This window comes from Candidatus Binataceae bacterium (genome assembly GCA_035650475.1).
Classification (GTDB): domain Bacteria; phylum Desulfobacterota; class Binatia; order Binatales; family Binataceae; genus JAKAVN01.
Window position 1 is genome coordinate 56,963 of record DASRHP010000001.1, and the last position, 115,343, is coordinate 172,305.

The window sequence follows — 115,343 nt, forward strand, 5'->3', positions numbered from 1 at the left end:
AGCTTTTGATCGGCGAATTCCCACGCGTCGAAGACATCCCCTGGCTCAAGCAGGAGTTCGCCGTAACCGCCGTGCACAACCTCCAGGACGACCTCGACCTGGAGCTCCACGACTTGAGCGAAAGCGAACTCGCGCGCGCCTATCGCGAGTGCGGGATCAAGATGGTGCGCACGCCGATCCAGGACGGCAGCGCGGACGCGATGGCGGCCGAGCTCGCCATCGCGCTCGACGCGTTGGTCGGACTGCTGGGCGCCGGCGAGCGCGTTTATCTGCACTGCAACGCGGGGCTCAACCGCGCGCCGACCCTTGCGATCGCGTACCTGCACGCGCACTGCGGGATGTCGCTCGACGAGGCCTGCGCCTACGTCAAGGCGCGACGCGCCTGCGGACCGTTCATGACCATCCTGGAGGACTATTTCGGACCGCGCGATCACAAACCCCAACGGTGAGCCCGCCGCGCGGACCCGCCGCCCCGCCCGGGCCGCCGGGCGCGAGCGCCTGCTTCGGCTGTGCGCATGGGGGGTGCATCTGTACACCGCGCTGGGCGCGGTCGCGGGACTGGTATCGATCGAGTATGCTGCGCGCAACGACTTCCGCGCCTCGTTCATCGCGATGGCGGTCGCGATCACAATCGACTCCAGCGACGGGCCGCTGGCACGGATGCTCGAGGTACGCCGGCGCATTCCGCACTTCGACGGTGCGATGCTCGACAACGTCGTCGATTATCTCAACTACGTCTTGGCGCCGGTCTTCCTGATGCTCCGCGCGGGCATCCTGCGCGAGGGCTACGGCGGCCTCGCGCTGGCCGGGTTCGCCCTGATCGCCAGCGGCTACGGCTTCTGCCACGTGGACGCCAAAACCCACGACAACTACTTCCGCGGCTTCCCGTCGTACTGGAACCTGGTCGCCTTCTACCTCTTTTGCCTCGACCTGCGCCCGCTCTACAACGCGCTCATCGTGGCGCTGCTCGCGGTCATGGTGTTTGTGCCGATCAAGTACATCTATCCCAACCGCACCTCGCCGCTGCGTCCGCTCACCCTGAGCTTCGCCGTCCTGTGGGCGGCGGTGACGCTGGCGATGCTGCCCGCGCTGCCGCATCCCAGGCCGCTGATGCTCTACGCGTCGCTCGCGTTCATCGCCTACTACTTCGTGACGTCGTTCGTTCTGCACGCGCGCGCCACGATGGCGCTGGCGCGCTACCGGCGGGCCTCATGATCAGCAAGGCGGCGCACGAAACCGGCGCCGCCGGCGCGGCCGTTGGACGAGCGCCGCACGCGGCAGCGCGCTGGCTGGAGACGTGCGAGGGCGACGCGCCGCTGCTGCTTATCGCGCCCCACGGCGGGCGCGCCGGCGCCGCCGCGCGCGCGGCGCTCCATCCCAAGGTCAATGATCTCCATACCGCCGAAATCACGCGTGAACTCAGCGCTCGGCTCGGCGCAGGCGCGATCATCAACCGTGCGATGGATCGCAACCGGCTCGACCTTAACCGGCTCAGCCAGGTGATGGAGGCGGCGCCGTGGATGCTCGAGCTCATTGCCGAGCGGCTGGAACGGCTCGCCGCGCGCCATCGACACGCTACCGTTCTGCTGGTCCACGGATGGAACGTGATCGAGCCGCGGGTCGACCTCGGCGTGGGGCTCAAGTCGTCGGGCGACACCCTGCGCCCGGCGCGCGGAGCGCATCTTTCGGCCAGCGACGGCTTCATCAACGGCGCATTGCTCGACTTGAGCGAGCGCCTGCGCCGCGACGGCATCCTGGCGAGCTTCGGCCTGCGCTACCCGGGCGGCGGCGCCAACAACCTGCTGCAAGCCTTCACCCAGCGCCACGCGGCGAGCCCGCTCGGCGCGCTGCGCCGGCTCGCCGCGCTGAGCGCGCGCGGCGCGTTGGAGGCGGTCCAGCTCGAACTGTCGGTGGCACTGCGGATGCCGGGGCGACTGCGCGCTCGCACGCTGGACGCGATCGCGCAGACGTTCGGGCGCGACCAGTCCCCGCTCACGCCACGCCGAAGACGGATCGTCGTTGTGCACGCGGGCGAGACGCGCGCGCCGCTCGCACAATCCTCAGCGACGGCGCTTCGCCTTGCGCAACCCGTGGCGGCCGCGTCGCCGCTCCGCGTCGGGCTGGAGTTCTATGATCCGATGGCGCAGGTCGGCGCGATGGCGAGTTTCGACCTCGGACCGGGCGCGGCTGGCGCGCGCGTGATGGCCCTCGTGGGGCGCGAGCGAATCGCGCTCTTCACCGCCGAGGGGCGCGTCGAGCGCACGCCGCATCGCCTTGCGCTGGGCCCGCTGGTCCTCGCCGCCGACGGCGGGCGGCTGATCTTCGAGTTCCGCGGCCCCGCGGTCGTAGTTGACGACGGCCACGCGTATTTGAGCGTCGAGCAGGCGCTGGCGCGGGCCACATTGCACGACGCGATGGAGCTGCGCGCCGAGTTTGTACCGTGGTCGCAACCGGAGCGCGCCGCGGCGTCGGATGGCGCGGCGCTGCTCGAAATGCTCGCGCATCCCGAACGCAGCGCCGACGCCGCCTTCGGTAGAGTGACCGGTCGATTCGGGCTCGCCGGCACAGCGCACCCTATCGACGCGGTGGCGCGCGCCGGCCGCTCGTTCACCGGCGTCGGCGGCGGCGAATTTCACGCGCGCAGGATGGTATGGGCGGCGTTCCCCGGAGCCGGCGCGCCGCGCGCGCTGGAGACGCGCGCGGTGCTCGACGGCGGCGGCAAGCATCGACTCGACGCACGGCTCCTTGACTGCGACGGCTGGGCGCCGCGCGAGGCGCAAAGCATCGTGCTGACGCCGGCGGCCTCTCGCCGTCCGCCGCAGCGTATTGCTGCAAGGCTGCGGACGAGCGCGAGCGGGCGCGCCGAGCCGCTGCTTGCAGGCGAAGTGCACAGCTTCGTGATGCTGTCGCGGCCAGGCCCCGCGCAAAGCCGAATCCTGACCACGCTCGGCTTCGCCACTTTCCGGCTCGGTGGATACCTAGGGGCCGGGATGTTCGAACGCTCGCGCCGCATCCGGACCCGCGCCTCAGGCGCGAACGCGGAAATCGGCGAGGACGACTAGCAGCGCTTAGACGGTCGTTACCGGCGAGAGGCGGGGAACCGGATGGCGGGCGAGCTCGTGCTCGAGCGTCGAGGCTATCGTGACGAACTGCTTCGCCAGCGGGGTGTCGGCATACTCGCGCAGGAATAGCGCGCCGCGCTCGCAACAGTCGGCAAGCCGCGGGTCGAACGGCAGCCGGCCGAGAATCGCGAGGTCGCCGGCCTGCGCAAGGCTCGCGACGTCGCTCTGCGGAAAGAGCGGACGCACCGCGTGGCAGCTGTCGCAGCTGAAACCGACCATGTTTTCGATCAGGCCCAGCACGGGCAGGCCCGCGTGCCGGATCGCGTCGAGCGCGTTGCGGGTGGCGCGCACCGCGGCCTCGCTCGGCTGCGTGACCATTATGACGCCCGCCAGTTCAACCAGTCTGGCCAGATAGTGCAGCTGCGCCAGTCCGGAAGCGAGATCGACCAGGATTATGTCGAGCGGGCCGAAGCGCGCCGCCAGCATCCGGCGCACTGCCGCGCGATGGTCAAGCTCGAGCGGCCGCGCGCCGTTGGCCGACGCCGCGGGCGCGCCTTCGTCGCCTTCGAGGAAGCTGAAGGCGGGCTGCTCGCCGTCGGCAAACAGGGCCGACGACACCGTCCTTATCCCGAGCGGTCCGGCGGCGGGTTCGATCTCCTCATCGGGCTGGAAGCGCCGAAGCGGCTTCATCCCCAGCATCACGAACACGCCGGGCGAATTAAGATCCGCGTCGACGATCGCGACCTTGCGCCCGGCCATCGCCAGCGCGGCGGCGAGGTTGACGCAGATCGCGGTCTTACCGACGCCGCCCTTGCCGCTGGCGATCGCGACGACCGCGCGCGCCTCGTGCAGCCTGAGCGGCGCGATTTCGCGCTCGGCCTCGCCTCCCGCCGTGCCTTCAGGCTGCAACTCGCAGAAGATTCTTGTTGCCAATGGCCTTCCCGGAACCTGTTATGCCGAAAGCGAGCATTCGGCCGCCCGCGCAAAGCGCCATCGCGGGCGCAGCCCGCGGTCGCACGCGCGCGACGCGTCAGAAAACTACAATGCCCGCTAACCCCGAACCGGTAAAGAGACTAGCCGCGTTGCGCACGTGACGCCACACGGCCCCGCGTCCGCCGCCCGCGGCGCAGCCGCCGGCGCCGCCCGGCCCTAGGGGTTTTCCTCGTCGACGTCGGTCGAACCGAGCTTGCGGTAGGTGTTGCGCTCGTCGTCGTAACGATGCTGCGCCTTGGCCTCGCGCTCCTGGTCCTGCTGGCAGTCGCGGCACAGCCGGGTGAACGGCATCGCCTGCAGACGCTCTTCGGCGATTTCCAGCCCGCACGAATCGCACACGCCGTAGCTGCCGTCGTCCAGCCGCGCGAGCGCGTCGTCGATCTGCTTGATCTTCACGCGTTCGCGGTCGGAGAGGATGAAACTGATCTCGCGGTCGCGTTCCTCGGAGGCGAGGTCGTAGGTGTCCATGCCCTCGCTCTTGTTGCCTTCGCGCTCGGCGCGCAACTCAGAGTCGATTTCGCTAAGCAGCCTGGCCTTCATCCCGGTCAGTTGCTCGCGCACCTTTGAAAGAAATCTCTTCCTGTTCGCGGCTCCGGATTTTTTGGTCATCGCTCGCCACCCCTTTTGAATCCTTACGCCAACGCGGCGGTGATCCGCCCGTGGAGGTCGTAGGCCGCCGCGCGCTCGACGCGCGCGCGGACGAAATCGCCCGGCGCGGCCTCGCCGCCGAGCAGCACCACGCCATCGATCTCGGGAGCCTGCCCTGCGGTGCGCCCGCGCATGCGCGTGGCGCGCCCGGGCGCGCTTCCTTCGACCATGACCTCCAGCTCGCGGCCAACTAGGCCGCGGTTTCTGTTCAACGAAATTTCCGCCTGCGCCTGCATCAGCTCGGCGCGCCGGCGGCGTTTGACCCGTTCCGGCACCTGGTCGGGCAATGCCCAAGCTGCCGTATTCTCCTCGCGCGAGTAAGTAAAAACTCCCACCCGGTCGAATTGCTGCTCGCGCACGAACCCCATCAGATTGGCGAACGCGGCCTCGCTCTCGCCGGGAAAGCCGACGATGAACGACGTGCGCAGGACAACGTCGGGAATCGCCTTGCGCACCCGGTCGAGCAGCCTGCGCAGGCCGTCGCCCGAGCGCTCGCGTCGCATCGCGCGCAGCACCCCGTCGTCAGCGTGTTGCAAGGGCATATCGATATACTTAACCACCCGCTCCTCGCCGGCGATAGTGGCAAGCAGCTCGTCGGTGACGAAGTTAGGATAGCAATAGAGCAGCCGGATCCAGCGGATCTGCTCAATCCGCGCAAGCCGCTTCAGCAGCGCGGCCAGCGAGGTACGCGGGCTCAGGTCGCGCCCGTAGGCGGTCAGGTCCTGCGCGATCAAATTGAGCTCGCGCACGCCGCCTGCGGCGAGTTGCGACGCCTCTTCGACCAGGTCTTCGGGCGGGCGGCTTTGGTGCCGGCCGCGGATCTTCGGGATGATGCAGAAGGCGCATCGATGGTCGCAGCCCTCGGAAACCTTCAGATAGGCGCTGAACCACTGGCCCAGCCTGACCCGCGGAGCGTCCGCCGCTGGCAGCAGATGCGCCGCGCCGGGATAGGGAATCGCGCGCAGTTCGGGCTGCTCGCTGCGGCGCAGCAGCTCGGGCAGATCGAGGAAGTTGCCGGTGCCGACCATGATGTCGATTTCGGGAAACTGCTGGGCGAGCTCCGTGCCGTAGCGCTGCGCGAGGCATCCGGCAACCACCAGACGCTTGCCATGCCCGCCGCGCTTGACCTCGGCGGCCTCGAGGATTGCCTCGATCGATTCCTTTTTGGCCGGCTCGATGAAGGCGCAGGTGTTGACCAGCAGCACCTGCGCCTGCGCGGGATCGAGCGTCACGTCGAAGCCCGCACGGACGAGCGCGCCCAGCATCAGTTCGCTGTCAGCGGTGTTTTTCGGGCACCCGAGGCTTACGAGGTGGACGCTCTCCATAGTGGCCAAAATCGGGGTCTATATGCATACACTCCCACGGGCAGCCGCGCAATCATGCGCTTGCCCGCGCTCATTGCTGCCCTGGCTGGACGATGTCTGCGTCAGGCGGGACGGCGAACCGGAACAGCGAATCCTCAAGGGCCAGATTTGTCTGGATGTCGCGAAAGCGCAGTTCGGTAACATTGCCGACCTGGTCGGTTAATTTGAACTTCACAATGTTGTAATTCTGCGGGTCGAGCCCTAGTTCCATCTGGTCACCACCGCCCTTGGGGCTCAGAGCCAGATGGACAAGGCCGTCGGCAGGTGGGTCGGCTGGCAGCGCCGCTTTGAAGTCTCGCTTGAGATTGCCCAGGCCGAGCAGGAAGGCGGTCGCGCTGGTTTTGAGCGCCTTGCTCACCGGAACTTCGACCACCTGGTTCAGATCCGGCTCGTAGTCGTAAACCGTCTGGCCGTCGCTGACGATCGTCTCGACTCGCGGCTCTCCGAACTCCCATCGCATCCGCCCGCCCTTCCTGAACGAGACGGTGCCCGTGCGCGTGCGCTTCATCCCGCCCGGGCTGCTGAGCTCCTCGCTGAAGCTTGCGCGCAGCGAACGCGTCGCGTCGTAGCGCCGTTGCAAGCGGGTAACGACCTGTTCGAGGCTCAGCGATCCGGTCTGCGGCGGGGGCTGCGCTGCTGTTGCCGCCGGCTCAACCGTGTTGCTCGCAACCGCGAGGCCGCGCGCAAACGCCGCCGACGCAATCGCCGTCACCGCAATGGCCGACGCAGCCAATGCACGCATCGAAGGCAAACTGCACCGGGCGCGATTGTCGCCCGATCGGTTATCGCGGAGAGTACGGAAGTTAAACAGCATCAATTGAATAGACGACGGCAAGGCGCGGCGGGTTCAGCGCGCGATTCGGGCGGCGGCGGTTTAGTTGCGTGCGCGCACCTCGCGCGGCCGCATCCCGTCACCCGGCGTCACCAGCCCTTCGCGCTCCATCTGCTCGACCATCCGCGCCGCCCGATTGTAGCCGATTCGCAGCCGGCGCTGGATCATCGAGATAGACGCCTGGTTGCTCTCGAGCACGATCCGCACCGCCTCGTCGTACAGTTCGTCGTGCTCGCCGTCGGCGCCCTCGGCGCCATCCTCCGACGGCGCCTTGGTCTCCAGGATTTCCATTCGGTACTCGGGCGCGCCCTGCGCGCGCAGGAAATCCGCCACCCGCCGGATCTCGGCCTCGGAGACGAAGGGGCCGTGCAGGCGGCGCAGCTTGGCCGTTCCCGGCGGCATGAACAACATGTCGCCCGCGCCGAGCAGCCGCTCGGCGCCGATCGAATCGAGGATGGTGCGCGAATCCACGCGCGAGGTGACCTGAAACGATATGCGCGCGGGCAGGTTGGCCTTGATCAGCCCCGTGATCACGTCCACGGAGGGGCGCTGGGTCGCGAGGATCAGATGGATTCCGGCGGCGCGCGCCTTTTGCGCAAGCCGCGTGATGTCGCGCTCGACGGTCTTGCCCTCGGAGAGCAGGAGGTCGGCAAGCTCGTCGATCACGATGACGATCTTGGGCAGTTTGCGATGCTGGATCGGTTCGGGGTCGTCGCCGGCCACGGGCGGGCGCACCCCTTCCTCAACCAGGTTGGCCGCTTTGAGCTCGACCACCTTGCCCCCGGCGGCGAGCGCGCGATTGTAGCCGTCGATATTGCGTACGCCCAGCTCGCGCATCATCCGGTAGCGCGTCTCCATCTCCTGGGTCGCCCACAACAGCGCCGCCGCCGCCTTCTCCGGATCGACCACCACCGGCACCAGCAGATGCGGAATGTTCTCGTACACCGAAAGCTCGAGCATCTTGGGATCGATCAGGATGAAACGCACGTCGTCGGCGGTGGCGTTGAACAGGATCGAGCCGAGCATCGTATGGATTGACACCGACTTGCCGGTGCCGGTCGCGCCCGCGATCAGCAGATGCGGCATCGTCGCGAGGTCGGCCGCCACCGGACGCCCGGAGATGTCCTTGCCGAGCGCGATCGTGAGCTGGCTGCGCGCTGAAACGAACTCCTCGGCCTCCAGGATCTCGCGCAGATAGACCATCTCGCGCTTGCGGTTGGGCACTTCGATCCCGACCACTGCCTCGCCCGGCACCGGCGCCTGGATACGCACGGTGGCCGCGCGCAGTGCCATCGAGAGGTCGTCGGCAAGATTAACGATCTGGCTGACCTTGATCCCGGAGCCCGGCTCGAACTTGTACATCGTGACTACCGGCCCGGGCTGGACCTCGACCACGCGCCCCTCGACGCCGAAGTCGGCGAGCTTCTGCTCCAGCACGCGCGCGCTGCGCTCGAGCGCCGACTCGTCGATCTGCGCATGCTCGGCCGGGGGGACGTCGAGCAGCCCCAGCGGCGGTAGCTCATAGCCGCCCTTGGCGCGCCCTGAGCGCATCGGCTTGTTGCCGCGCGCCGGCGCCTCGCGCGGCTCGATTCGGCGCACCTTGAGCGCACGCGCGCCCCCGCCGCCGGGTGCGGATGGGGGAGCGGGCCGCGCGCCGTTTGCCTCTGCGCCGCCTGCCGGCTCCTCCACCACCCATGCCTCATCATCGCCGCTCGCGTCGCGTGCCGACGCCATGCGCCGCGCGCGCACGCCGGCCGCCAGTCCGGCCACCATCTCGGTCGGCGCCCGGCGCAGCATCACGACCAGCGCGCCGATCACCGTCAGCAGCACCGCGAGGTACCCGCCGGCGAGGTTGAGGTATTGGTCAAGGATCGAAGAAAGGGACACCCCGAGCGCGCCGCCCACCCATTGCGCGCCGTCGCTGAAAAGCCCAGCGCCGGCGCATAGCGCGGCGAGCAGTATTGCGCCGCCGACCGCCTCGCCTCCGAGCGTGCGCCCAGACGCGCCGCTCCAGACGCGAGCCGCAAGCGCGGCCATCATCAGCACCAGCGCGTAAGCCTGCACGCCGAACACTCCGTCCAGCGCCGCCGCGGCCGCCTCGCCGACTACGCCACACAGGTTGGGATGCTCAGCGGCCGCAGCTGAAATCAGGCTGAGCAGGGAGAAAGCGGCGAGCGCGACTAACGCGAGCGCGGCCAGCTCGCGCATCACGCGGCTGGGCGCGGCGGCGGGCGCCGCTTCGGGCGCGGCGGCCTCGAGCTCGATCGGCGCTTTGGGCTGGCGCGCGATAGCCGTTCAGACCTCCATGATGTGCGGCACGATAAGCGGGCGCTTGCCGAGCGCGTGGCTGAAGTAGCTGCGCAGGGCGTGCACGATTTCCTCACGCAGCATCGCGCCGTCGGCACTGAACGGCTGCTCGATTCGGTTCAGCCGTTCGACCAGTTGCGCGCGCGCCCGGCGCATATGCACCGAAGTGCCGTCGCCAACGACGATTCCGCGCGACACCAGTTCGGGCCCCGCGACCAGCGCGCCGCTCTTCGATGACACCGCCAGCACCGCGAACACGGTGCCATCGCGCCCCAGCGCGCGGCGCTCGTCGAGCAGCGCAGGGTCGCCGAATTCGCCGTCCTCGATCAGCACCCGCCCGGCCTCGACCGCGCGCGCGCGATGGGCGCCGGCGCCGTTGAGCACCAGCGGCTCGCCGTTCTCGAGCAGAAAGCAGTTGGCTTCGGGAATACCGGCCTCGACCGCGAGTGCGAGATGGCGGCGCAGATGGCGATACTCGCCGTGGGTGGGCACGAAGTGCCTCGGCCGCACCAGCGCGATCAACTCGGCCAACTCATCGCGGCTGGCGTGCCCCGAGACGTGGACCGGCGCGACCGCCTCGTAAAAAACCTCGGCGCCGCGCTTGTAAAGCCGGTTGACCAGCGTGTTGATGGTGCGCTCGTTGCCCGGGATGAAGCGTGAGGAAAGGACCACCGTGTCGCCGGGATCCACGCGGGCGCGTGGATGCGCGCCGGCGGCGATCCGCGCCAGCGCCGAGAGCGACTCGCCCTGGCTGCCGCTGGCGAGATAAGTCAGCCGGCGCGCTTCGAGAAACTGCGCCTCGCCCGGCTCGATAAAGGTGCCGGGCGGAAATGGTAGCTGGCCCAGCTCCGTTCCCAGCCGCACGCTTTCGGCCATCCGCCGTCCCAACGGGACCACTCGCCGCCCTGCCTCGCGCGAGACCTCGGTAAGCTGGCGGATACGATGGAGATGGGAGGAAAAGACCGAGAGGAAAAACCTGCCGCGGCTGCGCGCGACGATCTCGCGCAGCACCGGCTTGATCGAGCTCTCGCTGGCGGTGCGCCCGGTGCGCTCGACGTTGGTCGAATCCGATATCAGCAGCGCCGCGCCCTCGGCACCCAGCTCGGCGAAGCGCTCGCGGTCGAAGAGCTGGCCATCGATAGGCGCCGGATCGATCTTGAAGTCGCCGCTATGGACGATGAGCCCGGCGGGAGTCCGGATCGCAAGCCCGACCGAATCCGGTGTCGAATGGGTGACGCGCAACGGCTCGAGCTCAAACGGGCCGAGCTCAAAGCTCCGGCGCGGCTCCAGCGCATTCATGCGCGCGCCGATCAGGCCTTCTTCCTCTAACCGGCGGCGCGCGAACGCGAGTGTCAGTTTGGTCCCGTAAACCGGCGCGTTGAAGCGGCGCAGCAAATGGGGCAGCGCGCCGATATGGTCTTCGTGCGCGTGGGTTAGAACAATGCCAAGAACCTGCGGGCGCGACTGTTCAAGGTAGGTGAGATCGGGCGCGAGCACGCCCAGTCCCAGCCCGCGTTCCTCGGGAAACATCACGCCCGCATCGATGATCAGCGCCTGGCCGGCGCACTCCACCACCGTCAGGTTCAGCCCGATTTCGCCGAACCCGCCGAGCGGGACTATTCTGACCGGCACGGATGTCGAAGCGTGCGACGCCATCGCCTGACCGACCGCCCATCCACCAGATGCGAATTATATAAAGCCGTCTCGCCCTGCGAAAGCGTGCTGGATGCGCGGCCTACGCCTTCCGTGGGACACTGGCGCGCGACGCGCAACTATCAACAGGTAAGCCGACCAGCGCCGGATTCAGCCCCTGGTGGGCGGTTGCACGCGATGCGCGCGGGGGATAGGTTCCATGCGTAGCAAACCTCTATCAGGCGCGGGCGGCAGCGATGTCGGTAAACAAGGTCATCCTGGTCGGCAACTTGGGGCGCGACCCCGAAGTGCGTTACCTGCCCTCGGGCCAGCCGGTCGCCAATTTTTCGGTCGCGACGAGCGAGCGCTTCAAGGGGCGCGACGGCTCCAACAAGGAATCGACCGAATGGCATAACGTCGTCGTTTACGGCAAGCAGGCCGAACTGTGCAGTCAGTACCTGCGCAAGGGCCGCCAAGTCTACGTCGAAGGGCGCTTGACCACGCGCCAGTGGGAAGCCAAGGACGGCAGCGGCAAACGTTCGCGCACCGAGGTCGTAGCGCAGCGTGTGCAGTTCCTCGGCGGAGGTGGCGGCAGTGGCGCAGGAGCGCGCGGCGGTGCGATGGACGAGCCGGAGGACTTCAGCGCCGATATGCCCCCCGCCGGCCCCGACGACGACGACATCCCTTTCTAGCCTTCGTCAATTAATCGGCCGAACGCAACGCCGCGACTGCACAGGGGTTCGCGGCGCTCACGTTCAGCAAAAGCTCCGGCGTCCCACGAGCAGCCGCGATCAAGCATCGCCAGCGGGCCCGATCCGCGGTATAGACTAATTGTGGCTGCATAAGCAGACATAAATCAAATAATAGTAACATGATATTGCGACATTGGATTTTTTTCAGAATCATTTAACATTTCATTGACATCCTCGTCGCATCAGACGATGCTTAAGCTCTGACACATGATCGCGCGCGAGGCGGCAGTGTCGTGTCCCCTCCTGGGTTTCGGAAGGGCGTCGACGATGCGCAAGGAACAGGTACTCCGGCTGGTCCCGTCGGGCAAAAAGCTCGATGATATCCGCCGCGACGTTGATTTGCTCGCTGCCTTGTCGGCGTCGCTGCTCTTGGTCGTCCTCGCCGAGCACGCCGAAGCCGCCGACGCCATTCTGGGGAGCCTCCAGAGCATACAGCGGCTGCCGCATCTTACGCGCAGGCAGCGTGCGGCGTGTCTCGAAGCCTCGGAAATCATCAAGCGCGTCGTCAGCGAACTGCCTGCCTGAGTCAATCTGAACGCCCGCGGCGCGGCACCGACTGAGAGCGCGTCATCGCTTTACATGCCGAATCCGCGGCGCTGGCGCATCGAAGCCCGCCGCAATAAATGTGTCCGCCGCCGCGCGCAACTCCGCAAGCGCGATGCCGTGATACTCCGCCGGCAGGGTGTCGAGCTTCGCGCGCGCCTTGGCCCAAGTCGAGCGCGCGCCGCCGAGCTGGCCGCGTTTCACGTGGAGCAATGCGGCCGCCGCCTGGATCATCCCTTGGTAGAAGAGCTTCTCCGGCCCACTTGAGCGCTTCCACAGTCGCTCCCAAACTTCGTGGCACTCGAAGAAGCACTGCTGGTTGAATAGCCGCACTCCTTCGCGCCACAGCTCGGCGTCGCCGCCGCGTTCGTCCATGGATCGATGATAGCGAGGCCGCGCGCGAACTAGATCAGGAAGGTCAGGTTGTCGATCGGCTCGTCGTTGTTGACCAGCAGGACCTTCTTCGAAACGATTCTGAACGAATCGCCGTCGCGCCTGAGCCGATGGATCGCGCGGCCGGCAAAGATGTCCTGCTTGCCGTGGCGCAGTTCGGCCAGCACGAAGTTGGAATGCGTGACGATCTCGCCGTTCGCCGCCTCCTCGATCTCGATGTTCGAAATCACCCGGCGCATCCGCGACTTCGGCTCCTGCGCGTAGATCGGCCCGTCGCGCAGGCGCGTGATGCGGTCCTCGAGCCGGCGGCGGTCGTCGTAGATGGCCGAGACTTGGCGCTCGGGATCCGAGTCGTCGCTGTTGCAGGGCACCCAGTAGTAGAGCGCGTCGGGCGCCCACAACGCGAGCCATTCGTCGTAGGCGTTATCGTCCATGAGCCGGGCCTCGCGGTAAAGAAAATTCTCGACCCGGCGATAATCGAGCGCCATCCGCAGCCCCGTTTCGACGCTCAGGCCTGCGCCGAGCGCCGCGCGCCGCGGCGCGTCGCCGCGCCGCTCCCCTGCGGCGACATCAGCTTGCGGTAGTGCGCCCAGATCCCGCGCAACGTCACCTCGTCAGTCATCTGGCCAACGATCGTGCCGTCGCTGTCGAGGCGCTCGCGATGGAGCCCGCGCGCGATGTACAGCCACGGATCGAAATCCGCGTTGAGCCCGCGTTGGATGCGCGCGAACATCTCGAGGTCGTCGGGCTGGCCGAACCCGCCCGGCCCGAAGAACGCCTCGTGCCCGCGCAGGCGCGTGCGGTTGACTTCCTGCGGCACGCCCTTGAGCGTGGTCGGATAGAGCGAGACCTCGGTTTCGTCGACGCGCACGGGCGTGATCACTCGCATGTGGATGCCGATGATAATCAGGTTGGGAAAAATCAGCACGTGGGTGCCGCCCAAGGTGAGCAGCTCGGCCGCGCGCTCCTTGCCGTAGCGCCGCTCCATCGCCTCGTGATATTCGCGCTCGTGCGAGAGCGTGGCCAGCACGCGCAGGTTGCGCCGCCGATTGTACTCGCGATAGTCGAGCATCACATGCCCGCCGCCCAGGTCGCGCGTCTGCGAGGCGGCGTCGCCGTCGAACAGCCCCAGGCGCTGGCCGTCATTGTCGCGCTCGAGCATGTCGAGGAAGGTCTGGTGGGTGAAATTGGGATGGTAGCCGTCCATCCCGTTCTCGACCTGGAGCTTCCAGTTGGCCGGGAAGCGATACTTGGTGATCCCGGCGCGCACGTCGATTTCGCCCTCGGGCGAGAGCTCGACGAAGTTGTCGATCTGCGCGCGCGCGCGTCCCAGATGGTCCTCGAGCGTGATCCCCGCCGGGCTCAGGCTACCGAAGACGAATCCGCGGTACGAATCGACCCGCGGCACTTTGGTCAGTCCCAGCTCGGCGCGCGGCAGATTGCCGCCGTAGGCGTCCTGGTAGGGCACCGCGGCGAGCTCGCCGCTGCACTTGTAGGTCCATCCATGGTACGCACAGCGGAAGCGCTGGGTGTTGCCGCGCGTGAGCTGGCAGACGGTAGCCGCGCGATGGCGGCAGCGGTTGAGCAGCACCTGCACCGTGCCCTGCTCGTCGCGCACCATGATCACCGGAACGCGCCCGATTTGGGCGAGGCGAAAGTCGCCCGGATTGGGGATTTCGTTGGCGTGCCCGACGTACACCCATCCGCGATGAAAGATGCGCTCGAGCTCGTCCTCGAAGACGTCGGGGTCGCTGTAGAGCCGGCCGTGGACGCGGTCGCGCTGGATCAGCGCGTCGTAGTCGATCTGCTGCCGTGTCGCCATCGCCACGCCCTCCCTGGGAAGCGGTTGACGCCGGAGTTGCTGTCCCCTTTTAAACCCGCTCCCGGAATTTGACAAGCTGGCCTCAAGGCGCGGCGTCGCGGCGCAAACTTCAATTGCGCCACCGCACGGCGCGGCGGAGCATAGTCGCAGTGTCCGTCGTGTTCTCACTGCTGTTGGGAATTTCAATCTGGAGTTTGTGGCCGCTGTCGGGCCTGTGGGTGATCGGCCTGTTCATCGGAATCGACTTCATCATCGACCGATGGACCGAGGTCGTGCTGGCACTGATGGCGCGGCCTACCGCCGCCTGAGCGAACGCGGCAGGCCTGTTACGCTTGCACCGCCTGTCAGTGGGCGGGCTGCGCCCCACCAAGACCGCTAGCCGGCGTTGGCGACGCGCGGCAGCACCTTGGTCGCGAACAGCTCGATCGTCTTCATCAGCCGGTCGTGCGCGAGCAGCCCGTTGTACATCCAGGCAAAGATCCACGTGATTGGCAGCCGCTTGAGCAGCCGCTCGAGCTGGCGCGTGACGCTGTCCACGGTGCCGATGAGCGCGAGGCTGTTATCGAAGAGGTCGGGCACCTCGCCGGTCTTTGGATCTTCCATCCCCTTGTAGAAGCCGAACGGATGGAACCATTCGCGGCCGCAGAAGAACCCGCTCTCGCGCCACAACGCGCGCGCCTCCTCGTCACTGTCCGCGATGATGACGTCGCGCAGCACGCCCATGCCCTGCCCCGCCGGGCGCCCAGAGACCTCGGCATAGACGTCGCACAGCTGGCGCTCGAAGGCCGGAAACAGCGGCGGCAGCACCGCAGTAACACCCTCCTGCGCGCACCACCGGATACTGCGTTCGGACGAGGCGAAAGGCTGGAAGAGCGGCGGATGCGGCTTCTGGAGCGGCTTGGGCACCACGCTGACCGCCTTGACCACTCCGTTCGTGACGCCCCTGCCCCATTTCGCCGTCGCCTCGATCGGCCACGGCGTCTCGCCCGGCGGCACCCGCCAGTACTTGCCGTCGTAGGCGAGCATGTCTTCAGTCCAGGCGGCCTTGATGATACGGAAGCACTCCTCGAAGGCGGCGCGGTTGGCGGCGTCGATCTCGTCGTGCTGATGGGGCTGGGCGCCGTGGATGCCGTGAGTCTGCTGGGCCATGATATCGACCCAGCGGCGCTGGTAGCCACGCGCGAAGCCGGCGTTGGCGCGCCCGCCGCTCATATGATCGAGCATCGCGATATCCTCGGCCACGCGGATCGGATTGTTGGCCGGCAGCACGATGCCGAGCTGGCCGACCCGGATCCGCCTGGTCTGCATCGCGATATACAAGTCGAGCAGCACGGGATTGTTGGAAAGCTCGAAGCCCTCGGCGTGAAAGTGATGCTCGGTGAAGCTGATCGAGTCGTAGCCGAGGCCGTCGGCGAGCTTGGCCTGCTCGGAGACCTCGCGCAGCATCTGGTCGTAGAGCTCGCCGCGCAACCCGACCATCCCCTTTTCGATCTCGGCCTTGTTGCCGACCGAGGGCAGATAAAAGAGCGATACCTTCATTCGTGCCTCGACTTGTGCGTCCCGCGCGGCACCGTTCCGCAGCGGTTGCGTGCGTACGCGCCGCTACTGTAAAACGCGCGCGCCGCGGCGGGCAAGCCGCGATCGTGTCCTCGACGCATCACAGGCGGCCGGGCAAATTCCCGCAATGGCGGGATCTGTTGCGCGTCTGATAGTCTCTTGGCGGCCATCCCGACGTTCGCCGGCTCAGCCGCATGCGAAGATACAAGCAGCTAGCTTTGCTCTCTTGCATAGTGAGCCTGCTTGCGGGCGCGACGCGCTTAGAACCGCCGTCCGCCAACGCTGCCGAGACGGCTTCCATACCCGCTTCGCAGGCCGATTTGAATTCGCCCCCGCTTCCCTACAACGCCGTCGTGGCGCATGCGCCCCACGCGGCGCAACCGCCCACGTATGAGCCCGAACCGCCGGGGGTCGAGGAATACCTGGAGGCAGCCGAGGAAATTTCGCTGCTGGGGATGAACCTGAGGATCGAGGCGCGCCAGGGAATCCAGGGATTGCTGATCGTCGATATCGCGCCGCAAGGTCCGGCGGCGAGCGCCGGCCTGCATCCGTTCCAGCAGCGCGCGAAGGACCTGATTAATGGTGCCAGTATGCTGGCCGCGATGGCCTTTCCGCCCGCAGTGATAATCGGCCCAATCGTCGGCGCCATTCCCACGGGAGAAACTTACGACCTGGTGATCGGGGTTGACGGTTATCGGGTAAGTAACTTCATCGACCTCTATGCGCGCATGCGCGGCGTCCGCCCCGGAGAGATCGTCTATCTCAACGTCCTGCGCAACGGGCGTCGCGCGCAGGTGCCGGTGCGCGTGACCGCGCCCTTGCCGCCGATGCAATCGTGGGTGCGATAACCCTGCGGCGCCGCGCGCCGCGATAAAGGTGTGCCTTACGCGGTCTCGCGGGCGCGGCCTGCGCGCTCGACGCGTTCGCCTGACCGTCCCGCGTCATCGCGCAGATCTCCGTCGCGAGCAGCTCACCGACGACGCGGTGTCCCTCCACGTTCCAGTGGCCCCACCCCGGCATGTAGCCGCTGACCCCGTGCAGAAAGGCATGATGCGCGTCGGCGTAACGCTGGAGCGGCTCGGCCAGGCTGAGCACCGCAAAGCCGTCGCGCTTGCCGAGCGTTTCGAGGCGCCGATTGAGATAAACCGGTTCAGGGAGCACCTTGCGGCGCAATTCGGGGTCGGGATACGCCTGCGCGGAGGCGTCCGCGATCATCAGCAGAAAACGCGCACCGTGGGCGTGCGACTCGCGCGCGATCTCCTCGATCAGCCTCTCAGTTACCTGCCAAGACTCTCTCCACTCCTTCTGCCGCGGCGGGCCGAGCAACGAGCCTTCCCATCGAAACCTCTGCTCGAGCTCTGACGCCGGCCGAGCGGACGCGGGCGCATGGTTCGGTCGTGCGTCCGGGAGCGTCCCGGGCTCGGCAGGCGGAGCGGCCGCTTTTCCGGGCGCGGGAGGCGGCTCCTGCTTGGGAGAGAAAAACACCCGGTGCTCGATCCATCGGTCGAGATGGAAAAACGGTACTACCACCGGCGCGTAGCTGAAATGGTAAATCAGTTCGCGGACGCGCGAGTTGATAATCAGCCCGTAGAGCGGCGCCAATCCCGGCCTGAGCTTGCGCCTGCCGTTCCATTCGGCGGCGGCGACGTTGTCCTTAATCGACGGGGCTGAACGGAAACTGTCGTCCTCGGTCAGGCGGCCGTTTTGCAGCACGAAGTACGGGCGCGGACCCCACGACCATGAGTCGTCGGTCGCGCGCGTGTTATCCCCCAGGTCGTTGGCGTAGAACTCCAGCACCACCAGGTCCGGCGACCATCGCAACACCCGCCGCCGCAGCATGATCAGCTCCTGCGCAGTGCCGAAGCCGTAAACGCCGAAATTCAGCACCTCGATTTTCCTGCCGCGCAGGCCGTCGCATCGCGCAAGCTCGCGCTCCACCACCGAGCAGAAATCTTCCGCCTGCGGCACCTGCAACGCCTCGGCGAAGGAGTCGCCGATCACCGCGATCCGGAACGTGCCCGGCGGCTTGGCGATCGTGTACTCGCGGTTGTCGCGCATCCCGTAGCGGTTGAAGCTGACGAAGCCGTGCAACCCGTCCACCGGGTTGGGAAAGGTGATCCCCGGCTTGTGCGACCATCCGGTGTAGTAATCGGCGCGCAGAAAGGTCGTCGTTGTAGGGTACGACAGCCCCGCAACACGCATCGCGAGCTCGGCGATGACGAGGGCGGCGAGCACGCCGCCCAGCGCGAGCGCGGCGTTGGCGGCGACGCGCTTGACGACTCCCACGGGCCTTCGCGCTCAGGCGGCTGCCTTGAGCTCCGAGGTGCAATGCGGGCAGCGCACGGCCGCTATCGGAATCGCCGTCGCGCAGTACGGGCAGTCCCGGGTCGTCGGCGGTGGCGGCGCCTGCTTGTACAGGCGGTTGATTTGGCGCACCAAAATAAACACCGCGAAGGCGACAATTATGAAGTTGATAACGGAATTGATGAAGACGCCGTAGGCGATCGTCGCGGCGCCGGCCTTCTTGGCCGCGTCCAGACTCGGGTACTGGTTGCGCGAGAGGTTGATGAAGAGGTCGGAGAAATCGACCCGCCCGAGCAGCACACCGATCGGCGGCATGATCACGTTGTCAACCAGCGACTTGACCACGCCGTTGAAGGCGGCGCCGACGATGATACCAACGGCCATGTCGATCACGCTGCCGCGCAGCGCGAACTCCTTGAATTCCTTGAGCATGCTTGAGGCTCCTCCGCCGTGGATGTTGCGCCAGCATAGCGCAGTGCCGCCGCCAAGGCGCGAATTGTACCCGGCAGGTTGAGTCCGCGAGAGGCGGTCGGTGGTGACTGCCGAAGATAAAGATCTCGTGGCGCGCGCTCGCGGAAGTGCGATAAAGACCCGGCGCGCCAGCGAGCTGAACAAGATGCTCGACGACCTCGCCTCCGGCAGCCCGTAGGCCTTCGCCCTACCCGGCGGCGCGGGTGTCGATCGGGCGCATGGGATGGGCGACCAGCCAGGCCGCGGCCTCGCTCTCGACCCGCGTGCCGTTGAAGAACCCCGGATTCATCCCGCCCCAGAACTCGACCGGATTGGCAAAGACAAATTCGCGAAAGTCGTCCGCCGTGATCAGGCCGTCGTCCACCAGTTCATGCGCCTCGGGCAAGACCTCGCGCATGTCGGGGACGTCGAAATGGCCGATGTCGGAGCCGAAGAGCGCCCTCAGCCGCGCGCCGTACGGATTGACCCGCGCGTTGAAGCCCCACGCGTTGAGCGGATCGTCGGCCTCGCATCCGAAATAAAAGTTGCGACAGAACAGTTCGCGGAAGTCCTCCGGCCGCTCGATGCCGCAGGCCGCAAAGTCATCACACAGCTCGCTGCCCGGCATCCCGGGCACCGCGCCCTCGCCCTCGGGCGTCCAGCTCCTGAGCTTGTCGGCCCACGACGCGCCGCCGTAGCGATTGAACAGTTCGGCGAGCCGCGCGCGGTCGAGATTAGCCGGATCGACCTCGGCCAGCGCATCTGCGTTGCGTTTTTTCCAGTGCCCGATAAGGTCCGCATACAGGTTGCACGCCCATCCGACGCCGCCCTCCAGAAAGGCGAATTTCAGCGTTGGAAACCGACGGGTCACGCCGCCGAGGAACAGCGCCTTGCAGATCGCCTCGCCGGCGACCGCGAAATGCCCGATATGGTTGTAAGTAAAGTTCGACACCGACACGCGCATCCCGTAGCCCCGCCCGCTGGAATGAAAGGTCGGCGCAAGGCCGAGCTCGACGCATTTCGCCCATACCGGGTCGTAGTCGTAAGCGCTGTCGAGACCCAGCATGTCGAGCCAAGTGGCATAACGTGCCAGCTCCGGCGAGCGCCGCGCGAGCGCCGGAATCGGCCTCTTGATCACGCTCGCCATCACCACCACTTTCAGCCTCAGCGTCTTGCTGACGTACTCGAGCTCCTCGATCGCCTCCTGCGGCGTGGTCATCGGGATGACCGCGGCGGGTGTCATCCGGTCGGCGTACTCGCGGAACTGCTCGGCGACATACGTGTTGAAAGCGCGCGAGGTTGCCCGGCGCAGCTCGTCGTTGCCGATAAACGGCACCGCAAGCCCGGTCGTCGGATAAAGCACGCAGAAATCCAAGCCGAGTTCGTCGAGCCGCTCGTGGAGCAGCCGCGGCACCATCGCGGTCGCCCGATCGAGGGTGTTCCTGGTCGGGAAGGCCCACCACGCCTGCTGCGGGCGGCGCATCTCACGCCGCTCTTCCAGCGGCAGACGCAGATCACGCACGACCTTCTCGTCGCGCGAGCGAAACGCTTCCGCCAGGCTCCGCCCGCCGACGCGTTCGAGGTACTCGCAGATAACCGGCCCGAATTCGAGCCAGTGGCCGTCGGAGTCGATTACGGGATGGCTAAGGCGCGCGCGGATCGCCGCAGGGTCAGCCGCGTGAATGGACGACATCGTAAGTCCTCCGTCACCGGCCCACCGGACGCTGAGCGTGTCGACGGACCGGAGTGCTGGAAGTTACGAGTCTGGTTTCGTCGTTTCGCCCGCCCCCTGTCAAGCCTAGGCAGTACGCAGTGTCAGGAGGTCAAACGGCTCGGCAAAGAGCTCGAGGAAAGGGTCGGCTCGTGTCAGGACCGCTCCTCGTCGGCGGGCCCTTTGCCGATGAAGTAGCGGCGGGGTTCGGCCATAGGAGCCTGAAACAACGGCACTGCCTGGATCGGAGCGGCTGCGGAGGCCGTCGCCGCTGTGGGCGGCTCTTCGACCGGCTCGTGGGATGACTTTTCAATCCTGCCGTGCAGCCACGAAAAGGGACCATCCGAGGTGGCGTGGCGCTTGCGGGAATGGCGAACGTATTTATCGAGCACCATGACGACTCCGATGCCGACTCCCAGGACAAGAAGCCACCAGAACAGGAAATCACCCGCCATTTGGATCAGCATCTTTAACCCTTTCTCGTCATTTCATACAACCATAAATAGCGTTTAGCAAAGACAGAACGGTAAATAACATGTCATATCGTCTAATGCAACACCTGACCGAGCCTCTCATGGTCAGCCCGCTCAACCTGTGCTTCACCTCCGGACAGCCCGTTTCGCGGCGGATCCATCCCTGCAGCAACGCGATCGTCTATGAGCGCCTTAGAACTGCGGAATGAACTTCCCTCGCTTGCCGTGGGTCCCTTCCGACGGCCCGGGGATTGCTCCACGCTGTTACTGACCCGGCTACTGGAGAGCGCGATGCACGAGAGGATCCTGATCGTAGACGCTTGCCGCGAGACGCTAGATCTCGCCAGGCGTGTCCTCGCCAACGAACGCTATGACGTGGAGGTCGCGAGTAGCGCCGAACAGGCGCTGGAAATCGCGCAAAGGCTGCGGCCGCAACTTATCCTGACCGACCTGCGGCTGCCCGGCCCTATGGGCGCGCTCGGGATGGTCGCCTGGCTAAGGGCACAGCCGGCGCTTCGCCGCGCTGCCATAATGGTCGTGACGACGGACGCCTCAGAGGCCGAGCACGAGGAGGCGCTCGCATCTGGCTGCGACGAGTTCATCTCGCAACCGCTGACGACGGCGATGTTGCGCGAGCGCGTATCGAGATGGGTCTCGAGGGACCCTGCGGCGAGCCGACTCTCCCCTAGCGGCGGGAGCTGGTTGCGGCGGCTTTTCGGACCTGCCCGCCGCAGGCTTGAGGTCAAGGAAATTCCCGCCTACAGGGCAGGAAGCCGGCTGCCCGTGGCCGACCATTTTGCACCGCCGTCGCGGTCGCGCTAGCTCTCGACCCTGAGCCTGAAGCTAAGCCCCAGCCTCGACCTGCACGCTACATATGCGTCAAAGCTGTACAGTTTGCTTAAAAACGCGTAGGATTGACTATTAGATCGCTACGGGGGCCGATTGGTAATGCTGGGCAGGAAAAAGGTTGCGTTTCACGAGAACCATTTCGCTGAAAACGCCGGCATGTTCATCTTCACGCTCGGCGCTCTGCTCGGACTGTGGTACCTCGTGACCACCGTAATTAACTGGTAGCGAAACAGGTCGAGCGACCGTTCTTCGCCGCCCGGGAGCAAGCTGCCCGGCGCGTCGGTGCCGGTGATCTCCCGAAGAGAGAGGGGGCTTTAGGCGCTGCTGAGCGTGCTGTCCTCCCCGCTCACGAGTTTGCTCACCGTATTACCCATGACCTGGTAGGCCGCGAAAACCACAAGTGCGATAGCGGCCAGGATTAGCGCGTACTCGGTCATGGATTGCGCTCGCAGGCGGCCGATCACAATCTCGCGAAAGCGAACGAAGAGCCCTGAAATAGTCTCCATCAGGGAGCAACTCCTGAGCGCGACCATAATTTTCCCGCTTTGATGTGTCAACAGAACTTTTGACGCCCCAAGAGCTTGGAAATGTCAATTATGGCGCCCCTCCTCTCAACAAGAGAGCCATGGTTGGACCCTGGACAGGGCCGCCCTCTCGGTCTCCCTAGGTGCCGCGCCGTGGCGCCGGTCCGTCTTGTGCGCTAGCTGTGTCGTATGTCCGAGCCCGTGCGATGCATCGTCCTGGGCGCTGCCGGCCGCGACTTTCACGACTTCCAGGTCTTCCTCCGTGACCGCCCGGAGTTTCGGGTGGTTGCCTTCACCGCTGCGCAGATCCCCTTCATCGAGCGGCGCAGCTTTCCGCGCGAGCTTGCCGGCCCGCTCTACGATTCTGACATCCCGATATTTCCCGAAACCGAACTGCGGGTGCTGATCGGGCGCCTGCGTGCCGATCTCGTCTTTCTCTCCTACAGCGACCTGCCGTACGACGAGGTAATGCACAAGGCGAGCCTGGTGCAGGCGTGCGGGGCAGGTTTTGCGATGCTGGGCCCGCGCCTTACCCAGCTTGAAAGCCGTCTGCCGGTTGTTGCGGTCACTGCCGTGCGTACCGGCGCGGGCAAGAGTCCGCTCTCGCAGGCGCTGGCGCGCGCAGTCACGGCCGCCGGGCGGCGAGTCGCAGTGGTTCGTCATCCGATGCCCTACGGCGACCTGCTTAGGCAGCGCGCGATGCGCTACGCGAGCGAGGTCGACTTCGAGCATCACGGTTGTACGCTGGAGGAACGCGAGGAGTACGAACCATATATCGAAGCCGGGCTCGCGGTCTTCGCCGGCGTTGACTATCGCGCGATCCTTGCCCAGGCGGAGCGCGAGGCGGACGTTATTCTGTGGGACGGCGGCAACAACGACTATCCGTTCCTTCGTCCCGACCTGTCGATCGTCGTGCTCGACGCGCTGCGCCCCGGCCATGAGACCAGCTATTACCCGGGCGAGACGAATCTGCGCGCCGCCGACGTACTGGTGCTGAACAAGGTATCCGGCGCCACGCCCGAGGCGCTCGCGCTGATTCGGCGCCACGCCTCGGAGCTCAACCCAGGCGCCCCAATGATCGAGTCCGATCTCGTCGTCAACGTCGAACCCGGCGCCGCGCTTGCCGGCAAGCGCGTCGTGGTGGTCGAGGACGGCCCGACGCTGACGCACGGCGGGATGGCGTCGGGGGCGGGCGCGGTCGCGGCGCGCGCGGCCGGCGCCGTGATTATTGATCCGCGCGGCTTCGCCGTGGGCAGCATCGCCGAGGCCTATCGCAGCTATCCGCATATCGGCGCAGTGCTGCCGGCGCTCGGCTACTCGGCGGCGCAGATCGCGGAACTGGGCGAAACGCTGCGCCGCAGCGGCGCCGACGCAATCGTGGACGCCAGCCCCGCGCGTCTGGAGCGTGTGCTGCAACTGGGGACCCCGCTGATCCGGGTACGTTACCGTTTCGAGCAGCGCTCCGGCCCGCCGCTGTTCGCGCTGGTGCATGAGCGGCTGGCGCGGATGCGGAAGTAGCCCTGCGCAGGCGTCTTCGATTTTCCGGATGCGCTTGCTTAAATTGCGGGGATGAAGTTGTGCAGCGCCGCGGCGCTCGCGCTAGCCGCGTGGTATCTGGTCGCGCCGCCCTTCACCAGCGACGGCGTCAATTCCAGTCTGCCGCTCGCGCAGTGGCAGCAGATGGCGGCGTTTGGGACGACCGCTGAATGCGAGGCCTACGCCGCCAGTCTCAAGAAATACTCAGCCGAGCGGGCGAGCCAGAACAAGGATCCGCGCTACCAGGACATGCTTAAGTACGCGGCGCAGTCGATCGCCGGCGCACGCTGCGTCGCCGGCAACGACCCGCAGTTGAAGAAATAAGGCGCCCCGCGGGTCACGCCACGCCGTGGCGGCCGAGTGATTTTCCGCAGTCGTCGAAGCTGCTGGGCCTAACCCGATCGAGGGGATAGACATGAAGTGAACCCCTTCGGCCGGACGCCTGTCAGGCGGACGATTGATTCCACGATAGACTGTGATGCCGCGCCAGTCCGCGCGTCTCCGCGCGGACCTCCAGAAAGTCGAGCACCACCTGTCGCTTAAACTCCACGCTAAAGCTCCGGCGCCTTGCCACGGCTTATCCTCCGATAAGCCCGGCCGCTCGGTCCAATCCGTTCTCTCTCAACTGTCTGGTTTTCGGCGGTCACTCCAGCTCTCGCGCCAACGTGAGTCAGAATTAAACCGGCGTTGACACAACAGCCGCCCGAAGACCCTGACTCCACAAGAGCCAGGATCATGTCCCCAATGTGCCGCCGAAAGCGACAATCGAACTGCGATGAAGAGGATTTCGATTTGTTGGTACGCCGCACAGCAGCGGCATGCCTGTTGCAGCCTCGGAAAAGAAGCATCAACCCGTCGAAGCGCATGCACCGGGCGCAGGCGGAACAAGCAAACAGGAGGTCACGACAATGGGATTGCTTGAAAGATGGAGACCATCGAGGGAACTGGAACGCTTTCGTAACGAGTTCGACGACCTATTGGAACGCTTCGGCTTCGACCACGACTGGTTCCGCTTTCCGCTTGGCCGCGAGTTTTTCGCGGAATGGGAGCCTCTACCGAGGCATCCGGCGATCGAAACACGCGTGGAAGACGGCAAGTTTATCGTTTGCGCCGACCTCCCTGGCGTCGATCCGAAGGACGTCGATATCAAGGTTGTAGGCGACGTGTTGACCATCAAGGGCTCGCGGGAAGAGAAGCGCGAGAAGAAAAAGGCTGACTATCTCCGCCGCGAAATCCGCTACGGAGCCTTCGAACGCTCCATCCCGCTGCCTGAGGGTATCAAAGCGGAAGATCTGAAGGCGTCCTACCATGATGGGGTGCTGGAGCTAACAGCACCGATGCCCAAGGAGGCCTTACCGAAGGAGGTAAAGATCCAGATCGAAGCCCCAAAGGACAATTCGGCGAAGAAGAACGCGGCCTGACGGCGCCGGGTGCGCCGGGCACTTCAGCAGAACGCGAGCACGGCGACCAAGGAGTGTGTGAAATGAACGTCGAGCAATTAATGATGCGCGAGGTCGCACCTTGCCCCGCGTCGGACACACTCATCCGCGCCGCCTTACTGATGTGGGAATTCGACTGTGGTTGTATTCCGTCGTCAGCACCGATGGTGATGACAAGGTCGTTGGAGTAGTCACCGACCGCGATATTGCGATTGCTGCGCACACCCCGGGCAAGCCAGTGTTTGCCATCCGGATGACCCGGGCCATGTCGTACAAGGTAATTACCTGTCACGCCAACGATGGCTAGCCAGGTGGAGGCGCTGATGCGCGAGTAAGGCGGCTGCTCGTCCTGGACCAAAACGAACGCCTGGTCGAGATTATCTCGCTCAATGACCTCGCGCGGGAGAGCCCAGCGTGAGAAGACCTCGGCCGGCAAACAGGTGGAAGCCCCTCAAGACGCGGTAGCGGAGACGCTGGCGGCTCTCTGTTGGCCTCGCGTCTCGCACGAGTTAAACGCGCAGCCAGAGGACAAACGAAGGCGTAGACTTGACAAGGACGGGTGTTATCCAGTGGAGAATCACCCGTCCTTCAAGCCAAAGACGCTTTCCGCGAAGTCGACGGAGATATTATGCGATTGGCTGGTAAAACCTCGGAACGGCTTTTCCGCGGCTCGGGTTCGACAATGTTGAAGCAGACCCGTGACCGCCTTCGCATCGCGCAGGTGGCTCCGCTGTACGAAAGCGTGCCCCCCAAGCTATACGGTGGCACCGAGCGTGTCGTAGCCTACGTGACCGAGGAGTTGATCCGGCGGGGCCACGACGTAACTCTTTTCGCATCGGGCGATTCGACCGCCGCCGCACCGCTCAAGGCTGTTCATCACACGGCGCTCAGACCAGGCGGGCTGGCTGTTTGGGGCCAAAGCCTGCACCTGCCAATGCTCAGCGAGGTGTTCGATAATGCTGATCGCTTCGACGTGATCCATTGTCACTTGGACTATTGGAGTTTCCCGTTCGCCCGGATGGTGAGCACGCCAACGCTTACGACGCTGCACGGCCGCCTCGACATTCCGCAGCTGCATAGCGTCTATCGGTATTACTCTGAGGCTCCGGTCGTGTCGATCAGCGACGCGCAGCGCGAACCTTTGACGGAACTCAATTGGAGAGGCACCGTCTACCACGGCTTGCCGGCCGATCAGCTCACATTTAACCCCGGCCCCGGCAGCTATCTCGCTTTTCTGGGACGCATCGCGCCCGAAAAACGTCCTGACCTGGCCATCGAGGTCGCGCGGCGAACGCGAATTCCACTCAAAATCGCCGCCAAGGTCGACGCTGTGGATCGGGAGTATTTCGAGAGCCGGATCCGGCCGCTTCTTGAGGGCGAAGACATCGATTTCATCGGCGAAATAAGCGAGTGCGAGAAGAGCGACTTTCTCGGCAACGCGATGGCGCTTTTATTTCCGGTCGACTGGCCCGAGCCGTTTGGTCTGGTCATGATCGAAGCGCTGGCCTGCGGCACCCCGGTCATCGCCCGCCCCTGCGGATCGGTTCCCGAGGTGGTGCGCAATGGAGTGACCGGGCTGATCGCATCCAGCACTGGCGACCTGGCAGAGGCAGTACATCGAATTCCCTCCATCTCGCGGCACAGATGCCGCGCAGAATTCGAGGCTCGCTTCACCGCCGGTGTGATGGCGGATCATTACGAGCGGATTTATCACCGCCTGGTCGATGAACATCTCGCCCAGGCCCGGGGTGAGAGCCGCTCACCGGCGGGAGATGGTAGAGGGGGATGATTACGCGTGAACAACCGCAACATTGGCCACCGGACCTTGAGAAGAATTGACTTCGAACAGCAGCCGGAGCCGGTGAGCGGGGGCCGGTGCCGAATTCCACATCCACGCATCCTCGCCGACCTCGCGCAGCGCTGCTTACGTCGAGATGAACGGCTTGGCGGGTACGAAGCCGGCCGAGATTTTCCCGAAGGCGCCCTGGGCTTGTTTCACGACGAAGGACGATAGTGCTAGTTGAGCCGCTTCGAGCTGGAGCTCGCGGGCTAACAACCTGCTATTCCACTTCCTGCGCGCGTCGAAAACATGCGCAGGCGCGGATTAACCTGAGCAGTCCTAGTCCCGGCGCCAGCGATACAAAGGTGAGGTTCAAGAACCGCCTAATGGGGTTCCCCTAGGACGCGAGCGCGCCGGAGCGAAGTCCAAGTGCGTTAGAAACGCAGCCTCTTCCGTGCGTCAGGAGCAAGGTGCGATGTTGGCGACAACACAATATGCAATCCTGGGCGTGACACAGACAGAAAGCCAAGACGGCTTGCGCCGGGTTTTTCGGCAGCTCGTCAAACGCTATCACCCCGACCGTGCCGGCCCGGCCGCGACCTCGGCCTTTCAGCAGATCATCAACGCCTACCGGGTTTTAGAAAGGGCTGAATGGCGCCGCCACTATGACGAGGGAGTCAACGACGCACTCCAGCGCCAAATTGCAGCGTCAGCGTTGATACCCGCCGGGGAGGAGCCTAGTGCAGCCCTCCCCACGATCATTCCTACCATTGAACTGAGGGTGCTGTCGCTGGTCGCGTTGGAGGCTCTCGCTCATCGAGTGAATCAGCGGCTCCATGGCACTGAGACCGCTGGCGACGACGAGTGGGGTCCGCTCGATCTCATCGCCACGCTTAGAGCAAACGACGCAGAGCGCGGCGGTGCGACGATTCTTGTCCTTCCCGCGTGGTACCCGTGCGCAGAGTGCGGCGGGACGGGACGCGTGGGAAACCTGCCGTGCCCTGCCTGCGACGGAGAGACGGTTGAACTGAAGGAAGAGCGAATCCATGTGAGAATACCTCCGCTCCGTTCGGCATACATGCGCCTGGAGCTGCCCGTACCGTGCATGGGGGTTGTGGGTAAGTACCTCCGACTGCATATACGGGTCGTCGAGGCGTAGATGTAGGGTTCCACCGGCGCTCGACTCTGTCGGACGGAGCCGGTTCATCCATGAAGATTCATCAACTTAGCGTCAGGGACGTTCTCGCAAGCCTCAACAGCACCACGGAAGGCCTTTCATCCAGCGAGGCCATGCGCAGGCTTCGCGAATACGGACCGAACCGCGTCGAGGAAGTAGTCACCGAATCGGCGCCCCTGCGCTTCTTGAAGGAGTTCACCCACTTTTTCGCGTTGATTCTGTGGCTCGCAGCGGCGCTGGCTTTCCTAGCGGAATGGCTGTCGCCCGGCCAGGACATGGCGAGGATCGGCTACGCCCTGGTAGCAGTGATCATCGTTAGCGGGTTGTTCTCCTTTTGGCAGGAATTCCGCATCGAGCGCGCCCTCGCCGCGCTCCGCGAGCTTCTTCCCAATCAGGTGGAAGTATTGCGCGACGGCAAGGTGCAGCGGCTGGCCGCCGACCAGCTCGTTCCCGGTGATGTGATCGTCTTGGAGCAGGGCAGCAAAATTCCCGCGGATTGCCGTCTGATCGAGGCTTTCGGCGTGCGGGTCAACGACGCGACGATTACCGGTGAATCACTGTCGAAGTCTCGTAGCTGCCAACCATCGCACAAGCCTGACGTTATCCGTGCTGAAAACATCTTGCTGGCCGGCACCTCGATGGTGTCGGGGGAGGCAAAAGCGGTCGTTTTCGCAACCGGCACGCATACGGAGTTCGGCAAGATCGCCCATCTCACCCAGACCGGGCGAGCGGCGGTCTCTCCCCTGCGGCGGCAGATCGCTCACTTAAGCCGTCTAATTGCGGTGCTATCGCTGCTGATCGGACTGGCTTTCTTTGCTCTCAGCCGTGTGATCGGCGTTCCCTTCTGGAAGGGCTTTATTTTTGCAATCGGCATCATCGTCGCCATGGTGCCCGAAGGGCTATTGCCGACGCTTACCCTGGCGCTGGTTCTGGCCACGCAACGCATGGCGAGACGTCACGTCCTGATTCGCTATCTACCGTCGGTGGAGACGCTGGGCTCCAGCACGGTAATCTGCACCGATAAAACGGGCACTCTGACTCAGAATCGGATGTGTGTTAAGGGGCTTTGGCTCGGGGCGGAGATCGATTGCGGAAATCCGGACCTAGCACAGACCTCGCCGGACTACCGTTTGTTATTCCTCGCCGCGGCGCTGTGCCACGACCTTCGCGAAGGCGAGCAAGGTGGACGGCCGGTGCTGCTCGGCGATCCCATGGAGATTGCTCTGGTCGAGACCGCCCGGCGCTTTCTGCCGGCCGTTCCCGACTGTAAGAAACTGGATGAGATCCCGTTCGACGCCAGCCGTATGCGCCTGACGACCGTGCACGCCACTCCTGACGGTCCAATGCTGTTTTGCAAGGGAGCACCCGAGATGGTCCTCCCGCTTTGCGACCGGATCGTCGACCATGGACAGGTTTGCCCGCTGAGCTCCCAGCTTCGCACCAAAATCCGTGAAGCGCAGAAAGCCATGGCAACCCGGGGCTTACGGGTCATCGCGATCTCCTATCGGCCGCTGGAAGGAACCTGGCGGCGTGCCCAGCTGGAAGAACACCTCATATTTGCGGGACTAGCTGGCTTGGAAGACCCGCCTCGCCCTGAGGTGCCGGAGGCGCTGCGAAAATGCCGCGAGGCGGGGATCAGGGTGATTATGGTGACGGGCGACCATCCCTATACCGCAAGGGCAATCGGGCGTGAGATCGGCCTGATACGGTCGGATACTCCACTGGAAATCAGCGGCGAAATTCTTGGCGCGCTCTCCGACAGCCAGCTCCGACTCGCGCTGGACGCACCCGAGGTCATCTTCGCGCGGGTCGGGGCGGACCAGAAAAGACGCATCGTCGAAGCGTTGAAGCACAAGGGTCATGTCGTGGCGGTAACTGGTGATGGTGTCAATGATGCGCCCGCGCTTAAGAGCGCGCACATCGGGATCGCGATGGGGATCGCGGGCACCGACGTGGCCAAGGAAGCGGCCGACATGGTACTGCTCGACGACAACTTCGCAAGTATCGTCAACGCAATCGAAGAGGGGCGGGCAGTTTTCAGCAATATCCGCAAGTTCCTCACTTATATTCTGGCGCACAACGTTCCCGAAGTGGTTCCCTACCTGGCCTTTTTGCTGTTCAACATTCCTCTCGCGCTTACTCCGATCCAGATTCTGGCCATAGACATGGGAACCGATTCTCTCACCGCGCTCGGACTGGGCGCCGAAAAGCCCGATGCGCAGATTATGAAACGCCCTCCCCGCCCCCAACATAAACGGCTTCTGGACTGGCCGCTGGCGCTGCGTGCCTATCTGTTTCTGGGCGCGATTGAGGCAGCGGTCACGATGGCGACCTTCTTCTTCGTACTCCATCGCTCCGGATGGAAATACGGGCAGCCGCTCGCCAGCAACGACCCTTTGTATCTTCAATCGACGACCGCGTGCTTCAGCACGATCGTCGTCTTGCAGATCGTCAATGTGTTCCTCTGCCGGAGCGCAACGCGTTCCATACTTTCCACCGGGCTTTTGGGCAACCCGCTCATTTGGGGCGGTGTACTACTGGAAATCGCGCTGGTGGCACTGATTGACTACACGTCTCTTGGCAATCTTCTTTTTGGCACCGCGCCCATCGGAATGGCCCCCTGGTTGTTTGCGATACCGCTCGCAGGCGGAATGCTGATTGCTGAAGAACTACGCAAGTGGCTCGTTCGCCGGCGCCTGAGTGATCGAGCGTCGCGCCTGGCATGCCCGCGAGCGGCGGCCAAGCGTCTTTATGCATTTGACGGTGGTCTCGGAAACATGGACAGCCGGCACAGCCGCCGGTGAACGCATCCGGCGCGATCAGGAAGAGGCACTTATGGAGCACTGGCGGCAGTATTCGGAGACGCTCGTCGCGCTGTTCGTAATTGCAGACCCGGTCGGTGCTGTACCCATATTCCTGACTCTTACGCAGCATCAGTCGCCGGCTGATAGAAAACACCTCGCCGACGTGACCGCGCTTGCGGTAGCCATCATTCTGGCTGCCTCCGTGTTCGTCGCCGAACCATTCTTGCGATTTTTTGGCGTTGACGTCGCGGCCTTTCGTGTGGCAGGCGGCATTCTAATCATGCTGATGGCATTGGGGATGCTGGAGGCCGCACCCCGGCGCACCCAGCGCACTCCGGAAGAAATGGCCGAGGCCGAACGCAAGACCGAAATCGCCGTAGTCCCGTTGGCTATTCCTTTGATTGCCGGCCCGGGAGCAATCAGCACCGTAATTATATATGCACACCAGTCGGCTACGTGGTTTGACACTATATATTTGGTCGGAGCGTGTGTGTTGGTCGCAATTTCCGTATGGCTGGCCTTGCGGGCGGCGGATCCGATCCGGGATGTCTTAGGCGCGACCGGGATCAATGTGGTTACACGATTACTGGGTGTGATTCTGACGGCGGTGGCCGTGGAATTTATTACCTCAGGGCTCAGTCGACGTTTGTCTGGCCTGGCGGTTGTGGACCGATAAGAGAGCGAAGACCGCGATGGCTGTGGCGCGACGTCACAGAGCGTCCGCAGGGCCAATCGCGTGGGGTCATTGACTGATCGCAGAGTACTCATCTCAGGGTATGGCTCGTAGCGCTGGTGCGCGGACGTGGGCGCGCAGTGGAAAATTTCCCTGGCGCCAAGGCGAATTGCCACACACACAACGTTGGACGCTCCCGCCCCGCTGGCGGTGAATGACGTCCGGACGTGAATCAAGGTGGCAACACAGCCAGACTTGCCTCCACGACTTTTCGTCAAAAACTGGCATGCGGCTAGCTTGAGCCCTGAACGTCGTCCGCTGATTCCCCTAAAAGGAGAGCAGGGCACATGAAAGGTTTGAGTTTAATCGTGGCAGCTACGCTGCTCGCGACGGTAGCGCTGTCGTTATCATTCCCGGCGACAGCCGCGGAACCAGGTCCCTCGTCCGCAATAGCCAATTACGCGGAGAACGCGAAGACGCCCGAAGATCATGAGGCGATCGCGCATCACTTCGACACGCAGGCCGCAAAGGCGCGTGCGGCAGCCGCAAGCTTCGACCTCCATGATTGCGAGCACGCGAAGTCAACGGAGTTGCAGCGAAGCGGTGCAAGATTCCCGGGCGTGGCGGCGAAACGTTCCTGCCGCGCGCAGCTACGGTACTACCGAGCGCAGGAGCGGGAGAATGACGCGCGCGCCAACCATCATCGGCGAATCGCCGAAGCCTGGCGCGCAGTCGGCACGCGATGAATTCCCGCCCAAAAGCTGAGAAACAACCCGCGCTCGCCCCCCTCGGGACGGTCCGTCGGCCGCCCCGCACTTGAGATACGGGCAGCGCACAATGTGACTCAGCAACTCGCTGATCGTTCCATGAGGCTCCCGCTTAAGTCACATGAGGTTATCCGATTGTTGGCTTTTTGGAATGAGCAATGACTCTACGTACCGGACCCCGCTGCGTTGGCGATGAGCGATCTCCGAGGATCGAAAGGGCCCGCGACGCATTCGATGGGAACGGGCTCGAACTGACACCCCTCCTTTAAGCGATGGCGCTTGGCCAGCCATGGTGAAGGACGCGGGTGACGGAGCGAAGGGCCGGCAGCCTCACTCGCCGACCCAGAAATCGGCTATCTTCAGGCCGGGGAAAATTTTCGCTGCGCATGCGAGTTGCAGTGAAAGGGGATCAAATGCCGCGGGCCGGCGCCGGCGGCGTCCGAACCTGCTGAGGCAAAAGTGGACCGGCGATTTTAAACCCCGTCTCGAATTCGACCGGCCGGCCGCGCGAAGGGCGCCGCCGGCGTCAGATTATACTCCGAGACGGGTACAAAGGTGATCCACAGATGATCCACGGAAAATCGGGTTATCTGACGATCCGGCCCAAACCCTTGATTTTATTGGCGCGCCGTGAGGGATTTGAACCCCCGACCCGCAGATCCGTAGTCTGCTGCTCTAATCCGCTGAGCTAACGGCGCGCGCCGGAACCTGAAAATTTCGCACATCGCACGCGCCCTCGCAAGCCGCTGAGCGCGCCGGCGATGCGACTTCGCTTCCTCCCGGGGCCGCATAAACAAGACAGGCGGCAGCGCCACCCGCGCCGCCGCCTGTCGCCTTACTCACCTATCCTTCAGACTCGCAGACTCGCCGCGTCACGCGCCGACGCCGTGGCGCAGCAGCTTGCCCGGCGTCGCACCGGTGCACTCGTCGTTCTCGAACGTGACCTGGCCGTTGACCAGGATGTGGCGGTAACCCTCGGCGCGCTGCACCCGGCGCCACTCGTTGCCCGGCAGGTCGTGCACGACTTCGACCGGCCCCACCGCGAGCTTTTCGAAATCGTAGATCACGATGTCGGCCGGCGCGCCCTCGCGCAGGAAGCCGCGATCCTTGAAGCCGGCGCAGAACGCGGGCAACGCGCTCAGCCGCCAGTGGATGTCCTCCAGCGTGAGCCATCCGCGCTCGCGCACGAAGCTGATGATGCCCTCGGTCGGGTAGCGGCCGGCGGTGAGGAACTTGGTGTGCGCGCCGCCGTCGGAGACGCCGAAGGTGATCCACGGATAGTCGATGATCTCCTTCATCAGCGCGGGGTCGCGGTTGACCGCGGGGGCGAAGAACTCGGTCTTGAGATTATCGGCCACCGCGAGGTCGCACATCACGTCCACCGGATGCTTGCCGTCGCGCTCGCCGGCCTTGCGCAGGGTCAGCCCCTCGAACGCGCGCAGCTTGTCGTCGGCCACGCTAACGATCACGATCTGATCGAAGAAGCTGGTGATCAGCCCTTCGCGCGGAAGCTTGGTCTTCAGCCCCTCGCGGCGCGCGAGGTCGGCGAGCTTGGCCTTGCGCTCCGCGATCGTGCCGGTAGTCACCTCGCGCCAGGTGTCGGAGTCGTCGAAGAGGTTCCAGTCCTCGAAGGTGAAGGTCAGACCGGCCTCGGTGGTGATGCCCTGGCCGTAAACCGGGATGCCGCGCATGCGGCAGCGCTCCAGCCATCGGATCATGTTGCGGTGGCGATGGGGGAAGCGGTCCTGCGACTGCACGGCCTCGAACATGATCGGCCGTCCGCTGATCGTCGCAAGCTCCTCGAAGTGGCGCGCGTCTTCCTTGGGGTTCCAGCTCGCCAGCGTCAGTTCCTGGAAGCCCTCGCCGCGCTCGCCGAGCACCTTGGCGAAGACCTTGCAGGTCTCGTCGTGCATGATGTCGGTGTTCATCGGCGAGCCGTCCCAATCGCGCTGCACCGACGACGGCCCGTCGGGCTTCAGGCGCTGCGCCGACCATCCGTAGGCGCCGGCGTCCATCGCCTCGTTGAGCAGATGCGCCATCATCCGATGCTCGTCGTCGGTCGGCATCCGCCCGCTCTTGGACTCCTCGATGCCCATCACGTAGCCGAGCAGCGGATTGATCGGCACGTAGGGCAGAACGTTGACCCCCTTGGGCAGGTGATCGATGCGGTCGAGAAACTCGGGATAGGTATGCCAATCCCACGGCATCGCGGCCTTCATCGCGGCCAGCGGAATCGCCTCGGTGCGCGTCATCGTCAGCATCGCGCGCTCCTCGTCACCGGGCTTGACCGGGGCGAAACCGAAACCGCAGTTGCCGATGACCACCGAGGTCACCCCGTGCCATCCCGAGATGGTGAGCCACGGGTCCCAGAAGAGCTGGGCGTCGTAATGGGTGTGGAGATCGATGAAGCCGGGGGCGACGATGAGCCCGCGCGCGTCGATCACCTTGGCGCCTTCGCCGGTCGGGACACGCCCGAGCCTGGCGATGCGACCGTTCTTGATCCCGAGGTCGCCGCGGATACGCGGGGCGCGGGTCCCGTCAATGATCATTCCGTCTTTAATGACAATGTCGAATTCTGGCATAAGCCCATCTCCGCATCGCTTAGAGTTACGTACCCGTGAAGAGTTACGTACCCCATTTGCTTCGCATTAATCGCGGCGTGGATCAAGAAAAGGCGCGCTTATCCAGCAAACGCTTGGCAGGCGTGTCGTCCGTCCGTGCGGCGCCGCTGGGTCGAACCTCAGCGGGTGTCAGTTTTTCTTCGCGTCGGGCTCGAGCTCGACCCCCAGCGGCACGATGATCCGCACCACCGCGTTGTAGGTCGCGACGTTCATCGCGAGCTCCATCAGCCGGCGGTGGTCGAGGAAGGCGCGCAGGGCGTCGAAGGTGGCGTCGGAGACTTTGATGTTGGACGTGACTTCGGCCGCGTAGCGCATCACCGCCCGCTCCTGCTCATCGAAGACGGGCGAGCGCTCGAAGTCGACGAGTTGTTCGAGCTGCTCGCGGCGCACGCCGACACGCAGCGCGATGTTCCAATGATGGACGAACTCGTACTCGGCGCCGGCGATGCGTCCGACGGTCATCAGCGCCAGCTCGCGCAGCCGGGGGTCGAGCCGGGTATGGTTGCGCAGCTCGACCGCGAGCGTCGAGAAGCGGCGCATCAGATTGGGCGCGTTCGCCATCAGGCGATGGATGTTGGCGGGCGGGGTACCGCGCTCGCGCTCGAACTCGTCGAAGACGAAACGCTCATCGGGATCGAGATCCTCGCGGTTGAGATACGGCAGTCGCGCCATCGTGGTGGGGTTCCTTTCCGAGGCAATGGCCCGATGCGTTCCGGGCACGAACGCACCCGGCGATCTCCGCCGGCGCTGGTGTCGCTGGCGCCGCCCTCTCCTCGGACCAGCGGAAGGCAGCAGCTCAGGCGAACAGCATCTCCGACATCGCGCCGCCCGGCGGAATCATCGGCATCACCGCCTCCTCCTTGGGGATCACGATGTCGACGAGCACCGGGCCGGGGGTGGCAAAGGCTTCCTTCATCGTCGCCGCCAGATCGCTCTGCCTCTCGATGCGAAAGCCGCGCGCGCCATAGGCCTCAGCGAGCTTGACGAAATTGGGCACCGACATCGCCGAGTACGAGTAGCGCTCCTGGTAGAACTTCTCCTGCCACTGACGCACCATCCCGAGGAAATAGTTGTTCAGGATGATGACCTTGACATCGACGTTGTACTGGACCGCGGTGCCGAGCTCCTGGATGTTCATCTGGATCGAGCCATCACCCGAGATCACCACCACCTTGCGATCGGGGGCGGCGAACTTGGCGCCGATGCCGGCCGGCAGCCCATAGCCCATCGTGCCCAGCCCGCCCGAGGTCAAAAGCGAGCGCGGGCGCTCGAAGGGGAAAAGCTGGGCGACCCACATCTGATGCTGGCCGACGTCGGTGGCGATGATGCAGTCGCCCTTGGTCAGCCGATGGAGCTCTTCGAGCACCTGGGTCGGCGAGACCGAGTCGCCCGGGCGCTTGCCGTTGCCGTTGATATACAGCGGCTTCTCGCGCCGCCACTGGAGGATTTGCTGATGCCAGCGGAGCCACGCCGGGCGCCGCTTAGCGATCCCCTCGCGCCCCTTGACCACGCGCAGCATGTCGCTCAGCACCGACTTGATGTCGCCTACGATCGGGATATCGACCTTGACGTTCTTGGAAATCGACGAGGGGTCGATGTCGATGTGGATGATCGTCTTCGCATTGGGCGCGAAATCGGCGATGCGCCCGGTGACACGGTCGTCAAAGCGTGCGCCCACCGCGATCAGGCAATCGGTGTTGCACACCGCGGTATTGGTCCCGTACGAGCCGTGCATCCCAAGCATCCCCAGGCACAGCGGGTCCGAGGCCGGAAACGAGCCCAGCCCCATCAGCGTCTCGGTGACCGGGATGCCGAGGCCGCGCACGAGCTGGGTCAGCTCGGGCGCCGCGCCTGACCATTGCACGCCGCCGCCGACGTAGAACAGCGGCTTTTCGCTCTTCTCGATCGCCTCGACCGCGCGCTCGATCTGACGCGGATTGCCCTTGAGGGTGGGCTTGAAGCCGCGCAGCTCGACCTTGTCGGGATACTTGAAGGCATACTCGTGCTGCTGGACGTCCTTGGGCACGTCCACCACCACCGGGCCGGGGCGCCCGGTGCCCGCGATAAAGAAGGCCTCCTTGATGATCCGCGCGACCTCGCGCACATCCTTGACCAGGTAGTTGTGCTTGGTGCAGGGGCGGGTGATGCCGACGATGTCGGCCTCCTGAAAGGCGTCGTTGCCGATCATGGTGGTCGCCACCTGGCCCGAGATGACGACCAGCGGGGTCGAATCCATGTAGGCGTCGGCGATGCCGGTGACGGTATTGGTCGCGCCCGGCCCCGAAGTCACCATCACCACGCCCGGCCGTCCGCTGACCCGCGCGTATCCCTCGGCCATGTGCGCCGCGCCCTGCTCGTGGCGGACCAGGATGTGCCTGATTCGTGAATCCAGCAAGGCGTCATAGGTGGGCAGGATCGCGCCGCCCGGGTAGCCGAAGATTACGTCGACGCCTTCGGCGATCAGGCTTTCGATTATGATTTGCGCTCCGCTAAGTTTCTTCATCGGCGGCCAGGTATCCGACGGTCCTCCTCGGGCCAGAGCAGCAAAGTTACACCATGGGACGGCACCGGCTCAACGTACGGGGCGCGCAGTCCTCCGCCGCGCCCAGGCGCTCGATCGGTCGGGCCGTCAGAGGAGCGACTTCGCGCGGCCGAAGAACCGTAACCGGCTTGACGAGCGCGACGCTGTCCGAGCGCCTCAATAGCGCAGGACGAAGCGCACGTCGCCCAGGCGCACCTGGCTACCGCTGCTCACCCGCACCGAGCCGCGCACCTGCTGCTCATTGACGAAGCTGCCGTTGGTCGAGTTGAGATCGGTCAGCTCGTACACTCCGTTGCGCCGCATCAGGCGCGCGTGCGCGCGCGAGACGCTCGGATGCGGGATCACAACGTCGTTGTCCTCGCCGCGACCCATCGAAACTTCGTCCTTGAGCAGGCTGTACTCGGCGGGCACCGGATCCATCGGCTCGACCAGGCTGAGCCGCGCCTCGTGCGCAATTAGCGGGGCTGAAGAAGGCGGCGGCGCGGGCGCCGCAGTGCGCGCAGTCTGCGCCGGCTGCGCGGTGACCGGCGCGCGTGGGGCCCGCGGCGGCGCCGCGCGGCTCTGCGCCTCCACGATCGCCTTGAGCTCCTCTGCCGGCACCCCGAAGCGCATGCGCGACAACCCGAAGAGCCCTGCGATAGCGATCAGCGGCACCGCCAGGTTCCACCAGTTGAAGGATAGCTGCGCGAGGCCCGTGCCGCCCATGTTACTCGCGGCCTCGCCCTCGCCGCCCTCGGGCACGTTGATCCGCGCGCCGCCGACGCCATGGACCTGGTAGGAGGTGTTGGCTGAGCCGGTCTGGCCCTCGTAGTTGATTTTCAGCTCAACCTCGCGGCTGGTGCCGTCCTCGATAGGCCGCGGCGTGCGATAGGTCAGCGAGTATTCGGTCGCGATCGAATGGCCGATCTCGCGGACCAGTTCGGGGAAGCGGTTCTGCTCGGTGACGATGTTATAGGAACGGCCGTGGGTCGCCTTTACGACCTCGGCGTAAGCTGGCTCGATGAACGGCGGCGGCACCACCGCGTACAGCGTCAGCCCCTGACGCTGGAGGATCGCGGCTACCTTGTCGCCGGTCAGCTCGGTCACGTCGGCGTTGGGATTCTTGTGCAAGCGATAAGCCTGGTCGCCGCCGCGGTCGGGGCCGTCGCCGGCCTTATGGCAGGGCGCGTCGGTGATCAGGATTAGGATCGCCTGCGCCTGCGGGCGAAACGGCAGCGTGGCGGCGTAGGCGAGCGCATCGAGCGGGTCCTCTGGGATATCGCCGCCGCCGCTCGCGTGCAGGGTGCCGACCCATTTGATGAATTCGCTCACGTCGGGGGTGAGCTGGTTGCGATAGGCGCAGTTGCAGTCGGGATACTTCGAGACCACGTAGTCCTCGAAGGTGACCAAGCCCAGGCGATAGTCGCGGTTGTTGGAGGCAAGGTCGTGAGCGAAGTTGATCATGTTCTGCTTGATGGCGTCGATGTAAGGCTGCATCGACTCGGTCACGTCCATCACGAACACAATATCCACCGGGCGGCCCTGGCCCACTCCGCGGAAGTCGATGATTTTGGCCGGCTTGCCGTCCTCAAAGACCTGGACGTTGTCCGGACGCAGGTTGCCCACCGGCGCGCCGGCGGAGTCGGTCAGCCCGAAGTCGAGCTCGACGCCGCCGTCGGAGTCGAAGTGCTGGAGCCCGGGATTACCGACCGAGATCTGCAAGGTGGCGAGCGCGCGCGGCGCCGCGCTCATCTGGAGTGCGAACAGCGCGGCAAGCGTCAGTGCGCCGCCGATCACGGCCCGGGGTATGCGCTTCATCGTGAGCGAAATTTTCCGAGTCTCACCGGCATACAGTCAAGCCCCTCGGCGCGCCGGCTGAGGGCACGAGGCGCGCTCGCCGCAAGCGCGGGCCTGCATTCGTTGCCTGATTTTGACGCACGCATGCAGCAATCAACATCGTAGCTTGCCTTCGCATTCCGGTTAGGTTATCCCAACGCTAACCGAAATTTGGCCTGTAGGTTCAGCGCGTGAAACATCTATCATCCTGGCGGGCGGCGGTCCTGCTGTTCGCGCCCCTGTTGCTGCTTGCCGCTCTGGTTCTCGGCCCGGCCAGGATTAGTCTCGGTCAAGCCACGGGATCGGTCGGCGTCGTGGTGGTCGGTTTCACGGGTACCCTTCCGCCCGGCTTCCAGAACATTTCGTTCAACGTCGTCTCGGTGCGGCTCAACCCGAGCACGAATCCCAACGTGAGCGACCTCGACCCCAACTGGGTGACGATTCCTGTGCCGCAGGGGGTGGGCCTCAACACTACCGGCGTAACCAACCCGTTCACCACGCTGGCGACCCTGTTCAACCTCAACACGACCGGCCAGTCGCCAACCGCGGGCGGCACCGGCCCCAGCGAGCTGCAGATCGATATGGCGCAGATCGCCACGCTGCCGCAGATGTTCAACAGCTGGACGGTGCCGGCGAGCAACTACCATCAGATCGAGCTCGCGCTCGACAACCTCAGCGCGGGCAACGTGATCCCCGACTGCTTCAGCACCAAGCGGCCGCTGGAGGGGTGCATCAGCTCGCAGATCGCGATGTTCAATCCGTCGCCGCTCCTGCGCACATCGGGCCAAGTCACGGTGCCGCTGGGCGGGGTCGCCACGCTGATCATTCACATCAATCCCACCGCGAATAACAAATCGACGCCGCCATCCTTCAGCGGCGCCAACTACACGCTGAATCCGAGGATCACCCAGGCCTCCAGCGCAACGGGGCTAATCAGAGGTAGCGCCTCCGGCGCCACCCAAGTGCTGGCCGAGCTGAGCGGGACCGACCAGGTGGTTGAAACCACCACCCTCGGCGGCGGGCGTTACACGCTGGTGCTGCCGGCGGCAACGGATGGAACGCTTTACGACCTGGTCGCCTCGAGCCCAAACTTCGCCTACAAGGTCGCAAGCGGCGTGTTGGTCACGCGCGGACAATCGCAGAAGATAAATCTCGATTCGGCGGGTTTCGTCGGCGGCAGCTCGCTTTCGGGCCAGATCACAGACCAGTGTTTGGGACTACCAATCGAGGGCGCGACGGTCGAGCTGAAGGACCCCACCACCGGCGTGGTGCTCGCCAGCGCCAACACCGACGACACCGGCACCTACCCGATGCGGCCGAGCAATTTCGTGCCACAGGCCTTCAAGAGCATCCCCAACGGCACCTATCGGCTGGTGGTGAGCGCGGCCGGCTACAACACGCAGCAATCGTCGATCACGCTCGCGGGCAACAGCGTGGTCAACGTCGCGCTCGGACGCGCCCAGCTTAGCGGGTTCGTCACCGTTAACCCCCCGCTGCCTGCCGGTTCGTCGGCACTCAACGTGCTGGTCACCGCCGAGGACCAGGGCACTCATCACATCGAGAACGTCACGCTGGCGACGATCCCACCGGGTTCAGGACAGGCAAGCTTCTCGATGTTCGTGCCGGACAGCAGCAAGGTCGCCGCCTTCGACCTGTATGCGGCGGCAAGCGACCTGTTCAGCGGGCTTCCCGAAAAGTACACCGGGCACACGATCGCCGTACGGAGCGGCGTCGCGAACAGCGGCACCTGCTCGGCCAATCCGCTTCATCCGACGCTCGCGATGCAGTGCGTGGGCCATGCCAGCGTAACCGGCACGACCGCAACCTTCGATTCCGGCACCTCGATCGTGCTCTCCAAGAATGGCGTGCAGTTGATCACCAGCGGAGTCGTGCCGGAAGGCACGCCCAACCCAAGTGCGAGCCCCACGCCGATTGCGGGGCGCTTCGAGTTCTGCGCGCCGGCGGATCCCCAACCCTATACTTTGCAGCGCTTCGAAACCTCGCCGCCGGGCGCCCAGCCCTCGCCGGCCGCCTCGCCTACCAGCGTGACCATGCTGCCGCCGACGACGGTCAACCCGCCGTGCTCGACCATCTGCTCCGATGGCAGCGGCAAGTGCCTGGTGTGCCAGAATCAACCGAACGTCGAGGTGCCGTAAGTCCCGCGATGACTCGCAGATCAAATGGCTATCCCACCCTGCGCCGGTGCGCGGCGCTGATTTTTGCCGGCCTGCTCGGGCTGGGATGCGGCAGCGGAGGCGCCTTCGGCATCGCCAATCCCACCGCGCCCGGCAACACCTCCGGCGTGCCCAACGAAACCATCATGTGGCTGCTGGGCACGCCCGGCACCCCGTTCCAAGTCGTGGTGAGCGACGCCAGCGCGTCGTGGACGATCAAGGGGGTCGTGCCGCAATCGATCATAATCATCAACCCGTCGCCGCCGGTGCAGATGGTGGCGACCAAGCTGTCGAATCGCTCGACCCTGCTGAGTGCCGAGATCATCCGCGGCGTAACGCTGGTCGCCGAGTCGTCAACCTATGACGCGTTCGGCACAGTCACCCTGGCGACCACCGGCGGAACCGCGCGCATTGCTCCGCAAGCCGATCCCGATGTACGCTTTTTCGTGAAGGCGCCGCTGGCAGGCCTCTTAACTGGATTGATCGAGGACCTGAGCGAGGGCTTCGTAGTTCAAGCGCGCTCGCCCGTGCTGTTTCTGTTCGAAAACCCGGACGGGCGGGTCGATGGGCAGTTCAGTTCGCTCGACCTCGCGGGCACCTTCGCAGTCGACATCATCTTCAACGGCGCGGTCGTCAGGCAGGCGACTGGAGGCCCGAACCTCGTCATAAAGTACCCCTAGTCCTCCCAGCGCGCGACGAGGTGAGCGGCGGGCGCCGGTGGACGAAATCGGCCGGACAGGCTAGATTTGCCGAGCCGACTTTTGGCTTGTGTTCTCTTGACTGCTATGAGGATGATACTGGCTAGAGCATCGAATCGCACGGCTAGCTTTGGGACAGGCTCCACGCGGGCTGCGGCAGGCCGATGAAGTCGAATCTGCTGCGCCGGGCTTTGCTGGTGATCGTCGCCATCGCGGTGATCGCCGCCATCTTCCCCGCTATCCGCTACTACCGTTATTTCAGCACCCACGTGTCCACCGACGACGCCTACGTCGACGGCACGGTCGGGCTGGTCTCCTCGCGGATCCAGGGCACCGTGATCAAGGTCTTCGTCGAGGATAACTGGCACGTCAAGCCGGGCGACCCGCTGGTCCAGCTCGATCCCACTGACTACGAGGTGCGGATCACCGAGGCCGAGGCACAGCTTGCGCGCGCGCGACAGACTGTCGACCAGCTCTACGCCCAAGTGCAGGCCGCCGAGTCGGGGCTCAAGCTGGCCGAATCGCAGCTCATCCAAGCCCGCATCGATTACAACCGGGCCAAGCAGCTGCGCGCGCAGGGCGTGGTGTCGAGCGAGTACTACGACCAGGCGACCACGGGACTACGCGTCGCGCTCGCCACCGAAGCGCTCGCCAAGCATCAGTTGCTCCAGGCGGAAGCCGCACTCGGCCCCAATCGCGTGGATCACGAGCGCTACGACCGCGCGATCGTCCGCCAGGCGCAGGCCGCCCTTCAGTTGGCCAAGCTCAACCTGAGCTACACCACGATCAAGGCGCCGTTCGAGGGAATCGTGACGCGCAAGAGCGTTCACGTCGGCCATCGGATCGAGGTCGGACAGCCGCTGATGGCGCTGGTGCCGGTGCGCGGCCTGTACATAACCGCCAACTACAAGGAGACCCAACTCACCGACGTGCGCGTCGGACAGCGCGCCGAGGTCGAGGCGGACATCTATCCCGGCTACGTCTATCACGGACACGTCGATTCGATCAGTATCGGCACCGGCGCCGCCTTCGCCCTGCTCCCGCCGGAGAACGCCACCGGCAACTGGGTCAAGGTCGTCCAGCGCGTCCCGGTCAAGATCGTACTCGATAATCCGGAGCCTGCGGATAAGCCGCTGCGGATGGGTCTGTCGGTCGAAGTGAGCATCGACATCAGCGACACCCGCGGGCCATTACTCTCTTCAACGCTCCAGCACGAATACCATCAGCGCGGGATCATCCCCGAGACGTTGCATTGGCTGCGCCCGCTCGATAACGGCCTGCGCGACCTCCAGAACTACCGGCTCTTCCGCGGCCACGCGCCCGCTGTAGGCGTACAACAGCAGCCTCCCGCAGCGCCTTCGCGGCCCGCGGCCACGCCGGCGCCCGCGCAATCCGGCGGGCCGCGCGCTGCAGCCGACTAGCGCGCGGCAAACGCGCGGCGCCCGCAGAGGCGCGGCGTCGGGCGACTACGCTTTCGACGAAGGTACACCAGCGCCGCTTCGCCGTGATGGAACCTGCGCACAACAACCCGCAGCCTGAGACGTTGGCCGCCGCCCTCGGCGCCTTTCTGGGCAGTACGGTGGAGCGGCTGCGCGTGCTCGCCAGCGGATGGGAAACCACACTGTACGAATTTGCACTGCGCTCGCGAAGCGAAATGATGCCCGCCGTCGCCGCGGGCGCGCCGCTCGTCCTCCGTTTCTACCCGAGTGCGAAGGCCGCGGCGAAAGGCGCGCGCGAGTTCGCCATTCTGAACTATCTTGCCGAAGCGGGGTTTCCGGCGCCGCGCGCCTGCCTGTTCGAGCCGGACCCCACGCCTATCGGCGCACCGTTTCTGGTGATGGAGCGGGTGCGCGGCGGGCCGCTCTTCGCAGTGCGCTCGTTCCCGCAGGCGTTCAGGACATTTTCGATGGGGTTCCTGGGCTTCGTGCGCGCCCAGGTCCAGCTTCATCGGATGACGCCGCCGCCGGATTTGAACCAGCTGCCAGCCCCGTCAACCTCCGACTGTGCCGCGGCGCATCTGCTCGATCATACGCTCGCGACGATCGCGCAGCGCATCGAGGAAGGTCCGCTGCCGGGACTTGCCGAGGCGCTGGGCCGCTTACGCGCGCGGGCGGGCGAATTTCGCGCCGCGCCGGCCTCCTTTCTCCACCTCGACTACCATCCGCAGAACGTCCTGGTCGAGGGATTGCACGTGACAGGAGTGATCGACTGGGCCAACGCGGCTGCGGGCGATCGCCATTTCGACGCCGCGACCACCGCGGTCATCCTGTCCACCAGCGCGATGGAGCATCCGCGCTGGATGCGCCAGAACATCGTCGGCAATACGCTGCGGCGCAATTTCTACCTGCTCTACGTCGCGCTCTACCATACGCTGGCACCGCTCGACTTGCGCCGCCTGCGTTACTACCAAGGGCTGGCCGCCACGCTGCGATTGTCGATGCTGGGAATGATGCGTACGCGCACGCCGGAGAGTGTCGGCTTTCGCGCGGACGCGATAAGCGAGGTCACACCTTCGGTGCTGGGGCTGCTGAGCCGTTACACCGCGCGTAAGACCGGCGCGCGCGTCACCGTCCCGTAGCAGTTCTTGCGACGAAGCGGCTGCGCCTCGTCGAGCCCCCACGTCGCGATTACTTGTTCAGCTCCGGGAAAAGCTGCGCCAGCCTGTCCGCCAGCGACTCCAGCTTGAGGAAGGGTTTCTCGAAATAGGCAAGCGCCCCCCGGCGCAGATATTCGGCGCGCTCGCCGGTGCTTTTGGGTTGTGCGCTGATAACGATCACCGCGACCTCGGGCGCTTGCTCGCGGATCATGCTGAACAGTCTCTTCGCATGGACCCCTTCGACCTCGGGCATCATAAGATCGAGCGTGATCAGTTGCGGGCTCAGGCTGCGAAACAACCTTAACCCCTCTGCCGCATTGCCGGCTTCGCCCACTACCTCGCATCCCATCTGCTCCAGGCGGCGGCGGATGATGTTGCGCGCAGGGATGGAATCCTCGACGATCAAAGTGCGGACCGCCATTTATCTCGACCTCCCCGGCCCGAAATCCATCTTATGCCGCCTCGTGCGGCCCCCCTCCAATGACGTTTTAGCATAGGCAATAGGTCCTTGCGTTGCATTTTCGCCACCGCTTTCAACCGGGTCTGCAGTATTTGCAATCTTGGGATGAAATTAGACCAGATAAACCTCGGTCCAGTTGTTGCTTGAGCCAAAGCTAGCCTTCCGCCTCTTTGGCGCCTTGCCCTTCAGTTCCTCAGTTCGTGCGGCAGGTCCGTGTACCGGCGGGCAGCGGGCTAGAGGAACACAGCACACGCGAGCAATGACACAGACGGCCGCAGATGATGAGGCGCTTGCGCCCGCGGAGGCTCCCGCGCCCCCGTCCACCGATGAGCCTGGCTCGGCGTTAGACCACGCTGTTGGCTGCGCCGACGATCACGGCGGAGCACGTGGACGCAACCGGAACGCCATCGCGTGGGCGACGGGTGCGGCCCTGCTTCTGGCCGCGGTCGTACTTGCCTCGACAGCCGCGCGGCCGGGTACGCAATACGCCGCACTTCTGCTGCTGGGTGCGGCGTTGATTGTGTCTTGCCGCTCGCTGTGGCGCGCCCGCGAACGCGAGGAGCGTCTCAAACGGTGGCAGCTTGAGCTCGAAAGCATCGCGCGCCGCGCGCATGCCGAGGCCGAGACGCTGCGAAAGATCATCGAGGCGTCACCCGATCCCGTTTCGGTCAACCGCTACGCCGACGGAACCTATGTGCGGTTGCTCAATCCGACATTCGACGGCACGGGCTACACCTCCGACAAGGTCATTGGCAGGACTTCCTACCGCGTTGGAATGTGGGCCGACAAGGAGCAGTACAAACAATATCTCGCCAAGCTCGCCGCGCGCGGGCGGGTGCGCAACATGGAGGTGATGTTCCGGCGCGCCGACGGCACGCCGGTGCCTACCCTGCTCTCATCCACGGTCGTGGAGCTCAACGGCGAACGATGCGTGGTTTCGTTCACGCGCGAGGTCACCCGCCTCAAGGAGGCCGAGCGTAAAATCCGCCAGAGCGAGACCACCCTGCGAAAGATCATCGAGGTCAGCCCGGACATCATCACGATCAATCGGCTTTCCGACGGACGCTTCATCGCGGTGAACAATGCCTTCGTCAACTTCATCGGCTTCACTCGCGATGAGGTGCTTCAAAAGTCGGCGGCGGAGCTGAACCTCTGGAACGACAGGCGACAGCTTGTCGAATTTCTGCGGCTTTTGCGGCAAGACGGGGTCGCCCGCAGCGTCGAGGTCGACCTCAGGGACCGGGATGGCCGCGTCCATCCCTATCTTTTTTCGGCAGTGGTCGCCGAGCTTGGCGATGAGCGTTCGATCATCGGGATCGGCCGCGACATCACCCAGCTCAAGGAAACCGAAAGCCGTCTCAAGGCCGCACGCGAGGCGACCGAAGCGGCGGCGCGCGCCAAGTCCGAATTCCTTTCCAACATGTCGCACGAGATCCGGACTCCGATGACCGCGGTTCTCGGCGCAACCGAGCTTCTGGCGCAAACCGCGCTCAGCGACGAGCAGCGCCGCTACCTCGATATCGTGCGCACCAGCGGCGACGCGCTTGTCGATCTGATCAACGACATCCTCGATCTTGCCCGGCTCGAGAGCGGGCGACTGACGATCCAATCATCGGACTTCGACCTCGAAGAGGTCCTCGACAAGTTGGGCGAGACGATGGCGGTGTGCGCGCACGAGAAGGGCCTCGAACTGGTGGCCCGCGTCGCCCCTGGGGTGCCGCGCAGGTTGCACGGCGACCCGCGCCGCCTGCGCCAGGTCCTGCTCAACCTGGTGGGCAACGCGGTCAAGTTCACTCGGCGCGGCGAAGTCACAATCGAGGTCGAACGGGCCGACCCGCCGGCGGCGAGCAGCCCCGACAGCGGCTGCGCCACCCTACGCTTCACCGTCGCCGACACCGGGATCGGAATCGGCCCCGAAAAGCTGGGAGTGATCTTTTCCAGCTTCGCACAGGCCGACTCCTCTGCCGCACGTATCTACAACGGCGCCGGCCTGGGCCTGGCAATCGTCAAACGCCTGGTCGAGCTTCAGGGCGGCGAGGTTGCCGTGCACAGCGAGCCCGGCAAGGGTAGCCGTTTCAGCTTCACCCTTGAATTCGGCGCCGCCGCGGGGGCTTCGTCGGAACCTGACGACGGCGCCGCCGGGGGCAATATCGATCTCGGCGGCGTGCGCGTTCTGATCGCGGCTGAAAGTGCGGCCAACCGGGCGCTCCTGCGGGAACGTCTCGGTGAAGCCGGCGCCGAGGTGAGCGAAGCCGATGGCGGCTACGCCGCGCTGTCTCTGCTCGAACACGCGCTGCGCGCGGGTGGCGGCTACGACGTGATTTTGGCGGACTGGCGGATGTCTGGCATCGGTGGCGCCGAGCTCATCACACAGGCGAGGCAGCTTTGCGAGGAGCGCGGCATGAACCTGCGCACCGTTCCGATGCTCACTACGCACGATCTCGCCGGGCAGCTTGCCTCGCTGCGCGAACTGGGCGTCGCGGTCTGGGTCGTCAAGCCGGTGGGCCGCGCGCAGCTGCTCGGCGCTCTCGCCCGGGCCCTGGGCGCCGCGCCAGACGGGCCGACTCTGTCGTCGACCAGTGCTCCCGCGCTCGACGAGCCCTGCCTGCCGCCGATGCGCGTGCTGATGGTCGACGATTCGCCGATCAACCGGATGCTCGTGCGCGGCCTGTTCAGCAACACCGCGGTCGTGCTCGACGAGGCCGTCGACGGCCGCTCGGCGCTGGCCAGGTTCTGTGCGGGCGACTACGACCTAGTGCTGATGGACATCCGGATGCCGGTGATGGACGGGTACGCGGCCACCCGCGCGATCCGCGCCTGGGAGCAAGCCCATCAGCGGAAACCGACTCCGATAATTGCGCTCACCGCCTCGGCGCTCGACGAGGATATTCGGCGCTGCCTGGAGGCGGGATGCGAGGCGCACGTGGCGAAGCCGGTCAAGCGCGCAACCTTGATCGCGACGCTCGCGCGCTTTGCGCCGCGCCGCGAAAAGGGAGCGCCGCAGCCAATCGCCGTGACGGTTGACGAAACCCTGCGCGATCTGGTGCCGCTATTCCTCGAATTCAAACGGGCCGATGTCAACAAGGCCATCGACGCTCTCAGACAGAAGGACTGTGCGCGTGCGCGCGAAGTCGGTCATCAGGTCAAAGGCGAAGGCGGCGCCTACGGCTTCGACAGCCTGACCGCGATGGGCGCGGAGCTCGAGGAAGCCGCGCGGCGCAATGATTGCGAGGCGGCGCTGGACACCGCGATGCGGCTCGCCGATTACCTCGAGCGGGTCCAGGTCAGCTACGCGCCGGAACCCGTCTCGACCCCCGCTGCGGACTAGAGCATCGCGCTTCGGACAACCTCAGGTAACGATGGACTTGGCGCCTGAGGCGGACCGCCGTAACCGCCGGCGGCGCCGATGCGTACTCTCGTGGTGAGCGCCCAAGCGAGCGCATATTCACGAGGTGTCAAACATGAGCAAGCGACGGACGGCGTTATGGTCCGCGGCGGCCGCGGGCCTTATCCTCGCCGCGACCTGCGGCGCGGCAGCGGCGCACGGGATGGGCGGCGGGCACGGCGGCGACCGGCAGATGTGGCTGCTGGGGCACGCGGCGGGCCTGAGCCACCAGCAGATCGGCGCGGCTTTCCACAATGATCCCAACCTCAAGACCGACTTCACCAACCTGCGCCACACGCGAGAGGCCGCGATCTCCTGCATCGCCAAAGGCGGCTCGTGCGCGAGCGAGATTTCAGCCTACGCCAACGCCAAACAGGTGCTGACGGCGGAAAAGCTGGGCGTGTGGGAGAAACTCTTCCAGACCCCAGGCGCCAACACCACGCAATCGACCGCGGTGCTTGGCCAGCTGCGCAACCTGCGCGAGCAGCGACACAAGCTCTTCGAGCAGATTTTCGCCTCGAGCAAGGGCGCCGCGCCGGCGTCAGCTACCGATAGCCGGCCGGCTCAGCAGTAGAGCGCACCCACGCGGCGGCGGCGCGCGATACGCGCGCCGCCGCTGTGGTTGTCCCAAATCGTCGGCCTGTGCAATCGACTGATACGGCTGTGCCTCAGTTGCGGATTTCGACCTCTACCTGGCCGCGTTTTTCGAGCACCTCGACCGCAGCGCCGCCACCCGGCGTGCGCCGCACGGTGAATGACACCGTCGCGGCCGGCCCGACTTTGAGCGCATCGACCCGCAGCCAGTCGAGCCAAGCGGGCATCGCGGGCGAAACGATGCGCAGGCGCTGATCGAAACCGCGCACGTCGATTCCGAGCATCCCCTGCACGATCGTGAAGACGCTGCCGGCCGACCAGGCCTGCGGATGGCACGCGACCGGGTACGGCACCGGTCCCAGCCGCTCCTCGCGCGGGAAGCCGCAGAACAGCTCGGGCAAGCTGCCGCTGTGGAAGTACACGGCGGCATCGAGCAGGCTGCTAAGGATACGCATCACGCCCTCGCGCCGCGCCAGGCGCGAGAGCCCGAAGGCGGCGATCGCGTTGTCGTGTGGCCATACCGAGCCGTTGTGATAGCTCATCGGGTTGTAGCGCCGCTCGCGCGCGCTGAGCGTGCGCACGCCCCATCCGGAGAACATATCGTCGCTCAGAAGACGCTCGGCGACCGCCGCTGCGCGGTCGCCGTCGAGCAGATCCGCAGCCAGACAGTGGGCCGCGTTCGATGTCATCACGCGGCACGGACGCTTGTCAGCGTCGAGCGCCAGGGCGACCGTCCGCTCGCGCTCGAGCCAGAAGTCGCGAACGAAGGCGGCCTTAAGCGCTGCGGCGCGCTCGGCCAGACGATCGGCGAGGCCCGCGCGGCCCAGGCGCGCAGCGATCGCCGAAATCGACCGGTAGGCCGCATACACGTACCCCTGGACCTCGCATAGCGCGATCGGCGCGCGCGCCAGCGTGCCGTCGGCGTGCGAGATGGCGTCGAAAGAGTCCTTCCACCCCTGGTTGGCGAGTCCGCGCGGCGTCGCCCGGAAGTATTCCACGTAGCCGTCGCCGTCGCGGTCGCCCCAGCCCTCGATCCATTCCAACGCCCGCTCGACGTTCGGCCATAGCTCCTGCGCCAGGTCGAGGTCGCCCGTGGTCCTGACGTAGCGCCCGAGCAGCCATAGGAACAGCGGAGTCGAATCGACGCTGCCGTAGTAGCGGCCGAAGGGGATCTCGCCGCTAGCCGCCATCTCGCCGTAGCGAATCTCATGCAAAATCTTGCCCGGCTGCTCGTCGCGCGCGGGGTCGTCGCGCGTTCCCTGAAGCGCCGCGAGAGTTTTCAGCGTGCCAACCGCGATCGCTGGATTAAAGGGCAGCGCGAAGAGGGCGGTAATGATGGAATCGCGGCCGAACAGGGTGGCAAACCACGGGATGCCGGCCATCATGAAGGTACCTTCCGGGGCGTAGCGGATGATCGCCGTGAGATCGGCCACCGAGCGGCGCAGCAGCGAGTCCAACAGCTCGTTGCTGGCGCTAATCCGCGCCCACCCGCGGGAGAAGACCGCGATCTCGTCGCGCCGCACCTTGAGCGCCTCGTCGAAGCGCGCGATCCGTCCCCGGTGATTGGCGCTGTCGTTCTCCGAACCGCCGGTGATCCGGACCTCCAGCATCCAGTCCTCGTCGGGCTTGAGGCTGAGCTCGAATGATGCGCGGCCGGCGTCGAGCGTGGCGGGCGCGGCGCCGAAGGCGACCTCGGTGAAGCGCTCGACGCCGTCCACGCCACGGTAGGAAAAGGCCACGCTGCGCGCATTGATGGCGGGCGCGCGCCGTTCGCCGCGGCGCTTGCGCTTGACACCGCGGACCTCGAAGAGGTCGGCGAAATCGACCGCAAAGATGAAATCGAGCGAGAAGCGGACGGCCGCGCGCGAATAGTTATGCACGACCAGCTTATGGAACAGACTCGCGCCCACGATCACCCAGTTGCGCTGGATCTGGACCGCCGTGCGCGGCAACTCGATCTGCTGGCCGCGCACGCCGAGGTCGGGATTGGTCAAATTGATCCTGAGCTCGGCGTTCTCCTCGCTAGTGTAGGAGTTGAGGTAGTAGGGAGTCTCGCTCGCAATTTTGAGTTCGAAGCGACTGAGATGGCGGGTGTCGCGATGAAAAAAGCCCAACGGCTCGAAGGGCGACTCGATGATATCGCCGCCGACTTCGAAGACCGCAAAGCTCTCGCCGTTAGCCAGCGATCGGGTCGCCCGCCGCGAGCCCAGCGAAGAAGCCAGGATATAGTAGTCGGCGCCGACCTTGATGACGGTGGGAGCCTCGCGGGACTCGTCGGTGCCGGAGCGCTGCCAGCCGGGCAGGCGCTCCCTGGTCGGATTGCGCTGCTGTTTCACCTCGTCACCCCCCCGCCCCGCCAATCGTCCCTCCGTTCAGCTATGCAGCAGCTCTCGCAGTACGAACGGTAGAATACCGCCGTGGCGGACGTATTCGACTTCCTCCGGAGTATCGATCCGCGCCAGCACTTCGAACTCGCGGCTGCTGCCGCCGTCGCTCACCCGCACGCGCAGCCGCTGACGGCGCTCGACGCGCTCTGCCAGACCCTCGATTGAGTAGGTTTCGCGCCCGTTCAGCGCCAGGCTTTTGCGCGTCTGGCCCCCGACGAACTCCAGCGGCAGCACGCCCATCCCGACCAGGTTGCTGCGATGGATGCGCTCGAAGCTTTCGGCGATCACGGCGCGCACGCCGAGCAACTGGGTACCCTTGGCCGCCCAGTCACGCGAGCTGCCCGAGCCGTACTCCTTACCGGCAATGATGATCAGCGGCACGCCCTCGGCGCGGTAGCGCTCCGAGGCCTCAAAGATCGTGGTGCGCTCGCCGTCGGGCAGATGGAGCGTGAAACCACCCTCGACGCCGGGCACCAGCTCGTTGCGCAGGCGAATATTGGCGAAGGTTCCGCGCATCATCACTTCGTGGTTGCCGCGGCGTGCGCCGTAGGAATTGAAGTCCTTGGGTTGGACGCCATGCGCAATCAAGTACTTGCCGGCCGGACCGTCGGCCGCGATCGAGCCGGCGGGCGAAATGTGATCGGTCGTCACGCTGTCGCCCAGCATCGCCAGCACGCGCGCGCCGCTGATATCGCCAACCGGCGGCGGCGTCGCGCCGACGCCGGCGAAGAACGGCGGCGCCTTGACGTAGAGCGAATCCGGGTCCCATCGGAACAGGCCGCCCTCGGGCACCTCGAGTCCGCGCCAGCGCTCGTCGCCCTCGAAGACCTCGGCGTACGCCTTGCGGAACATTGCGGATTCGATCGAGCCGGCGACCGTGGCGTTGAGCTCCTGCGGCGTGGGCCAGATGTCGCGCAGGTAAACCGGATTGCCGCTCGGGTCGCGTCCGAGCGGGTCGCGGTACGGATCGAAGTCCATCGTGCCCGCGATCGCGTAGGCGACCACCAGCGGCGGCGAGGCCAGATAGTTGAAGCGCACGACCGGGTTGATGCGTCCCTCGAAGTTGCGGTTGCCGCTGAGAACGGCGCAGGTCACCAGGCTGCCCTGCTTGACCGCCGCAGCGATTTCCTCGGCCACCGGCCCGCTGTTGCCGATACAGGTGGTGCATCCGTAGCCGACCAGGTTGAAGCGCAGCCGTTCGAGATACTCAAGCAACCCGGCGCGTCGCAAATAGTCGGTGACCACCTTCGAGCCTGGCGCGAGGCTGGTCTTGACCCACGGCTTGATGCTGAGCCCACGCTCGACCGCCTTCCTGGCGAGCAGCCCCGCGCCCAACATCACGGACGGATTCGAGGTGTTGGTGCAGCTCGTGATCGCCGCGATCACCACCGAGCCCTGGGTCAGGGTAAAGCTCTCGCCGCCGCCGTCGCGGACTTCAACCTTTTGGCCGAGCGCGCCCAGCTGGTTGGCCGGGAGCGGATCGTGCGGCGCCGCGGCAGCGGCTCCGCCCTCGCCAATCCAGCGCGCGACGACCTTCGGATCGACACTGTCGTGGTTGGCGACCTCCTTGGCGAGCTCGCTGCGAAACTCGCGTTTCACCGCGCGCAGCGTGACGCGGTCCTGCGGCCGGCGCGGCCCGGCCATGCTCGGCTCGACCTGCCCCAGGTCAAGCTCGAGCGTGCCGGAGAATATGGGATCGGGCGAAGACGCGGTGCGGAACAGCCCCTGCTCCTTGCAATAGGCCTCGATAAGCCGCACCTGCTGCTCCGAGCGCCCGGTCATCCTGAGGTACTCCAGCGTCTGCTCGTCCACCGGGAAGAACCCGATCGTCGCTCCGTACTCGGGCGACATGTTGCCGAGCGTGGCGCGGTCGGCCACGCTGAGACTGCCCAGGCCGCTGCCGAAATACTCGACGAACTTGTTCACCACGCCGCGCTTGCGCAGCATCTGGGTTACCGTCAACACGAGGTCGGTGGCGGTCGCGCCCGGGCGCAGGCTGCCGGTAAACTTGAAGCCGACCACCTCGGGAATCAGCATCGGAATCGACCGCCCGAGCATCGCCGCCTCGGCCTCGATCCCGCCCACGCCCCATCCGACCACGCCCAGTCCGTTGATCATCGTCGTATGCGAGTCGGTGCCGAGCAGGGTGTCGGGATAGGCCTGGCCGTCCTTCGAGGTGAAGACGACCGGCGCAAGGTATTCGAGATTCACCTGATGGACGATGCCGGTGTCGGGCGGGACGACGCGGAAATTGTCGAAGGCTCTTTGGCCCCATCGCAAAAACAGGTAACGCTCGCGGTTGCGCTCGAACTCGAGCTGCGCGTTGATCGCGAAAGCCTGCGCGGTCCCGAATGCGTCCACCTGCACGGAATGGTCGATCACCAGATCGGCGGGTTGGATGGGGTTGATCCGCGCCGGATCGCCGCCCAGGCGCTTAATTGCGTCGCGCATCGCCGCGAGGTCGGCCACCACCGGCACGCCGGTAAAGTCCTGGAGCAGGACGCGCGCGGGCATGAAGGAGAACTCCTGTTCGCCGGGCTGGCCGCTCCAGCGCGCCATTGCTTCGACCTGGTCGGCGGTGACGACGACGCCGTCCTCGCGGCGCAGCACGTTCTCCAGCATCACCTTTATCGAATACGGCAGGCGCGAGAGCGCAAAGCCGCGCTTCTCGAGCGCCGCCAGGCTGAAAATCGCGTACTTGCGGCCGCCGACGCTGAGCGTGGCGCGCGCGCCGAAGCTGTCTTTTCCCATCTTCGAGGCAGGTCCTTTCAGGAAAACCGCGGCGCCGACGCAAGCCTGCGCGGCGCGGTGGCCTTGAGTTTTCAGATTAGCGCGCTCCGGGCGGCTCCGCCACGCGGCGCGCCGTCGGATTTCCACCGCGCATCGCGGCGCTCTTTCACTAGGGCAGCTCGCGCATCAGTTTGCCGTCCCTGGCGTAAAAGTTGAGCCCTGGCTCGCCGTCGCCGTCCACCCCAAATAGCGCGCGCGGGACGCTGTCCTTGTCCATCAGGCGCACGGTGGGAACGCCGTCGGTGCTGATGTCGAGCGCGATTCGCAGTTTGCTGGCCGTGTCATAGAGCTGAACCTGCGGCACGCCCTGCGAGGTAACCAGCATTTCGGCGCGCAGATGTTGATCGCGATCGTACATTGCGAAAGCGGCCTGGCCGTCCTTGCCAACACTCATCCGCGCGCGCGGCTTGCCCGCAGGATCGTCCAGCACAAACTCGGTCGCGGTCACAACGCGCTGCGCGAGCGGTGGCGCGGCTTTGGGCGTATCGGCGACGGCAGTGGACGGCCGCCAAAACGCGCCCGACACGATCCCCCCCGCCAGACCACCCGTAAACACCAGCAAACCGTAGAGCCACTGGGTTTTTCTCATAGGCACAATCTCATCCGCACGGGACGGGTGAAAGCAAGCTTCGCCCCACGCCTATCCGTATGTTGAGGGGCTGGTGGGTGGTGGGGCGCACCCATGGCGGCTGCTGCTATCGACCGAAATTCAGCCGCGCGTGGCGGCTCGGGCGGGAGCCGGGCCGGGAAGCCCGTCATAGACCAGGGCGCGGCCGTCGGAATGGAATCCCATCGCGGCCATCGCGCCGACCCGTGCCGAAGCGAGCGCCTCGACACCGTCGACGGTCTCGACCGTAAGCTTGCGCCGCAGCTCGATAAGCGCGCCGAGCGCCGCCGCAAACGCCTCGTCGTCGAGCGCGTCGGCGACGACAAGAGCACGCCCGGCGAGGCCCAGAACTACACGGCCCGCGCGCAGGACAATAAAGTTGGCGGCGTCGCGCGCCACGCCGCATCCAGGCAGCAATGCTCCGTAAGGATTGGCGGGGTCGGCGGCGCTGAGGGCCACCGGCCGCTCGCGCGCCGGGTTGAGGTTGCGCACCGCGGCAAGCGTCTCGAGCGCCGCCGGCAGCGCGTACTGCTCGCCGGAGAGCGAACGGACGAAATACCCGCGGCGGATAGTGCCCGCGTACTCCAGCCTGCGCAACGCGAAAGAAATTTCCTGCCACGCAAGCGGTATGCTCTCCAGCGCCAGCATCTCGCGCGACACTATCCCGTGGCGTTCGAGCAGCCTGAGCGCACGCTCGCGCGCGAGGTCCCGCGCCTCGCCGGCCCGCGACGCCGCCAGCTCACCCCTGCCGTCGCCAGCCGCGTCCGCACCTGCAATATCGGCCGGGGTCGCGTCGCCGAGCGCGGACCATCGGCCCGTCACGCTCGAGTGCAAACGCGCGCGCAAGGCGGCGTCGTGGCGAGCGCTGCGGCGATACGCGGCAGCCGGCGCGATCGTGCGCATCGCCGCCGGCGCCGCCCATAACAGGCGCAACGGCGCAAAGCTGTCGTTCGAGACGCGTCCTCCGGCCGCGAGCCGCCACAGCGCCGCGAGCGCGACGCGTTCGGGCAACCCGGCGCGGTCGGCCAGCTCGTCGAGGTATTGCGCACCGCCGGCCGCGAGCGCAAAAAAGACCGCACGCTCGTCAGGATCGGCGAGTTGCCCGGCAAGTTCGCGCGCCTGCGCCTCGCCGCGGACCATCGCGCTTCGTTTGCGGCGCAGAAAAGTGATTCGCGCGGGGGCCTCCTCGAGCGCGTTGGCGCCCGGCACCGCCGCCCACACCACTTCGCCGCCGAGGCAGAGCAGGTCGAGCCACTCCGGGCGATAGCCGGTGACGCGCGCCGGCAGAATTGCGCTCTCCCACAACTCGGCGCTGAGCGCGACGCCCGAGAGCTGATCGAGGACTGCCGCGACGCCGCTCTGGTCGGCGGCGATACCGGCACCGCCGACGTGCTGCCATCGCAGCCGGAAGGCTGCATACTCGTGGTCCGCGCATGGCTCGATTTCCGAACGCAGGCGGTTGAGGGTCAAGCGATGGATCTTCTCCAGGTTGTAGCGGTCGCACCACTGCTCGACGCCGGCCGCGGCGCGGCGCTCCGCCGCCGGCGCGCCAGGCGGTGTGCGACGCGGCGTGAAATGGCCCCGAAAGACGAGTCCGCGAGCTTCGAGCGCCAGCAGAGCGCGTTCCAGCGCAGACACCGTCATGCTCAGACGCTCGCAGAGGTCGGCGACCTCGACCGGGCCCGAGGTCGCAAGCGCACGGCGGACAATCTCACGCGCGGCATCCTCGGGCTCGACCGCGCCCTCGGCGTTGCGCGCCGCCGACGGCGGTTCGAACAGGGCTCCCTTATAAGCGGCGGCGAACAGCGTCGCGTCTTCCGATGCGACCACGGCCTCCAAAGCCCCGGCCGCGACGCGCGTGCGCACCACCCTGCCCTCGCGCTCCAGTTCCGCGAGCATCGCCTGCCAATCGCCCGCGGTGCGCTCGGCAAGCTGAGAGGGGCGGAGCGCGCCATGCGCGCGAATCAGCTGATAGAGCTCGTCGCGGTCGCGCGCCCGGCGCGCAATTGCGCATCCGCTCACCTCGGCCGTGACGCTTTCCACCGCATCGGCCGCAAGCATCGTTGAGAGGTCCTCGGTCCGCAGGACGTCTTCGGCCATCGCGCGGTTGAGCGTGACCGTGCGGCTGCGCCGGTTGGCGCGCTCGCCGTCGTCGAGGAAGGAGTAATCCCAGGCGAGCAGCACGCGATGGGCGAAGACCGACGGCGCGACCGCATCAACCGTCACCACCCGCACGTCGCCGCGCTCGATCGCGCCGAGCAGTTGCTTAAGGCGGGCAGCATCGGTCGATTCGGTCAGGCACTCGCGCATCGCCTCGTCGGGGATGAAATGGTCGGGCAGCTCGATCTCGGGCGGGCGATTTTCGAAGCAGGCCTCGCGTTGGGGAAAGATCGCGGCGGCCACTTCCTGCGCGCGCAGCCGCTGGATCCACGCCGGGACCTTGCGCCCGCGCATCGTGCGCATCACCGCCAGCGCGCGCGTCGCCACGTGGCGCAGGCGCACCTCGAACATCGGCGCCGCCAGCAGCGCCTGTTCGAGCACGCGGCGCACGCCGCGCGCGGAGAGCATCGCGAGCACCGACTCCAGCGGAAAGCTGTGGCGCGCGTTGAGCGCCAGCAGCACCGCGTCGTCGATCGCCGAGGCCTGGATTTCGAAGTCGAACGACTGGCACAGCCGCTTGCGCAGCGCGAGGCCGAAGCCGCGATTGAGGCGCATCCCGAGCGGCGAATGAATCACCACCTGCGTGCCGCCGAGGCCGTCGAAGAAGCGCTCGACGACCAGCGTGCGCGGGCCGGGAATCGCGCCGAGCGCGGCCGCTCCGCGGCGCACGTATTCGACGACCTGGCCCGCGGCGCCGGCCTCCATCGCGCATTCCTCGGCCAGCCACGCCGCGGCGGGCTCGCCGCCGCCGTCCGCGAGGCGCGCGGCGAGCGCGCTTTTCAGCTCGCAGACTTCCGCCGACAACGCGGGCGAGCGGCCGGCCGCCTCGGTCTGCCAGAACGGCAGCGACGGTGCCATCCCGGGCGCCGGCTCGACCATCAGGCGGTTGCGCGAAATGCCGAGGATGCGCCACGGCATCGAGCCAAGGGCGAAGATGTCGCCCCGCGAGGACTCTTGCGCGAAGTCTTCCTCGACGTCGCCGATCTTGCGGCCCTCGGAAGCAATCACCACGTCGTAATTGCCGCTTTCGGGAATCGTGCCGCCCGAGGTGATCGCGGCCAGGCGCGCGCCGCGCCGCGGACGTACCCGCGCGCCCGTGCGATCATAAAAGATTTTTGGCGCGGCGCCCTGCACGCGCGAGGGCATCTCGGCACCCATCTGCTCGAGCAGGCGCCCGAGCGCGGCGCGGTCGAGCGCCGCGAAATTGTATGCGCCGCGCAGCAGCCGCAGCAGCTCCGCTTCGCCGATTTCGTCTTCCTCGGCGGCGATCGCGACGATCTGCTGCGCCGCCACGTCGAGGCATCCTACGGGAATCTCGACTTCGTCCAGGCGGCCTGCGCGAATCGCGCGCACGGCCGCGGCGCATTCGATCAGATCGTCGAGCGTGAGCGCGAAGAAGCGGCCCTTGGGCGTCGCATCGAGACGATGGCCCGAACGGCCGATGCGTTGGATCGCGGCCGAGATGGTCTTGGGCGAATCAATCTGGCAGACCAGCTCGACCGCGCCGACGTCGATTCCAAGCTCCAGCGAGGAGGTCGCCACGATCGCGCGCAGCTCGCCGCGCTTGAGCCGCTGCTCGGCGGCCAGCCGCTCGGCGCGCGCGAGGCTTCCGTGATGCGCCATCACGGCATCCTCGCCGAGGCGCTTTTGCAAGTTAAGCGCGATCCGCTCAGCCCATCGCCGGCTGAGCGTAAACACGAGCGTGGTGCGATGCGCGCGGACCAGCTCAGCGACCGCGTCGTACATCGCTTCCCAGTGCTGATGGGTCGCAAGCGGGCCAAGCCCGGGGCCGGGGGCGATCACCGCAAGGTCCATCCGGCGAGCGCGATCGTCGGCACGCACGACTTTGACCGGCCGCGGCCGGCGCTCACCGTCGGCGGCGACTTCGGCGCCGGCGAGAAATTCGGCCAGCCGTTCGATCGGATTGAGTGTCGCCGACAGCCCGATGCGCACCGGACGCGGCCCTCCGCCCATTCGCACCATCCGCTCCAGCCGCTCCAGCGTCACCATCAGATGCGCGCCGCGTTTGTTGGGCGCGAGCGCGTGCAGCTCATCGACGATCACATAGCGCACGGCGCCCAGGCTTCGACGAAAGCGCGGCGAGGTCAGCAGGATGAACAGCGTCTCGGGAGTTGTGACCAAAATATGCGGGGGCCGGCGCAGCATCGCCGACCGTTCATTCGCGGGCGTGTCGCCCGTGCGCAAGCCCGCGCGGACCTCGCCTATCGCGCGAGCGCTGCCCTCGCCTGCCGCAAGCCGCTCGGCAGCGTGGCGGATTCCCGCCAGCGGTTCCTCAAGGTTGACCCGGATGTCGTTGGCGAGAGCCTTGAGCGGCGAGACGTAAAGCACCGAGACGCGATCGCAGAGTTCTCCGCGCTCGGCGTCGCGGAAGAGGCGGTCGATCGCCCACATGAAGGCGGCCAGCGTCTTGCCGCTTCCGGTCGGCGCGCAGAGCAGGACGTCGTGACCGGGGGGCCGGTCGCACTCGGCGATAACGGGCCAACCCGCGCATTGCGCCGGCGAGGGCTCGCCGAAGCGCTCGGCGAACCAGGCGCGCACCGCTGGATGGAAGGCGTCGAGCACGGCGTCCATCGCCGCTCTTATATCACTTCCGCCAAGGCGGCGCGTCGGCCCGCTCTCGCGGCGGCCGCGGTGGGTTCAGGACTTGAGCAAATCAGGCAGCCGCTGGGTGAATTCGCTGCGCGACAGCGCCATTTCGAAGCCAGCGTCCTTGGCCGCGCCCAGCGCCTTGAGATCGACGTGCGAGGCAAAGCCGATCAGCCTGATCCCCGGCGCCGCCTCGCGCATCGCGTCGGCCGTCTGCACGGCGGGGAAGCGCGGGTCGGCGAGGTCAACGAAAATGATCGCGGGCATCCCGTCGGCGCATCGTTCGCGCGCCTCGTCGAGCGAGCCCGCATAGGCGACCTCGATGCCGGCGGCGTGGGCCACCGCGTCAACCTTGGAGCGGAAAAACAGATCATGCATCAGTCCGAGGATGCGGGGCTGATTCATAGCGATTGTTCCCTCAGGCGCGCGGGAGAAAATGGCGCGAGATCGATCGCGGGGCGGCGCCCCGCAACGAGATCGGCGATGATCTCGCCGGTGAGCGCGGAGAGCAGAATTCCGCTGCGGAAATGGCCGGCGGCCCACAGGACGTTGGGCACGCTCGGCGAAGGGCCCAGCACGGGCCACAAATCGCGCGTCGCCGGCCGCAGTCCGGCCCAGGCTTCGCGAAACGCTGTCCCGCCGAGCCCTGGCACCATCGCGGCGGCGCCGCGCACGATCTTTTCGAGCCCCGCCAGCGTGACGGTCTTGTTAAAGCCCGCCTCCTCCATCGTGGAACCGGCGAGCAGACGGCCATCGCGGCGCGGCACCAGATAGCCGCGCAGCGAGAACAGCGCGGGGCCGAGCGCCCCGGGCTCAGCCTCGAAGCACACGATCTGGCCGCGCACCGGATGAAGACGGACGCGGTCGGCTTCCAGACCGCGCAACTCGCCGGCCCACGCGCCGGCGGCGACCACCACGACATCTGCCTCGCGCACCGCGCCGTCATCGCTCACCACGCCGCCGGCGCGCCCGCCGCGCGTGGCGATGCCGTCCACGCGCACGCCCTCGACGAGCTCGGCGCCGGCCTTGCGCGCGGCCGCCGCGTAAGCCCGGGTGAGCTTGCGATTATCGGTGCGCCGGTTGCTCGGCAAATGGAGCGCATAGAGCGCCTGCGGCGAAAGCGCAGGCTCGAGCCGGCGCGCCTCGGACCCGCTCAGTTCCTCGACCGGCGCGCCCACCGCGCGCTGCCATCGGGCGCGCCGCTCGAGCTCGCTCCGCTCGGCGGCGTCAAGCGCGACGTAAAGGATGCCGGCGCGGTCGTACTCGGGATCGATCCCGCTCTCGTGCGCCAGGCGATCAACGATCGCCTCGAACCGGTCCCGCGCCTTGAGGCAGAGGTCAAAGAAGGGACCGGGCCCGTCGGCTTCGGCCTGCGGCGCGATCATCCCGGCGGCAGCCCACGAGGCTTCCTGGCCAATCCGGCCCCGTTCGAGCACCGTCGTGGCAACCCCCTCGGCGGCAAGCCGCCACGCCACCGAGCATCCGATGATACCCCCGCCGACGACGATCGCCTTCAAGCAATACCCGCTTTCCATCTGCTGCCCGTAGAGGGGTGGCAGCTTTCTTATAGCTTAGCGGCGCTGCGGAGCCCGCGAAAGTCGCCGCAGAAGGCCGAAACCGTGCATCCGGATAAATGCGGTCAGGCCGGCGGCGCCTCGACCGCTGCCGGCAGCCATACGGTGACCGTGGTGCCTTCGCGCAGGCGGCTCTCGATGCGCAGATGGCCGTGATGGAGCTGCACGATGTGCTTGACGATAGCGAGCCCAAGACCGGTACCGCCCAGCTCGCGCGAGCGGGCGCGGTCGACGCGATAGAAGCGCTCGGTCAGGCGTGGGATGTCGGCGGCGGGAATCCCCTCACCGGTGTCGCTGACCACCAGCTCCACGCCCTCGCGCGAGGGCGCGCCGGGCGCGCCGTTGGCCTTTGCGGCGCGTGCCTCGGCGACCACCCGGCCGCCGCGCGGAGTGTATTTGATCGCATTGTCGAGCAGGTTGATCATCACCTGATGCAGGCGGTCGCGGTCGCCCGCGATGGGCGCCACCTCTGGCGCGCATCGCCCTTCCAGCTCCACGCCCTGGCGCGCGGCCGGCTCGCGCATCAGCTCGACAGCCTCCTCGATCACCCGGCGTGCTTCGAGCGGTTCGGTTTTGAGCGGGGAAAATCCGCGCTCGAGGTCGGAAAGCGTGATGAGGTCGTCGACCAGCCGGGCCAGGCGGCGTGACTGGCGTTCGATGATGCCGAGGAAGCGGCGGCGGGTGTCGGCGTCCTCGACACCGCTCATCAAAGTCTCCGCATAGCCGCAGAGCGCGCTCAGCGGAGTGCGGATCTCGTGGGTCAGGTTGGCGATGAAATCCGCACGCACGGTTTCGTAGGCCTTGAGCTGGGTGATGTCGTGGAAGACCAACACCCAGGCGGCCGCGGCGTCCGCGGCGCGCACCGGCGCGGCGTTGGCCGCGAGATAGTGCGGCGCGGGGGTCTGGATTTGGAACTCGGCGCTCACCACGCCGCGGTCGGCCGCGCCCATCGAACGCGCCACGAACTCCTGCAGGCGCGGGTCGCGGCACAGCTCGACGAAGGCGCGTCCGCGGTAGTTGCTCTCGGCGTCCAGCGCGAACATCCGGCGCGCCGCGCCGTTAAGCAGGATGACTTCGCCGCGCCGCCCGGTGACCACGACCGCTTCGGTCATGCTGCGCAGGATCGCCTCGAACTCGTCGCGCTGCTCGGCGAGCGCCTCGAGCTCGCTCACCGCCGCATCGATCGCCTCGAGCAGGCGATGCTCGGCGCGGCCCATCGGGTCGGCGCCCTCGTGATGGAGATGGGCGGGGCGCCGGCGCTCAGCCAGGGCCTCGCCGGCGTCTTCGATCCGCTCGGCGCTGCGCGTCCATGCCGCCACGGTGACGGCGGCGCCGGCGGCGCTTGCCAGCGCGCCCGCCATCAGCGCGGCGAGCGCCCACGGCCAGGCCACTGCACCGATTGCGGCGAGCGCCACGAGCGCAATCGCGGGCGGCGCGAGCGCGAGCAAAATGACGATGGCGAGGCGAAGCTTTATCGACTTACCCAAGCGGCTGGGGATTGAAGCGGTAACCGACGCTGCGCACGGTAAGAATCAGTTCGGGATTCGCATCGTCGCGCTCGATATGCCGGCGCAGACGGCGTACATGGACGTCAACGGTGCGCGGCTCGACGAAGGTGTCACGTCCCCAGACCTGGTCGAGCAGCTGTTCGCGGGTATAGACGCGCAGCGGATGGAGGACGAAGAAGCGTAAGAGCTCGAACTCGCGCAACGTCATCTCGATCCGCCGGCCGTCAACGAACGTCTCGTAGGTGCCGAAGTCCAGCCGCAGCCGCCCGCGCTCGTAGCCGCCGGCGTCGCCGGCCTCGGCCACCAGCCGCGCCCGGCGCAGCAACGCGCGGATGCGCGCGACGACCTCGCGCGGGCTGAAGGGCTTAACCACGTAGTCGTCGGCCCCCATCTCCAACCCCAGCACGCGATCCACCTCGGCGCCCTTCGCCGTCAGCATCAGGATCGGCATCGCCGCGGTCGCCGGCCCAGTGCGCAGGCGCTGGCACAGCTCCAGCCCCGACATCCCGGGCAGCATCACGTCGAGCACCAGCAGGTCGGGCGCGCGGCGTGCGATCCGCTCCAGCGCAGCGTCAGCGTCGGCGGCCTCGTCGACGACGAAGCCCTCCTGTTCCAGGGTGAAGCGCACGAGCTCGCGGATGTCGCGCTCGTCCTCGACCACCAGGACGCGGTGGCGGGGAGCGGAGGCGGCGGGGCGCGGCTGTGACGCTGGCTCGGTCACTGCTTTTTCTTGTCCATGTGGCGGATGGTTCGCCCCTTGACCATGAAGACGACCATCTCGGCGATATTGGTCGCGTGGTCGGCGATGCGTTCCAAATACTTGGAGATGAACAGCAGGCGGGTCGCGCGCGGAATCGTCTTCGCATCCTCGGCCATGTAGGAAAGCAGCTCACGGTAGATCTGGTAGTTGAGCTGATCGACTTCGTCGTCGCGCGCGATCACTTCCTCGGCCAGCACGGTGTCATCGCGCACGAAGGCGTCGAGGCTGTCCTTGACCATCGACTGCGCTAGCTCGGCCATCCGCGGCAGGTCGAGGTAGGGCTTGAGCTGGGGCTCCTCGTTGAGCTCGAGCACGCGCTCGCAAATGTTGACGGCATTGTCGCCGATCCGTTCGAGGTCGGTGGTAATCTTGAGCCCGGTGGTGATGAAGCGCAGATCGCTGGCGGCCGGCTGATGGAGCGCGAGCAGCTGCACGCAGCGCTCGTCGATCTCGACGTCCATCCGGTTGACCTCGGCGTCGCGGGCGATCGTCGCCCGCGCCTTGGGCGTATCGCGGTTGACCAGCGCCTCCATCGCCTGCGCGATCTGGTGCTCGACCAGCCCGCCCATCTTGAGCAGGTCGGCGCGCACCGCGCGCAGTTCGACCTCGTACTGGCGATTGGTGTGCTGGGGCTGCGAGCTGTCCATCTGACGCCCTCCGCGGCGCTAGCCGAAGCGCCCCGTGATGTAATCCTCGGTCTCGCGGCGGGCCGGGTTGGTAAAGACCTGGCGGGTGTCGCCGAACTCGATCAGCTCCCCGGCGTAGAGGAACGCGGTCAGGTCCGCCGTGCGGGCCGCCTGTTGCATATTATGCGTCACCAGCACGATTGTGTAGCTAGCCTTGAGCTCCAGCAGCAGCTCCTCAATACGGGCGGTCGAGATCGGGTCGAGCGCCGAGCACGGCTCGTCCATCAGGAGCACTTCGGGTTCGACCGCCAGCGCCCGCGCCACGCACAGCCGCTGCTGCTGGCCGCCCGAGAGACTGGCGCCCGGCCGCCGCAGCCGGTCCTTGACCTCGTCCCACAGCGCCGCCTGGCGCAGGCTGCGCTCGACAATACGGTCGCGCTCGGCGCGCTTGAGCGCGATCCCGTTGAGCTTGAGGCCTGCGGCGACATTGTCCTCGATCGACATGGTCGGAAAGGGAGTCGGCTTCTGGAAAACCATCCCGATCCGCCGGCGCACCTGCACCGGATCGACCCCGGGGGCGTAGATGTCCTCACCGTCGAGCAGGACCTCGCCCTCGGCCCGGGCGCCGGGTACGACCTCATGCATCCGATTGAGGCAGCGCACGAGGGTGGATTTGCCGCATCCCGAGGGCCCGATGATCGCGGTGACCACGTTGGCCGGAAACGTCAGGTTGATCGCGTTCAGCGCGCGGGTCTGGTCGAACCAGGCGCTGAGATTGCGCACGACGAGCTTGTCAACCATGGCGCTCAGCGCGGCATCCGCGCATCCCCCCGCGTCACCCATCTTACTCCCAGCTCCAGCGCGAGCACGATCGCCGTCAGCACCAGCGCGCCTGCCCACGCCTGACGCTGCCAGTCGGGGAAGGGCGAGATGGCGTAGGTGTAGACCTGCACGGTGAGGGTCGCGATCGGATTGGTCAGCGAGGTTGACCAGAAACGGTTGCCAAAAGCGGTAAACAGTAGCGGCGCGGTCTCGCCCGCGATCCGCGCGATCGCCAGGATGACACCGGTGGCGATTCCGCCCGCCGCCGTACGCGCGACCACCGACAGCGTGGTACGCCAGGCCGGGACACCCAGCGCAAGCGCCGCCTCGCGCAGCTCGTGCGGCACCAGCAGCAGCATCTCCTCGGTAGTCCGGGTAACCAGCGGAATCATGATCACCGCCAGGGCAAAGGCGCCGGCCAGGGCCGAGAAGCCGCCCATCGGCCGTACGATCACCGCGTAGGCGAAGATCCCGACCACGATCGACGGCACCCCCATCATGACGTCGGCGCCGAAGCGCAGCGCGTCGGCGAAGCGGCTCGTGCGATGCGAGGCGAGGTAGAGGCCGGTGCCGATTCCCACCGGCACCCCCATCAGCATCGCCAACCCGATCAGCTCCAGCGTGCCGACGATCGCGTTGGCCATCCCGCCGCCGGCCTCGCCCACCGGCGCGGGCATGTGGATGAAGAAGGCAAGGTTGAGACTCGAGGCGCCCTTGGCAACCAGGTAGCCAAGGATGATGAACAGCGGGAGCAGCGTGATGACGGTCGCGACCACGGTCACGCCCATCATCAGGTCGCTCTTGACCTTGCGCCAGCGATCGCGCCGCGTGCGCGTCACCGCTTGCCCGTTCATTGCTCGGCCTCGAAGCGGTTCTGAGTCGCACCCAGCACCAGCGCGCGCGCGACGATATTGATGATGAGCCCGAGCACCAGCAGCACCAGGCCCAATTCGACCAGCGCCGAGACGTGCATCGCCGAGGTCGCCTCGGCAAACTCGTTGGCGATCACGCTGGCCAGCGTGGCCGAGGGTTTGAACAGCGAGAGCGAAATCTCGGGCGAGTTGCCGATCACCATCGCAACCGCAATCGTCTCGCCCAGCGCGCGGCCGAGCCCGAGGATGATCGCGCCGATGATTCCTGACAGTCCGTATGGCAGGACCGCCATCCGCACCATCTCCCATCGGGTGGCGCCCAGCGCCAGCGCGGCCTCGCGCTGCGTCTGCGGCACCGCGCGGAAGACGTCGGTGCAAACCGCCGCGACGTAGGGAATGACCATGATCGCGAGCACCACACCCGCGCACAGCATGCTGACCGAAACCTGCGGACCCTGGAACAGCGGCAGGAAGCCGAGCGTCGCGCTGAGCAAAGGCTCGACGCGGTCGCGCAGCCACGGCCCGAGCACGAAAATCGCCCACAGGCCGTAAACCACCGAAGGAATCGCGGCCAGCAACTCGACCATGAAACCCAGACGCCGGCTGAGCCACGCCGGCGCCAGCTCGCTTAGGCAAAGCGCAACGCCAAGGCTGAGTGGCACCGCAATCAGCAACGCAAGCGCCGAGGAAATCGCGGTTCCGTAGATGAAGGGCAGCGCGCCGTAGCGCTCGTTGACCGGGTCCCAATCCGAACTGAGGGCGAAGCCCCAGCCGAAAGCCCTCAGCGACGGCGCGGAATTAACAACTAGCGCGATCGCCAGGCCGAGCAGGATGCTCAGGCTCGCCAGCGCGAGCACCAGCGTGACGAAATTGAAGATGCGGTCGCCGTGCAAACGGACGTGGAAGGAACGAGCGCGCGCGACACCCCCCGGTGCCATCGCTACGCTCTCTGGCGCTGCTTCGAGAAATTCGGCCAAGATGGAATTGCGCCGTTGATGCCCGTGCGGCCCCGCGCCGCGACCGCCTCAAGGCTACAGTCCTCCATGGCCAAACGTAACGACCGATTGTTACCGGATTGTTAAATTCCGCGGGCCCGGTGGAGAAATGCGCTCACCCGCGCGCCGCTGCGCAGGACATTTGCCGACGCGCGTCGCCGCGCTAGCGCGCTCGGATAACCTCGATTCCGTCCATGTACGGGCGCAGCACCTCCGGCACCATCACGCTACCGTCGGCCTGCTGGTAGTTCTCCAGCACGGCGATCAGCGTGCGCGGCAGTCCGAGGCCCGAACCGTTGAGCGCGTGCACGTATTCTGGACGCGCGCCCCTGGCCGGGCGAAAGCGCAGGTTGGCGCGGCGCGGCTGAAAATCGGTGCAGTTCGAGCATGAACTGACCTCGAGCCATTCGCCCAGCCCCGGCGCCCACATTTCGATGTCGCAGGTCGCGGCGCTGGAAAAGCCGAGATCGGCGGTGCACAACTGCACGACCCGGTACGGAATCTTCAGCCGCCGGCACAACTCGACCGCATTATCGACCAGCTTGTCCAGCTCGGCGTCGGACGTCTCGGGCGCGACCAGCTTGACCATCTCGACCTTGTCGAACTGATGGCCGCGCTTGATGCCGCGCACGTCGCGCCCGGCCGACATCTTCTCGCGCCGAAAGCACGGCGTATACGCGGTCAGATAGATCGGCAGGCGCTCGGCGTCGAGAATCTCGTCGCGGTAGAGATTGGTGAGCGGCACCTCGGCGGTCGGGATGAACCAGTAGTCCTCCTCGATGTCGCGGTACATCGTGTCTCCGAACTTGGGCAGCTGTCCGGTGCCGGTGGCGGTCGCGCTGTTGACCATCAGCGGCGGAATCACTTCGAGGTAGCCCTGCTCGCGCGTCTTGACGTCGAGCATCCAGGCGATCAGCGCACGCTCCAGCCGAGCGCCGAGCCCGACCAGCAGGTAGAAGCGCGTGCCCGAAAGCTTGACCCCGCGCTCGAAGTCGATAATCCCCAGCCGTTCCCCGAGTTCCCAATGCGGCAGCGGCTTGAAGTCAAATTTGCGCGGCTCGCCCTCGCCCCGCACGATCCTGTTGTCAGCCTCGCTCTTGCCGATGGGAACGTAAGGGCGCGGCAGGTTGCGCACGCCGAGCATCAGTTGCTCGAATTCGCGCTCGATCTCTGCCAATTCGCGCTCGCCGGCGCCGATCCTGTCGCCCAGCTCGCGCATCCCGGCCCGCCGCCGCTCGCGCTCCTCGGGCGCCGCTTTGCCTAATTCGCGCGATTCGCGCGTGCGCCGCGCGCGCAGCTCGTCGAGTTGATGCTGGAGCCGCCGGCGGCGCGCGTCGGTTTCCAGGATCCGATCGATCTCGGCGGGATCGACGCCGCACTTGCCCAGATCGGCCTTGACGCGGTCCGGTTGTTCGCGGATGAGGCGAATGTCGAGCATTCAAAAAGCGTCCCTTAGAAGTTCGAGATGACGGGCCGGGCCTGCATGGACCTCGACCACGTCGAAACGCATCGCGCGGTCCTGCGCATGACGGCTAAGCGCATACATTTCGGCGGCGCGCCGCAGACGGCTCTGCTTGAGCGGATGGACCGATTCGGCGGGCGTGCCGCTCGCTGCCGTGCGCCGGGTCTTGACCTCGACGAACACCAGCGTATCGCCGTCGAGCGCAACCAGGTCGATCTCGGCGCCCGCTGCGCAGAAGTTGCGCTCAAGGATGCGATAGCCGCGCCGCCTGAGATGGCGCTCGGCGATACGCTCGCCGCGCCTCCCCAGCGCCATCCGGTCCAGCCCGGCGAGCGAGGCGAATCCGAAATCCCACCCACTGCCGATCCGCTCCGCCAGGGCCCGCAGATGCTCTGCCAGCTTCACCGCTCTCAAAGCTAGGCGGGAGACCGCGCCCTCGCAAGCGGGCAAGCGGAGGGAATCGCCGCGCGCCTGCGGATCGGTGAAAAAGAGAGCACCGGATGTTAGGATTAACCGGCGATGGCGGAGAGCAAAATCAGTCTAGAGCAGGTGCGCCATGTCGCGCGGCTGGCGCGGCTTGAACTGACGGCGGCGGAAGAGCAGCGCCTCCAGCTCGAACTGAGCGACATCCTGGGTTACGTGGACAAGCTCAACCAGCTCGACACGGCCGAGGTAGCGCCGACCGCGCAGGTCGGCGAGGCGGGCACGCCGGCGCGCGAGGATGCGGTGACCAACCGCGCCGCGCCAGACGCGATGCTGGCCAATGCGCCGGCGCGCGACGGCTTCTTGTTCAAGGTGCCGAGGATCATCGATTAGCCAACGGGCCACCGCGCAACGCCCGTGCCCGCACGGCCGATGCGTGCGCGCCGGCGGCCGAAGTCACCTTACGATGGCATCATCCGAACTTCACCGAATGACGATCGCCGAGGCGCGCGAGCGCCTGCGCCGGCGCGAGATCTCGGCGCGCGAGCTTGCCCGCGCCTGCCTTGACCGTATCGCGGCGGTCGAGCCACGCCTTAACGCCTTCATCACCGTGTGCGAGACCGAGGCGATGGCGCAGGCCGAGGAGGCCGACCGGCGGCTCAAGGCCGGCGACGCGCCCGCGCTGTGCGGCATCCCGCTGGGGATCAAGGACATTTACTGCACGCGCGGCGTGCGCACGACCTGCGCCTCGAGGATTCTCAGCAACTTCGTGCCGCCCTTCGACGCGACCACGATCGAAAAGCTCCGCGCACAAGGCGCCGTGTTCGTCGGCAAAACCAACATGGACGAGTTTGCTATGGGCTCGTCCACCGAGAACTCGGCTTTCGGCCCGACGCGTAATCCCTACGATCTCGAGCGCGTGGCGGGCGGCTCGTCAGGGGGTTCGGCAGCGGCGGTCGCCGCCGACGAGTGTCTTGCCGCGCTCGGCACCGACACCGGCGGTTCGATCCGCGAGCCGGCTTCGTTCTGCGGCGTGGTCGGAATCAAGCCAACCTACAGCAGAGTCAGCCGCTACGGCGTGGTCGCCTACGCATCCTCGCTCGACCAGGTCGGGCCGTTCGCCAAGACCGTGCGCGACGCCGCGCTCGTGCTGGGCGCGGTTGCCGGCGCCGACCCGCGCGATTCAACCTGCTCGGCGCGCCCGGTGCCGGACTACGAAGCCGCGCTGGTCGGCGACGTGCGCGCCATACGCGTCGGCGTGCCAAGGGAATACTTCGTCGAAGGGATGGACCCCGAGGTCGAGAGCGCGGTGCGCGGCGCGCTGGCGCGGCTGGAAGCGATGGGCGCGCGATGCGTCGAGATCTCGCTTCCGCATACCGGCTACGCGATCGCAGCGTACTATGTGATCGCGACCGCCGAGGCGAGCGCCAATCTGGCGCGCTACGACGGCGTGCGGTACGGCCTGCGCGCGCCCGCCGCCAACAGCATCGAGCTGTACAATCGCACCCGCGCGCAGGGCTTCGGAGCCGAAGTCAAGCGACGCATCATGCTCGGCACCTTCGCGCTCTCCGCCGGCTACTACGATGCCTACTATCTCAAGGCGCAGAAGGTGCGCACGCTCATCCGCGGCGACTTCGAGGCGGCTTTCAAGACCTGCGACGTGATCGCGGCGCCGGTCGCGCCGACCACCGCGTTCAAGCTCGGCGAGAAGACCGACGACCCGCTCCAGATGTATCTCTCGGACATCTTCACGATCTCGGTCAACCTGGCCGGGCTGCCCGGGATGTCGGCGCCGTGCGGCTACGACGGGCGCGGGATGCCGGTCGGGTTGCAGCTGATCGGGCCGCCGTTCGGCGAAGAGGCGATCCTGCGCGCGGGCGACGCGTGGGAACGCGCGGGCGGCTTTGAACGCCGCCCGACGCGAGTGTAACCGAGATAGCCGAAGCGATGACAACCAAAACGCTGCGCTCGGCTCTTTCCATCATTTCCGCGCGTCCTGCGCGGGCGAGCAACCCCGGCTTTGTGCCAGGCGGACCAAAAAGATCGAGATTCTGCGCGCGGCAGCCGCGTGCGAGAATGGCAAACCAGAGAGTGCCGAACCGATCCGACGGTTGCGACAGGGCCGCAAGGCGGTGACAGACGCCAATGACTAATGACGCATACGAAGCGGTAATCGGGCTCGAGGTCCACGCTCAGCTCCTGACGCGCTCGAAGCTCTTCTGCGGATGCGCGACCGCATTCGGCGCGCCGCCCAACCATAACGTGTGCCCGGTGTGCATAGGGATGCCCGGCGTGCTGCCGGTACTCAACCGTTATGCGGTCGAGCTCGCGATCCGCACCGGGCTCGCCGCCCATTGCGAAATCGCGCCGCACTCAATCTTCGCGCGCAAAAGCTACTTCTACCCCGACCTGCCGAAGGGCTACCAGATTAGCCAGTACGACGAGCCGTTATGCCGCCACGGCTATATAGAATTGCCCGCGCTCGAAGGCCACGCGCCGCGGCGCATCCGCCTCGTCCGGATCCACCTCGAAGAAGACGCGGGCAAGAATATCCACGCCGAGAATGCGAGCCTGATCGATTTCAACCGCTCGGGGGTGCCCCTGATGGAAATCGTCAGCGAGCCCGACATCCGCTCGCCCGAGGAGGCCGCCGCCTACCTGCGCGAACTGCGCGGTATCCTGCTCGCGCTTCACGCCTCCGATGTCAAGATGGAGGAAGGGAGCCTGCGATGCGACGTCAACGTCTCGATACGCCCGCGCGGCAGCTCCGAGCTTGGCGTGAAGACCGAGATCAAAAACCTCAACTCGTTCCGCTTCGTCGAAAAGGCGATCGCGTACGAGGTCCGGCGCCAGATCGAGGAGCTGTCGGCTGGCCGGCGCATCTCGCAGGAGACCCACCTGTGGGATCCCGAGCGCGAGGTGACGCGTCCGATGCGCTCGAAGGAGTTCGCCAACGACTATCGCTATTTCCCCGAGCCCGACCTGCCGCCGATCGTCGTGCCGTCCGACCTCATCGAGAGCGTCCGCGCCTCGATGCCAGAGCTGCCGGCCGAACGGCGCGCGCGCTACGCGCGCGAGTACGGGCTGAACGCTTACGAAGCAGCAGTGCTGACGCAGGACGGTGAACTTGCCAATTACTTCGAAGCGGCCGCCTCCGGACTGAGTAATCGAAAGGCCGCCGCAAACTGGGTAATGACCGAGGTCCTGCGCGTCGTCAACGAATCGGGCAAGCCGCTTGGCGACGCGCTGGCGGCGCGCCTCGTACCTTCGCCCGCGGAGACCGCCGCACTGCTAAAGATGGTCGAGCAATCGCGCCTCAGCCTCAGTGCGGCGAAGAGCGCATTTGCCGCGATGTGCCGCTCGGGCAAGGGCGCCGAGGCGACCGTCGGCGAACTCGGGCTTACCCAGGTTTCCGACGAAGGCGCGATCGCCGAGGCGTGCGACCGGATCATCGCGGCCGAGGCGGCCAAGGTCGCCGAGTATCGCGCCGGGCGCGACAAGCTGTTCGGCTTCTTCGTCGGCGCGGTGATGAAGGCGATGGGCGGCAAGGCCAACCCCAAGGTGGTCAACGACGTCCTGCGCCGCAAGCTCGCCTGATAACGAAACACGCCAGACATTTTCGGCTCTTTTGCGTCCGTTTGATCAAACGAACGCTTGCTGGCTTCTTATGCGCTAACTGGCTGTTCATATCATTTCGCTTGACGCATATAGCTTTAGGGGACACCGTCCTTAGCGCCACCATCAAGACGCCCAATTCGAGCCAGACCGCGCTCCTGATCACACCCTCGTTGGTAACCGGCTCTTCACGAACACTAACATCAGCGGCAGTTCCGGCGGCGGCTCGAAGTCTTCGAACGCCACGGCTGAAATCCAGGTCCAGGTAACGCTGGATGGCAAGCCTGTCGCGCCGGCGACTAATGCAAGCCCCTACGTCACATATGACGAGCGCTTCCAACAAATTAGTACGAATCTGTTCAACCAGATAAGCGAGTGCACGAGCAGCTCGCCCTGCAACCTGGACCTTCTGCTCAGCACGCTTTCCGCCCACAGCTTCAACTTTGTCGCGCCCAGCGTGGGAGGCGGCTCCCATACAGTTAACGTTTCATGGGTGATCAGCTGCTTTGTGAACGGAACGCAGCTTGCCTGCTCGCAGTCGAGCACCACGAGCAGCGCGGCCGGGTGCGTGGGTCCAGGGTCCGTGACGATCCAACAGGTTCAAAATTTCAGCCAGGACGGCACAATTACGGTGCAATAGCCGCGGCGGGATCCGGGGCTGGGCGGGAAAGCACGCCCAGCCCCTTTGACTTCCCTAATCTGGCGCGATTCTCTACCGCGCGCGCCCGCGAGTGCCACGAGCCGTCGCAGGGCAGGTTTGTATGGATACTCTTCTCGTCGAAACCGCCAGTCGGCCCCATACAGTACCGACGAGAGAAGCGGCGCGGGCGGGGTTTCGATTTCCAGCCGTGGCGCGATGGGGCTTGAGCGGTGCCGAGACCGCGATGCTGGCGGGCGTACTCGTCGTGACCGCGCTCGTGTACGTGCGTTGCCTCACCAACTGGTTCTTTTCTGACGACGTGATCATGATTGAAAAGAACCGCTATATCTCCGAGTGGTCGTTTCTGTGGAAATCAATGACCCGGGATTTGTGGTGGTTTAATAACCCCGATCTCAACCATGCCGCGACAACAACCTTCTATCAGCCGATGCAGAGTCTATGGCTTGGTCTCGGCTACCATCTGTTCGGCGCCAGCCCGGTCGGATGGCATCTAGCGAAGATCGCGCTTCACTTGCTCGTGGTGGTGCTCGTCTTCCGCGTCGCCCAAATCCTGAGCGGCAGCACGCGCGTCGGCCTGATTGCTGCGCTTCTGTTCGGGCTGCTGGCGGTCCACGCCGAGCCGGTGGTGTGGGCAACCGACGTACCGGAACCGCTTTCGACCGCCTTCGAGCTTGGTGCGTTCTGCCTCTTCATTCGCCGCTCGAGCAGCGGATGGAAAGGCCTGGCGGGGCCGCTCGTCCTCTATGCGCTGGCAACCTTCAGTCACGAAAGCGCAGTGATGTTCCCAGCGCTGATAGGCGCGTACGTGCTTTTGTTCGAGAACGACCGTGGCTTGGCTCCCTCGACGCACGACTCGCCGCGGGCTTCCGCCACTGCGCGTGTAGGCAACGCCGCCGCCTTGTCGGCTGGGTTCGTGGGTGTTGCGCTAATCTACCTAGGTGTGCGTCTGGCCGTACTCGGGCAGCAGCAATTGTTCGGATTCATGACCAGAGTGAAAACTGCGACGCTGGTGCAGGCCAACATCGTGCCCAATGTGACCGTGGTGCATCACTCGCCGGCGGAGATTTTGTTCACCCTGCCGTCGGTGCTGCTGTGGTATCTGAAGCTGCTCGCGATTCCGTGGATGGCGGGGCCTGCCCACGCGGCTGATTTCGTCAACTCGCCGTCGCCGGGGAATTTCTTCGCTCCACTAACCGTCCTGCTCGGTCTTGCGATTGCCGGCTATCTGTCAATGCGAAACGCGCCGCGCGCGAAGCTGTATCTGTTTTGCGCGCTCTGGTGGATGATCGCGATAGCCGCCGCACCCATCGCCGGGATAAAACTGGGGACAGGTCTGGTTTTCGACCGCTACGACTACCTTGCCTCATTCGCTTTTTGCCTGCTGATCGCGGACCTCGCCTTCAGCTACGCGGGCGGTGGTATTGTGCGTAAACGGGCTGTGGCCGGAACGGTCGCGGCGCTCGCCGCGGCCAATGCGATCGCATTATGGCGCGTGCAGCCGGTGTGGCACGATAACGTCAGCGCGTTTACCCGCGCGGTCGAGAACGCTCCGCTATCGGCGCGCAACCGATTGTCACTGGTTGGCGCGCTGATGGGCGCAGGCGACTTCCAGGCGGCCTCGCGCCAGTTGAAGGCCGCCGCTGCTCTTGCTCCGGATGACGCGGCGATTCACTTCGCGCTGGCGGCGGTGGACATGAAACTGCATCGAAACGAGGAGGCAGTGCGCGAGCTTAAGCTCTATTACGACAAGGCCTTCCCGCATCGCCCTCCAGTAACGATTACGCTCCCACCGGCGGGTACTTGAAGCGCCGGCAAGGATGAACTGCCGACACGCGAAGTGGTGAACGTCTGCTCGATTTATTCGCGGCAGCGGCGGTTTTGCGCCTTGACGCTCAGCCTTTGGGCAGGCCGAGCTGGCGCTCGCCGAGGATGTTGCGCTGAATCTCGCTGGTCCCGCCCGCGATCGTGTACTGGCGCGAGTTGAGGACCCGGTTGAGCCAGCGTGGCGCGTCGGGCACCACGCCGCTCGGTTCCGCCAACAGCGCATGATGGCCGAGCAGTTCGCTCGCAAAGCGCGCGATCGCCACCCCCAGCTCCGAGCCCGCCAGCTTGAGCACCGAGCCTTCGGGCCCCGGCGGCAATCCCTTGAGCCGGCGGGTGAGCGAGCGCAGCCGGGTGTACTTGAGCGCCTCGCACTCGCTCATAAACTCGGCCAGACGCTGGCGCACCCATCCCTGCTCCCACGCCGGACGGCCGTCGATCCGGACCGCGCGCGCCAGCTCGGCAAGCCGGCGCACCTGCGCTGCATGGCCGCCGCCGCCCGCGATCCCGCGTTCAAAGCCGAGCGTGGTGATCGCGACCTTCCATCCCTCGTTCTGCGGGCCGACCAGGTTCTGCTTGGGCACCTGGACGTTGTCGAAAAAGACCTCGTTGAAGTGACGATGGCCGGTCATCAGGACCAGCGGGCGCACCTCGATACCGGGGCTGCGCATGTCCACCAGAAGGTAGCTGATGCCCTTGTGCTTGGGCGCCTCGGGATCGGTGCGCACGAGCATGAAGATGCGGTCGGCGTATTGCGCGCCTGAGGTCCATACCTTCTGCCCGTTGACGACGAAGTAGTCGCCGTGGTCGGCGGCGCGGGTCTGGAGCCCGGCGAGGTCGGAGCCCGCGCCGGGTTCGGAGTAGCCCTGGCACCAGATGTCCTCGCCGCTGAGGATACGTGGCAGATAGTATTTCTTCTGCTCATCGGTGCCCCAGTACATCAGGGTCGGCCCGAGCAGCCCCACTCCCGAGTAGCCGGGCAGAATGGGAGCGCGCGCGCGGAAATACTCCTCGTCGAAGATGATCTGTTCCATCAGAGGCGCCGCGCGCCCGCCGTACTCCTTTGGCCAGAAGAGCCCGACGTAGCCGGCCGCGTTCAGCTTGGCCTGCCATGCGCGGCGCTTCTCGAAGATCTCGCGATTGGGCGCGATTCGCTCGTCCATAGCGTCGTCCACGCACAGCTCGGACGGCAGATTGGCCGCAAGCCACTGGCGGACTTCCTTGCGGAAGGCTTCCTGCTCGGGCGTGTACTCGAAGTCCATCCCCGGATTACCTCGCTCGCCGGGCGGCCCAGTCGCGCGCGGCGGGGTGCTGCCTCAGTTGAGGTTGAAAGCGCGCGCGGCGTTGTCCCACAGGATCTTGCGCTTGCTCGCCGCGCTTATGGGCTGCCTGATCATCGCCTCGATCCCCCACGGGAAAGTGCCGTCAGGATGGGGATAGTCGGTATCCCACAGGAAGTTGTCGTCGCCGACCAGCTCGACCGCCGCCTTCATCGTCGGCTCGTCGCCGCGAAAGGCGACCCAGAAGTTGCTCTTGAAATATTCGGTCGGCCGCTTGGTCAGGTACTCGTGCTCGGCGTTGCCGCTGTAGCTCCAGTGCTGCTCCATCCGCTGCAACCAGTACGGCACCCATCCCGCGTCAGCCTCGACGTGCACGACCTTGAGCTTGGGCAGCTTCTCCAGCACGCCGTACCAGATTAGCCCCGCCATCGCGGCCATCGCCTCAAACGGATGCGACAGAATGTGCCCGCTGACGTGCGTGTTCATCCGGTCGCCGAACGACGGCACCGAGGACGAGGCCGAGTCATGAGTCGAGATCGGCAGGCCGAGCTTTTCGACCTCGGCCCACAGCGGTACGTAGTAGTCGTCGAAGATTGAGTAGCCAGCCACCGGATTAGGCCGCACATAAAAGCTGACCGCGCCGAGTTTGGCCGCGCGCTGCGCCTCGACCACCGCCTTGTCCACGTCCTGCATGGGCAAGATCGCGGCAAAACGCAGCCGCTTGGCGTCGGCTGCAGCGTAGTCGGCGGCCCAGTTGTTGTAGGCGCGGCAGCAGGCCGCGAGCAGCTCGGCGTCGTTGAAGCGCTTACCGAGCATCTGACCGGCGAAGGTCGGATAGAGAATTTGCACGTCGACGCCCTGCTCGTCCATGTCCTGCAGCCGGCTCGCCGGGCTAAAGCCGGTGCTCGAGGCGCGCTTGAAGCGCTCCATCGCCTTGGCGACGGCCTTCAGAAACGCCGGCGCCGCCATCGGGTACTTGCCCTTCTCGCGGGTGAACGGCTCGCCTTCGACTAGGAAGGTGCGCCGCCCGGAGTCTGGCGCCACGCCGATCTTCGGCGCCGCGCTCTTGTAGCGGTCCTCGATATGCTTCTCCCACAGCCAGTCCGGCTCCATCATGTGGGAGTCGACGTCGACGATGCGGAATCCGTCTTTCATGGCCCATCACCTCGCAATTCTCAAGTAAAACTTTAAGCCGCGCGCACACCCCGCGCGCCGGTCTCAAGCCTGCGGCATGATCAGCGCCTTGACCCCCTGGCGCGCCTTGAGCAGCTCGAACGCCTCCAGCCCGTGGTCGAGATCATAGCGATGGGTCACCATCGGCTTAAGATCGACCGCGCCCGAGGCCACCATCGCGATCGTCCGCCGCCAGGTCTCCGGCGTGCGCACGCGCGACGGGATGATCGTCACGCCGTGGAAGAAGAGCGAGCGCAGCTCGGTGCCGCTTACGTCGCGCGCCGGCCATCCAAGCTGGACCAGGTTGCCGCCCTTGCGCAGGAGCTGGCGCGCCGAGTCGAGCGCGCCCGAGGCATCGAAGACAGCGTCGGCGCCGCCCGCCGGCATCAGCGCGCGCACTTGCTCGATCCAGTCGCGGTCGCTCGCGCACACCGTGCGAAAGCCCATCCGACGCGCCAGCTCCAGCCGCTCGGCGTCGACGGCGAGGCCGGTTATCACGATCGACGTGACGCCCAGCGCGCGCGCCGAAAGCGCGGCGCTCAGCCCGATCGGACCCGGCCCCTCGATAACCGCGCTGTCGCCCGCGCACAGGCCCGAGAGCTCGACCGCATGGACGCCGGTGCCGAACGGCTCAAGTATCGCCGCAGTCTCGAGGTCCATCGATTTCGGCACCACCCATGAGTTGGCGACCGGCGCGATGCAGTATTCGGCAAACGCGCCCGACAGCCGGGTCGGATGGTCGCAGAAGTTGTAGCGCCCGGCGCTGCAATGCGCGCAGCGTCCGCACTGGCCGAAGGGATCGAGCGCGACGTGGTCGCCGACCTTGAAGCCGCTGACGCGCGGACCGACCTCGACCACCTCGCCCGCCGGCTCATGGCCGAGCACTGCGGGCAGGCTTTGCACCGCGCGTTCGGCACCCAGCTCCCACTCGTAGATATGGAGGTCGGAGCCGCAAATCCCGCACGCCGCGACCTTGACCAGCAGCTCGCCTTCGCCTGGATGGGGCACGGGCGTATCAATGAGTTCGGCGCCCGGCGCCGGCCGGGTCTTGGCGATCGCTTTCATTGGGATGGCACCTCCGCCGTTTCTCTTTAATACGACCGTCCGCCCGCGCCCGTCAAAGCCGACAGCGGCGAGAACTCGCTTGCCAACGCTCTGCGCCCTCGCCCAGCCATGGGTGAGGCCGAAAAAAACATCGCGCGGCCTCGGAGGCCACGCGAGATCCTTTGCTTCGCTCGGGATGACGGAAAACGGGAAACTCGATACGCGCGGCGGTCAGCTCCAGTGGCGGATGGGGACGCCGCGGTAGCGCATGCGTGGGCGGATGAGGCGGTTGTCCGCGTATTGCTCGAGGCTGTGCGCGATCCATCCGGCGCTGCGCCCGATCGCGAAGATCGCCGCCGGCAGCCCGCGGGGAAAACCCAGCATCCGCGCACACACAGTGAGATAAAAATCCAGGTTGGGGCGCAGTCGCTCGCGCCGCCACACCGTCTCCTCGACGCGCAGCGCGCTCTCGAATAGACGCCGTCCGCGCCTGCGCGCAATTTCCGCCGCCTCCTTCTTGAGCAGCACCGCGCGCGGATCGCCGGCGGGATAAATCGCATGCCCGAATCCCGGCGGCAGGCGCCATTTGACACTGAAACCGGCCAGGCACTCGTCCAGGTGCATCCCGGCGTCGAGCTGGGCAAACATCTGCTCGATCCGATCGCACGCGCCGCCATGAATCGGCCCCGACAGCGAGCACAGCGCGGCGAGCACCGAGGCGTACAAATCCGCGCCGGTGGAGGCAACCACGCGCGCGGCGAAGGTCGAGGCGTTGAGCTCGTGCTCGGCGCAGGCGACCAGGATGCGGTCGAGACTTGCGATCTCCCACTCTGCGCCGGGCGCGCGCAGGCCCACACCCGCCAGCCGCGCCGCCATCCCGCCGCCGTTGGCATAAGGCGCGCGGCCGCGCGCGAGCGCCAGCGGCAGCACGCCCATGATCCGCGTGCCCTGCTCCAGCGTCGGGCGCGCCTGACGCTGGCGCTCGCGTGCGGCAAGCGCGGGCATCGCGACCGCAAGACGCAAAAGCGGCGGCGCTTCGTCGCCGACCGCGCGGAGCGCGGCGGCAACCTTGTCGGGCGCCTCGGCGCGCGCGATCACCTGGCGCAACGCGGCGACCGCGCTCGCCGACGGCCGCTCGCCGTTCCATAGCAGCAGGCAGATCTCCTCGAAGCTTGCGCGCCCGACCAGCTCTTCGATCGGATAGCCGCGGTAGGCGATGCGCCCCTCGATGATCGAGCTGACCGCCGACTCGGCGACGATCACGCCGTAGGCCGAGCCGTCGGCGGACGGGGGCTGGGCCACGGTCACCCACGAGCTGGCGTCGGGCAGGCTGCGTCCGCGGCGGCCGCGCTCGGCGGTGGCAAGGTCGCGCAAGGCAAGGATCTCGTCGCGGCGGTAGAGTGCCTGGCGGCCGACGCGGCGGCGATAGCTGCGCAGCCATCCGCGGCTGACGTAGGCGTAAAGCGTGCCGAGCTTGACCCCGAGCTGCGCGGCGGCTTCGTCGGCGGTCAACATCCGCAGCCTGTCGGCTTCGCGCGTCGCCATCGCGAGCATCACACTATCGCGGATGGCGGCGCGTCAAGCGGGGGCGGCGCCGAAACTCCCACCAAAAGCCCCTCCTGTCGAGCGCCTGATCCAGACCTGGCCACTCACCCCCATCTCCTTGAAGGGAAGGGGAGCTGCATTTTACTTGCTGCTCAAAGTGACAAATCGGTCGCTACTTGCGGCGCAGCACGCCGAGCCAGCGCCCGTAGCATCGTTCCATCGGCCGGGTAAACGACAGGTCGGCGTACGCGGCGACCATCTCGAAATAGCCCGAGGCGAGCGCGGCGAGTTCGAGCAGGCACGGCAGCGTGTAGCGCACGGGCACGACGTCGCGGGTGACGACCGCCCCGCGCCTGGGAAACCGTATCGTGCACTCGAGTTCGTAGATCGAATGCATCCCGGAGTACCATGCGATCGGGCGATGATACTCGCGCACGTCCACCCGGGTTGAATCGACCCGCACGCGGCGCCGGCGCCACAGCCGGCGCCTGGCGATCACGTCCACGCCGTCGTGGCGGTCGATATCCACGCAGTAGAGCGCGCCGCGCCTGAGCAGCCGGCCAACCGAGGCCAGATGGGAGAGCAGCGCGCGATTGTCGGTCATGATCGGAAATGTCTCGGACATGAAGAAGGCGGCGTCGAACGGGCGCTCCGGGAGCGTGAAGCGCTCGATCGAACGGCGATAGAAGCGCAGCGCCACGCCCTCGCGCGCCGCTGCTCTGCGCCCCGCCGCGACCATCGTCGGCGAGCGATCGATTCCAGCGACCGCCACCCCCTCGCGCGCCAGGATCAGACCGTGCGGCGAGTCGCCGCAGGCGACGTCGAGCACCCGGCGCACGGGGCGGCGCAGATGGCGGCGCCAGACCGCCTTGAGAAAGCCAACCTCGGCGGCAATCTCGCCGGGCCGTTCCATGTGCACGCGGCGGAAGATCGCGGGGTAGGCGTAGATGCTCGGCTCCATCGCGGATGGCAGCTTAGCCGCGCGCCGGCGCGATCACCAAGCCGCTCTACATCTGCGCGATCCGCGCTATAGTCGGGGCGTGAACGCGCGCTTGAGATTGCGCGCGGCCCACATGATAATGCGCCGCGCCCCTCCGCGCGCGGGCGCCGCCGCCAAGACCATACAACGGGAGTCGCATCGCGATGAGCAAACCGCTGGAAGGCATCAAGGTGATTGAGATCGGACAGGAGATCCAGGGGCCGTTCGCCGCCCTGGTGCTCGCCGACATGGGCGCCGACGTGATCAAAATCGAAAACCGCGAGACCGGCGACCTCAGCCGCTGGCTGACCTGCGGACTCATCGGCGGACCCGAGGCGAAGAACCCCGAGGTGTCGTTTTACTTCACCGCCATGAACCGCGGTAAGCGCAGCATCACCGTCGATCTCAAGAAGCCCGGTGGCGTCGCGCTGATCCATCGGATGGCCAGGTCGTGCGACGTGATCCTCACCAACTACCGCCCAGGTGTGCTCGATCGGCTCGGCCTCGGCTTCGAAGACCTGCTCAAGGACAACCCGAAGATCGTCTACGCCCAGGCGAGCTCGTGGGGACCCAAGGGGCCGTGGGTCGGACGGCCGAGCCGCGACACGCTGGCGCAGGCGGCGAGCGGCCTGATGGCGAAGACCGGGATGCCCGACGATCCACCGCTGGCGGCGGGAATCGCGATCGCCGACCATTCGGGCGCGATGAGCCTGGCCGCAGGCGTGCTCGGCGCGCTCTTCGCGCGCGAGCGCACGGGCAAAGGCCAGCGGGTGGACGCCTCGATCTTCGGCACGCTCATCGCGATGCAGGGCTTCGAGCTGGACTTCGTCTCGATGAGCGGCAAGGACACCTTGCGTGCCGGCCGCGGCCATCAGTTCCTGCACGGGGTATGGGGCGCCTACCGAACCAAGGACGGATGGATCTGCATCGCCGGCGTTGATGACAAGCGCTGGCCAAATTTCTGCCGCGCGCTCGGAATCCAGCATCTCGAAAACGACCCCCAGTTCGACAACCCGACGCGCAACTTTCACGGCTGGAAGATGATCGAAGTGCTCGACGCGATCTTCCCGACCAGGACGACCAAGGAGTGGCTCGATACGCTCACCGCGATCGACATCCTGGTCACCGAGGTCGCCGACTATCAGATGTTGTTGAAAAACGAACAGGCGCGCGTCAACGGCTATATCCAGGAACTCGACCATCCGACCGCCGGACGCGTGCTCGTCTCCGGCACGCCCATCAGCTTCAACGGCGAGGTACGCGCCGAATCGCCGCCGCCGCCCGAGATGGGGCAACATACCGAAGAGATCCTGCTCGAGTTCGGCTACACCTGGGAGGAAATCGCCGCGCTGCGCGAGCAAGGCGCGGTCTGACCGGAACCTCTGAGCGTCGCGACCAGTCCATTCAATTTAATTAACCGGAATTTTTGTCTAATTTGGGATACAATGCGCATAGACATGCGCCGTAATGGAGCGTAGAATCGCGCTTCGACAAGGTAGTGCCTGGCGTCTTGGAGTCTTTAAGGAGGGGGATATCGTCCGATGGCGAAGTACACCTTGGTCGTCCTGAGCAATCCCACCACAGGTAAAGAAGCCGAGTTCAACGAGTGGTACGACAAGATGCACGTACCCGACGTGCTCCGGGTGCCCGGCTTCGTCGCCGCGCAGCGCTTCAAGCTGGCGGGACCGCAGCTCAACGACGCTCCCCGGCCGCATCGCTATCTGGCGCTGTACGAGATCGAAACTGACGACATCCAGGCCAGCATCGACGCGCTGCGCCAGCGCGCCGGCACCACCGAGATGCTCATCAGCGACGCGATCGACATTCAGGGCGTGTTCGCAGCGATGTTCACGCCGGTGGCCGAGCGCGTGCTGGCCACGGACGTGCGGCGCGCAGCATAGGCCGCTTCGAACTTCGCGAAAGTCAATCGCACGCAATGCCGCACTCGCCGCGGAGAACCGGTCCGCGCGCGTCGAGCGGGCCTGCTGTGGCCGCAAAAAGCTTTCGCACCATTGCGTTTCCTGCTTTGTTTTGACTGAGGCTTTCGCGATGTCTTCAACCACGATCTCTGATATCCGCGCGCGCGAGATCATCGACTCGCGCGGCAACCCCACGGTCGAGGTCGACGTGCGGCTGGAGTGCGGCGCGCTGGGGCGTGCGGCGGTGCCCTCGGGCGCTTCGACCGGGGTGCACGAAGCGCTCGAGCTGCGGGACGGCGACCCCCGCCGCTTCGGCGGCAAGGGCGTGACGCGCGCGGTCGCCAACGTCAACGGGCCTATCGCGGCAGCGCTGCGCGGCGCGGACGCCGTGGCACAGCGCGCGCTCGACGAGCGGCTGATCGCGCTCGACGGGACCGAGAATAAAGCCAAACTCGGCGCCAACGCGATGCTCGGCGTTTCGCTCGCGGCCGCGCATGCGGCGGCGGCCGCCGCCGGTCTCCCCCTCTATCGCTATCTCAACCCCAACGCGAGTGTGATGCCTGTCCCAATGATGAACGTGCTCAACGGCGGCAAGCACGCCGACTCCAGCGTGGACATGCAGGAGTTCATGATTGTCCCGCTCGGTGCGCCGTCGTTCGCCGAGGCGGTCCGGATGGGCGCCGAGGTGTTTCACGCGCTCGCCGGCGTGCTCCGGCGGCGCGGCCATTCAACCAACGTCGGCGACGAAGGCGGCTTCGCCCCCAACCTGCGCAGCAACGAGGAGCCGATCGAGGTCATTCTCGAAGCGATCGCCAAGGCCGGCTATCGCCCGGGCGCCGACGTCGCCCTCGCGCTCGATCCGGCTTCGAGCGAGTTCTGCGAGGACGGCCGCTACGTCTTCGCCCGCTCGGACAAGCGCGCGCGCGACGCCGAGCAGATGGTGCGCTTCTGGGCCGACTGGCTCGACCGTTACCCGATCGTCTCGATCGAGGACGGCCTGGCCGAGGACGACTGGGCGGGCTGGCAGTTTCTGACACGCGCGCTGGGCGAGCGCGTTCAGCTCGTCGGCGACGACCTGTTCGTGACCAACCCGCGGCGGCTCGAACGCGGCATCCGCGAGCGGGTCGGCAATTCGATCCTGATCAAGCTCAACCAGATCGGCACGCTGAGCGAGACGCTCGAGACGATCGAGATGGCCCGCGCGGCTGGCTACACCTCGGTCGTCTCTCATCGCTCGGGAGAGACCGAGGACACGACCATCGCTGACCTTGCGGTGGCCACCGGCGTTGGCCAGATCAAGACGGGCTCGATGAGCCGCGGCGAGCGCACCGCCAAGTACAACCGCCTGTTGCGCATCGCCGAGGAGCTCGGCACCCGCGCGGTCTATCCGGGCGCGGCGGCGATGAGCCGCGGCAGGGGCGCGCGATGAGCCGGCCGCCGGTTGCTGTCCTGGTGATCTTCGACGGCTGGGGCCTGCGCCCCGAACGCGAGGCCAACGCGATCGCCGCCGCACACACGCCTACCATGGATCGCCTGTGGCGCTCCCGTGCGCACTCCGAACTCGACGCCTCGGGCGAGGCGGTCGGACTTGCGCCGGGCGTGATGGGCAACTCCGAGGTCGGCCATCTGACGATTGGGGCCGGCCGCGTGATCTACCAGGACGTGATGCGAATCACGAAGGCGATCGAGACCGGCGCCTTCGCGCGCAATGAGGCGCTGCTCGGCGCGATTCATCGGGCGCGCGACGCCCGCCGCACGCTCCACGTATGGGGCCTGCTGTCCGACGGCAGCGTGCACAGCCATATCGATCACCTGCTCGCCCTGCTGCGCCTGGCGGCGCGCGAAGGCTTGCGCCGTATCGCGGTCCACGCGGTGCTCGACGGGCGCGACAAGCCGCCGCGCTCGGCGCTGCCGTTTATCAATGCGCTTGAGGCCGAGCTGAAGCGCCTCGGATGCGGCCGGGTGGCGACGGTCAGCGGGCGCTACTACGCGATGGACCGCGACAAGCGATGGGAACGCACGGAGCGCGCCTGGCGCGCGATTGTGCTGGGCGAGGGAATTGCCGAACGCGACGCGCGCGCGGCGCTCGAGCACGCCTACGCCGCGGACCAATCCGACGAATTCGTCGAGCCGCGCGTAATCGCGGGCGGCGCGCCGCTTGACGACGGCGACCAGGTCGTATGTTTCAACTTCCGCGCCGACCGCGCGCGCCAGCTCACCGCGGCGCTGGCGCTCGACGACTTCAGCGGCTTCAAGCGCTCGCGTTTCCCGCGGATCGGCTACGTCTGCATGACCGAGTACGATCGCACCTTCGGCTTGCCGCTGGCTTTTCCGCCCGAGGACGTGCGCAATTCGCTGGGCGAAGTGCTCGCGCGCGCGGGCGTGCGCAACCTGCGCATCGCAGAGACCGAGAAGTACGCGCACGTAACCTACTTCCTCAACGGCGGCGTCGAGAAGCCGTTCCCGCTCGAGGAGCGCGTGCTGATCCCGTCCTCCAAGGTCGCCACCTACGACCTCGAACCCGCGATGCAAGCGGCGAAGATCGCCGAGCGCGCGGCGGCGGAGGTGGCGGGTGGCAACTTCGGCGTTATCGTGATCAACTTCGCCAACCCCGACATGGTTGGTCACACTGGTAACTTCGACGCCACGGTCAAGGCGGTCGAGGCGACCGACGCCGCGCTGGGCGTTGTGGTAGAGGCGGTCGAGCGCGCGCGCGGCGTCGCGCTCATCACCGCCGACCACGGCAACGCCGAGTTCATGGCGGACCCGGCGACCCGTCAGGCGCATACCGCGCACACAACCTTCCCCGTACCGCTGATCCTCGCCGACCCCGCCTACAAGGGTGGCCTCAGACACGGCACGCTGGCCGACGTTGCGCCGACCCTGCTCGGCATCCTGGAAATCGCCGCGCCGGCCGAGATGACCGGAAAGGACCTACGCGTTCCGGATCGCGATCCATAGACCCGAAGCGCCGGCCGCCATTAGCGTCCGGTTTGCGTCGAGCGACAAGGGGGGGACTGCATGAACGCCAAGGACGTAGCGCGCCAGACACTGGAACGGCATCGCCAGGCACTGGTTGACCTCAGCCACCGCATCCACGCCCATCCCGAGCTCGGTTTCGAAGAGGAGCGCGCGTGTGGATGGCTGTGCGAGACCCTCGACGGCGCCGGCTTCGCGGTCGAGCGCGGAATCTGTCAACTGCCGACCGCCTTCGTGGCGCGCGCCGGCTCGGGCCCGCTGCATGTCACGATCTGCGCCGAGTACGACTGTCTGCCCGCGATCGGCCACGCCTGCGGGCACAATATGATTGCCGCGATGGCGGCCGGAGCGGGCATCGCGCTGGCCAAGGCCGCCGACGACCTCGGCCTGAGCGTGACGGTGCTCGGCACCCCCGCCGAAGAGGTCGGCGACAGCCCGGGCAAGGTGCTGCTGCTCGAGCGCGGCGCGTTTGACGGCACGCACTTCGCGATGATGGTTCATCCGGCGCCGGTCGACATGGCGATCCCGCCGTTCGTCGCGCTCTCGCAGCTCGACATCACCTATACGGGCAAGGAGGCGCACGCCTCGGCTTTTCCCGAGCGCGGGATCAACGCCGCCGACGCGCTGGTGGTGGCGCAGGTCGCTCTCGGGCTGCTCCGCCAGCACATCCGCACCACCGACCGTATCCACGGCATCGTCACCAAGGGCGGTGACGCGCCCAACGTGGTCCCCGCGCATACCACCGCGCGCTACATCGTGCGCGCGCGCGACCTCGACGAGATGGAGCATATCCGCGAACGAGTGCAACGATGCTTCGAGGCAGGCGCGCTCGCCACCGGCGCCCGGCTCGAGATCGTCGGCGGCAGCAAGCCGTACGCCAACCTGGTCAGCGACGAGGAGCTGGCGGCGATCTACCAGCGCAATGGCGAGGCGCTCGGCCGCTTTTTCCTGGCGCCCAACGCCGACATCGGGCGCGCCGCCGGCTCGACCGATATGGGCAACGTATCGTTGGTCTTCCCGACCATCCATCCGGTGATCGGCATCAGCTCGCTGCCCGCGGTCAACCATCAGCCCGAGTTCGCCGCCTGCTGCGTGACCGAGGCCGCCGATCGTGCGGTATTCGACGGTGCGCTCGCGATGGCATGGACGGCGATCGACGTGGCCGCCGACGCCAAGCTGCGCGCGCGTCTGATGGCCCGGGCGCGTAAGCACTGAGCGCTCAGGCGCGAGTCGCAGTGCGGCCGGCGCCGAGTTCAAGTCCGCAGCTAAGGCATCGGCGGCCGAGCGTCATCCCGAGCGTCCACCCGCGCTCGCTGCGCTTTGCATGAAACGGCGCGCCGCATCGCGGACAGCGCGCCGCGCGCAGGCGAATCACCGAAAAAGCCAACGCCGCGGTCCAGACCACGACGAAGCCGGCGAAAGCGGCCTGCCACTTCCCGCGCATCAGAACGTAGCCGACCGGCAGATAGGAAACCGCCCATCCCCAGAACCATCGCCGCCGCCGCCGGATGCCCGCGAGCGCGGCGCGCTGCGCATCGCTCAGTGGCGGCGGTTTGGCTTGCTTCCTTTTCCTGGCCAAGGCAGGCGGTGCGCGCTTACACCTCGAGCATCCGGCGCGCCTCGGCTGGAGTGGCAACCTCGTGGCCCATGGCACGGATCGTCGCCGCAGCGCGCTCGACCAGGGCGGGATTGCTGAGGCGGCCGGCGCGTGCGTACTGAAAATCCTCCAGGCCCACGCGCACGTGGCCACCCAGGCTCACGATGAGCGGCACCATCGGCAGATTGTCGCCGCCCAGCGTCGCCGCGAACCAGTTGCAGCGCACCCCGCGCAGCATGTCGAGATACGCCTCGAGGCTCTTGAGCGTCGGCGGCAGGCCGAACGGCAATTCGGCTCCGCCGAGGTAGAACTTCAGTAGCAGCGGCTCGCTGAGCAGGCCCTGGTCGAGAAAAACGAGCGCCGCGCGCAGAAAGCTGGGATCGAAAATCTGCAACGTCGGCCGCAGCCCGAGTTCGCGCATCGTTTCCAGAAAGAAACGGCAGGTGTCGTAGGAGTTGCAGTAGATGAGCCCGCCGCGGGAGAGCTTTTTGGTTTGCGGGTCGTAGCTGGCGAGGTTGACCGAGCCCATGTCGGCGCCGCCGAGGTCGGGCCTGGTCGCCGGATCCCTGGAAAGTTCGACGAAGTGGCGCACGCGCGCCGCGGGCTCGCCGTCGAGCGGAAAGGTCGGCCACAGGAGCGCCTCGCACTCCTCTCGCGCGCGCCGATAGACCTCGGCGTAGTAGGCAACGTCGTGCACCCAGCGGCCGTTTTGCGGATCGCGCACGTGGAAGTGGATAAGCGCGGCGCCGGCGCGACAGGTCGCTACCGCGTCGGCAGCGATCTCCTCGGCGCTGTACGCGATGTTGGGGTTGAGCGTGCGCATCGCGTTGCCGTTGATTGCGGCTTCGATCATCACCTTGGCCATCAGCGTCGTCCTCGCCCCCGGTGATCGCAGATGCGTCGCGCGATTACAAGGATCGATAAGCCGGTGAGTATGAACGAAGCTGGTGGGTGTGAAGGCGCAGCCAGCGTGCGCCTACCAGCGGACGACCTGTTCGTAAATTTTCGGCAACTGGCGCGGGAGCGCCGCGATGTCCTCGATCACGAGATAGCGCGAGGCCGAGCACATCTGGCGCAGGTAGTCGTGGCCGGTGCGATCGACCGTGATGCAGAACGGCAGCACACCCGCCATCTCGAGCTCCTTGAGCGCCACCATCGTGTCCTGGATGCCGTAGGCGTTGGAGCGGCGGTCGTGGCCGTAATCGAAGTCCTGGGGGAAGCCGTCGCTCAGCAGGATGACGTGCTTGGCGCGCGAGCTGACGTCCTTGAACTTCTCACGCACGTGCCGGATCGCCGCGCCCATCCGGGTCGAGCGCTTGGGCTCGACCGCGCCGACCCGCGCCTTGACCTCATCGCTCAGCTCCTGGCCGAACTCCTTGATGACGTAGAACTCGACGTTGTCGCGGCCGTGGCCAGAGAAGCCCATGATCGCGTAGGCGTCGCCGATCTCCTCGAGCGCCTCGGCCATAATAACCAGCGCCTCCTTGTTGACGTCGATGATCCGGCGCGGGCGCTGGCTTTGTTGCGGGCGGCGCTGCCAGACCTTCATCCAGTCGTCGGTGTCATCGTCGCCCGCGGCGCCGGCCTTGCGGGTCTCGCGATGGATGGGCTCGTCGGTGGAGGCCGACATGTCGAGCAGGAAGAGCGTAGCGACGTCGCGCGACTCCTTCTTGCGCGCGCGATAGACGCGCGGATCGGGGCTTTCACCCATCAGCCGCGCCACCCGCGTCTCGACCAGCCGCTCGAGATCGAGCTCCTCGCCGTCTTCCAGCCCGCGCACCATGCGGTAGGAGGCCGGGCGGATGCGCTGGAAGTGGCGGCGCACCTGGGGCAGCAGATCGGAGTAGCGCGCCAGGGTCTGGGCAAAGAAATCGCTGTCGTCGCCGCTGAGCTGGACCTCGCGCAGCCGGCACCAGTTGCGCCGGTAATCGGCGAGCACGTAGTCCCACTCGTCGTAAGCGTAGTAGGAATCCTGCCCGCGCCCGTGCATCAGGACCAGCCGCCCGTGGTTTGACAGCGGCCCGATCTCGCCGAGCTGCTCGCGCAGTTGTTCGAGGTCCTGCGCCTGCTTGCCGGTAAGCTGGGTGAGGTACATGCCCTCGCCGTCGGCCTCGCCCTCGCCCTCCGCCGGCTTGATTTGCGCGCCCTGCTCGAGCAGTTTGCGGATTTCCTCGGGCGACAGCGGACGGCCGCCGCGCCCCTTGGACGGACGCCCCGCAGCCTCCATCCGCACGTTCTGATTGGTCTCGCCCTCGCCCTCGCCTTCGCTGCTGCCCTCGCCCTCGCCCTGGCCGTCGGCGCTTTCGAGGCTGCCGATAAGGTCGTTGCGCAACGCGTCGGCCTCGCCGTCGAGGCCCTCGGCGGCGCCCGTGCGGCGGGCGGCCTCAATCAGATCCTGGAGCCACTGGTAGAGCGCGGCGGCCTGGCGCGCGCTCGTCACGACGTCGGCGCCGGCAGCGCGCAGCGGGGTGAAAAATTCGGCCGCATGCGCGGCGAAGGCCATCGCCGAAGGATCCTCACCGGCATCCTCGAAGCCGAGCGCCGCCCGCACCAGTATCGTGCTCAGCGCGCGCGGGCTCAATCGCTCGGCCAGCGCGCGATTGAGCCGGGCGACCCGCGGGGCAAGCCCGCGATAGCGGCGCGCCAGCTCGGCATCGACCCGCACCGCCTCGCACAGCCGCATCAGCGCGCCGCCCAGCGTCGGGTCGGCAAAGGCGCCGACAAAGCTCTCGATCGCCTCCACGCCGGTCTCGCCGCGGTCTTCGAAGCCGGAGAGGTCGGCCAGGCGCAGGTTGAAAGTCCCGAATTCGTGGCGGCCGGCAAGATGCGCGGCGATCACGAAATAGTAGTCGTAGGCCGATGCCGGCGGCGCGAGCGCTTCCACCTGCTCGGGCAGATGAATCATCTCGCCGGCGAGCAGCGGATAATGAAAAGCCAGCATCGGGCCGCAATTGGCGATCGAGTCGAGACGAAACTCCTGCGGATGGAGCATCCGCATGAACTTCGTCAGTACGCCCTTGATTTCGTGCAGCGCGTGCGGGCGGTCCTGAGACGGCGTGTCGGCCATCGGCTTACCGGCCATTCTTACAAATCCCGCACCTGCGATGCAATTTGGGTTACGCGGCGGACGCGGCGCGGGAACAACCGCGCGTGTCATCGAGAGCGATGCGACGACCGGCCAACCGTCGCTTGACCGCGCGCCGGGCCGGGTCTTAACTGCTAGAGATCATGCACAGCGTAAATCGTCGTCGTTCGCCGCGCCCGGCGCTGAGCCTGGCGCTCGCCGCCCTGCTGTGGCTCGGCCTTGCAAGCGGCGCCCGCGCCGGAATCAGCGAAGCGGTCAAGAGCCAAACCCTCCCCAACGGGCTGCGCGTGCTCGTGCTGGAGAATCACAAAGCGCCGGTGGCGACCTTCAACGTCTTCTACCGGGTCGGCTCGCGCAACGAGCAGTTCGGCAAGACCGGCATCTCGCATCTGTGCGAGCACCTCATGTTCCGTGGCACCAAAAAGTACGGGCCCGAGGAGTTCTCCAACATCATCCAGGAGAACGGCGGGATGGATAACGCGTTCACCGGCTCCGATTTCACTGACTACTTCGAGGTCATCAACCACGAGCACCTCGACGTACCGATCGGCCTGGAGGCCGACCGGATGGCGAATTTCGCTCCCAAGGGCTTCGACGCCGAACGCGCGGTCGTGGCCGAGGAGCGCCGGATGCGCACCGACGACAATCCCGAGGACGCGCTCGGCGAGGTCACCCAGGCCCAGGCCTTCATCGAGCATCCCTACCACTGGCCGGTGATCGGCTGGATGCAGGACATCCAGCGCCTCACGCTGGACGACGCGCTCAAGTACCACGCGGTGTACTACTCGCCGCAGAACGCGCTCGTCGTCGTGGTCGGCGACTTCGACGCCAACAAGGTGCTCAAGCAGGTCGCCGAGTCCTTTAGCCCGATCAAGAACGGCCCCAACCCGCCACCGGTGGTCGAGGTCGAGCCGCCCCAGCAGGGCGAGCGCCGCATCGTGCTGCGCCACGCCGCCAACCTGCCGGCCTTCGGCGAGGCCTATCACGTGCCTAACTATCGCACCAACGCACAGGACGCCTTCGCGCTCGAAGTGCTCTCAGAGCTGCTCTCCGACGGCAAGAGCTCGCGCCTGTACAAAGCGATGGTGCTCGACAAGCGGATGGTGGTCGAAGCGTCGGCGAGCTACGACATGACTACGTTCGACCCCGGGCTGTTCTGGGTCTCCGCGCAGATGCGCCCCGGGGTAAAGACCGAGGACGCGATCGCCGAGGCCGACCGCGTGGTCGAGGAGATGAAGGCCAAGCCGGTCGGCGCCGAAGAGCTTCAGAAAGCCAAGAACCTCGAGCAGGCGGCTTTCGTCTTCGGCCAAGACTCGATCTTCGCCGAGGCGCTCCAGCTCGGGGTATGGGAGATGCTGGGCGACTACCATCTGGTTGACCGTTATCTCGCCGGGATCGACAAGGTCAGTGCGGCCGACGTCCAGCGCGTGGCAAAGAAGTACCTGGTCAAAAGCAACTGCACGCTCGGCGTGCTGGTGCCCACCGGCGTGCTGCCCCATCAGCAGGGCGGTGGCGGCCCCGGCGGCCCGGTGCATCACGCGCCGGCGCTGCCGGCGGGCGCGACGGTGGCAGCGCGAGCGCCCTCGACGTTGGCGATCGCGCCCGCGGCGAACGCGATTTGGCGCATGACGGGCGGGGTGGTGCGATGAGGCAGGCGAGAGACGTTCTGTGCGTGGCGATTGGCGCCGCGATGGTCCTGGCGACGATGGCGGCGCCGGCCGCGGCGCTCGAGATCAAGCGCTCGGTACTCAAAAACGGCGCGGTCCTGCTCGTGTCGCCGCAGCATCAGTTGCCGATGGTCACGATGGAGATCGCCTTTGACGCCGGCTCGCGGCGCGATCCGGAAGGGAAGGCCGGACTCGCCGCGCTGACCGCGAGTTGCCTGACGCTCGGAACCAAGGAGCTGAGCGCGGCCGAGTTCAACCAGAGAGTCGATTTCATGGGCAGCTCGGTCTCGGTGAGCGCGGGCCCCGATTACGCCGAAGCCGGTTTCACTTCGCTCAAGAAGTACGAAGGTCAGACCCTCCATCTGCTCGCCGCGGCGCTCACCGCGCCGGCGCTGCGTGATTCCGAGATCACGCGCAAGCGCGACGAGCGCGTTGCGGCGATCAAGGCTAACGAGGAGCAGCCCGGCTACGTCGCGGGGGTGGCCTTTCGCAAGGCGCTCTTCGGCGACACACCCTACGGCCATCCGAGCGAGGGCACGGCCGAGTCGGTCGCCAGGCTGACTGCCGCCGACGTGCGCGAGTTCTACCGCTCGCATTACAAGATGGGCGGCGCGGTAATCGCGGTGGTCGGCGACGTCGAGCCCGACGAAATCAAGGCCAAGCTGGAGAACGAATTCGCCGCGCTCAGCGGGTCGGTAGCGCCGCAGCCCGAGCCGACCGCACCGGCCGTGCCGCAGGGCATCCATTCGACGCTGATCAACCGCAACATCGTCCAGGCAACGCTCATTTTGGGCGCGGGCGGAATCGCGCGCTCCAATCCGGACTTCTACCGCATCCAGGTAATGAACTACATCCTAGGCGCGGGCGGCTTCGCTTCGCGCCTGATGAAGGTCGTACGGAGCAAGGCGGGCCTAGCCTATGGAATATCCAGCAGTTTCGAAACCGGCAAATTCCCGGGCTCGTTTACGGTCGTCACCCAGACCAAAAACCGCAGCTCCAACGAGGCGTTGCGCCTGATCCTCGCGCAACTGCGCGAAATCCAGGAGCATCCGGTCAGCGACGCCGAGCTGGCTTCGGCCAAGAAGTACCTGATCGGCAGCTTCCCGTTGAAGATCGACCGCCAGAGCGCGATCGCAAGCTTCATGCTCCAAGTCGAGCTCTACGGCCTGGGCCTCGACTACGCCGATCGCTACCCGAAACTGATCGAGGGGGTCACCAAGGCCGACGTTCAGCGCGTCGCGCAGAAGTATCTGCATCCGGACGCAATGCTGCTGGTAGCGGTGGCCAACCAGGCCGAAGCCAAAATTGACGTCGCCGCCCTACAGAAGCTCGCAAGCGGCGGCGCGCCGCCCGGCAGCGCTCCCGCTCAGGCCCCCGCGCCGGCCGCGAAGTCCGCCGCGGGCGGTTGAGCGCCCGTCGGCGAGGCGCCGGCCACGCTTTGCGCGGCCTGCGCAAAATTGCCGCCCCACGCGGCGTGTGTTACCGTTCACGCTCGGCTAGAATTTGTGCCAGCCGGGCGGCGTACCCAAGTGGCTAAGGGAGAGGTCTGCAAAACCTCCATTCAGCGGTTCGAATCCGCTCGCCGCCTCCAACCTCATCCTCCAAATCCAACCGGGTAGGCTCTGTAGGGACTGTCGCTCTGGCTGACGGAAGCCGGCGGCGCATTCCGGCGTTCGCTTGCCGGACCAGGCGGTTTTTATGCAGTCAAGTGGCCTCTAAGACTTGAGGTCGACAGTGCGCTCGTCTATAAGAGCGAGAATTCAGAAGAAAGGAGAGGTTTTGGGGAGATTGCGCAATTAAGTCGGCTTGGATCCACTGCTAGTAAAGAGTCCCGCACAAAGCTTTTCAGCCATCGATGATGGACGGGAGGGGGTTGATGGGAAAACTAACCAAGGTCGTGGCAGCTCTTACGGTCGGCGCTCTCGTAATTTTTCCGCTTTGGCTAGCGCAAGCCTACGCCCAGGAAAACGCGTCTCCGCTGACCATAAATACCGGCGAATCTCGCGTTCACATCCTTCGGGCGCCGGCCCGCGCAAAGGCGCTGATGCCGTTGCTTGCTGACCCTGGACCGCTGGTCTATAACGGCGGCCCGATCATGCCCAAGGCAAAAACCTACGCAATCTTCTGGTTGCCGTCGAAGTTGCAGGACGGCACATCGACGTTCATGTCTTCTTCCTATCGGTCGCTGATCAGAAGATTTCTCACCGACTATCCCGGCCACGGAATCGACAACAACAATACCCAGTACTATCAGCTCACGCCCACCATAAAGTTTATCCATAACGCCGGAGCCTTCGCAGGCGCATTCCTCGATACCTCGCCCTATCCTGCCTCAGGATGCTCGGACGCGGTGACACCGGGCAACTGCCTGAGCGACAAGCAGATCCGCAACGAGATCAAAAAAATCATCGCGCTCGAGGGGTGGCCGGTCGGGCTCACCAACATGTTTATGCTTTTTACTTCGCTGGGAGAGGGCTCCTGTCTCACTGACATCTCGGGAACGTACTGCGCATACACCGACTATTGCGGATACCACGGCCACGTCGGGACAACGGCAGGCACCGCAATCATTTATGCCAACATCCCATACGCGGATCCCAACTATTGCCAAAGCAACAGCGTGCCCTCTCCAAATTCTGACGCCGACGCGGACGACGCGACGACGATCGTCAGTCACGAGTTGACCGAAGCGATAACCGACCCTCTGCTCAACGCGTGGTACACAGCGCAAGGCAACGAGATCGGCGACCTTTGTGCCTACGACTACGGCACCCTCGGCTGGGACGGAGGCACCGCCAACCAGATGTGGAACGGCAATTTCTACCTGGTCCAGCGTGAGTTCGACAACTTCGCGTCGGCGTGCGTCCAGGTCGGCCCCTGAACCCTCTGCCGCACGCGCTCGCGGCCTGGCCCGCGTGCGGTCCGCAGACGAAACTCGCGCAGGTCCAGCGGCCGCCCCCGATGCCTCTTATCCTCCGCTTTGATCTGCGGCTGTGGCTCAGCGAACGTCCGGCGCGAGAGTGGGATAGCGACAGAGTACGGGGCCGGCGGGCATCATCGGCAGGTATCCCGTCGAAGCCCTGTATTCAGTGCGGCGCGGTCGCGCCGGCGGCGGGAAACACGCTAAACGTGAGCGGACAATCCGAAGGGTCGTCGCCGTAACAGATTTGGCTCAGCGCGCCCGCCGGCGGCTGCTCGTTCTCCTGCGTGTAACCCGGACAGATCCATCTCCCGCCCCGGCGGTACATCCCGACAGCGTAATAGCGCCCCGCAGCGAGACTGCCGCGCACGGCGGCGGCGGGCGCCACATCGCGCGTGGCGATCACGGCGAAGCCGTCGTGCGCGCCGCCCGGCTCAAACTGCATCAGCAACAGCCGCCATCGCCGGTCCCCGCGGTTGGCGACCCCGTAGCTGATCGCCGAATTCGAAGAGAACACCGGCTTGTCGCGGCACAGCCACGGGCGCGCTTCGACCGCTGCCGCCGGCGCCGCGGCCGCCACGACCATCAGTGCGCTGACGACACTCCAAATCAAAACCGGACGTCGGCTTCTCATCGCAGCGCCCTCACCCAAGCTCCCGGTCGCAGCGTGCGCTCGCCGGTATCGCGAGCTAGCCGGGCACTCCCGCGCAGATTTCGATAATGCGCCGTACGATTTCGCCCAGGTCGGAGTCCTTGGGAGTGAACACCGCGCGCACGCCCATCTGTAACAGCACCTGGCAATCGCGGGCCGGAATTATGCCGCCCATCACCAGCTTGACGTCGCCCGCGCCGCGCCGCTTCAGCATCGCGAGCGTCTCGCGGGCGATCGCGAGATGGGCGCCGGCGAGCGAGCTTATCGCGAGCACCTCGGCGTCTTCCTGGAGCGCGGCTTCGACCATCTGGGCCGGCGTCTGTTTGAAGCCGGCCAGGATGACCTCCATCCCTGCCTGCATGCAGGCATGCGCGAGCAGCTTGACCGCGTTGATGTGGCCGTCAAGACCGGCCTTGCCGAGTGCGACGCGGATCGGACGCGGGGCGCGCGGCACGCCGAGTGCGGCCAGCGCGGCGCGGCGGTCGAGCACGGGCGGCGTATAGCGGCCGTTGGTCGCGCGCTCGATCGCGGCGGCCCATTCGCCGACCGTGCCGCCGGCGCGCGCCAGCTCGAGCGTCGGCTCCATGATGCCCGCGGCGGCGGCGGCGGCGCGCTCCAGCGCCTCGCGTGCGCGGGCGACCGCCGAGGCGTCGCGTTCGGTGCGCCATCGCGCAAGCGCCTCCTTGCGCTCGCGCTCGAGCGTCTCGTGCGTGGCGCCGCTGTCGGCGGTCGCGGCGGGCGGCGCCAGGCCGATCTCGTCGAGAAACGCGTTGACGCCGACCTGAACGATCTCGCCGGCTTCCAGCCGCTGTTGGCGCTCCGCAAGCAGGCGCGTCAGCTCCGCGCTAACCATCGCGATCGCGCGCGCGTAGCCCGCCTCGCGCATCGTATGCGCAATTGCGCGGGCGCGCGCGGCGGTCTCGTCGGTCAGCTTCTCGACCACCTTGCTGCCTTCGAAGATATCGCCCCATTCCGCAAGCCCGGTCTCATACATCAGGATTTGCTGCGTGCGCAGGCTGAGCGTCTGCTCGGCCTGGTCCGGCAGCGCCATCGCCTCGCGAAAGCCCGGCAGTTGCAGCGCGTTGACGCGCGCCGCCGCCGAGATCACCACCGGCAGCGCCTCGTAGGCGATACGGATGATGTTGAGCTCGGGCTGGCGCTCGGTCAGCGTCAGCGAGCGCACTTGGCACCCCGCCCGGAACGCCACGCCGTCGATTCCGTACTCGTCACGGCACAGCTCGCGCCAGAGCTTGAAATAGGCCCGCACCTTGGCAATCTCGGGCACCAGTTCGAGACCGCTGTTGATGAAGAACGAGATGCGGCGCACGGTCTGCTCGAAGGCCGCGGCGCTGAGCTGCGGACGCAGCGCATCAAGGATGATCAGCGCGTTGCCGAAGGTGTAGCCGATCTCCTCGGCCGGGCCGGCGCCGCTTTCCATGTAGTGATAGCCGCAGCAGTTGATCGGGTTCCAGTTGGGCACCCGTTCGACCGCGAAACGGATGAGCTCGGTCGAGATGCGCAGGGAAACCTCAGGATGGAAAATCGAGGTGCCACGCGCGACGAATTCCTTAAGCAAATCGTTCTGCACCGTGCCGCGCAGCGCGCTCCACGGCACCCCGCGCTTGTCGGCGACCGCCAGGTAAAGCGCGAGCAGAAACGGCGCGGTCGCGTTGATCGTCATCGAGGTGTTGATCGCGCCAAGGTCGATGCCAGTGAGCAGGTCCTCCATGTCGCGCCAGTGGCAGATCGAGACGCCCGCCTTGCCGACCTCGCCGGCGGCAACCGGCGCGTCAGGGTCGTAGCCGTTCTGGGTGGGCAGATCGAAGGCGATCGAGAGTCCGCGCTGGCCTTGCCGCAGGTTTTCGAGAAAGCGGCGATTGGCCTGGCGGGCGTCGCCGAAGCCTGCGTAGGTTCGGATGATCCAGGGCTCGCGGGGCCGCGACTTTTTCTTCGCCTCCGCGGCGGGAGTTGCAGCTGCGCTCATCGGTCCTCCGGGGACGCGCCGGCAATTCGGCGCAGGCACGCACCAACAAGGGCCTTGTCAGCCGCTTCGAGGCGCGTGCTTAAAGCGTAATGGTCGGCCGATGCGGTTTCCAGCGCCTCAGCGCCGGGCACGGGCGCCGGCGCCACCCGCGCCCGGCGCTGAGGCGGGCGCGACCAGCTGGCGCGCGAGCGCGCGCACCAGTTCGCCCGCCTCGGCGCCAGCGCACTCGGCCAGCCGGATCACTGGCGCGCCGGTACGCCGCGCCACCAGCGCGATCGCGCGGCGTTCCGCGGCCGCGCGCGCGAGCTCGGCGCGCGCCAGCGCGCAGAGCTCGTCCAGATGTGGCGCCGCGGCGCGCAGCGCCGGCCGCCGCACCAGTCGCGCCGCCGCCGGAGCATCGAAGCGCGGCGCGCGCGTGCGGTTGAAGACGACCGCGCCTAGCGTCAGCCCCATCTCGCGCAGCGCGTGATAGGTTTCCAAGGTCTCGCGTACGGCGAACGGCTCGGGCGCGGTTACCAGCACCACGGCGCAGCGGCGCGGGTCGCGCAGCAAGCTCGCCACATTATGCGCTTCGCGTCCGACGACGCCCCCGCCGAAAGTCTGATGCGCCGCAAGCGGCATCCGGAACAGGCTCAGCGCCTGGCCGCTGGCCGGCGCGTCGAGCACGATCAGGTCCCACGGCGGCGAGGGTGGCCGGCGCTCCAGCTCGTGGAAGATTTTCCCGATGATAATCAGCTCGCGCAGCCCCGGCGCGGCATCGATGAAGTAGCGATAGGCGCGGCTGCGAACGATCGCCCTCAGCAGCGCGCGGTTCGGCACCACCGTGCCGAGGTACTCCTCGAGCTGGCGCGCGCCGTCCAGAACCAACGCGTACAGCCGGGGCGCGACTTCGACTGGAACGAGGCTGGGCTTGGCGCGCCCCAGCGCGGCCGTCAGCGGCCCCATCCGGTCGTACTCCATCGCCAACACCCGCGCGTCCTGCCTTGCGCGCGCCAGTGCCAGCGCCGCGCTGACCGCAGTGCGCCCGACGCCGCCCTTGCCGACGACGATTAGCGCCCGGCGATTGAAGAGCTCATCGAGCATCCGAGCTTATCGCGATTGTGCGACCTGACCCTCGGCTCCTTCCCTGAAGCGAAGGGGAGCACGGTCTTGCCGGAGCTCGTGGAAACGTGCCGCACGTTTGCCAGTTTCGCAACGCACTTCCGCGCGAGGGAATGGAGCTGATGGAGCTTTGCGGCGCGCCCTTAGAAGAAGCGGCGGCCGTGGCGCTCGTCGGGAAGGTCGAGGCCGAGCGCAAGTAGCTTGCGATCGACGTACTCCTTGTAGGCGGCGCGAATCTCGGCGTTGCCCACGCCCTTGAGCCCCCACTGAATGAACTTTGGCGTGTTGGGCGAGTCCGAGCGGCCGAACATGTCGAGCGCCGCCGAGTACCACTTGGGCAGCAGCGCCTGAACTAGGGCGCGCCCGCGCCGCTCGGCGCACATCGCGGCGAGAAAGTGGTAACCCATCTCGGAATGGCCGAACTCGTCGCGCTCGACCGTGCGGGAAATCTTGCGCAGCGGGACATAGCTCGACTCGCGCCAGTCGCGAGCATGGAAGGCGCCGTTGAGATCGATGAGGAAATGGAAGAGCGCATCGTCGGCCCAGGTTTCCTTGGGCAGATGGAAAGCGTAGTGCGCGTAGGGTACGTCGCGCAACGCGAAGTCGGGATCGAGGCCGACGGCGATGCGATGGAACATGATCGCGTGCTTGAGTTCCTCAGCGAGGTACTCCGACTTGATAAGTCGCGCCTCGGCGTCGGGCGCCAGGGTCTCGGCCGCTTCCAGGCACGTGCCCATCAGACCCAGGAAGCTCTTGTTGCCCGCGCGCTCGCCTTCGTGGCGCAGCATCTTCATCAGCAGCACTTTGTATTCGGCGGGCAACTCGTCGCCTTCGTCGAAGCTGTACCCAGGGCGGCTGACTTTGCAGGAAAGCTCGGGCAGCGGGTCGCGCTTGGCATAGATCGCAGTCCAAAACGGCCACCGTCCCGCGCCGCGGCGGCCGACGCCGTCGTCGTGTTCAGCTTCGGTCAGGTCGCTTGCGGCCATATCGGTGTCCTTCTGTTGCGCAGCGGATGCTGCCTCGAATCTAGCGCTCGGCCGCGAGCCAATGCAAAGCGGGCTGTTTCTCCCCCTGGTGGGCGGTCATGCGAACGCCGGCTAAGCGAGCCGCCTTTGCGCGGCGGCCGTCCGGTCAGGATCGAGCAGGCGGGCGCGCTCGGCCTGATGCCCGCAGGCGCATCCGGCGAGCCCCGTCGCGTAAAGGTCGAATTCACCGTCAACAAGCTCGCGCGCCATCCCGGGCAGCAACCGGTCGCCGACGGATCCGAGCGGCGCTCCGCAGCGTGCGCATCGCAGCCGATAGTACGTGCCGTAGGTCGCGGCGCCCTCGACCGCGATACCGAACGGCGCGTAGGCCTCGCGAATCTCATCGATTATCGTGCTCATCGAACCGTCTCACCCCTTGCGGCGGCCTCGCGCGCGAGCCGCGCGGCAATATCGGCGCGCAAGTCCTTCTTCGATACTTTGCCGACGGCGGTGGTCGGAAAACGCTCGACGATCTCCAGCCGCTCGGGAAACTTGAAACGTGCCACCTGCCGCCCGTCGAGATGGCGCACCAGATCCTCGAAGGTCAGCCGCGCGCCCGGCCGCAGGACGACGTAGGCGCAGGCGCGTTCGCCGAGCACCGCGTCGGGCATCGCGACCACCGCGGCGTTGAGCACGGCCGGATGCGAAAGCACCAAATCCTCGACCTCCTCGGCGCCGATCTTTTCGCCGCCGCGATTGATCACGTCCTTGCGTCGGCCCTCGACGATCAGGTTGCCGCTCGGATGCATCCGGACGAGATCGCCGGTGCGGTAATAGCCCTCCGCGGTGAAGGCCGTGCGATTGTGCTCCGCGGCCCGGTAGTAGCCGCGGATCGTGTAGGGGCCGCGGCAGAGAAGTTCGCCGACTTCGCCCGGGGCGACGTCGTGATCTTGGTCGTCCACGATGCGCAGTTCGTCGTGCGGCGAGACCGGCCGTCCCTGGGTGTTGACGACGACCTCCTCCGGATCGCCGCGCCGGGTCGAGCAGCACAGCCCCTCGGCCATTCCGTACACCTGGGTCACGACCGGGCCGATTAGATTCAGGATGCGCCGCGCGGGCTCGGGATTGAGCCGCTGGCCGCCGACCGCGAGCGAGCGCAGCGAGGAGAAATCGGTGTGTTTGAAGCGCGGATGGTTGAGCCAGCTCACCGCCATTGCGGGCACCGCGCAAATCCACGTCACGCGCTCGCGTTCGATCAGCGGAAAGATCACCTCCGGCTCCGGCGATGGCGCCAGCACGACGCGCCCGCCGAAAAGCATCCCCGATTGCACCGCGCCAGCGAGCGGAAAATTGTGCATCATCGGGATCGCGACCAGCGCCACGCCGTCGCGTTCGAAGCCCGAGCTCGCGGCGAGCAGCAGCGAGTTGTAGAGATAGTCGTCGTGCGTGCGCGGGATCACCTTGGGCAGGCCGGTGCTCCCGCCTGAGAGCTGGAAGACCGCGACTTCGTCGGCGCTCGGCATGAGCCGCTTTAGGGCGGAGAGCGGTTCGCGGTCCTCGATCGGATCGGCGAGCAAATCCGCGAGCAGCGTCATCCCGGCCCCCGCGCGCGCGCCCATAACGATTATCTCGCGCATCGCGGGCAGTGCGCCGCGCAGCTCGGTAGCCATCGCGACGTAATCGAAGCGCCGATACTCATCCGGGACAAGCCAGGCGTAGGCGTCGGTGAAGCGCGCAAGATGGCCGATCTCGGTGTGGCGATGGGCCGGCAAGGTCGCAATCGGGATCGCGCCGGTCTTTAGACAGGCGAAATAGGCGATCACGCACTCCAAGCTGTTCGGCAGCTGGAAAACGACGCGCCGGCCGCCCGAGACGCCGCGGCGCGCCAGATGGAGCGCGAGCCGGTTCACCAGCACTCCCAGTTCGCGGTAGGTCACTCGGCGCTCGCCGTCAACGACCGCGATCCGCTCGAGATTGCTCGCCACCGAACGATCGAAGCGGTTACCGATCGGTTCGCCGCACCAACAACCAAGTTGCTGGTAAAGCCGCGCGGCGTTCTCCGGCCACTTCACCTGCCCGTCAAGCATCAGCGCCTCTGCCGAAGACGCGCGTCGCAGCGGGCGCGCGCTGGCCGTTGTCCGATGTAAAGTACAACTTTAGCTATCTCGCGCAAGCCGGCCTCAGGCGAGTTCCCGGAGCCGCGGATAGACGTCGCGCGCGAAACGGTTGATGCCGCCGACGGTTTCGCGATGGTCGAGGAAACCGGCCTGCCCCATCAGCAGCAGATGGCCGTAGCCGCCGACGTATTCGTAGTGCGTCTTGATCTGCTTGAAGACCGAATCGGGATTGCCGGCGAATACTACGCCCTGCGCCATCAACCGCTCCAGCGTCAGATGGCTGAAGTCATAGGGCGAGCCCGTCTTGCGCATTGCTTGCACCATCGCCTCGACGGGTGCGTACCCGGGCGGCATCACGAACTGCGGGGCGACCCGGTTGGCCTCGATATACCACATCAGCTTGCGCGCGCCGGCAAATCCGTCCTCGTCGGTGTCGCCGACGTACACCAGCGCGGCGTAGGCGAGACGGTCGGTCGGCGTCTCGCGCCCGAGCCGCGAGGCGGCGGCGCGATAGGTGTCGAAGATTTTCTTTGCGACTTCGAAGCCAGTGAGGAAGGTCGCAACGACGTAGCCGCGCTCGGCGACCGCCGGCACGCTGCCCGTGCTGAGCGCCGTGATCCAGACCGGCGGATGCGGTTCCTGGTAGGGGCGCGGCCAGATGTTGACCTGGCGATGCTGAAAGAACCGACCTTCCCAGTTAAACGGGCCGTCGTGGGTCGTCCATGCTTTGAGGATTAGGTCGTGCGCCTCCCAGAAGCGCTCGCTCATCCGCACCGGGCTCGAGTTGGCCGCCGAAATTTCATACGGCACGCCGCGCACAAAGCCGACCTCGACTCGCCCGCGCGCGAGGTTGTCCACCAACGCCATCTCCTCGGCGACGCGCACGGGTTGGCGGCGGTTGGCGATTGGATTGCCGAGAATCAGCAGGCGGGCGCGCTTGGTCTGGCGGGCGAGCACGCCGAGCATGATCGGCGCCGCAGGGTCGAGACAGGTCGCCGTCTGATGATGCTCGTTGAGCATGATCTCGAGGCCCATCTCTTCAGCGTACAACCACTCGTCGAGATAGCGATGGTAGAGCTCGGCGCCGATACGCGGATCGAAGATCCGGTTGGGCAGCTTGACGCGGATCGAATCATACTCGTCGGGCAGATAGGGGTACGCAGTCTCGGTGAAGAACCAGGTCCTCATGGCTCACTCCGCCCGGCGCCAGCCGCGAAGGCCAGGAGGCGCTCGGCCAGCGCGCGCGGCTGCTCGACCTGGGGCACATGCCCTGCCGCGGCGATTTCTTCCATCCGCGCACCCGGAATCGCCGCACAATAGCCTTCCAGGTATGGCCGGCTGACGAGCCCGTCGCTCGCACCCCGAATGAGCAGCGTCGGCAGGCGCAGCCGGCCAAGCCGATAGCGCAGCTTGGGATTGTGCATGTACGGCTCCCACGCGTAGAGCGCGAGCGATTCGCGGTTGCGCGCGACGATCCGGAGCTGCTCGTCGGACATCGTGGAGTAATCCGGCGCGTGGCGCCTGGGATCGTAATAGAGCAGCCGCGTCACCTCGTCGGGCGGCAGCGCGAAGACGTCGGGGATGTCGCGCGTTTCGCGGTCGCCGACCTTGATTCCGACCGGGCCGACCAGGACGAGGCGGGCCAGGCGATGAGCGCAGCGCACGGCGACTTCCGCCGCGATCCATCCGCCCAGCGAGAATCCCACCAGCGTGACGTCGCGCAGATCGTACTGCTCGAGCAGATCGAGATAGACGTAGGCCAGGTCGTCAACGCTGTCGAAAAGATCGGGCAGCGGCGAGTTGCCAAAACCCGGATGGGACGGAGCGATCACCTCGAAGTGGCGCGCGAGCAAATCGAGAAATTCGCCATTGGGATCAAGCCCGCTGGCGCCATGCAGGAGCAGAAGCAGCGGCCCGCGCCCGCGACGGACCATCTCCAGTTCCACATCGCGGACTCTGAGCCTTCCCTCGACGATCCCGAGCTCCGCCATCGCCAGCCTCCGGGTTGCCCCGACTTTAGCGCCGAGGCGGCCCGGAGTGGTAACGCGAAACACCGTGGCACGGGCCCGCGGGCCGCGATCAGCAATCTGAAGATGCCGCCCGCGTCCGCGCTACCAGCGAATCAGGTTGGCGCCCCAGGTCAGGCCGCCGCCGCAGGCATTGAGCAGCACGAGATCGTTGTCGTGGATGCGCCCGGCCTCGAGCGCCTCATCGAGCGCGATCGGCACCGAAGCGGCCGAGGTGTTGCCGTAGCGGTCGATATTGGTGAATACGCGCTCGGGGCCGAAGCCGAGCCGCTCGGCCACCGCGTTGAGGATGCGGATATTAGCCTGGTGCGGAATGAGCAGCTTGACGTTTTCCAGGCGCTCGCCCGCGCGCTCGACCACCCGGCGGGTGACCTCTTCGATCGAACGTACCGCGATCTTGAACAGCTCCGGACCTTTCATCTTGATCGCGTCGTCGCCAGCCCGCCGCGCGTCGGAGTCCAAGGTGGCGCGCACACCGGTCGCGCGGACCGAGAGGAGGTCAGCGAACTGGCCCGCCGAATGGAGCAGGCTCGCGAGCACGCCGCGCGGCCCCGGCTCGGAGACCATCAACACCGCGCCCGCGCCGTCGCCGAACAGCACGGCGGTCGCGCGGTCGCTCCAATCGACCATCGTCGAAAGCGCGTCGGTGCCGACCAGCAGCAGGCGCGAGTAGTCGCCGGCGCGCATCGCGTTGTCAGCCACGCTGAGCGCGTAGATAAACCCGGAGCAGGCGGCGGCGACGTCGAAGGCCGGAATCGAGTCGGCGCCCAGCCGCTCCTGAAGCTGGCAGGCGAACGACGGAAAGCCGTACTCGGAAGAGACAGTGCCGACGATGATCGCGTCGAGCTCGCCCGCGCGGATGCCCGCGCGCTCGAGCGCGACGCGGCTGGCCTGGGCCGCGATATCAACCAGTGACTCGCCGCCGCGCAGCACGTGGCGCTGCACGATTCCGGTGCGCGTACGGACCCACTGGTCGGAAGTATCCATGTGCCGGGCGAGGTCGTGGTTGGTGACCGCGGTGCGCGGCAGTGCGCGCCCGGTGGCAACGATTCGCGATCCCATCAGGCTAGTTCCCGTGCAGCTCTTGGGCGGGCTTGAAGGCCAGGGTGGTGTTGGTACCGCCGAAGCCGAACGAGTTGTTCAGCGCCAGCCTGATCTTCGCCGGCCGCGGGCGGTTGGGCACGTAATCGAGGTCGCACTCAGGGTCGGGATGTTCGTGGTTGATCGTCGGCGGCAGCATCCCGCGCGCGATCGCGAGCACCGTGTAAACCGACTCAATCGCGCCGGCCGCTCCCAGGGTATGCCCGGTCATCGACTTGGTCGAGCTGACCGCGATCTTTGCCGCGCGCTCGCCGAAGACGTGCTTGATGGCCTGGGTCTCGGCGACGTCGCCCTGCGGAGTCGAGGTGCCGTGGGCGTTGATGTAATCTACTTCGTTGGGGTCGAGTTTGCCGTCCTCGAGGCAAAGCTGCATGCAGCGTCCTGCGCCCTGCCCTTCCGGCGATGGCGAGGTCATGTGATAGGCGTCGCCGTTGGCGGCGTAGGCGACGATCTCGGCCAGAATCGCGGCGCCGCGCTTGAGCGCCAGCTCGCGCTCTTCCAGGATCAGCGCCGCCGCACCGTCGGACATCACGAAGCCGTCGCGTTCGGCGTCGAACGGGCGGCTGGCGGCCTCGGGCGCGTCGTTGCGTGTGGACAGCGCGCGCATCGCGATGAAGCCGCCGATGCCGAGCGAGGTCAGCGCCGCCTCGGCGCCTCCGGTGATCGCGGCATCGAGGTAGCCATCGCGGATCAACCTGAAGGCCTCGCCGACCGCATGGCTGCCCGAGGCGCAGGCGCTGGTGGTAGCGAGATTGATGCCGCGCGCGCCGTAGCGGATCGCGATCTGGCCGGGGGCGAGGTTGGCGATCAGCTTCGGGATGAAAAACGGCGTGATCCGTTTGAGCCGCGTGTCGAGGAAGGAGAGGTGGTTCTCTTCGATGGTGAGCAGGCCGCCGATCCCGACCCCGACCAGCACGCCGACGCGCTCTGCGATGCTCTCGTCGATCTTGAGCCCCGACTGCCGCATCGCCTGTTCGGCCGCGGAGACCGCGTACTGGATGAAGAGGTCCATCTTCTTGACGTCCTTCTTCTCGATCCAGTCGGCGGGGTTGAAGTCGTGGATCTCGCCGGCGATGCGCACGGGAAAGTCCGAGACGTCGAACCGGGTGATCCGGCCGATGCCCGAGCGCCCCGCCATCAACGCCTCCCAGTTCTTCTCGACCCCGGTCCCCAGCGGCGTGACCAGGCCCAAGCCGGTTACCACCACGCGGCGATCACCGTTGCGTCTCATCGAAACCCGCTAACCCTCCGTTGGTGCGTTGCGTCCCCGATCTTCTATCAAAAGCGCTCCAAGTTCTACATCACCCTCGGCAAAGATAATTCACCGCGCTCGTCGACAGTGCGGCTCGGTGGTCGCGGCCGCCGTCCTTGCAACGGGTGACGGATGCGTTAGAAGATGGGAACGTGCCTGTCGAAGACGCCGCGCTCGACCAGTTCCTCAAGCTTGCCGACAACCTGGGCGAGTTGGAGATAACCGTCGGCGAGCGGGCGCGGCCGGTCGTCGCCGAAGTGCGCGAACGGTTACGGGCAGCGGCCGCGTGCCGCGCGCGCGGCGATCTGGCAGGCTCGCTTGCCGCGCTGCGGGCAGCAATGGAACGGCTGGCCGCGATGGGCAGTGAGCTGGATCCCGAAGAGGGAGCGCTGATGCGGATGGTGGCGCAGAGGTTCGTCGCCTCGCTCGGGCAGGGCGACAAGGGCAGCGTCAAGGCGGCGGTCAACCTGATGCGCCATAAAGCGGGCGATCCAGAGGACGAAGACAACTCGCAGTGGTGAAGCCGCGCCGGGCCGCAGCGAGCCGCATCTGCGTTGCGCGGGACCTGCGGACCGGGCGTAGCGCACGGCATTACGGCCCGAGCGCCGGCCGCGTGGTTGACATGGGCAACGCGCATCCCGGCGCGCGGCCTGGCGCATAGGCGAATAGTTCAGACCGCGGCGGCTCGTGTGCGCCGCGACAATCGGAGCGACAGTGGCTCTCGCGACTCAACAAGGCAAGACGGCGCAAACCAATCTCGATCAGCTGTGCATCAACTCGATCCGCGTGCTCGCGATCGACGCGGTGCAGAAGGCCAACTCGGGCCATCCGGGGATGCCGATGGGGATGGCGCCGATTGCCTACCTGCTGTGGACGCGCTTCATGCGCTACAACCCGGCCAATCCGCACTGGTATGGACGCGACCGCTTCGTACTGTCGGCCGGGCACGGTTCGATGCTGTTGTACGCGATGCTTTACCTGACCGGCTACGACCTGCCGCTCGAACAGATCCAGCGCTTCCGCCAGCTCGGCAGCATCACCCCCGGCCATCCGGAAAACCATCTCACGCCCGGCGTCGAAACCACGACTGGGCCGCTCGGCCAGGGCTTCGGCAACGGAGTCGGTATGGCGATAGCGGCGAAGCACCTCGCCGCCCGCTTCGAGCGCGACGCTTCGCGCCTGTTCGATCATCGCGTCTTCGCCATCGTCAGCGACGGCGACCTGATGGAAGGCGTGGCGAGCGAGGCAGCATCGCTCGCGGGCCACCTGCGGCTCGGCAACATCGTCTATATCTACGACGACAACCACGTGACCATCGACGGTCATACCGATATCACCTTCTCGGAGGACGTGTGCCGGCGCTTCGAGGCCTACGGATGGCATACCCAGGCGGTCGAGGACGCCAACGACCTCGACGCGGTGGCGCACGCGATCGAAAACGCGATCGCCGAGGAGCAGCGCCCCTCGCTCATCCGCGTGCGCTCGCACATCGGCTACGGCAGTCCCAACCGGCAGGACACCTCGAAGGCCCACGGCCAAGCGCTCGGGGTCGAGGAGGTGAAGCTCACCAAGCGCAACTACGGATGGCCCGAGGAGCCGCCGTTTTACGTGCCTGACGAGGCCCTGCGTCACATGCGCGAGTGCGGAGCGCGCGGGCGCGAGCTCGAAGCCGACTGGAACCGCCGCTTCGAGCGCTACACAAAAGAGCATCCGGCGGAAGCGGCCGAGTTCAAGGCGATGCTGGCCGGCGAGCTGCCTGCGGGATGGGACGCCGGACTGCCGCAGTTCACTCCCACCGACACGCTGGCGACGCGCGAGTCGGCCTCGCGCGCCGAACAGGCGATCGCAAGGCGAGTATGGAATCTGTTCGGCGGCGCAGCCGATCTTAACGAATCGACCTTCGTCGACGTTGAAGGCGGCGGCAGTTTCCTCGCGGGCAACTACGCGGGTCGCAATCTCCACTTCGGCATCCGCGAGCACGCGATGTGCGCGATTCTCAACGGGATCGCCCTCCACGGCGGCCTTATCCCCTACGGCTCGAGCTTCCTGGTCTTCACCGACTACTGCCGACCGTCGATCCGGCTCGCGGCGCTGATGGGCCTGCGGGTCATCTACGTTTTCACCCACGATTCGATCGGGCTGGGCGAGGACGGCCCGACTCATCAGCCGGTCGAGCATCTCGCCGCTCTGCGCGCGATCCCCAACTTGACCGTGATTCGCCCGGGCGACGCGAACGAAGCCGCCGAGGCGTGGCGGATAGCGATGACCCATCGACACGGCCCGGTGCTGTTCGCGCTCAGCCGTCAGAAAATTCCGACGCTCGATCGCACCGCGATGGCACCGGCGAGCGCGCTGGCGCGCGGCGCCTACGTGCTATGCGAAACGCCGGGGCGCGCGGCCGAGATCGTCCTCATCGCCTCCGGCTCCGAGTTGCAGCTCGCGGTCGGAGCCAAGGCCGAACTCGAAAGGCGCGGGCGCGCCGTGCGCGTGGTGAGTATGCCGAGCTTCGAGTTGTTCGAGCGGCAGGACGCCGCCTACCGCGACTCCGTGCTGCCGCCGGCCAATCGCCGCCGACTTGCGATCGAGGCCGGGGTGCCACAGCCGTGGTTTCGATGGGTGGGGCTGGAGGGCGACGTTCTCGGGATGACAACCTTCGGGGCGTCGGCACCCTTCCAGGATCTGCTCAAGCATTTCGGTTTCACCGTGGAGAATGTGGTCGAGCGCGCGCTCAGGCTGCTGGCGCACTGAGAGGAGCCGCCGCCGTTGCGTTTTGCACAGACCTAACCGCCGCCTGGCCGCGCCTGGGTTTGAGTGAACCATCATGGCAGAACCTCAACTGATCATCCTGGACGACGCGCAGGCGCTCTACGTGCACGCGGCGGAGGAAATTGTCCATTTCGCCGGCGAGGCAATTTGCACGCATGGCGAGTTCAACCTGTGCCTCTCGGGCGGCTCCACGCCGGCCGCCACCTACGAGCTGCTGGCCGAACGCTTTCGCCTCAGCGTGGATTGGAAGGAAGTACAGTTCTTCTGGGGCGACGAGCGATGCGTGCCGCCGGACGATCCAGCGAGCAACTTCGGGATGGCCAACCGCACGATGCTCAGCCGGCTCGGCCTGCGTCCCGATCAGGTGCATCGCATCCGCGGCGAAAGGCCTCCGGAAGAGGCTGCGCGGGCCTACGAGGAGGAAATCCGCTCGTGCCTTGGACTCGGCGAGGGCGAATTTCCGCGCTTCAACTTGATCCTGCTCGGGCTCGGCCACAACGTCCACACCGCCTCGCTCTTCCCAGGCAGCCCGGCGCTCCACGAGCGCGAGCGAATCGCCGTTGCGGTGGAAGTTGACGCCCCGCAGCCGCGCCGCGTGACCCTGACGGCGCCGGCGATCAACAACGCCGCACGGGTAATGTTCCTGGTGGCGGGGGCCGAGAAGGCGCAAGCGGTAAAAAACGCGCTCGAAGGGCCTCGCGATCCCGATCGCTTCCCGGCCCAGTTGGTCGCGCCCGACGACGGCGAAGTCATCTGGATGCTGGATCGCGACGCCGCAAGCATGCTGTCGCGCACCTGACCGGCGTGCCTTGGCCAAACTGCTCGCGCACGGCCGCTCCGCCGGCGCGCGTGTCTCGACACTGCCGTTCGCCTCACGGACAATGGACGCGATGCTTCGCTTTTTGTGGCGCCACGCCATCGGAGTCCTGATCGTAATCGTGATCGCCGGCTGGGCGTTGCTTTACGTTCCCGGCACCCCGTCATGGGCGGTCTTCCAGCTCAAGCAGGCGATCGACGCGCGCGACGGCGCGGCCGCAGCGCAGTTCGTCGACTTCACCAGCCTCGTGCGCAATGCGGGCTACGAGATGGTGCAGCAGAACGCCGACAAGGGCGGCGGAGGGGTGCTGGGGGCCCTGGTCGGCAAGGGCGCGGTCGATCTGCTGGCGCAGCCGACGGCGGCGGTGTTGAAAACCTGGGCGGTGCGCCAGGTGGACGACGGCGCGCGCGACGTCCAGATGCCGGCGGCGGCGGTAGCGGGTGCGATTGTCCTGCTCCATCGCTCCGGCGACACCGCATGGACCGATTTTCGTGACAACAAGGGCCGCGAATGGAACATCCGCATGGCGCGCAAGGACGGGCGCTGGCAAATCGTCGAGGTCAAGGACGTGGAGCAGTTGCTCGAGCGGCTCGAGCGCGACGAACAGAAGCGGCTCCGTTCGCCGGAGGCACTGCCCGGCGCCACGCCGCCGGGCCTCCCCCCGCCTTCGGGTGCCCCGCCCGCCGCCCCTGCGCCGGGCGCACCGTCGAACGGCGGGTCGGCCGCGCTGTAAACCCGCGCCTGTCACATTTCTTTAGAGCCGCGCGGCGCTGTGCGGCCGCCCGCGTTTACACTACGGACCGGGGCGGGTAGACTCGTGGCAGGCGCGACCGGCGCGAAAAGCGCCCCGGCCGCGCCGTTCAATTATCAAGATCGATTCTCCGGATGCGACGCCAGGATATCCGCAACCTCGCCATCGTGGCTCACGTCGACCACGGCAAGACCACGCTGGTTGATGCGCTGCTGCGCCAGTCGGGCGTTTTCCGCGCCAACGAGCAGGTCGCCGAGCGCGTGATGGACTCCTTCGCTCTCGAGCGCGAGCGCGGCATCACGATCATGGCCAAGAATACCTCGATCGTGTGGCGCGACGTGCGCATCAATATCGTCGATACACCCGGCCATTCCGACTTCGGCGGCGAAGTCGAGCGCACGCTTGCGATGGTGGACGGCATCCTGCTGCTGGTTGACGCCTCCGAAGGGCCGCTGCCGCAGACCCGCTTCGTCTTGCGCAAAGCGCTCGAGGCCGGCCTGCCCGCAGTGCTGTGCATCAACAAGATCGACCGCGCGGACGCCAGACCGGCAGAGGTGCTCGACGAGGTTTATGACCTCTTCATTGACCTTGGCGCAACCGAGGATCAGCTCGACTTCCCCGTTCTCTATACCAACGCCCGTGCGGGAGTTGCTCTGACGAACCCTGACGCCCAGGGCGCCGACCTCGCGCCGCTTTTCGAAGCGATCATTAAGCATCTGCCGGGCCCTGAGGCCGATGCCGCGGCGCCGCTCCAGTTCCAGGCGAACAACCTCGACTACGACGACTACGTAGGCCGGCTCGCGATCGGGCGCCTGGTTGCGGGAACGCTCAACGTCGGCGCAACCTGCGCGCTGAGCCGGCTCGACGGCTCGCGCACGGCGTGCAAGCTCGCGCATCTTTACGGATGGCGCGGGCTGCGCCGGATCGAGCTGGCTGCCGCACAGGCGGGCGATATCGTGATGGTCGCCGGGATCGAGGACATCGAAATCGGCGAAACCATCACCGACCCCGAAAATCCGCGGCCGCTGCCCGCAGTGCGGGTTGACGAGCCAACGGTCGCGATGACTTTTTCGGTCAACAACGCGCCGTGGGCCGGGCGCGAAGGTCAGTTTGTCACTTCGCGCAAGCTGGGCGCCCGCATCGAAGCCGAAGCGCGCCGCAACGTCAGTATCCGGGTCGAGCTGGCAAGCGCGGATTCGTGGCGCGTGATGGGGCGCGGAGAGTTGCAGCTGGCGGTGATCGTCGAGACCATGCGCCGTGAGGGTTACGAGTTGCAGGTCTCCAAGCCCACGGTGGTGACCCGCACCGAGGGCGGTGCGGTTCTCGAACCGATGGAATTCCTGGTGGTCGACATTCCTGAGGGGCACATCGGACTGGTCACGCAACTGCTCTCAGCGCGCAAAGGTCGAATGCGCACAATGACCACCCATCAAAGCGGCCGAGTGCGACTAGAATACGACATCCCGGCGCGCGGGCTGATCGGCTTCCGCGGACGGTTCTTGGCCGATACTCGCGGCACTGGCGTGATGCATTCGGTGTTCAACGGCTATGCCCCATGGTGCGGCGCGATCCGCTCGCGTCAGAATGGCGCGATGATCTCCGACCGCGAGGGCACGGCTACGCCTTACGCGATCTTTCATCTCCAGGAACGCGGCGTGTTCTTCATCGGCGCCGGCGAGCCGGTGTACGAGGGGATGATCGTTGGCGAACACGCGCGCGAGACCAATCTGCCGGTCAACGTGTGCCGGGAGAAGAAACTCACCAACATCCGCGCGGCCGGCCACGACGAAGCCATCAGGTTGAGTCCGCCGCGTGTGATGACGCTCGACGCCGCGCTGGAGTGGATCGACGAAGAAGAGCTGGTCGAGGTAACGCCGCGCTCGGTGCGCCTGCGCAACCGGATCCTAAAGACCGCCCTGCGCAGCAAGCATCGAGCGGGCTGGATGGAGAACGCGAGCGGCGCCGCCGAAGCGGCCGAAGGCAAATGAGCCTGTGGCGTGCACACCGGCGCGGGGCTCACGGCCGGGGCACGCCTGTATCCTGACGGGGCCCGATGAGACTCGTTCGCGCCGCCGCGATTGTGGTGCTGGTCCTATGCGTGCTGGCTCTCGGGCTAGCCGCGGCAGTCCTCCGCAACCAGGGGCGCCTGGTCGAAGCGGTCCTGCGCCATATTGAGGAGCGCACCGGCTACCAGATCGTCGCGGCCCACAGTCGCCTGGGCTTCGGCGTGCATCTCAACCTGGTGCTCGAGCGTCCGCGCATGCGGCACGCCGGGCGCGAACTGGTCGCCGCCGACAGCATCCACGTCGTCGTAAGCTACCATGCACTTATCTGGAACAGCGGGCTGCCGCTGCGCCGGATCGTCGTGGTCCACCCGCAAGTTCGCGTGCCGGCCCCTGCCGGGACATTCACTCTCACTGCGCTGCCGCGGCTGGATAACGCCGCGGTGGCCGCGATCGACCGGGAGTTTCGCGAGTTCTCCGGCCTGGTCGGACGCATCACCATCGCCGACGCCAAGGTCGTCGATGAAAGCGGCGCCCTGTTGCTCCGCGATTTCTCGCTGACCGCGGCGCCTGAGCATCGCGGCTCGCACGTGTGGACCGTCGGCTTTATCGCGCCGCACAGCGAAACACCGCTCGAGGGTCTCCAGGTCAGCGGGCGGGCGACGATCAACACGGCCGCGCGCGGCGCGGGCCAGGTAGCGGCCAGCGGCGAACTCTGGTACTGGGACGGCAAGCTTCAACAGCCCGTGGGTGGCGGCTTGACGGTAGGCGGCCTCGTGCACGGCGAGCTGCACTTCGTGCTGCGCGCCGACGGTGAAGTGGACGGCAGCGCCAACCTAAGCATCGATAACCTCGCCCTTGGCGGCGCGCAGTTAACCCGCAAGCTCGACTTCGGAAATTGTTCACTCAGAACGCTCTTTGCGGTTTCCGCGCAGCGCGTGGCGCTGGCCGGAATCGAGGTGCGCGTGCGCGACGCGACCGTGATATCGGCCAACGCCACACTCAACGACCCTTATGCGCCGAACGCCTCGCTGAACACGCGCCTGGCTACGGCGCAGATTGATCTCGCGAAGCTCAAGTCGGGCCTGAGCGCGGCGCGCAGCCTGCCGCGGCAGCTGGCCGAAGTCGCCGCGCGGCTGGTCTCCGGACAGATTACGATTGAAGGCGCCACCTATCAGGCGCCGCTGAGTAAGCTCGCGATGACGCCCGGCGCGCTGCTCGGCAACCTGACAGCGTCGGCGCGGCTCAAGGGCGTCAGTATCGGGCTGCCCGCGGATCCCGACCTGCCGTCGCAACTTAAGGTCGACGCGCAAATCTCGTACGCGAAGCACCGGCTGACGGTGAGCCAGGGCTCGGCGACACTGGGACGCTCGTCGTTCGAAAACGCCAATGTTGAGCTTGACTTTTCCCCCGGACAGCGCGCGCTCCGTTACAAGGTCGGGCTGCGCGGACGGCTCGACCTCGGCGAGCTCTATCCGGCCGCACGCCGGCTCTTCCCGGCGCTCGGGCGCGCCGTCGCGGCCAAACAAATCGAGCGCCTGAGCGGGACGGCGCCGGTGCAGCTTAGCGCTTCCGGCACCTTCGATCCCGACGCGCCGGCGCCCCCGGCGAACTACCGGATCCAGGTCGATACCAGCGGCTTCAATGTGGCGGCCAAAGGGTTGCCGCAGGCGATTGCGCTGGTGGGTGGCACGGCGACGCTCACACCGGGAGCGATCGAGCTGGCTCATGTTTCGGCAGCATCGGCATCGCGCCCTGGGGCGCCCGCCAACGTTGTGCTCGATGGCCAGTTTGCTTTCAAAGCAGCCGTGGTCAAGCCGCGGCGGTTAACCGTCGAACTCCATCAGATCGAAGCCCAGCAATGGCTCCCACTGCTGATCAGCCCTGACGATATCGCCGTCCGCGGCCCCATCGGCGGCTCGCTCACGATCGTGGGCGACTCGCGGCGCCCCGACGGGCTGCGCGCGCAGGGGCGGCTGACGATGGGCGGCGGCGAGATCCACTTCGGCTTTCTGCGCGCTCCGATCGTCGCCCAGTCGGCAACGCTGACCTTCGACGGGCGCGGGCTGCTGCTCGCGATCATGGGGGCCAAGCTGGAGGGCTCGCCGCTGGACTTCTCGCTCGGCGTTTCCGACCTCGAGCATCCGGTGCTCAGGATCGACGCCAACGCCGCGCGACTCGATCTCGAAGTGATGCGGTTCGTCAGAGTGCCGTGGTCGGCCAGCCCGCCCGCGCGTTTCTGGCCCCTGCCGGCGGTCGGACACGTGGTCGCCAACGAAGCCCGGCTGGCGCGACTGCCGATGTCGCGCGTGAGCTGCGACTTCGAGCGCAAGGCCAATGGCGACTGGCGCGTGTACAATTTCGGCGCCACCGTATTCGAGGGTCGGACCAACCTCGAACTTAGCGGGCGCGGCCGTGACAACTGGATCAATATCAAGGGCCGCACGGATGCGATGCGGGTCGGCCCGCTGTTCAGGCTCGCCGATTCCTCTGCTGCGCCGCCGCTGCGCGGCCGGCTGAAGTCCTCCTTCGATGTGTGGGCCAACGCTGACACTGACTTCTTCAGCACTCTCAACGGCTCCATCTCGGTCGATGTCAGCAAGGGCGTGCTGTACAAGTTCGCCCTGCTGTCGCGCGTGCTGGGTCTGATCG

General features: G+C 66.4%; 93 protein-coding genes and 2 tRNA genes (2 of these 95 running past the window's edge). 42 read left to right on the forward strand and 53 right to left on the reverse strand.

Annotated features, from left to right (window positions below):
- The 3 genes from VFB33_00275 to VFB33_00285 form a co-directional block, all read left to right on the forward strand.
- Positions 1 to 449 carry the 3' portion of a dual specificity protein phosphatase family protein gene (locus tag VFB33_00275; GenBank protein HZO80102.1) on the forward strand. The gene continues 166 nt to the left of window position 1, outside the view, so the window shows 449 of its 615 coding nt (coding positions 167-615); the start codon falls outside the window, past its left edge; it ends in the stop codon at positions 447 to 449.
- Between the two features lie 73 nt (positions 450 to 522).
- The gene (locus VFB33_00280) at positions 523 to 1,215 is read left to right on the forward strand and encodes a hypothetical protein (protein HZO80103.1); all 693 of its coding nucleotides are present in this window, start codon (positions 523 to 525) and stop codon (positions 1,213 to 1,215) included.
- Entirely contained in the window at positions 1,212 to 3,062 is a 1,851-nt protein-coding gene (locus tag VFB33_00285) for a hypothetical protein (protein ID HZO80104.1), read from the forward strand. Before VFB33_00280 ends, VFB33_00285 begins: the two co-directional genes overlap by 4 nt.
- Positions 3,063 to 3,068: 6 nt before the next feature.
- Here the strand turns inward: VFB33_00285 and VFB33_00290 are convergent, their stop codons facing one another.
- From VFB33_00290 to VFB33_00315, 6 genes are all read right to left on the reverse strand, one after another.
- Positions 3,069 to 3,995, reverse strand: coding sequence for a P-loop NTPase (locus tag VFB33_00290; protein HZO80105.1), 927 nt, complete (start codon positions 3,993 to 3,995; stop codon positions 3,069 to 3,071).
- Between the two features lie 216 nt (positions 3,996 to 4,211).
- Positions 4,212 to 4,595 carry a TraR/DksA family transcriptional regulator gene (locus tag VFB33_00295; protein HZO80106.1) on the reverse strand — a complete coding sequence of 128 codons (384 nt, stop codon included), beginning with the start codon at positions 4,593 to 4,595 and terminating at the stop codon, positions 4,212 to 4,214.
- 92 nt (positions 4,596 to 4,687) lie between these two features.
- Positions 4,688 to 6,028, reverse strand: coding sequence for a 30S ribosomal protein S12 methylthiotransferase RimO (rimO, locus tag VFB33_00300; GenBank protein ID HZO80107.1), 1,341 nt, complete (start codon positions 6,026 to 6,028; stop codon positions 4,688 to 4,690).
- Positions 6,029 to 6,098: 70 nt separating this feature from the next.
- Positions 6,099 to 6,881 (reverse strand): outer membrane lipoprotein carrier protein LolA, encoded by a 783-nt coding sequence (locus tag VFB33_00305; GenBank protein ID HZO80108.1) that lies wholly within the window; start codon positions 6,879 to 6,881, stop codon positions 6,099 to 6,101.
- A 60-nt stretch (positions 6,882 to 6,941) separates the two neighbouring features.
- Positions 6,942 to 9,107, reverse strand: a complete 2,166-nt coding sequence (locus VFB33_00310) for a DNA translocase FtsK (protein ID HZO80109.1) — start codon at positions 9,105 to 9,107, stop codon at positions 6,942 to 6,944.
- An 87-nt stretch (positions 9,108 to 9,194) separates the two neighbouring features.
- Positions 9,195 to 10,838 carry a ribonuclease J gene (locus tag VFB33_00315; protein HZO80110.1) on the reverse strand — a complete coding sequence of 548 codons (1,644 nt, stop codon included), beginning with the start codon at positions 10,836 to 10,838 and terminating at the stop codon, positions 9,195 to 9,197.
- 257 nt (positions 10,839 to 11,095) lie between these two features.
- Here VFB33_00315 and VFB33_00320 point away from each other — a divergent pair, with 257 nt between their 5' ends.
- Entirely contained in the window at positions 11,096 to 11,530 is a 435-nt protein-coding gene (locus VFB33_00320) for a single-stranded DNA-binding protein (GenBank protein HZO80111.1), read from the forward strand.
- A gap of 327 nt (positions 11,531 to 11,857) precedes the next feature.
- The gene (locus tag VFB33_00325; GenBank protein HZO80112.1) at positions 11,858 to 12,115 is read left to right on the forward strand and encodes a hypothetical protein; all 258 of its coding nucleotides are present in this window, start codon (positions 11,858 to 11,860) and stop codon (positions 12,113 to 12,115) included.
- 42 nt (positions 12,116 to 12,157) lie between these two features.
- Here the strand turns inward: VFB33_00325 and VFB33_00330 are convergent, their stop codons facing one another.
- The 3 genes from VFB33_00330 to VFB33_00340 are packed head-to-tail and all read right to left on the reverse strand — an operon-like array spanning position 12,158 to position 14,348.
- Positions 12,158 to 12,508 carry a DUF309 domain-containing protein gene (locus VFB33_00330; GenBank protein ID HZO80113.1) on the reverse strand — a complete coding sequence of 117 codons (351 nt, stop codon included), beginning with the start codon at positions 12,506 to 12,508 and terminating at the stop codon, positions 12,158 to 12,160.
- Positions 12,509 to 12,537: 29 nt separating this feature from the next.
- Positions 12,538 to 13,014 carry an aromatic-ring-hydroxylating dioxygenase subunit beta gene (locus tag VFB33_00335; protein ID HZO80114.1) on the reverse strand — a complete coding sequence of 159 codons (477 nt, stop codon included), beginning with the start codon at positions 13,012 to 13,014 and terminating at the stop codon, positions 12,538 to 12,540.
- 20 nt (positions 13,015 to 13,034) lie between these two features.
- Positions 13,035 to 14,348 (reverse strand): aromatic ring-hydroxylating dioxygenase subunit alpha, encoded by a 1,314-nt coding sequence (locus tag VFB33_00340; protein ID HZO80115.1) that lies wholly within the window; start codon positions 14,346 to 14,348, stop codon positions 13,035 to 13,037.
- A 149-nt stretch (positions 14,349 to 14,497) separates the two neighbouring features.
- Here VFB33_00340 and VFB33_00345 point away from each other — a divergent pair, with 149 nt between their 5' ends.
- On the forward strand, positions 14,498 to 14,656 hold the full coding sequence (locus tag VFB33_00345) for a hypothetical protein (protein HZO80116.1): 159 nt from the start codon (positions 14,498 to 14,500) through the stop codon (positions 14,654 to 14,656).
- A 67-nt stretch (positions 14,657 to 14,723) separates the two neighbouring features.
- Here the strand turns inward: VFB33_00345 and VFB33_00350 are convergent, their stop codons facing one another.
- Entirely contained in the window at positions 14,724 to 15,887 is a 1,164-nt protein-coding gene (locus VFB33_00350) for an LLM class flavin-dependent oxidoreductase (GenBank protein HZO80117.1), read from the reverse strand.
- A gap of 338 nt (positions 15,888 to 16,225) precedes the next feature.
- Between VFB33_00350 and VFB33_00355 the strand changes: the two genes are divergently transcribed.
- The gene (locus tag VFB33_00355; GenBank protein ID HZO80118.1) at positions 16,226 to 16,753 is read left to right on the forward strand and encodes a PDZ domain-containing protein; all 528 of its coding nucleotides are present in this window, start codon (positions 16,226 to 16,228) and stop codon (positions 16,751 to 16,753) included.
- Here VFB33_00355 and VFB33_00360 read toward each other — a convergent pair.
- From VFB33_00360 to VFB33_00375, 4 genes are all read right to left on the reverse strand, one after another.
- Positions 16,668 to 18,191 carry an SGNH/GDSL hydrolase family protein gene (locus tag VFB33_00360; GenBank protein HZO80119.1) on the reverse strand — a complete coding sequence of 508 codons (1,524 nt, stop codon included), beginning with the start codon at positions 18,189 to 18,191 and terminating at the stop codon, positions 16,668 to 16,670. The two genes, VFB33_00355 and VFB33_00360, sit on opposite strands and share 86 nt — an antisense overlap.
- Positions 18,192 to 18,203: 12 nt before the next feature.
- Positions 18,204 to 18,641, reverse strand: a complete 438-nt coding sequence (mscL, locus tag VFB33_00365; GenBank protein HZO80120.1) for a large-conductance mechanosensitive channel protein MscL — start codon at positions 18,639 to 18,641, stop codon at positions 18,204 to 18,206.
- A gap of 226 nt (positions 18,642 to 18,867) precedes the next feature.
- Positions 18,868 to 20,352: an amidohydrolase family protein gene (locus VFB33_00370; GenBank protein ID HZO80121.1), complete on the reverse strand. Its 1,485-nt coding sequence runs from the start codon at positions 20,350 to 20,352 to the stop codon at positions 18,868 to 18,870.
- A gap of 173 nt (positions 20,353 to 20,525) precedes the next feature.
- Entirely contained in the window at positions 20,526 to 20,837 is a 312-nt protein-coding gene (locus tag VFB33_00375; protein HZO80122.1) for a hypothetical protein, read from the reverse strand.
- 297 nt (positions 20,838 to 21,134) lie between these two features.
- Here VFB33_00375 and VFB33_00380 point away from each other — a divergent pair, with 297 nt between their 5' ends.
- The gene (locus VFB33_00380; GenBank protein HZO80123.1) at positions 21,135 to 21,665 is read left to right on the forward strand and encodes a response regulator; all 531 of its coding nucleotides are present in this window, start codon (positions 21,135 to 21,137) and stop codon (positions 21,663 to 21,665) included.
- A gap of 126 nt (positions 21,666 to 21,791) precedes the next feature.
- Positions 21,792 to 21,917: a hypothetical protein gene (locus VFB33_00385; protein ID HZO80124.1), complete on the forward strand. Its 126-nt coding sequence runs from the start codon at positions 21,792 to 21,794 to the stop codon at positions 21,915 to 21,917.
- 89 nt (positions 21,918 to 22,006) lie between these two features.
- On the opposite strand, the gene VFB33_00390 is transcribed toward VFB33_00385, so the two are convergent.
- On the reverse strand, positions 22,007 to 22,198 hold the full coding sequence (locus VFB33_00390) for a hypothetical protein (protein HZO80125.1): 192 nt from the start codon (positions 22,196 to 22,198) through the stop codon (positions 22,007 to 22,009).
- A gap of 207 nt (positions 22,199 to 22,405) precedes the next feature.
- On the opposite strand from VFB33_00390, the gene VFB33_00395 reads away from it, so the two are divergent.
- The 8 genes from VFB33_00395 to VFB33_00430 all read left to right on the forward strand — a co-directional run bounded on the left by VFB33_00395 (position 22,406) and on the right by VFB33_00430 (position 32,371).
- Complete coding sequence (locus VFB33_00395; protein HZO80126.1) at positions 22,406 to 23,734, forward strand: hypothetical protein; 1,329 nt, start codon at positions 22,406 to 22,408, stop codon at positions 23,732 to 23,734.
- A gap of 51 nt (positions 23,735 to 23,785) precedes the next feature.
- Entirely contained in the window at positions 23,786 to 24,076 is a 291-nt protein-coding gene (locus VFB33_00400) for a hypothetical protein (protein ID HZO80127.1), read from the forward strand.
- 494 nt (positions 24,077 to 24,570) lie between these two features.
- Entirely contained in the window at positions 24,571 to 25,173 is a 603-nt protein-coding gene (locus VFB33_00405; GenBank protein ID HZO80128.1) for an Hsp20/alpha crystallin family protein, read from the forward strand.
- A 652-nt stretch (positions 25,174 to 25,825) separates the two neighbouring features.
- Positions 25,826 to 26,980 (forward strand): glycosyltransferase family 4 protein, encoded by a 1,155-nt coding sequence (locus tag VFB33_00410; GenBank protein ID HZO80129.1) that lies wholly within the window; start codon positions 25,826 to 25,828, stop codon positions 26,978 to 26,980.
- A 466-nt stretch (positions 26,981 to 27,446) separates the two neighbouring features.
- A complete protein-coding gene (locus VFB33_00415; GenBank protein HZO80130.1) occupies positions 27,447 to 28,130 on the forward strand; it encodes a DnaJ domain-containing protein in 684 nt (227 codons plus the stop codon).
- A gap of 50 nt (positions 28,131 to 28,180) precedes the next feature.
- Complete coding sequence (locus VFB33_00420; GenBank protein HZO80131.1) at positions 28,181 to 30,952, forward strand: cation-transporting P-type ATPase; 2,772 nt, start codon at positions 28,181 to 28,183, stop codon at positions 30,950 to 30,952.
- Complete coding sequence (locus VFB33_00425) at positions 30,900 to 31,628, forward strand: MarC family protein (protein ID HZO80132.1); 729 nt, start codon at positions 30,900 to 30,902, stop codon at positions 31,626 to 31,628. Before VFB33_00420 ends, VFB33_00425 begins: the two co-directional genes overlap by 53 nt.
- Positions 31,629 to 31,972: 344 nt before the next feature.
- Complete coding sequence (locus VFB33_00430; protein HZO80133.1) at positions 31,973 to 32,371, forward strand: hypothetical protein; 399 nt, start codon at positions 31,973 to 31,975, stop codon at positions 32,369 to 32,371.
- Between the two features lie 642 nt (positions 32,372 to 33,013).
- Here VFB33_00430 and VFB33_00435 read toward each other — a convergent pair.
- From VFB33_00435 to VFB33_00455, 5 genes are all read right to left on the reverse strand, one after another.
- Positions 33,014 to 33,090, reverse strand: a tRNA-Arg gene (locus VFB33_00435).
- 174 nt (positions 33,091 to 33,264) lie between these two features.
- Positions 33,265 to 34,974: an amidohydrolase family protein gene (locus VFB33_00440; GenBank protein ID HZO80134.1), complete on the reverse strand. Its 1,710-nt coding sequence runs from the start codon at positions 34,972 to 34,974 to the stop codon at positions 33,265 to 33,267.
- A gap of 168 nt (positions 34,975 to 35,142) precedes the next feature.
- Entirely contained in the window at positions 35,143 to 35,685 is a 543-nt protein-coding gene (locus VFB33_00445; protein ID HZO80135.1) for a carboxymuconolactone decarboxylase family protein, read from the reverse strand.
- A gap of 124 nt (positions 35,686 to 35,809) precedes the next feature.
- Positions 35,810 to 37,516 (reverse strand): biosynthetic-type acetolactate synthase large subunit, encoded by a 1,707-nt coding sequence (ilvB, locus tag VFB33_00450; GenBank protein HZO80136.1) that lies wholly within the window; start codon positions 37,514 to 37,516, stop codon positions 35,810 to 35,812.
- Positions 37,517 to 37,711: 195 nt separating this feature from the next.
- Positions 37,712 to 39,352: an FHA domain-containing protein gene (locus tag VFB33_00455; protein HZO80137.1), complete on the reverse strand. Its 1,641-nt coding sequence runs from the start codon at positions 39,350 to 39,352 to the stop codon at positions 37,712 to 37,714.
- A gap of 209 nt (positions 39,353 to 39,561) precedes the next feature.
- On the opposite strand from VFB33_00455, the gene VFB33_00460 reads away from it, so the two are divergent.
- The 4 genes from VFB33_00460 (at position 39,562) to VFB33_00475 (ending at position 44,820) form a co-directional block, all read left to right on the forward strand.
- A complete protein-coding gene (locus tag VFB33_00460) occupies positions 39,562 to 41,526 on the forward strand; it encodes a carboxypeptidase-like regulatory domain-containing protein (GenBank protein ID HZO80138.1) in 1,965 nt (654 codons plus the stop codon).
- Positions 41,527 to 41,534: 8 nt separating this feature from the next.
- Positions 41,535 to 42,224, forward strand: a complete 690-nt coding sequence (locus VFB33_00465) for a hypothetical protein (GenBank protein HZO80139.1) — start codon at positions 41,535 to 41,537, stop codon at positions 42,222 to 42,224.
- Between the two features lie 182 nt (positions 42,225 to 42,406).
- Positions 42,407 to 43,663, forward strand: coding sequence for an HlyD family secretion protein (locus VFB33_00470; GenBank protein ID HZO80140.1), 1,257 nt, complete (start codon positions 42,407 to 42,409; stop codon positions 43,661 to 43,663).
- Positions 43,664 to 43,749: 86 nt separating this feature from the next.
- A complete protein-coding gene (locus tag VFB33_00475; protein HZO80141.1) occupies positions 43,750 to 44,820 on the forward strand; it encodes a phosphotransferase in 1,071 nt (356 codons plus the stop codon).
- A 49-nt stretch (positions 44,821 to 44,869) separates the two neighbouring features.
- Here the strand turns inward: VFB33_00475 and VFB33_00480 are convergent, their stop codons facing one another.
- A complete protein-coding gene (locus VFB33_00480) occupies positions 44,870 to 45,259 on the reverse strand; it encodes a response regulator (GenBank protein ID HZO80142.1) in 390 nt (129 codons plus the stop codon).
- A 559-nt stretch (positions 45,260 to 45,818) separates the two neighbouring features.
- On the opposite strand from VFB33_00480, the gene VFB33_00485 reads away from it, so the two are divergent.
- Together VFB33_00485 and VFB33_00490 are read left to right on the forward strand one after the other, a co-directional pair.
- Positions 45,819 to 48,626 carry a response regulator gene (locus tag VFB33_00485; GenBank protein ID HZO80143.1) on the forward strand — a complete coding sequence of 936 codons (2,808 nt, stop codon included), beginning with the start codon at positions 45,819 to 45,821 and terminating at the stop codon, positions 48,624 to 48,626.
- Between the two features lie 133 nt (positions 48,627 to 48,759).
- Positions 48,760 to 49,257 carry a hypothetical protein gene (locus tag VFB33_00490; GenBank protein HZO80144.1) on the forward strand — a complete coding sequence of 166 codons (498 nt, stop codon included), beginning with the start codon at positions 48,760 to 48,762 and terminating at the stop codon, positions 49,255 to 49,257.
- Positions 49,258 to 49,351: 94 nt separating this feature from the next.
- On the opposite strand, the gene VFB33_00495 is transcribed toward VFB33_00490, so the two are convergent.
- The 14 genes from VFB33_00495 to VFB33_00560 form a co-directional block, all read right to left on the reverse strand.
- Positions 49,352 to 51,637, reverse strand: a complete 2,286-nt coding sequence (locus tag VFB33_00495) for a glycogen debranching N-terminal domain-containing protein (protein HZO80145.1) — start codon at positions 51,635 to 51,637, stop codon at positions 49,352 to 49,354.
- A 12-nt stretch (positions 51,638 to 51,649) separates the two neighbouring features.
- The gene (gene acnA / locus VFB33_00500; GenBank protein ID HZO80146.1) at positions 51,650 to 54,415 is read right to left on the reverse strand and encodes an aconitate hydratase AcnA; all 2,766 of its coding nucleotides are present in this window, start codon (positions 54,413 to 54,415) and stop codon (positions 51,650 to 51,652) included.
- A 148-nt stretch (positions 54,416 to 54,563) separates the two neighbouring features.
- Positions 54,564 to 55,043, reverse strand: a complete 480-nt coding sequence (locus VFB33_00505) for a hypothetical protein (GenBank protein ID HZO80147.1) — start codon at positions 55,041 to 55,043, stop codon at positions 54,564 to 54,566.
- A gap of 120 nt (positions 55,044 to 55,163) precedes the next feature.
- A complete protein-coding gene (locus tag VFB33_00510) occupies positions 55,164 to 59,813 on the reverse strand; it encodes a DEAD/DEAH box helicase (GenBank protein ID HZO80148.1) in 4,650 nt (1,549 codons plus the stop codon).
- A 66-nt stretch (positions 59,814 to 59,879) separates the two neighbouring features.
- Positions 59,880 to 60,233, reverse strand: a complete 354-nt coding sequence (locus VFB33_00515; protein HZO80149.1) for a hypothetical protein — start codon at positions 60,231 to 60,233, stop codon at positions 59,880 to 59,882.
- Positions 60,230 to 61,363, reverse strand: coding sequence for a glycine oxidase ThiO (gene thiO / locus VFB33_00520; protein ID HZO80150.1), 1,134 nt, complete (start codon positions 61,361 to 61,363; stop codon positions 60,230 to 60,232). The genes VFB33_00515 and thiO overlap by 4 nt, the downstream gene beginning before the upstream one ends.
- 104 nt (positions 61,364 to 61,467) lie before the next feature.
- Positions 61,468 to 62,889, reverse strand: coding sequence for an ATP-binding protein (locus VFB33_00525; protein ID HZO80151.1), 1,422 nt, complete (start codon positions 62,887 to 62,889; stop codon positions 61,468 to 61,470).
- A complete protein-coding gene (locus VFB33_00530; protein HZO80152.1) occupies positions 62,882 to 63,631 on the reverse strand; it encodes a response regulator transcription factor in 750 nt (249 codons plus the stop codon). Before VFB33_00530 ends, VFB33_00525 begins: the two co-directional genes overlap by 8 nt.
- The gene (gene phoU, locus VFB33_00535; protein ID HZO80153.1) at positions 63,628 to 64,317 is read right to left on the reverse strand and encodes a phosphate signaling complex protein PhoU; all 690 of its coding nucleotides are present in this window, start codon (positions 64,315 to 64,317) and stop codon (positions 63,628 to 63,630) included. The genes VFB33_00530 and phoU overlap by 4 nt, the downstream gene beginning before the upstream one ends.
- Before the next feature lie 18 nt (positions 64,318 to 64,335).
- Positions 64,336 to 65,139, reverse strand: coding sequence for a phosphate ABC transporter ATP-binding protein PstB (pstB, locus tag VFB33_00540; protein HZO80154.1), 804 nt, complete (start codon positions 65,137 to 65,139; stop codon positions 64,336 to 64,338).
- Positions 65,103 to 65,972 carry a phosphate ABC transporter permease PstA gene (pstA, locus tag VFB33_00545; protein HZO80155.1) on the reverse strand — a complete coding sequence of 290 codons (870 nt, stop codon included), beginning with the start codon at positions 65,970 to 65,972 and terminating at the stop codon, positions 65,103 to 65,105. The genes pstB and pstA overlap by 37 nt, the downstream gene beginning before the upstream one ends.
- The gene (gene pstC / locus VFB33_00550) at positions 65,969 to 66,928 is read right to left on the reverse strand and encodes a phosphate ABC transporter permease subunit PstC (GenBank protein ID HZO80156.1); all 960 of its coding nucleotides are present in this window, start codon (positions 66,926 to 66,928) and stop codon (positions 65,969 to 65,971) included. Before pstC ends, pstA begins: the two co-directional genes overlap by 4 nt.
- Before the next feature lie 220 nt (positions 66,929 to 67,148).
- Positions 67,149 to 68,423 carry a serine--tRNA ligase gene (serS, locus tag VFB33_00555; GenBank protein ID HZO80157.1) on the reverse strand — a complete coding sequence of 425 codons (1,275 nt, stop codon included), beginning with the start codon at positions 68,421 to 68,423 and terminating at the stop codon, positions 67,149 to 67,151.
- Positions 68,424 to 68,852: a YraN family protein gene (locus VFB33_00560; protein HZO80158.1), complete on the reverse strand. Its 429-nt coding sequence runs from the start codon at positions 68,850 to 68,852 to the stop codon at positions 68,424 to 68,426. It abuts the gene before it with no gap.
- A gap of 114 nt (positions 68,853 to 68,966) precedes the next feature.
- On the opposite strand from VFB33_00560, the gene gatC reads away from it, so the two are divergent.
- From gatC to VFB33_00580, 4 genes are all read left to right on the forward strand, one after another.
- Positions 68,967 to 69,263, forward strand: a complete 297-nt coding sequence (gatC, locus tag VFB33_00565; protein HZO80159.1) for an Asp-tRNA(Asn)/Glu-tRNA(Gln) amidotransferase subunit GatC — start codon at positions 68,967 to 68,969, stop codon at positions 69,261 to 69,263.
- Positions 69,264 to 69,336: 73 nt separating this feature from the next.
- The gene (gene gatA / locus VFB33_00570) at positions 69,337 to 70,800 is read left to right on the forward strand and encodes an Asp-tRNA(Asn)/Glu-tRNA(Gln) amidotransferase subunit GatA (GenBank protein ID HZO80160.1); all 1,464 of its coding nucleotides are present in this window, start codon (positions 69,337 to 69,339) and stop codon (positions 70,798 to 70,800) included.
- 215 nt (positions 70,801 to 71,015) lie between these two features.
- On the forward strand, positions 71,016 to 72,467 hold the full coding sequence (gatB, locus tag VFB33_00575; GenBank protein ID HZO80161.1) for an Asp-tRNA(Asn)/Glu-tRNA(Gln) amidotransferase subunit GatB: 1,452 nt from the start codon (positions 71,016 to 71,018) through the stop codon (positions 72,465 to 72,467).
- Positions 72,468 to 73,369: 902 nt separating this feature from the next.
- Positions 73,370 to 74,950 carry a glycosyltransferase family 39 protein gene (locus VFB33_00580; GenBank protein ID HZO80162.1) on the forward strand — a complete coding sequence of 527 codons (1,581 nt, stop codon included), beginning with the start codon at positions 73,370 to 73,372 and terminating at the stop codon, positions 74,948 to 74,950.
- 88 nt (positions 74,951 to 75,038) lie between these two features.
- Here the strand turns inward: VFB33_00580 and VFB33_00585 are convergent, their stop codons facing one another.
- The 5 genes from VFB33_00585 to VFB33_00605 all read right to left on the reverse strand — a co-directional run bounded on the left by VFB33_00585 (position 75,039) and on the right by VFB33_00605 (position 80,970).
- A complete protein-coding gene (locus VFB33_00585) occupies positions 75,039 to 76,229 on the reverse strand; it encodes an acyl-CoA dehydrogenase (protein HZO80163.1) in 1,191 nt (396 codons plus the stop codon).
- A 54-nt stretch (positions 76,230 to 76,283) separates the two neighbouring features.
- Complete coding sequence (locus VFB33_00590) at positions 76,284 to 77,402, reverse strand: amidohydrolase family protein (protein ID HZO80164.1); 1,119 nt, start codon at positions 77,400 to 77,402, stop codon at positions 76,284 to 76,286.
- A gap of 63 nt (positions 77,403 to 77,465) precedes the next feature.
- Positions 77,466 to 78,485: an alcohol dehydrogenase catalytic domain-containing protein gene (locus tag VFB33_00595; GenBank protein ID HZO80165.1), complete on the reverse strand. Its 1,020-nt coding sequence runs from the start codon at positions 78,483 to 78,485 to the stop codon at positions 77,466 to 77,468.
- A 210-nt stretch (positions 78,486 to 78,695) separates the two neighbouring features.
- Positions 78,696 to 80,009: a citrate/2-methylcitrate synthase gene (locus tag VFB33_00600; GenBank protein HZO80166.1), complete on the reverse strand. Its 1,314-nt coding sequence runs from the start codon at positions 80,007 to 80,009 to the stop codon at positions 78,696 to 78,698.
- A 172-nt stretch (positions 80,010 to 80,181) separates the two neighbouring features.
- A complete protein-coding gene (locus tag VFB33_00605) occupies positions 80,182 to 80,970 on the reverse strand; it encodes a class I SAM-dependent methyltransferase (GenBank protein HZO80167.1) in 789 nt (262 codons plus the stop codon).
- A gap of 182 nt (positions 80,971 to 81,152) precedes the next feature.
- On the opposite strand from VFB33_00605, the gene VFB33_00610 reads away from it, so the two are divergent.
- From VFB33_00610 to VFB33_00630, 5 genes are all read left to right on the forward strand, one after another.
- Complete coding sequence (locus VFB33_00610) at positions 81,153 to 82,361, forward strand: CoA transferase (protein HZO80168.1); 1,209 nt, start codon at positions 81,153 to 81,155, stop codon at positions 82,359 to 82,361.
- Between the two features lie 168 nt (positions 82,362 to 82,529).
- Positions 82,530 to 82,889: a hypothetical protein gene (locus tag VFB33_00615; protein ID HZO80169.1), complete on the forward strand. Its 360-nt coding sequence runs from the start codon at positions 82,530 to 82,532 to the stop codon at positions 82,887 to 82,889.
- A 148-nt stretch (positions 82,890 to 83,037) separates the two neighbouring features.
- Positions 83,038 to 84,336: a phosphopyruvate hydratase gene (gene eno / locus VFB33_00620; GenBank protein HZO80170.1), complete on the forward strand. Its 1,299-nt coding sequence runs from the start codon at positions 83,038 to 83,040 to the stop codon at positions 84,334 to 84,336.
- Entirely contained in the window at positions 84,333 to 85,868 is a 1,536-nt protein-coding gene (gene gpmI / locus VFB33_00625) for a 2,3-bisphosphoglycerate-independent phosphoglycerate mutase (GenBank protein HZO80171.1), read from the forward strand. Before eno ends, gpmI begins: the two co-directional genes overlap by 4 nt.
- Positions 85,869 to 85,928: 60 nt before the next feature.
- On the forward strand, positions 85,929 to 87,101 hold the full coding sequence (locus tag VFB33_00630; protein ID HZO80172.1) for a M20 family metallopeptidase: 1,173 nt from the start codon (positions 85,929 to 85,931) through the stop codon (positions 87,099 to 87,101).
- A 4-nt stretch (positions 87,102 to 87,105) separates the two neighbouring features.
- Here VFB33_00630 and VFB33_00635 read toward each other — a convergent pair whose 3' ends face one another.
- From VFB33_00635 to VFB33_00645, 3 genes are all read right to left on the reverse strand, one after another.
- A complete protein-coding gene (locus VFB33_00635) occupies positions 87,106 to 87,465 on the reverse strand; it encodes a hypothetical protein (GenBank protein HZO80173.1) in 360 nt (119 codons plus the stop codon).
- A gap of 16 nt (positions 87,466 to 87,481) precedes the next feature.
- Complete coding sequence (locus VFB33_00640) at positions 87,482 to 88,348, reverse strand: 3-keto-5-aminohexanoate cleavage protein (protein HZO80174.1); 867 nt, start codon at positions 88,346 to 88,348, stop codon at positions 87,482 to 87,484.
- Positions 88,349 to 88,459: 111 nt separating this feature from the next.
- Positions 88,460 to 90,565 carry a VWA domain-containing protein gene (locus VFB33_00645; protein HZO80175.1) on the reverse strand — a complete coding sequence of 702 codons (2,106 nt, stop codon included), beginning with the start codon at positions 90,563 to 90,565 and terminating at the stop codon, positions 88,460 to 88,462.
- Between the two features lie 146 nt (positions 90,566 to 90,711).
- Here VFB33_00645 and VFB33_00650 point away from each other — a divergent pair, with 146 nt between their 5' ends.
- From VFB33_00650 to VFB33_00665, 4 genes are all read left to right on the forward strand, one after another.
- Positions 90,712 to 92,217: a pitrilysin family protein gene (locus VFB33_00650; GenBank protein ID HZO80176.1), complete on the forward strand. Its 1,506-nt coding sequence runs from the start codon at positions 90,712 to 90,714 to the stop codon at positions 92,215 to 92,217.
- Complete coding sequence (locus VFB33_00655; GenBank protein HZO80177.1) at positions 92,214 to 93,644, forward strand: pitrilysin family protein; 1,431 nt, start codon at positions 92,214 to 92,216, stop codon at positions 93,642 to 93,644. Before VFB33_00650 ends, VFB33_00655 begins: the two co-directional genes overlap by 4 nt.
- 106 nt (positions 93,645 to 93,750) lie before the next feature.
- Positions 93,751 to 93,826: transfer RNA gene (locus VFB33_00660), tRNA-Cys, on the forward strand.
- Positions 93,827 to 94,279: 453 nt separating this feature from the next.
- A complete protein-coding gene (locus VFB33_00665) occupies positions 94,280 to 95,116 on the forward strand; it encodes a hypothetical protein (GenBank protein ID HZO80178.1) in 837 nt (278 codons plus the stop codon).
- Between the two features lie 205 nt (positions 95,117 to 95,321).
- Here the strand turns inward: VFB33_00665 and VFB33_00670 are convergent, their stop codons facing one another.
- The 10 genes from VFB33_00670 to fabF all read right to left on the reverse strand — a co-directional run bounded on the left by VFB33_00670 (position 95,322) and on the right by fabF (position 106,333).
- Positions 95,322 to 95,789: a hypothetical protein gene (locus VFB33_00670; protein ID HZO80179.1), complete on the reverse strand. Its 468-nt coding sequence runs from the start codon at positions 95,787 to 95,789 to the stop codon at positions 95,322 to 95,324.
- Between the two features lie 55 nt (positions 95,790 to 95,844).
- Positions 95,845 to 97,791 (reverse strand): methylmalonyl-CoA mutase family protein, encoded by a 1,947-nt coding sequence (locus VFB33_00675; GenBank protein ID HZO80180.1) that lies wholly within the window; start codon positions 97,789 to 97,791, stop codon positions 95,845 to 95,847.
- Positions 97,792 to 97,908: 117 nt separating this feature from the next.
- Positions 97,909 to 98,874 (reverse strand): ArsA-related P-loop ATPase, encoded by a 966-nt coding sequence (locus VFB33_00680; protein ID HZO80181.1) that lies wholly within the window; start codon positions 98,872 to 98,874, stop codon positions 97,909 to 97,911.
- A 161-nt stretch (positions 98,875 to 99,035) separates the two neighbouring features.
- Complete coding sequence (locus VFB33_00685; GenBank protein ID HZO80182.1) at positions 99,036 to 99,878, reverse strand: Phenylacetic acid catabolic protein; 843 nt, start codon at positions 99,876 to 99,878, stop codon at positions 99,036 to 99,038.
- 111 nt (positions 99,879 to 99,989) lie between these two features.
- A complete protein-coding gene (locus VFB33_00690) occupies positions 99,990 to 100,277 on the reverse strand; it encodes a hypothetical protein (GenBank protein ID HZO80183.1) in 288 nt (95 codons plus the stop codon).
- Positions 100,274 to 101,944, reverse strand: coding sequence for an AMP-binding protein (locus VFB33_00695; protein ID HZO80184.1), 1,671 nt, complete (start codon positions 101,942 to 101,944; stop codon positions 100,274 to 100,276). Before VFB33_00695 ends, VFB33_00690 begins: the two co-directional genes overlap by 4 nt.
- A gap of 93 nt (positions 101,945 to 102,037) precedes the next feature.
- Positions 102,038 to 103,162 carry an LLM class flavin-dependent oxidoreductase gene (locus VFB33_00700; protein HZO80185.1) on the reverse strand — a complete coding sequence of 375 codons (1,125 nt, stop codon included), beginning with the start codon at positions 103,160 to 103,162 and terminating at the stop codon, positions 102,038 to 102,040.
- Positions 103,159 to 103,965 carry an alpha/beta hydrolase gene (locus VFB33_00705; protein HZO80186.1) on the reverse strand — a complete coding sequence of 269 codons (807 nt, stop codon included), beginning with the start codon at positions 103,963 to 103,965 and terminating at the stop codon, positions 103,159 to 103,161. The genes VFB33_00700 and VFB33_00705 overlap by 4 nt, the downstream gene beginning before the upstream one ends.
- A 120-nt stretch (positions 103,966 to 104,085) precedes the next feature.
- Positions 104,086 to 105,063, reverse strand: a complete 978-nt coding sequence (locus VFB33_00710; GenBank protein HZO80187.1) for a beta-ketoacyl-ACP synthase III — start codon at positions 105,061 to 105,063, stop codon at positions 104,086 to 104,088.
- A 4-nt stretch (positions 105,064 to 105,067) separates the two neighbouring features.
- Positions 105,068 to 106,333: a beta-ketoacyl-ACP synthase II gene (gene fabF / locus VFB33_00715; protein HZO80188.1), complete on the reverse strand. Its 1,266-nt coding sequence runs from the start codon at positions 106,331 to 106,333 to the stop codon at positions 105,068 to 105,070.
- Positions 106,334 to 106,506: 173 nt separating this feature from the next.
- Here fabF and VFB33_00720 point away from each other — a divergent pair, with 173 nt between their 5' ends.
- The 6 genes from VFB33_00720 to VFB33_00745 form a co-directional block, all read left to right on the forward strand.
- Positions 106,507 to 106,875 carry a hypothetical protein gene (locus tag VFB33_00720; GenBank protein ID HZO80189.1) on the forward strand — a complete coding sequence of 123 codons (369 nt, stop codon included), beginning with the start codon at positions 106,507 to 106,509 and terminating at the stop codon, positions 106,873 to 106,875.
- Between the two features lie 193 nt (positions 106,876 to 107,068).
- Positions 107,069 to 109,102: a transketolase gene (gene tkt / locus VFB33_00725; GenBank protein HZO80190.1), complete on the forward strand. Its 2,034-nt coding sequence runs from the start codon at positions 107,069 to 107,071 to the stop codon at positions 109,100 to 109,102.
- A gap of 73 nt (positions 109,103 to 109,175) precedes the next feature.
- Complete coding sequence (gene pgl, locus VFB33_00730) at positions 109,176 to 109,919, forward strand: 6-phosphogluconolactonase (protein ID HZO80191.1); 744 nt, start codon at positions 109,176 to 109,178, stop codon at positions 109,917 to 109,919.
- Positions 109,920 to 110,010: 91 nt separating this feature from the next.
- Positions 110,011 to 110,670, forward strand: coding sequence for a DUF2939 domain-containing protein (locus VFB33_00735; protein HZO80192.1), 660 nt, complete (start codon positions 110,011 to 110,013; stop codon positions 110,668 to 110,670).
- A 152-nt stretch (positions 110,671 to 110,822) separates the two neighbouring features.
- Positions 110,823 to 112,676, forward strand: coding sequence for a translational GTPase TypA (typA, locus tag VFB33_00740; GenBank protein HZO80193.1), 1,854 nt, complete (start codon positions 110,823 to 110,825; stop codon positions 112,674 to 112,676).
- Positions 112,677 to 112,741: 65 nt separating this feature from the next.
- On the forward strand, positions 112,742 to 115,343 hold the 5' portion of the coding sequence (locus tag VFB33_00745) for an AsmA-like C-terminal domain-containing protein (protein HZO80194.1). The gene runs 476 nt beyond the window's last position; only the first 2,602 of its 3,078 coding nucleotides appear in the window; it begins with the start codon at positions 112,742 to 112,744; its stop codon lies off the right edge, out of view.

Coding starts and splice junctions, on each gene's coding strand:
- VFB33_00285 (HZO80104.1), top strand. CDS start 1,212: ATGATCAGCAAGGCGGCGCACGAAACCGGCGCCGCCGGCGCGGCCGTT.
- VFB33_00295 (HZO80106.1), bottom strand. CDS start 4,595: ATGAAGGCCAGGCTGCTTAGCGAAATCGACTCTGAGTTGCGCGCCGAG.
- rimO (HZO80107.1), bottom strand. CDS start 6,028: ATGGAGAGCGTCCACCTCGTAAGCCTCGGGTGCCCGAAAAACACCGCT.
- VFB33_00305 (HZO80108.1), bottom strand. CDS start 6,881: ATGCTGTTTAACTTCCGTACTCTCCGCGATAACCGATCGGGCGACAAT.
- VFB33_00310 (HZO80109.1), bottom strand. CDS start 9,107: ATGCGCGAGCTGGCCGCGCTCGCGTTAGTCGCGCTCGCCGCTTTCTCC.
- VFB33_00320 (HZO80111.1), top strand. CDS start 11,096: ATGTCGGTAAACAAGGTCATCCTGGTCGGCAACTTGGGGCGCGACCCC.
- VFB33_00325 (HZO80112.1), top strand. CDS start 11,858: ATGCGCAAGGAACAGGTACTCCGGCTGGTCCCGTCGGGCAAAAAGCTC.
- VFB33_00330 (HZO80113.1), bottom strand. CDS start 12,508: ATGGACGAACGCGGCGGCGACGCCGAGCTGTGGCGCGAAGGAGTGCGG.
- VFB33_00335 (HZO80114.1), bottom strand. CDS start 13,014: ATGGCGCTCGATTATCGCCGGGTCGAGAATTTTCTTTACCGCGAGGCC.
- VFB33_00340 (HZO80115.1), bottom strand. CDS start 14,348: ATGGCGACACGGCAGCAGATCGACTACGACGCGCTGATCCAGCGCGAC.
- VFB33_00350 (HZO80117.1), bottom strand. CDS start 15,887: ATGAAGGTATCGCTCTTTTATCTGCCCTCGGTCGGCAACAAGGCCGAG.
- mscL (HZO80120.1), bottom strand. CDS start 18,641: ATGCTCAAGGAATTCAAGGAGTTCGCGCTGCGCGGCAGCGTGATCGAC.
- VFB33_00370 (HZO80121.1), bottom strand. CDS start 20,352: ATGTCGTCCATTCACGCGGCTGACCCTGCGGCGATCCGCGCGCGCCTT.
- VFB33_00375 (HZO80122.1), bottom strand. CDS start 20,837: ATGCTGATCCAAATGGCGGGTGATTTCCTGTTCTGGTGGCTTCTTGTC.
- VFB33_00380 (HZO80123.1), top strand. CDS start 21,135: ATGCACGAGAGGATCCTGATCGTAGACGCTTGCCGCGAGACGCTAGAT.
- VFB33_00385 (HZO80124.1), top strand. CDS start 21,792: ATGCTGGGCAGGAAAAAGGTTGCGTTTCACGAGAACCATTTCGCTGAA.
- VFB33_00390 (HZO80125.1), bottom strand. CDS start 22,198: ATGGAGACTATTTCAGGGCTCTTCGTTCGCTTTCGCGAGATTGTGATC.
- VFB33_00395 (HZO80126.1), top strand. CDS start 22,406: ATGTCCGAGCCCGTGCGATGCATCGTCCTGGGCGCTGCCGGCCGCGAC.
- VFB33_00400 (HZO80127.1), top strand. CDS start 23,786: ATGAAGTTGTGCAGCGCCGCGGCGCTCGCGCTAGCCGCGTGGTATCTG.
- VFB33_00405 (HZO80128.1), top strand. CDS start 24,571: ATGCCTGTTGCAGCCTCGGAAAAGAAGCATCAACCCGTCGAAGCGCAT.
- VFB33_00415 (HZO80130.1), top strand. CDS start 27,447: ATGTTGGCGACAACACAATATGCAATCCTGGGCGTGACACAGACAGAA.
- VFB33_00420 (HZO80131.1), top strand. CDS start 28,181: ATGAAGATTCATCAACTTAGCGTCAGGGACGTTCTCGCAAGCCTCAAC.
- VFB33_00425 (HZO80132.1), top strand. CDS start 30,900: ATGCATTTGACGGTGGTCTCGGAAACATGGACAGCCGGCACAGCCGCC.
- VFB33_00430 (HZO80133.1), top strand. CDS start 31,973: ATGAAAGGTTTGAGTTTAATCGTGGCAGCTACGCTGCTCGCGACGGTA.
- VFB33_00440 (HZO80134.1), bottom strand. CDS start 34,974: ATGCCAGAATTCGACATTGTCATTAAAGACGGAATGATCATTGACGGG.
- VFB33_00445 (HZO80135.1), bottom strand. CDS start 35,685: ATGGCGCGACTGCCGTATCTCAACCGCGAGGATCTCGATCCCGATGAG.
- ilvB (HZO80136.1), bottom strand. CDS start 37,516: ATGAAGAAACTTAGCGGAGCGCAAATCATAATCGAAAGCCTGATCGCC.
- VFB33_00455 (HZO80137.1), bottom strand. CDS start 39,352: ATGAAGCGCATACCCCGGGCCGTGATCGGCGGCGCACTGACGCTTGCC.
- VFB33_00465 (HZO80139.1), top strand. CDS start 41,535: ATGACTCGCAGATCAAATGGCTATCCCACCCTGCGCCGGTGCGCGGCG.
- VFB33_00470 (HZO80140.1), top strand. CDS start 42,407: ATGAAGTCGAATCTGCTGCGCCGGGCTTTGCTGGTGATCGTCGCCATC.
- VFB33_00475 (HZO80141.1), top strand. CDS start 43,750: ATGGAACCTGCGCACAACAACCCGCAGCCTGAGACGTTGGCCGCCGCC.
- VFB33_00480 (HZO80142.1), bottom strand. CDS start 45,259: ATGGCGGTCCGCACTTTGATCGTCGAGGATTCCATCCCTGCGCGCAAC.
- VFB33_00490 (HZO80144.1), top strand. CDS start 48,760: ATGAGCAAGCGACGGACGGCGTTATGGTCCGCGGCGGCCGCGGGCCTT.
- acnA (HZO80146.1), bottom strand. CDS start 54,415: ATGGGAAAAGACAGCTTCGGCGCGCGCGCCACGCTCAGCGTCGGCGGC.
- VFB33_00505 (HZO80147.1), bottom strand. CDS start 55,043: ATGAGAAAAACCCAGTGGCTCTACGGTTTGCTGGTGTTTACGGGTGGT.
- VFB33_00510 (HZO80148.1), bottom strand. CDS start 59,813: ATGGACGCCGTGCTCGACGCCTTCCATCCAGCGGTGCGCGCCTGGTTC.
- VFB33_00515 (HZO80149.1), bottom strand. CDS start 60,233: ATGAATCAGCCCCGCATCCTCGGACTGATGCATGATCTGTTTTTCCGC.
- thiO (HZO80150.1), bottom strand. CDS start 61,363: ATGGAAAGCGGGTATTGCTTGAAGGCGATCGTCGTCGGCGGGGGTATC.
- phoU (HZO80153.1), bottom strand. CDS start 64,317: ATGGACAGCTCGCAGCCCCAGCACACCAATCGCCAGTACGAGGTCGAA.
- pstB (HZO80154.1), bottom strand. CDS start 65,139: ATGGGTGACGCGGGGGGATGCGCGGATGCCGCGCTGAGCGCCATGGTT.
- pstA (HZO80155.1), bottom strand. CDS start 65,972: ATGAACGGGCAAGCGGTGACGCGCACGCGGCGCGATCGCTGGCGCAAG.
- pstC (HZO80156.1), bottom strand. CDS start 66,928: ATGGCACCGGGGGGTGTCGCGCGCGCTCGTTCCTTCCACGTCCGTTTG.
- serS (HZO80157.1), bottom strand. CDS start 68,423: ATGCTCGACATTCGCCTCATCCGCGAACAACCGGACCGCGTCAAGGCC.
- gatC (HZO80159.1), top strand. CDS start 68,967: ATGGCGGAGAGCAAAATCAGTCTAGAGCAGGTGCGCCATGTCGCGCGG.
- gatA (HZO80160.1), top strand. CDS start 69,337: ATGGCATCATCCGAACTTCACCGAATGACGATCGCCGAGGCGCGCGAG.
- gatB (HZO80161.1), top strand. CDS start 71,016: ATGACTAATGACGCATACGAAGCGGTAATCGGGCTCGAGGTCCACGCT.
- VFB33_00580 (HZO80162.1), top strand. CDS start 73,370: ATGCTGGCGGGCGTACTCGTCGTGACCGCGCTCGTGTACGTGCGTTGC.
- VFB33_00585 (HZO80163.1), bottom strand. CDS start 76,229: ATGGACTTCGAGTACACGCCCGAGCAGGAAGCCTTCCGCAAGGAAGTC.
- VFB33_00590 (HZO80164.1), bottom strand. CDS start 77,402: ATGAAAGACGGATTCCGCATCGTCGACGTCGACTCCCACATGATGGAG.
- VFB33_00595 (HZO80165.1), bottom strand. CDS start 78,485: ATGAAAGCGATCGCCAAGACCCGGCCGGCGCCGGGCGCCGAACTCATT.
- VFB33_00600 (HZO80166.1), bottom strand. CDS start 80,009: ATGGCGACGCGCGAAGCCGACAGGCTGCGGATGTTGACCGCCGACGAA.
- VFB33_00605 (HZO80167.1), bottom strand. CDS start 80,970: ATGGAGCCGAGCATCTACGCCTACCCCGCGATCTTCCGCCGCGTGCAC.
- VFB33_00610 (HZO80168.1), top strand. CDS start 81,153: ATGAGCAAACCGCTGGAAGGCATCAAGGTGATTGAGATCGGACAGGAG.
- VFB33_00615 (HZO80169.1), top strand. CDS start 82,530: ATGGCGAAGTACACCTTGGTCGTCCTGAGCAATCCCACCACAGGTAAA.
- eno (HZO80170.1), top strand. CDS start 83,038: ATGTCTTCAACCACGATCTCTGATATCCGCGCGCGCGAGATCATCGAC.
- gpmI (HZO80171.1), top strand. CDS start 84,333: ATGAGCCGGCCGCCGGTTGCTGTCCTGGTGATCTTCGACGGCTGGGGC.
- VFB33_00630 (HZO80172.1), top strand. CDS start 85,929: ATGAACGCCAAGGACGTAGCGCGCCAGACACTGGAACGGCATCGCCAG.
- VFB33_00640 (HZO80174.1), bottom strand. CDS start 88,348: ATGGCCAAGGTGATGATCGAAGCCGCAATCAACGGCAACGCGATGCGC.
- VFB33_00645 (HZO80175.1), bottom strand. CDS start 90,565: ATGGCCGGTAAGCCGATGGCCGACACGCCGTCTCAGGACCGCCCGCAC.
- VFB33_00650 (HZO80176.1), top strand. CDS start 90,712: ATGCACAGCGTAAATCGTCGTCGTTCGCCGCGCCCGGCGCTGAGCCTG.
- VFB33_00655 (HZO80177.1), top strand. CDS start 92,214: ATGAGGCAGGCGAGAGACGTTCTGTGCGTGGCGATTGGCGCCGCGATG.
- VFB33_00665 (HZO80178.1), top strand. CDS start 94,280: ATGCCGTTGCTTGCTGACCCTGGACCGCTGGTCTATAACGGCGGCCCG.
- VFB33_00670 (HZO80179.1), bottom strand. CDS start 95,789: ATGAGAAGCCGACGTCCGGTTTTGATTTGGAGTGTCGTCAGCGCACTG.
- VFB33_00675 (HZO80180.1), bottom strand. CDS start 97,791: ATGAGCGCAGCTGCAACTCCCGCCGCGGAGGCGAAGAAAAAGTCGCGG.
- VFB33_00680 (HZO80181.1), bottom strand. CDS start 98,874: ATGCTCGATGAGCTCTTCAATCGCCGGGCGCTAATCGTCGTCGGCAAG.
- VFB33_00685 (HZO80182.1), bottom strand. CDS start 99,878: ATGGCCGCAAGCGACCTGACCGAAGCTGAACACGACGACGGCGTCGGC.
- VFB33_00690 (HZO80183.1), bottom strand. CDS start 100,277: ATGAGCACGATAATCGATGAGATTCGCGAGGCCTACGCGCCGTTCGGT.
- VFB33_00695 (HZO80184.1), bottom strand. CDS start 101,944: ATGCTTGACGGGCAGGTGAAGTGGCCGGAGAACGCCGCGCGGCTTTAC.
- VFB33_00700 (HZO80185.1), bottom strand. CDS start 103,162: ATGAGGACCTGGTTCTTCACCGAGACTGCGTACCCCTATCTGCCCGAC.
- VFB33_00705 (HZO80186.1), bottom strand. CDS start 103,965: ATGGCGGAGCTCGGGATCGTCGAGGGAAGGCTCAGAGTCCGCGATGTG.
- VFB33_00710 (HZO80187.1), bottom strand. CDS start 105,063: ATGGGATCGCGAATCGTTGCCACCGGGCGCGCACTGCCGCGCACCGCG.
- fabF (HZO80188.1), bottom strand. CDS start 106,333: ATGAGACGCAACGGTGATCGCCGCGTGGTGGTAACCGGCTTGGGCCTG.
- pgl (HZO80191.1), top strand. CDS start 109,176: ATGGCAGAACCTCAACTGATCATCCTGGACGACGCGCAGGCGCTCTAC.
- VFB33_00735 (HZO80192.1), top strand. CDS start 110,011: ATGCTTCGCTTTTTGTGGCGCCACGCCATCGGAGTCCTGATCGTAATC.
- typA (HZO80193.1), top strand. CDS start 110,823: ATGCGACGCCAGGATATCCGCAACCTCGCCATCGTGGCTCACGTCGAC.